Source organism: Sphingomonas sp. UV9 (assembly GCF_004101245.1).
Lineage (GTDB): Bacteria > Pseudomonadota > Alphaproteobacteria > Sphingomonadales > Sphingomonadaceae > Sphingomonas.
The window spans coordinates 1016477-1131819 of the sequence record NZ_SCIN01000002.1; the positions used below are offsets into that span (position 1 = coordinate 1016477).

The window sequence follows — 115343 nt, forward strand, 5'->3', positions numbered from 1 at the left end:
GGCGCGCTCGTCGTCGGCCAGCCGGATCGGGCGCCCGACATTCTGCAGGCCCACCACCACGTCGTGGCTCCGTGCGAGACCGTCGAGTTCGTCCGCCGAACTGGCGACGACCAGCCGGTCGTCGGGCTTCAACTGTGTCTCGGGATCGAGATCGCGCAGCAATGCGCCGCCGCGGCGGACGGCGATCAGGCGTACCGCATCGCGTTTCAGGAAGGACAGCGCGCCGATGGTCGTCGTCCGCGCGGCAAGGTCGCCGGTCAGCGCCAGTTCGGTCAGATAGTCGAGGTGATGACGGTCCGCGATGTCGTTGTCGGGCCGCGCCGGAAGAAGCTTCGGGCCCAGCACGAGCATCGTCAGCACGCCGGACAGCATCGCGACCAGCCCGACCCCGGTGATCTCGAAGATGCCGAACGCGGCCTGCCCGTTGGCGCGCGCGACGCCGTCGACAAGCAGGTTGGTCGAGGTACCGATCAACGTCAGCGTGCCGCCCAGGATCGACAGATAGGAAAGCGGAATAAGCAGCCGCGTCGCCGGGATGCCGACCGTCTTTGCGAGCCGTCGGACCAGCGGGATCAGCACGATCACGACCGGCGTATTGTTGATGAAGGCCGGTGCGGTGGCGGCCCCGGCCAACATTTCGGCAACGGTCCGTCGCGGTGTCTTCGCCGCTCGCCGGACGACGACGCTGGCCAGCGCCTCGATCGTACCGGTGCGAACGAGGGCACCAGACAGGACGAAGAACGCGGCGATCGTGATCGGGGCGGAATTGGCGAAGGCCCCGGTGACGAGACTGGGCGTCAGCCACCCCAGCGCGATCATCACGCCCGCACCGAACACCGCGATCGTCACCGGCGGAAACCGCTCGGTCGCGAACGCGACGAACAACGCGACGACGAAGGCGAGGCCCAGCACCGGCTGGTGCGCGGCGACTATCGCCACCAGATTATCGACCACGTCACTCCCCTGCGCATCCATTTTGCCGTTGCTGGCAGGAAGACCGATGGCTGTCCAACGCTTCGATCCACGCTAAACCCAGGTCCATGCCGCTGCGAAGCCGTAAATCCACAGAGACACTGCCGATTTTGCGTCAGCGCAGCCGGACACCCGTGTGGCTGGCATTGTCATGGCGCATCCTGCTCGCGCTTGCCCTGATCGGGGTGGCGCTGGCGGTGCACTGGTTCGACCGGGAAGGCCTGCGCGACACCAGCGACGGCCATGTGAGCTTGATCGACGTGGTCTATTTCACGATGATCACCGTTACCACGGTCGGCTATGGCGATATCGTGCCGGTCACGGCACCAGCGGCATGGAAGCGGTGGCCGAACTCATCCGGCGAGGTCGCAAGCCCGGCGAGATCGTCGTGATCGACCCACGCGCCGACGCGCTCGACAAGGCGGAAAGCAAAGACGTCGTCGTGCTTGCCGGGGACGCGACGCGCAACGTGACCCTGGAGGCGGTCAAGGTCGGCCGCGCGAGCGCGCTGATCGTGGCCGCGGGTCGGGACGATACGTCGACTCTTATCGTGCTTATCGCCCGCCGCCTTGCCGCCGATTTGCCGATCAGCGTCGTCATCCGGTCGGAAGACAACGAGTCGCCGGCGACGCAGGCGGGCGCCAACACCGTTATCAATCCCGCCAGCTTCGCCGGACTGCTGCTCGCGGGCTCGACCAGCGGCCCGCATCTGGCCGACTATCTGATGGATCTCGCTGATGGATCTCGCCGGCCTCCACGGCGCGGCGTAGCTCTGCGAACGGGCGGTCGCAGCGAGCGAGATCGGCCGGCGGCTATCCTTCCCATTTCAGACATTCTTGCCGACCAACGGTCGACGAAATTCGAGATGAGACCTAGTCAGGCAACCCTAAGTGACTAAAAAATCACGGTTAGGCAATTTGGAGGCCCGACCGGGAATCGAACCCGGGTGCGAGGATTTGCAGTCCTCTACGTCACCACTCCGCCATCGGGCCCCGATGCGTGAAGGCGGCGCAAATGCTTCGTTTTTCCCCCGCGGTCAACCGTCAGTTGGAGGCGGCCGAGCGATTATTGCCCGTCGGCTATTTCCCGTGTCGCTTTTACAGACAGTCAGGCAGCATCGGTGCCACATCGTGACTCGCACCAGAATGGTTCGGTCTCTAAGGTCGTGGCCAATGATAAACCGACTTGGGGGCGGGTCGCGTGAAAAAAGATGCGGTTGCGGGCGGGACGAACACGACAGACGTGGAAGAGGCGGTCTTTGCGATGCCGGCGGGCATGGCGATCCGGTACGATCGACCGGCCGCCGCGCTTGCGGATTTCATCACCGGCTATCACGTTTATCGATCGAGCGCGGCGCCGGACGGGGAAGGGCAGGTCGACTGGTTCCTGCCGGCGACCGCCAACGTCAGGATCGCGATCGATGCGGGGCCGATCTCGGTATCGATCGGTCGACGGACGTTCGACCCATTGCCGGCCGCAAGTCTGTTCGGTCCGACCAGCCAGGCGCTGAAGGCGACGACTCACGGCGGCGTGATGATCGGCTTCGGCATCAGCGCGCTCGGCTGGGGGAGGCTGATGCGCCGGCGCGCGGACGATTTCCGCAATCAGATCGTGCCTCTGGAGGACGTGCTGGGCCATGGGTTCACGCACCGCCTCGTTGCCGCGCTTCAGGCGGCCGCGGACGATGCGGAGATCGCGCCGATCCTCGACGCGCTGCTGCTCGAGCGGCTCGGGCCGCCGCACCGCGATGCCCCGCTGGTCCGCCAGCTGATGGAAATCCTGGCGAGTGATGGTCCCGCCGACATGGCGTCGGCGGCGGCTCGGCTCGATATCGCGACGCACGCGCTTCGGCGTCTGTCGGTTCGGCATTTCGGTTTCCCACCCAAGATGCTGCTGATGCGCGCGCGCTTCCTGCGATCGCTCCTACGCCTGATGGCCGCGGGCGAGGCGGCGGACTATTCGCTGATCGACGACAGCTACTTCGATGCGTCGCATTTCCTGCGTGATTCGGGCACGTTTCTCGGCATGACGCCGCGCCGTTTCATGGCACTGACCAAACCGTTTCTCGAAGCCAGCCTGCGTGCGCGGGATGCCGTATTAGGGTCGCCGACCCAGGTGCTGCATGACATCGACACCGCGCCCGCTCGCAAGGTCGGTCATGAATTCGCATCCGCATCTAAACATTTGATAGGATCGCATCGGGTCATTTCCGGCGACGCGGCCGACATTCGCTGCTAGAACGTCGACAGAGGTAGTGCTCAGGTCTTCCGCGTGCACCCTCGGCGTCTCGCTCGCGGCATCTCGGTGTCACACGGGCGGGCGGGGCGCCTCCACCGTCCGGTCTGGCGATACGGTTCCCAGCCTCGAAATACGGCTCAAAGCGTCGCGACAGACCTTACCGGCCCTCGAATCACCCGACCCGAAGCACAGCCTGCGTGGAATCCGATCAACCGGTGCTTGGCGGAGGCGCGGTCGCGCGATATCAGGTCGGTACGCAACAAGTGTATTGCACAACTAAAACAGCTGTGCGACAGGATGGCCCATGACGACGACAACTCTTGATACCGGCACTCTCGGAACCGCAGCGATCAACGGCGGCGCGGTGACCGGCGGACTATCGGCGGCAACGTTCGATACGATGCGCCACGCGATGGTCGCGAGCCAGTTGCGCACCAACGCGGTCAACGACCAGCGCGTCGTCGCGGCGATGGCGCGTGTGCCGCGCGAGCAGTTCATGCCCGAGGATGTTCGGTCGATCGCCTACCGCGACACCGCTATTCCGCTCGGTGGCGGTCGCTACGCCAATTTGCCGATGGCGACGGGGCGGCTGCTGACCGAAGCGTATCTGACTGCGACCGACCGCGTGCTGCTGATCGGTGCCGCGACCGGCTACACCGCCGCGGTGCTGAGCGAGATCGTCGGGTCGGTCGTCGCCGTCGAAAGCGATCCGGCATTGCTGGCGATCGCGCGCACCACGCTCGCCGGCGTCGGCAACGTCGAGCTGGTCGAAGGGCCGATGCAGGACGGTCACGCCGCCGGCGCACCCTATGACGTGCTGATCGTCGACGGCGCGGTCGAGTCGGTGCCCGACACCCTTGTCGCGCAGGTTCGTCCCGATGGTCGCGTGACCGCCGGGATCGCCGAGCGCGGACTTACCCGGCTGGCGTCAGGCCGCAAGACCGGCGGCGGGTTCGCGCTGGCCGCGTTCGTCGATGTCGAATGCGTCACGCTGCCCGGGTTCGCGACACCCAAACCCTTCAAGTTCTGAGGCCCTAGTATGCCGCGCACCACTCATATCCGCCGTCTGCTTGTGAGTGTTGCGCTGATCTATAGCGCTGCACCAGTTCAGGCCGAGACGCTGCGCGAGGCGCTGGTCAAGGCGTACAACACCAACCCGACGCTCACCGGCCAGCGCGCGACGCTGCGGGCGACGGACGAGAACGTCCCGATTGCCCGCGCGGCGGGGCTGCCATCGGCCAATGCGACGGGCGATTATAGGGAGTTCGTCGTCATCGCGTCGAACGCCTTCCTCGCGCCGCAACGCCAGGGGGTGGCGGGCGCGAACGTGTCGGTGCCGCTGTATCAGGGCGGGCAGGTCCGCAATTCGGTCGCGGCGGCCAAGACCCGCGTCGAGGGCGGCCGCGCAACGCTGCGCGGGACCGAGGCCGATCTGTTCACCAACGTCGTCGCCGCGTACATGGACGTGATCCGCGACGAGGCGATCGTCGGGCTCAACACGCAGAATGTCCGCGTGCTCGACGTCAATCTGCAGGCGAGCCGCGACCGGTTCCAGGTCGGCGACCTGACGCGTACCGACGTCGCGCAGTCCGATGCCCGGCTGGCTCTCGCCCGCGCGCAGCTCCAGTCGGCCGAGGCACAGCTCATTTCCAGCCGCGAAACCTATATTCGGCTGGTCGGCACCCCCCCGGGCACGCTCGAAACGCCGCCGACGCTGCCGAATCTGCCCGATAGTCCCGCCTCGGCGGTGACCGTCGCGATCGAGAATAACCCCGTGCTGCTCGCCGCCGCCAAGGAACGCGACGCGACCCGCTACGATGTCGGCGTCGCGCGCGCGAGCCGCCTGCCGACGGTCAGCGCGGTCGGAGGCGCGAGCTACACCAATTACCTGAATTCGATCCCGTCGACCGGTGGCGGCATCGGCGCGGGCAGCACGCCCAATTCGAACAAGGCGGTGCAGGCCGGCCTGTCGCTCACGCTGCCACTGTTCCAGGGCGGCCGCCCCGCCGCACAGGTGCGCCAGGCCGAGGCGTTGCAGTCGCGCGCGATCGAGAACGTCACCGCCGCCGAGCGCAACGTCATCGCGCAGGCCCGCTCGTCCTATGCCACATGGCGCTCGTCGGAGCAGGTGATCCAGTCGTCCGAAACCGCGGTCAATGCCAACAAGCTGAGCCTCGAGGGCGTCCGCGCCGAGAACAGCGTCGGCACACGGACGATTCTCGACATCCTCAACGCCGAGCAGGAACTGCTCAACAGCCAGGTGACGCTCGTCACCGCGCGCCGCGACGCCTATGTCGCGGGCTTCGCGCTGCTGGCGGCGATGGGGCAGGCGGAGGCGCGCGATCTGGGGCTCGACGGTGGTGTGCTGTACGATCCGGTGATCAACTATAAGCGCGTCCGCAACAAGATCTGGGATTTCGGCGGCGACGGCGCGCCCGTGCCGGTGGCCACGCGGACCGCGCAATCGCCCGCGCAGGATGCGTCGGTGCGGCCGCAACGCGACCCGTTGCTCGATACGCCGGTTGACAGGAACCCCGCCTTAACCACAGGTATGGCTGCGCCGAGCCGCCAATAGGGGTGCGCGCGGCTACGGGGTTTGGGATGGTCCGGATGGGGGACGTGAACGGCGAGCCGTCGATGGAGGAAATCCTCTCGTCGATCAAACGCATCATCGCCGAAGAGGGCGACACGCCCGGCCGGTCGCGCCGCCCTGTGCGGACGAGTGCGACGCCGGTCGACCTGAGCCAGCCCGCCTCGACCTATAAAGAACCCGCCTATCGCGATGCCGCGTATCTCGACGACGAGATCGACGACGATGAAATTCTCGAATTGAGCGATCCGATACCGATGGTCGACCGTACCCCCCGCACGCCGAAATCCCCGGTGCTGACCTCGGTCGATGCCGCGCCGGAACCGCGTCAGGCCGCGCCCAAGCAGCCACAGGGATCGGCGTCGACCGTGGAGCCGACGTCCGAATCGATCGTGTCGCGCGAAACCGCCGCCGCAACGCGCGCGCCGCTCGAAGCGTTGACGCGGATGATGATCAAACCCGACACCAATAGCGACGGTACGCTCGAGGGCCTGGTCCGCGAGATGTTGCGGCCGATGCTGCGCGAGTGGATCGATGCGAACCTGCCCAACATGGTCGAGGACATGGTCGCGCGCGAGATCGCCAAGATCATGAACCAGCAGCCGTAAAGCCCGGCGTTTTTGGGTAACGCGCGCGAGGCTGGTTTCCTCGCGCGCCGCTCGCTAAGGCATCGGGCATGAGCGAGCTTCCCAAAACCTTCGACCCGGCCTCCATCGAATCGCGCTGGTACGCGCATTGGGAGGCAAGCGGTGAGTTTCGTCCCGATCGCCCGAACGCCGAGCCCTGGACGATCGTCAACCCGCCGCCCAACGTCACGGGCTCGCTGCACATCGGCCACGCGCTCGACAACACGCTGCAGGACATCCTCACGCGCCATGCCCGCCTGAAGGGCAAGGACGCGCTCTGGGTGGTCGGCACCGATCACGCCGGCATCGCCACGCAGATGGTCGTCGAGCGCCAGATGGGCGCGCTGACCCCGCCGCAGAAGCGTACCGACCTCACGCGCGAGGAGTTCGTCGCGAAGGTCTGGGCGTGGAAGGAAGAGAGCGGCGGCGAGATCACGCAGCAGCTCCGTCGGCTCGGCTGCTCGATGGACTGGAAGAACGAACGCTTCACGATGGACGAGGGCTTTTCGAAGGCCGTCCTGAAAGTGTTCGTCGACCTGCACAAGGACGGGCTCCTGTATCGCGATAAGCGGCTGGTAAACTGGGATCCGGGTCTCGGCACCGCGATCAGCGACCTCGAGGTCGAAACGCGCGAGATCAAGGGCAGCTTCTGGCATCTGCGCTATCCGCTCGAAGACGGATCGGGCTTCATTGAGGTCGCGACCACGCGGCCCGAGACGATGCTCGCCGACATGGCGGTGGCGGTGAACGCATCGGACGAACGCTACACGCATCTGATCGGCAAGCAGGTGAAGCTGCCGATCACGGGTCGCCTGATCCCGATCATCGCCGACGACCATGCCGATCCCGAGCTGGGATCGGGTGCGGTGAAAATCACGCCGGGGCATGACTTCAACGATTTCGAGGTCGGCAAGCGGGCCGGGATGGCCGCGGGGACGATGCTCAACATGCTCGATGCCAAGGCGCGCGTCGTGCAGGTGTCCGACGGGCTGATCCCCGACGCGTTCCTCGGCCTCACGACCGCGGACGCGCGCAAGGCGGTCGTCGCGCAGCTGAAGGCCGAGGGCTTCCTGATCGCGCATGTTGACAAGGACGGCGTCGAGCACGACGCCGAACCGCGCACGATCCAGACGCCGTATGGCGATCGCTCGGGCGTGGTGATCGAGCCGTGGCTGACCGACCAATGGTATGTCGACGCCAAGACGCTCGCCCAGCCCGCGATCGAGGCGGTGCGCGTCGGCGCGATCGATATCGTGCCGAAGACGTGGGAGAAGACGTTCTTCAACTGGATGGAGAACATCCAGCCCTGGTGCGTGTCGCGCCAGCTGTGGTGGGGGCACCAGATCCCCGCCTGGTTCGGGCCGGATGGCACGCCGTACGTCGCCGAGACGGAGGCCGAAGCGCAGGCGCTCGCTGGCGCTGGGGTAACGCTGGTTCGTGATCCGGACGTGCTCGACACGTGGTTCTCGTCGGCGCTCTGGCCGTTTGCGACGCTTGGCTGGGATGGCACCCAACCCCCGTTCGCCCTGAGCGAAGTCGAAGGGCAGGCCACGGGCGATGCCTTTGCGGCCGGTGCTTCGACTTCGCTCAGCACGAACGGAAACGGGGGACGTCCTGGATCCCAGCTCGGCGGGCGCTATCCCAACGACGTGCTGATCTCCGGCTTCGACATCCTGTTCTTCTGGAACGCCCGCATGATGATGCAGGGGCTGCACTTCATGAAGGACGTGCCGTTCCGCACGCTCTACCTGCACGGCCTCGTCCGCGCGGCGGACGGCGCGAAGATGTCCAAGTCGAAGGGCAATGTCGTCAACCCGCTCGGGCTGATCGACCAGTATGGCGCCGACGCGCTGCGCTTCTTCATGGCGGCGATGGAGAGCCAGGGCCGCGACATCAAGATGGATGAGAAGCGCGTCGAGGGCTATCGCAACTTCGCGACCAAGCTGTGGAACGCGGCCCGCTTCGCGCAGGCCAACGGCATCGTCGCGAGTACCACGCTGGAGGCGCCCCGCGCGGAGCTCGCGGTCAACAAATGGATCATCGCCGAGACGATCGCGACCGTTCAGCAGGTCGACCTCGCGCTCGCCGACTACCGCTTCGACGGCGCCGCCAACGCGATCTACCAGTTCGCGTGGAGCCGCTTCTGCGACTGGTATCTCGAACTCATCAAGCCGCAGGTCGTCGACGACGTCCGCGGCCAGATCGACGACGAATCGAAGGCGGTCGCGGGCTGGGTGCTCGACCAGATCCTGGTCCTGCTCCACCCGTTCATGCCGTTCATCACCGAGGAATTGTGGCACGCGATGGGCCCCCGCGAGCACGACCTGATCGTCGCGCAATGGCCGATGGCCGATGCGCGCTCGCTCGATCCCGAGGCGAGCAAGGAGGTCGACTGGCTGATCCGGCTGGTTCAGGAAATCCGCACCGCGCGTAACGAGCTGAACGTGCCGCCGGGTGCGCGTCTGCCGCTGCACGTCCGTGACGCCAACGCGGCGACCCTGGCGCGGCTCGAACGCCAGGCCCCCGCGCTGGCGCGGCTTGCGCGCGTCACGCATGCCGAGGGCGAAGCCACCGGCGGCGCGGCGCAGGTCGTGGTCGACGAAGCGACCTTCGTCTTGCCGCTAGAGGGCGTGATCGATCTCGACTCAGAACGCGCCCGCCTGACCAAGGCGATCGCGGCAGCGGAGAAGGAGCGCGACGCGCTGTCGGGCCGGCTCGGCAATGCGAGCTTCGTCGAACGCGCCAAGCCGGAGGCGGTCGAGAAGGCCAAGGCGGACCACGCCGACAAGGCCGCCGAAGCCGCGCGGTTGCACGCGGCGCTGGGCCGCCTAGGCTGATCGCCCTCTGATCCTCCCCCGCCAGGGGGAGGTGGCAGGCGCAGCCTGACGGAGGGGGCGGTAGGTGATACCCTAGGTTGCGCGTCCTCCCCCTCCGTCGCCTACGGCGCCACCTCCCCCTGGCGGGGGAGGATTGCAGGTTTCGATGGTGATGCGGGCAGGCTGCGCCGGTAGGGTATGTCGCTACTGACTTCTTGTTCTCCCGCGAAGGCGGGAGCCCAGTCTGGGTCCCCGCCTTCGCGGGGAAACAAGGTGCTCCCGGTCCGGAGCAGGCGGAGCTAGCGACTTGTTCCCGCGTTCATTCCGCGGCTAGGCATGGAGCTTGAGGGGGCGTCCGCCCGTCTGCCGGTGAATACCGGACAATCCGGCCTGACGGAGTGACTGTGTGAGCGACCTGCCATCGAACGTCGAGACGCCTGCGGAACTTCGCAAACCTTCCAGCCCCAGCCCCCAAACCCGCCCCGGCGGCAAACCCGGCCAGCGCGACCTCACCACCGGCCATATCGGCGCGACGCTGCTCGCTTTCGCGCTCCCCACGCTCGGCTCGAACATCCTCCAGTCGCTCAACGGCTCCATCAACGCGATCTGGGTCGGGCGCTATCTCGGCGAAGGCGCACTCGCCGCGACGTCGAACGCCAACATCATCATGTTCCTCACGTTCGGCGCAGTGTTCGGGTTCGGCATGGCCGCGACGATACTCGTCGGCCAGAGCTTCGGTCGCCATGACATCGACGGCGCGCGGCGCGCATTCGGGTCCGCAGTCGGCCTTGTCCTAGCCGGGGCGATCGTCATCGCCGCGCTCGGCTGGGTGTTCGCGCCCGAGATTCTGCATCTGCTCGCCACGCCCGGCGACGCGATGCCGCTCGCGCTCGCCTATCTGCGCGTGATTTTCCTCGGGCTGCCCGCCTCGATGATGATGGTGCTGCTGATGATGGGCCTGCGCGGCACGGGCGATTCGATGACGCCGCTGTGGTTCATGCTGCTCAGTGCAATCCTCGACTCTGGCCTGAACCCGCTGCTGATCGCCGGCATCGGGCCGTTCCCGCAGATGGGGATCGCCGGCTCGGCGATGGCGACGCTGATCGCCAGCCATGTCTCGCTGCTCGGTCTGGTCATCTATCTCTACCGGCGCGACCTGCCGATCCGGTTGCGCGGCAGCGAACTGCGCTACCTGATCCCCGAACGCGCGCTGACCGGCACGATCGTGCGCAAGGGTCTGCCGATGGGCGCGCAGATGCTGGTCATGTCGACCGCCGGCCTCGCGATGGTCGGGCTCGTCAATCGGCTCGGCGTCGATACCGCGGCGGCCTATGCCGTGTCGCAACAGCTGTGGACGTATATCCAGATGCCCGCGCTCGCGATCGGTGCGGCGGTCAGTTCGATGGCGGCGCAGAATATCGGCGCGGGCCGCTGGGACCGGGTCGGCGACATCACGAAATACGGGCTGATCTTCAACGTCGCGCTGACCGGCGCGATGGTGGCCGTGGTGATCCTGTTCGATCGCCCGGTGATGACGCTGTTCATCGGCGACACCAGCCCCGCGCTGCCGATCGCGCGGCATATCCAGCTGATCGCGAGCTGGAACTTCATCCTGTTCGGCATGACGATGGTATTGTTCTCGACCGTCCGCGCGAACGGCGCGGTGATCGCGCCGCTGCTCGCGCTGATTATCGCGCTGTATCCGGTGCGGATCGGGTTCGCGCTGCTCGCCAAGCCGTGGCTGGGGGCGGATGCGCTCTGGTGGAGCTTTCCACTCGGATCGATGGTGACGCTGGCGATCGCGGTTGGGTATTATCGCTACGGCAACTGGCGGAAGGGCGCGCTGGTGGTGCCCGAGGAATGCGAGGAACAGGCGCACGGCATGACGGAGCCGGGCGGGCGGTTGCAGCCTACGGGGTAAATACCACCCCGGCGGAGGCCGGCGTCCAGTTGGGGGCCGTCGCTAACGAGGCTCAGCGCGCCGTTACTGTGACCTTTCCAACTGGACCCCGGCCTCCGCCGGGGAGGTGCAGTTGTGCGTAGGCCGGTTGCGGTCTTCGACTCTACCGTAAGCGCTTCACGAATGACCGACCGCCCTCGCGGCGTTCCATCTGAAAATTCGGGATCGTCTCGATCAGGTCCGCCAACCGGTTGAACCCGTAGTTGCGCGCATCGAAGCTCGACCGGTTGCCGGCAAGCTGCCCCAGTTCGGCGACGCTGGCATAGCCCTTCTCGTCGCGCTTCACTGCGTTGTACGCGTCGATCAGCAGCTTGACGACTTCCTCGTCGATCGGCTGCGTAGTCTTGGGGCGCGTGGGCGGTACGGGGGCGGCGGCTTTCTCGCCAGCAATCGGCGCGGGCGCCGGGACAGGCATCGGCTGCGAGGATTCATTCAGCGCCCCCACGTCGATGAACCGCGTGCAGGCCTGGCGGAAGCCCTCGGGCGTGCGGCTGGTGCCGAAGCCGTAGACCGGGATGCCGTCCTGCCGGATGCGCGTCGCCAGCGGCATGAAATCGCTGTCCGACGACATGATCCCGAACCCGTCGATGCGCCCGCGGAACAGAAGGTCCATAGCGTCGATCGTCATCTTCATGTCGGTCGCGTTCTTGCCCTTGGTCAGGTCGAACTGCTGCTGCGGCTCGATCCCGTGCTTGATCGACATGTCGCTCCACGCCTTCAGCGCGGGCTTCGACCAATTGCCATAGACCCGCCGGACGTTGACCGTGCCGAGCTCGGCCAGCACGGTCAGGACGGGGTCGAGCGTGGCGGCGGAGGCGTTGTCCGCGTCGATGAGAAGGGCGATGTTGCGCGTTGTCGTGTCGATCATGCGCGCAGGATTAGCCGCGCCCGCGCCCCGCGTCCACGCTCCACGCACCGCCGCCCGCTGCGGCAAGGTACAGGAACACGAAGCAGTAGAGCACCGCCGCCTCGCCGCCATTGGCGATCGGGAACGGCCCCTGCGGCGCATGTGCCATGAAATAGGCGACCGCCGACATGCCCGACAGCACGAACGCCACCGGCCGCGTGAACAGGCCGATGATGAGCAAGCCTCCGCCGACGACTTCGAGGACCCCGGCGACCGTCAGCACCGGGTTCATCGGCATGGGGAAGGGGGGCAGGCCGAAGAGTTTCGAGATACCGTGGCTGAAAAATACCAGCGCGACGACGATGCGCATGACGCTCAGCAGGCGGGCGGACCAGATGGCGGGTATCGGCATGGGCAAATCCTCGGTGTCGTTGCGAGACCGAAATGTCCCACGGCGCCGACGCCCGGTCAATTTAGGTAAATCGAAACGGATCGTTCAGGGATAGCGGATCGCGACGACCTCATATTCGCGCTCGCCCGCAGGCAGGTCAACGCGGCGCACATCGCCGATCGCGGCCCCGCGAAGGGCGCGCGCGAACGGCGAGTTCCAGCCGATCCGCCCGTTGCTCGCATCGGTCTCGTCATCGCCAACCAGCGTGAGGACGCGCTCGGCATCGTCCTCGTCGGCGACCGTCACGCACGCCCCGAACCAGACGCGCGCGCGATCTTCCTGCGCGGCGGGATCGACGACCTTGGCCGCCTTCATCCGCTTCGACAGCCAGCCCAGCCGCCGGTCGATCTCGCGCAACCGCTTGCGGCCGTAGATGTAGTCGCCGTTCTCGGACCGATCGCCGTTGCCGGCCGCCCAGGATATCACCTCGACGAGGGCAGGGCGTTCGGTCGACAGGAGCTGCTCGTATTCGGTACGGAGCACGGCATAGCCGGCGGGGGTGATATAGTTCGGGCGGTCCATGACGAAGCTATACCGCCGCCATATCCGTCACCCCAGCGAAAGCTGGGGTATCCCGGCTGTCGGTCGCGCTGGAGCCGCGGGAGACCCCAGCTTTCGCTGGGGCGACGGGGTAGAGGGGCGTGGATCTGCTCTCGAAGTCCGGTGCCTCGCTGAAACGCTCAACCCGGCCGGTTCTTCCCCAGATACCACGACAGCCGTGCCGCCCCGCGGCTCTTCGCGCGCGCCGGGTTCATCAGGTCGTAGACCACCGCATTCTCCAGCACGCGCTGCACATAGTTGCGCGTCTCCTGGTACGGGATCGCCTCGACCCAGTCGATGATGTCGATCGACCCGGTGCGCGGATCGCCGTTCGCGCGCAGCCACTTGTTCACGTTGCCGCCGCCGGCATTATACGCCGCCACCGCCAGCGGATAGCTGCCGTAATTGGCATACACGCGCTGGAAATAGCTGGAGCCGAGCATGATCGACATGTTCGGATCGGTCGTCAGTGCCGCCTGGTTATAGGCAAGCCCGATCTTTCCCGACTGCTCCCGCGCGGTGGCGGGCATCAACTGCATCAGCCCGCGCGCGCCTGCATGCGAGATGGCGGCCCGATCGAACTGGCTTTCCTGCCGCGAGATCGCATGGATCATCGTCCAGTTGCTCTCATACCCTGCCGGCACCGCGACCATCGGGAAACCGACCGCCGAATAATCGCTGAGCCCGTTGGCCAGCGCGCTTCGCCCGACCATCACGCCCAGATCGGGCCGGTTGATGCTCGTCGACAGTTCGGCGGCGAGCAGGTGATCGGTGTCGGTCGTCGCGTCCGCTGCGATCTGGCGGACGAACGCGGTCTGGTCCTGCCAGTCGTTGATCTGCCCGAGGAACTTCACCGCGCGCACCGTTTCGCGGCGGTCGAACGCGGCACGCGCCGCCGGATCGACCGCGACCGACGCCACCGAGGGCGGCGCGACCAGTGCGCGCCCGGTCCGCTCGTTCGCCAGCTGCCCGTAATATTGGTCGCGATACCCTGCCGCCTGGCCGTAGAACGCCGCCGCCTGCGGTGCCAAGCCGGCGGCTTCCGCCGCACGCCCCGCCCAGTAATAGCCCTTCGACCGCACCTGAGGCGAGCGCGAGCCGCGCGCGTACCGGTCGAACAGCGTCATCGCGTCCGCCGGCCGTCCGAGCTGCTTCATCGCCGCCCGCCCGCCGAGCCAGGCAAGGTTGGTGTATTCATCGCGTTCGGCATAGGATTTTGTCGAGACGTCGGTGCCATACGGATACGCATCGTCGATCTGTCGCGCGATGTCGTAGGCGACCTGATACTGCCCGTCGTTCGCGGCGGCCTGCGCGTTGGTGACGAGCACCTCGTACCATTCGGCGGGATTGCCCGGCCGCGTCGTCAGCGACCGCGGCCGCGCCAGCCACGCGCGTGCCGAAGGGCTCGCCCCCGAATTGCGCAACCACTGTGCTCGATCCGCGACATAACCCGCGTCGTTGGCGTACAGCGTCTGGGTCGAGGCCGAGATGTCCGACGCGGTCGGCGCATTTGTCCGGAACGCGAGACGTGCCGCGAAGATCGGCCGGCGCGCCGCGCTCGTCCACACCAACTGCCGCTGCGCCGCGCTGGTCTGGCCCGCCCACAGCAACGCATCCATTCGCGCATCCTGGTCGTCCGGCGTCAGCGCGCCCGGAAATGCCGACGTCACCATCGCCTCGTCGGTCGGCGTCAGCCCGCTGCTCCGCCACGCCGTCCGCACCGCCGCATAGGCCTGGTCGCGCTGACCCGTCGCCATCAGCGCGCGCGCATAGGCGACCCCTCCAGATGCCGATTGCGGCGGATAGCGACGGAAGAACGCGGCCACGTTCATCGGCGACCCGGTGCTCGCCTTGCGCTCGGCCGCACGCCTGTTCGCCGTCTCGTTCGGCCAGCCCGGATGCGCCATCAGGAACCCGGCATAGCTGTCGAACGGCAGTGCGTCGGTCTGCTGCAACGCGCGCCATGTCGCGATCGTCGAGGCGATCGCGCCATCGCTACTCATCGGGGGCGCCATCGGCTGTGCATTGGGGCCCATATTGGCCAACTGCGTGCTGTAGCGATCCAGCGTCTGTTGGCCGGGCTCGGACGCTGCGACCGTCCCCGCGACGACGGCTAGGAGAAGGCTCGTTTTAATCATCGATGCTACCATGTGGACAGCATACGCACCCAACCCGTATCTGTCCTGAACGAAATCCAGATAATCCCGAGATCTGGCGTTACAGGCCAGACTTTTCTTCTCGCAGGGACGCAAGGCTACCGCATGTTTTCAGGATCTATTCCCGCGCTCGTCACGCCGTTCGCCGCCGATGGCAGCTTCGACGAACCCGCCTATCGCGACTTTGTCGAGTGGCAGATCGCGGAGGGCTCGTCGGGCCTCGTCGCGTGCGGCACCACCGGCGAAGCGGCGACCTTGTCGTACGACGAACATTTTAAGGTCGTGCGCGTCTGCGTCGATCAGGCGAAGGGCCGCGTGCCCGTCGTCGCCGGCGCCGGCTCGAACGACACGCGCGTCGCGTCGGCCAACCTGCGCGCTGCCAGGGACGCAGGCGCCGACGCCGCGCTGATGGTCCCGCCGTATTACAACCGACCGGGGCAGGAGGGCATCTTCCGCCATTTCGAAGCGCTCGCCCAGACGACGCCGCTGCCGATCATCCTCTACAACGTCCCCGCGCGCACGGTGACGGACATCCAGCCGGCAACGCTCGCCCGGATCGTCGGCGCGTTCCCGGACGTCTTCGTCGGCGTCAAGGATGCGAGCGGCGTCCTCGCCCGCGTGTCTCAGCACCGTGCATCGTGCGGCCCGGACTTCTGCCAGCTGTCGGGCAATGACGACCTGGCGCTGGCGTTCAACGTCATGGGCGGCACCGGCTGCATCTCGGTCTCCGCCAACGTCGCGCCCAGGCTCTGCGCCGAGTTCCAGGCCGCGTGCCAGTCGGGCGACTTCGTCAAGGCGCTGGCCTATCAGGACCAGCTCTACCCGCTGCACGACGCGCTGTTCACCGATGCGTCGCCGGGCCCGGTGAAGTACGCGATGACCAAGGTGCGTCCCGGATTCCCCGAAACCCTGCGCCTGCCGATGACCCCTGCCGGCGAAGCCTCGCGTGCGGCGGTGGATGCGGCGTTGGCGCATGCAGGGTTGGCCTAGATCCCGTGGACCGTCAGCGCTTTGCCGGTTCCTTGTAGTTGAAGATCACCGGGACCCTGATCTCCATATCGACCATCGCCTTATCGCGCGTCACGGGGTTTATCCGGAATGTGTGGGACATGCGTAAGGCAGCCGGTCCGAACCCGGCGCCGGGCGGTGTCTCGAACAGCAACCGGCAACGCTTGGGCGGGCCGGGACGCGGAACGATGCACGACAGGAGCGCGCGGCCGGAAATTTTTGACCGGATCGCGAAGTCCGGCCAGTAACGCTGCATCTCCGTCGGCGTTGGATAATGAAGCCATGTGGCCCCTCGCATCGTCGACCTGCCGCCCCCCGCGCCCGAACCCTTGCCGTCACCGGTGCCACTGCCGCCCGTACCCGTGCCCGAACCCTGCCGATCTCCCAAAAGGCCGATGGCTAAGGTTTCCGAAGTGCCCGGGCTCGGAAGAGGCGGTGCATCGAACGCTTTCGTCACGTCCTGGATTTGCGGGAGCAGCAGGTTTGACGACTCCGCGACCGCTGCGTTCGACGGTCGTGGAGACCCCGAGGGCGCGGCTTCGCGCGGTTTCGGCGGCGCTTTGGGCTTGGGACGTGGCGGCGGCGGGGGCGTAGGAACTGGCGGCGGCGGGACAGGAGGCGGTGGCTCCGGCTGGACGTCGAACGTCGCAAGCTCGGTCTGCGCAACCGGCGACCGCAGCGATGGCGTGCGGTAGGACCAGAAGGCCAGCAGCAGGAGCAGATGAAATACGAGCGTGCCGATCAAGCCCGGGATACGCGCTCTGATACCAGGAGGTTCGGGTCCGGTCGTGCTCGGCAGATGATCCTCCGTGACCTGGACGCGTACTGTTACTGGCGCCAACGCCAGCCCGCGACAGCGTAACGCGCTCTGTGAGGGCCGCAACCGGGATTGGATCGACAATCGATCACGCCCGCTTCCCCTAAGCCCCGCGACCTCCTACATCCGCGTCCCATGGCACGTCCCAAACCCCCCACCTTCGAGAAGACCAAGATCGTCGCCGAGAACCGGCGCGCGCGGTATGATTATTATATCGAGCAGGTGTTCGAGGCGGGCATCGCGCTCACCGGCACCGAGGTGAAGGCGCTGCGCGGCGGCGAAGGCTCGATCGCGGAGGCGTATGCCGAGGTGAAGGGCAAGAGCGTCATCCTGGTCAATTCGAACATCCCCGAATTCAGCCACGGCAACCGCTTCAACCACGAGCCGAAGCGGCCGCGCAAATTGCTGCTCCACGAGCGCGAAATCAACAAGATGTTCGGCGCGGTCGCGCGCCAGGGCATGACGCTCGTGCCGCTGATGGTCTATTTCAATTCCAAGGGTCGTGCGAAGATCGAACTGGCGCTCGCCAAGGGCAAGCAGAACCACGACAAGCGCGATTCGGTGAAGGAACAGGACTGGAAGCGCGAGCAGGGCCGCATCATGCGCGATCGCGGATAGGCTGTGTCGAAAACGCCGGGGCCCAAAACGCCGGGCAGCATTTTCGCGCGCCTCGCGGCGTGGTCGCATCGCAATCTGCCGACCCGCGAATCGATGGAGCGCAACCGGCTGATTCGCCCGGTCGCGCACCGCGTCCTGGCGCCAGAGCTGTGGCGGTTCACCCGCCGTTCCGTGCCGCGTGGCGTCGCGCTCGGCATGGTCGCCGGCATCCTGATCCCGGTCGCGCAGACGCCGATCGCCGCGGTCTTCGCGCTGCCGTTCCGCGCCAACGTGCCGACCGCGGTGCTGACGACGTTCATCACCAACCCGCTGACCACGCCGCCGCTCTGGATTGCCGCTTATTGGATCGGCTCGTGGATGCTTCGGCTCGACGAGCATGTGCCTGGCCAACCGGTCGCCGACGCCGCCGCGCGCACTGAATGGATCCCGTGGCTGATGCAGGCGGGCCCGGCGACGGCGCTCGGTCTGCTGGTCATCACGGTCGTCTGCTCGGTCGGCGGCTACGCGCTCAGCGCGCTTGGGTGGCGGCTGTGGATCGCGCACAAGTGGCGGCACCGGCACGACAATCGAAGCGAACAATATTCGTAACATTTGACACCGGTTGGAATTGACGGACCGTCTTATCGGCGTAGAACACGCAACATCCTGAAGGTTTTTCCCGAGGTTTTTTGATGCGCAAGTCGATTGTTACCGTGATCCTGCTCGCGTCCGCCGCGTCGGCTTTCGCCCAGACCAACCAGGTAGCCCCGTCGCCGACGCTGGCCAAGGCCGCGAAGGGCCCGGTCGCGCCCAAGGATGCCAACAAGCCGCAGATCGGCGATTTCGGCTTCGATATGGCCGGTCGCGATACCAGCGTGACGCCCGGCACCGACTTCTTCGACTATACGAACGGCGCCTGGGTCAAGACCACGCCGATCCCCGCCGATCGCTCGTCCTACGGCATGTTCCACGTCCTGCAGGACCTTTCGCTCGAACGCACCCGCACGATCCTCGACGTCGCGGCAAAGACGCCCGGCGACAAGGTCGGCGACTTCTACGCCAGCTTCATGGACGAAGCCGCGGTCAACGCGAAGGGTGTCGCCCCGGTCAAGCCGATGCTCGCCGCGATCAAGGCCACGACCGACAAGACCGCGCTCGTCACCGAGATCGCCAAGCTCCAGCGCCACGGCGTCGGTGGCCTCGTCGGCGTCGGCGTGTCGCAGGACGACAAGGACCCGACCACCTATGTCGTCGGCTTCGGCCAGAGCGGGCTCGGCCTGCCCGACCGCGATTATTATCTGAAGGACGACGCGAAGCTCGCGACCATCCGCACCGCCTACCAGGCGTATCTCGCGCGCATGCTGACGCTGGCCGGCGAGCCCAATGCCGCCGCCCGCGCCGCCGCGGTCTTCAACATGGAGAAGGGCCTCGCGACTGCGCACTGGACGCGGATCGAGAGCCGTGACGCCGACAAGACCTACAACAAATGGACCGCCGCCGATTTCGCCGCGAAGGCGCCGGGCTTCCCTTGGGCGCAGTACATGACCGCGATGGGCGTCACCGGCCGTCCGTTCTACCTCGTGTCGCAGCCGAGCGCGCTGACCGGCGAGGCGAAGGCGTTCGCCGACACGCCCGTCAACGTCCTTCAGGACTATGCGATGCTCAAGGTCCTGCGCGCCTATGCGCCGTATCTGTCGAGCGACTTCGACAAGACCAACTTCGCCTTCTACGGCACGACCTTGTCGGGCACGCCCGAGCAGCAGGTCCGCTGGAAGCGCGGCGTCTCGACCGTCTCCGGCGCGATGGGCGAGGCGATCGGCGAGCAATATGTCGCGAAGTATTTCCCGCCCGCGTCGAAGGCCGCCGCCGACGACCTCGTCAAGAACGTCATCGCGGCGATGGGCGAGCGCTTGAAGAACCTCGAATGGATGGCGCCCGAGACCAAGACCAAGGCGCTCGCCAAGCTGGCCGCCTTCACCCCGAAGATCGGCTATCCGGACAAGTGGCGCGATTATTCCGCGTTGCAGGTCCAGCGCGGCGATCTCGTCGGTAACGTGTCGCGCGCGAACGCGTTCGAGTACGACCGCGATCTCAAGAAGCTGGGCCAGCCGATCGATCGCGGCGAATGGTTCATGACGCCGATGACGATCAACGCCTACGCCAACCCGACGATGAACGAGGTCGTGTTCCCGGCGGCCATCCTCCAGCCGCCGTTCTTCGATCCGAAGGCGGACCCGGCGGTCAACTATGGCGGCATCGGCGCGGTGATCGGCCACGAGATCAGCCATCACTTCGATGACCAGGGCCGCAAATACGATGCGAGCGGCAAGCTCACCGACTGGTGGACCCCGCAGGACGTCACCCGCTTCAAGGTGTTCACCGACGCGCTCGTGAAGCAGTACGATGCATACGAGCCGCTCCCCGGCCAGCACATCCAGGGCGGCTTGACGCTCGGCGAGAACATCGCCGATCTCGCCGGCCTCACGGTCGCGTACGACGCGTACCACAAGTCGCTCGGCGGCAAGCCCGCGCCGATCATCGACGGCACGACGGGCGACCAGCGCTTCTATTATGGCTGGGCCGGCGTCTGGCGCTCCAAGTTCCGCGACGCCGCACTCCAGCAGACGCTGCTGTCCGACCCGCATTCGCCCGGCCACCAGCGCGTGCTTACGGTGCGCAACCTCGATCCGTGGTACGCCGCGTTCGGCGCCAAGCCCGGCGAGGCGAGCTACCTCGCCCCCGCCAACCGCGTCCGTATCTGGTAACTACTTCCGCCCCCCCTCCGTCATGCCGGGCTCGTTCCGGCATCCACGGTTCCGCAAAATCGAGAGATGTGATTGCGCGGGACGGTGGACCCCGGAACAAGTCCGGGGTGACGGAGAGGGTCTGAATACCGCTGCAAGATCATTCTCCCGGAGAACCCCATGAAGTCCTTCATCGTCGCCGGCCTGCTCGCCGCCACCGCCATAACCGGCGTCACCGCCGCCATCTCGCAGACCGCCGAACCAAAACCCGCAGCCGCACCCGCGGACTCCACCGGCGCGCAATATGGCAGCTTCGGCTTCGACGAGAAGGGCATGGACAAGACCGTCCAGCCCGGCGACGATTTCTACGCCTTCGCCAACGGCAACTGGTCGAAGAACACCCCGATCCCCGCCGACAAGTCGAACTACGGCGCGTTCAACATCCTCTCCGACCTGTCCGAGACGCGCACCCGCGGCATCCTCGACACCGCCGCCAAGGACCCGGCCTCGAAGATCGGTCGCGCCTACGCCACCTTCCTCGACACCGGCACGATCGAGGCCAAGGGCCTCGCGCCGATGCGCCCCTGGCTCGGCAAGATCGCCGCGCTGAAGGACCGCGCCGGCTATCCCGCGCTCCTCGCCGAGGCCGACCGCGCCGGCATCCGCGGCCCCTTCGGCGGCGGCGTCGGCCAGGACGACAAGGCCCCCGAGCAATATGCGCTCTCGCTCGGCCAGTCCGGCCTCGGCCTTCCCGACCGCGATTATTATCTCAGCACCGACGCCAAGCTGGTCGAGGCGCGCAACGCCTACCGTGCGCACATCGCCAAGATGCTGACGCTCGCCGGCGAACCCAATGCCGAGGCGCGCGCTACCGCGCTGCTCGCGTTCGAGACCGAAATCGCCAAGGTCAGCTGGACCCGCGTCGACAGCCGCGACGCCACCAAGACCTATAACAAGATGACCGTCGCCGAGCTGGCCAAGCGCGCGCCCGGCTTCGACTTCGCGGCCTATTTCAAGGCAATCGGCACGCCCGTCCCGACCGTTATCGTCGCACAGCCCTCGGCGATCACCGGCATCGCCAAGCTCGTTGCGACCGCGCCGATCGGCGTGCTGAAAGACCAGATGATCCTTCGCTCGCTCGACGGGTACGCCGACGTCCTGCCCAAGGCGTTCGACGCCGAGCAGTTCGCGTTCTACGGCACCGTCCTCGGCGGCACGCCCGAGCAGGAGGCCCGCTGGAAGCGCGGCGTCCAGTTCACGTCGGGCGCGCTCGGCGACGAAGTCAGCAAGCTCTACGTCGCGCAATATTTCCCGCCCGAGACCAAGGCCGCGGCGGATACGCTGGTCAAGAACGTGCTCGCCGCGATGGGCCGCCGGATCGACAAGCTCGAATGGATGGCGCCCGAGACCAAGGTCAAGGCGCACGCCAAGCTCGCCGCCTTCACGCCCAAGATCGGCTATCCCAGCCAGTGGAAGGATTTCTCCGCGCTGACCATCACGTCCGGCGACGCGTTCGGCAACGAATGGCGTGCCAATGAATGGCAGCACCAGGACAATATTTCGAAGCTCGGCAAGCCCTTGCAGCGCTGGGAATGGGGCATGACGCCGATGACGGTGAACGCCTATGCCAATTTCGGCATGGTCGAGATCGTCTTCCCCGCCGCGATCCTGCAGCCGCCGTTCTTCGATCCGAAGGCCGACGATGCGGTCAATTACGGCGGCATCGGCGCGGTGATCGGCCACGAGCTGAGCCATCATTTCGACGATCAGGGCTCGAAATACGACGCCAAGGGCCAGCTGACGGACTGGTGGACGCCAAAGGACATCGCCGGCTTCAACGCGCTCACCGGCAAGCTCGGCGCACAGTATGACGCGTACGAGCCGCTCCCCGGCATGCACGTGAAGGGCCAGCTGACGATGGGCGAGAACATCGCCGATCTGGCGGGTCTCACGGTTGCCTACGACGCCTACCACACCGCGCTCGGCGGCAAGGCGGCGCCCGTGCTCGACGGTTTCACCGGCGACCAGCGCTTCTATCTCGGCTGGGCGCAGGTCTGGCGCCGCAACTACCGCGAAGCCAACCTTCGCAACCGCTTGCTGACCGATCCGCACTCGCCGTCGCAGCAGCGCGCGTGGGTCGTGCGCAACCTCGACCCCTGGTATGCGGCGTACAAGCCCACCGCCGGCCAGAAGCTGTACCTGACGCCCGAGCAGCGCGTCCGGATCTGGTAACGACCGTTCCCCCGCGGAGGCGGGGGAACGGTTTGGCGGCTCCGGCGGCGCGCAAAAGCCACTCCGCCCGTCGGAGGCCGCAACTTAATCACCGTCATCCCGGCCTGATTGCCGTCACCCAGCCTATCGTCGTCACCCCAGCGAAAGCTGGGGTCTCCTCCGAGGCGGGCGACGCGCGACAAACAGGAAGATCCCAGCTTTCGCTGGGATGATTCGCTGGGATGACGGGTGCGGAAGGCCGACGGGTCGCTCTGACCACAAACCAAGCATCCCGCTTGACGCGCCGCCCCGCTTGAGCGGAAGACGACCCCGATGGCATCGTTCGCTTTACCCCCTCCCGCGCGCAACGCCGCGCTCGTCGCCATCGTCTCGGGGGTCGCCGCCGCTGCGATCGTGCTGTTGCTCGTCGGCAGCTGGATCGCCGCTGCCGGTTTCTTTGCGGCCGCCGTCATCGTCATCGGCGCGCTCATCGCCTGGCGCCTCCTCAACCCGGTCGCCAAGGATGCCCCGCGCCCGGTCGACTGGGACCTCACCCGCACCGTCGCCGAAGCCGGCACCGACGCCATCGCCATCACCGATCGCGCCGGGCGACTCGTCTGCGCCAACGACGCGTACGAAGCGTTGTTTGCAGGCTTCCCGACACCCCCCGGCCTTCCGCTCGACGACGCGGGGATCGCCGCGCTCGGCGACGCCGGCCGCTCCGCGTGGCGCGACGGCACCGCGCAGGTCGAACGCCTCAACACGCAGGGCGTCCGCCTCTCCGCGCAAATCGCCCGCGCCGGTGACGACGCCGACATGCTCGTCTGGCGCTTCGTCACCGCGCAGGAGCATGACCTCGCCGAGACGATCGCCGCCGTGCTCACGGGGCCAACCGGAGACCGGTTCGGCGGCAGCGGCATCATGGCCGCGCTGCTGTCCCCGGACGGCCGTGTCCGCTCTGCCAACCGCGTGCTGCGCGCCCGGGCTTGCGGCGACGAATACGACCCGATCGAAGGCCGCGATTTTGCGCGCTTCCTGATCACCGACAGCCGCGGCCTCGTCCGGTTCGAACGCGAAGGCCTTGAAGGCACGCCGCTCCGCGTCCTCCAGATCCCGTTCCTCGAAGGCGACGATGCGCCCGTGCTGGTCGCGCTGCTCGACGACGAGGAGGACGCGCCGGCCCTTGGCGCCAGCGCCTCCGCACACGTCCGCAGCCTCGTCAGCATGATGCCGTTCGGCATGGCGCTGGTCGATCGCGACGGGCGCTTCCTCCAGATGAACGATTCGTTCCTGCGCGCGGCCGGCGTCAATTCGGTCGCCCCGCCGCTCTACCCCGGCGACCTTGTCGTCCGTGAGGACAAGGCCGCAGTCGCCGACGCGATCCGCAAGTTCGCGAACGGCGCGACTCACTCGGCCGACATGGCGGTTCGCCTCAAGGATCACCCTGACGAGCCGGTCGCGTTGACGATCGCCGGCGCGCGCGGATTGGGCGACGCCGCCGTCCTGCTCAGCCTCAAGGACAATAGCGAGGAGAGCCGCCTCAAGCGCGAGGTGGCGCAGGCCACCAAGATGCAGGCCGTCGGCCAGCTCGCGGGCGGCGTCGCGCATGATTTCAACAACATCCTGACCGCCATCATCGGTCACTGCGACCTGATGCTGATGCGCCATTCGCCCGGCGACAGCGATTACGACGATATCCAGCAGGTCCGCACCAACTCGAACCGCGCCGCCAGCCTCACACGCCAGTTGCTCGCCTTCTCTCGCCAGCAGACGCTGCGGCCACAGATCCTTCAGCTCCCCGACGTCGTCTCGGAGGTTTCGAACCTCCTCAAGCGGCTGATGGGCGAGAATGTCCGGCTCGACATGACGCACGGTCGAAACCTCGGCCCGGTGCGCGCCGATCCCGGCCAACTCGAACAGGTCGTCGTCAATCTCGCGGTCAACGCACGCGATGCGATCGTGTCGGCGAACGCGCGCGGCGGCGGCGTTCTGACGATCACCACGCGCGCGGTGCCGGCGTCCGAAGTCCGCGCGATGGCCTCCGACATTCTTCCCGTCGCCGACTATACCGCGCTGATCGTCCAGGACACCGGCACCGGCATCCCGCCCGACGTGCTGCCCAAGATCTTCGAGCCGTTCTTCACGACCAAGGAATTCGGCAAGGGCACCGGCCTCGGCCTGTCCACCGTCTACGGCATCGTCAAGCAATCCGGCGGCTACATCTTCGCCGACAGCAAGCTGGGGCAGGGCGCCACCTTCACCATGTACCTGCCGGTTCACTCGGCGCCGGCGGCGACACGGGCCGCGGTCGTCAAGCCCGCGCCAAAGCCGGTCGATCTCTGGGGCACCGGCACGATCCTGCTGGTCGAGGACGAGGACATGGTCCGCGCCGTCGCCGAGCGTGCGCTGGCGCGGCAGGGCTACACCGTGCTGACCGCCGAGAATGGCGAGATCGCGCTGGAAGTGCTGGAGAAGCACGGTCGCCCGGACCTGCTCATCAGCGACGTCGTGATGCCGCAGATGGACGGCCCGACGATGGTCCGCCACGCACGCGAGAAATATCCCGACCTGCCGATCCTGTTCATGTCCGGCTATGCCGAGGAGCAGTTGCGCAAGTCGATCGACCTCGACAACGTCGCATTCCTGCCAAAGCCCTTCTCGGTGCAGGAACTCGCCGAAGCGGCACGAGACGTGCTGGCCGCGCGCTGACTCGAACAAGATGTTGGCAAGTCGTAACAATCCCGACTATGCGCAGGGCATGAACGCAACCCAGCAGATCCTTATCGTCGAGGACGAACCGTTGATCGCCATGATGCTCGAGGACTTTCTCGAGGTGCTGGACAAGGGCGTCGCTGGTTCGGTCGACACCGTCGCGGATGCGTTGAAGCGGATCGAAGAGGGTGGGGTCGACGGCGCGATCCTCGACGTGAACCTGCGTGGCGGCGAGAAGAGCACTGCGGTTGCGGAGGCCCTGGCGGCCAAGGGCGTGCCCTTCGTCTTCGCCACCGGCGGCGGCGACGACGGCGTCGCTCCCGAATTCCGCGACCGCCCGCGGCTGCAAAAGCCCTTCACGATGGACGGCGTGGCAAAGGCGCTAGAAGGCCTCTGACCCGAATCCCGTCATCCTAACGATGGTCGGGATCGAGGATAACGGGTTCCGGCGCTGCTTGGTTCTGGGTCCTGACTTTCGTCAGGATGACGGGCTTGGCGTAAGTCGCTCCCGCCCCAACCGCGCAAAATTCAACGCAACTCTCTTGCGCAAATACCCCCTCCCGCGACATAGGCGTTCGCCATGACCCGCACATTCGATAAATCGCGCCTGCCGAGCCGTCACGTCTCCGTCGGTCCCGAGCGCGCCCCGCACCGCAGCTATTACTACGCGATGGGCCTCGACGAGGAGCAGATCGCGCGTCCGTTCGTCGCGCTCGCATCCGCCGGCAACAACTCCGCGCCCTGCAACACCACGCTCGACGCGCAGGCCGATGCCGCGCAGGCGGGCGTCATCCAGGGCGGCGGGATGCCGCGCCGGTTCAACACGATCACCGTCACCGACGGCATCGCGATGGGCCATCAGGGGATGAAGGCCTCGCTGGTGAGCCGCGAAGTCATCGCCGACTCGGTCGAACTCTCGGTCCGCGGCCATTGCTACGACGCGCTCGTCGGGTTCGCCGGTTGCGACAAATCCTTGCCGGGCATGATGATGGCGATGCTCCGCCTCAATATCCCGAGCGTGTTCGTCTATGGCGGATCGATCCTGCCCGGCCGCTATCAGGAGCGCGACGTCACCGTCGTCGACGTGTTCGAGATCGTCGGCAAATACGCCGCCGGTGCGTGCCCCTTGTCCGAAGTCCACGCGATCGAGAAAGTCGCGTGCCCCGGCCACGGCGCCTGCGGTGGCCAGTACACCGCCAACACGATGGCGTGCGTCGCCGAGGCGATCGGATTGTCGATTCCGAACAGCAACATGGTGCCCGCACCATACACGACGCGCGAACAGATCGCCGTCGCTGCCGGCGCGCAGGTGATGGAGTGCCTCGCCGACAATCTTCGCCCGCGCGACATCTGCACGCGTGAGGCGTTCATCAATGCCGCGCGCGTCGTCGCCGCGACCGGCGGCTCCACCAACGCCGCGCTGCATCTGCCCGCAATGGCGTCCGAAGCCGGGATCGAGTTTGACCTGTTCGACGTCGCCGAGATCTTCAAGACCACGCCGTACATCGCCGATCTCAAACCCGGTGGTAAGTATGTCGCGAAGGACATGTACGAGGCTGGTGGCGTCTACATGCTGATGAAGACGATGCTGGCCGGCGGGTTCCTCGACGGCAGTTGCATGACCGTGACGGGCAAGACGCTGGGCGAGAACATCGACCAGGTGACATGGAACCCCGACCAGAAGGTCATCTACGACATCAACACCCCGCTGACGCCCACCGGCGGCGTCGTGGGCTTACGCGGCAGCCTCGCCCCCGAGGGCGCGATCGTGAAGGTCGCGGGCATGCACCGCCTCCAGTTCTCTGGCCCGGCGCGCGTGTTCGATTGCGAGGAAGATACCTTCGCCGCGGTCGAGAACCGCCAGATCAACGAAGGCGAAGTCATCGTCATCCGCTACGAGGGGCCAAAGGGCGGCCCCGGCATGCGCGAGATGCTGTCGACCACCGCCGCGCTCTACGGCCTCGGCATGGGCGAGAGCGTCGCGCTGATCACCGATGGCCGCTTCTCGGGCGGCACGCGCGGGTTCTGCATCGGCCATGTGGGCCCCGAAGCAGCGGACGGCGGCCCGATCGCGCTGGTCGAAAACGGCGACATGATCCATATCGACGCCGAAGCCGGCACGATCGATCTCGACGTTCCCGACGACGTGATGGCAGCGCGCCGTGCGGCATGGGTGCCGCGTACCAACGATTACGGCTCGGGCGCACTGTGGCGCTATGCGAAGACCGTCGGCCCGGCCTACAAGGGTGCCGTCACGCACCCAGGAGCCGCAGCCGAAACCCATGTCTACGCGGATATCTAAGCAACTCCAGGCGGTTGCGGCGCTTCTCTCGCTCCCGCTCGCAGCGTGCGATCGGGCGCCGAGCAGCGAACAGGTCGCCGCGCAACAGCGTAACGACACCGCAGGCGACACCCGCATCGGCTGCGCGCGCGGCGGGGCTGCGCTGGCTGAGACCTGCACCATCGAGCAGGCGCAGGGTCGCGACGGCCTGATCCTCACCGTCCGCCATCCCGACGGCGGCTTTCGTCGCCTGCTCGTCACGCAGGACGGTCGCGGCGTGATCGCGGCCGACGGTGCCGAGGTCGCCAAGGTCACGATCGTCGGCACCGACGGCATCGACGTCGCGCTGGGCGGTGACCGCTACCGCCTGCCTGCCACCATCAAGGGCGCGGCCAACCCTTCATGATCCCCATCGCAGGCCAGCCGATCCTCACCGCCGCCGAAATGCGCGCCGCGGAGGATGCGGTGATCGCGACGGGCGTATCGGTCGAAACGCTGATGGACCGCGCCGGCACCGCGATCGCGCACGCCGTCCGCCGCCTGTCCGGATCGAATGCCATCCTGATCCTGTGCGGCCCAGGCAACAATGGCGGCGACGGCTATGTCGCCGCGCGCGTGCTGGCCGGGATGGGCGCGACGGTCCGCGTCGCGGCGCTGTCCGAGCCGAAGACGGATGCGGCGAAGGCGGCGAGGGCAGGGTGGCATGGCCCGGTCGAAACGCTTGCGGACGCAAAACCCGCACCCATCCTGATAGACGCCCTCTTCGGCACCGGCCTGACGCGTGCGCTCGACGCACGCACCGCCGCAACAAAAACCAGTTCCCCCGCGGACGCGGGGGCCCAGCTAAGTACCGAGTGCACCACCAGTGGCTCAGCCTGGGCCCCCGCCTCCGCGGGGGAACACCCAGTCGTGGAGAGGCTCCATTGTCTCGCCACCGCCGCGAACCTCACCATCGCGATCGACCTCCCCAGCGGCCTCGCCACCGACACCGGCCAAGCGCTCAGCACACCCCCAACCTTCGACCTCACGCTAACCCTCGGCGCGCCAAAACCCGCGCACCTCCTCCAACCCGCCGCCCGCTATTGCGGCCAGATCCGCCTCATCGACATTGGCGTTCCCACCACCAGCCAAGCCGAAGTCCTGAAAGCCCCAACCCTCCCACGTCCCGGCCCGGACTCCCACAAATACACCCGCGGCATGGTCGCGATCATCGCGGGCACCATGTCCGGCGCCGCGGACCTAGCCGCACTCGCCGCAATGCGTGCTGGCGCCGGCTACGTCACCCTGCTCAGCGATACCGCAGGTCCGCCCCACGCACTCGTCCGCACGCCGTTCTCGCCCCACGCGCTCGCCAACGACCGCATCGGCGCGCTCGTGATCGGCCCAGGCCTCGGCCGCGACGATGCCGCCAAGGCCCGCCTCGACGCTGCGCTCACCGCCGGCCACCCGCTCATCATCGACGGCGACGCGCTCCGCCTGATCGCCCCCGACCGCATCAAGGCGCTGGAGGTCCCCGTCATCCTGACCCCGCACGCCGGCGAATTCGACGCACTCTTCGGCAAGTCTCAGGCCGACAAGATCACCCGAGCCCGCGACGCCGCCGTCCGCGCGGGCGCCGTCGTCGTCTTCAAAGGCGCAGACACCGTCATTGCGGCCCCCGACGGCCGCGTCCGCATCGCGCAAGGTGCCAGCGACTGGCTATCCACCGCGGGCACCGGCGACGTCCTCGCCGGCGCAATCGGCGCGATGCTCGCATCAGGCCTCGAACCATTGGAAGCCGCATCCGCCGGAGTGTGGCTCCACAGTGACGCCGCGCGCCGATTGGGGCCCGCGTTCATCGCCGACGACTTGGCGGATGCGCTCAGGTCGGCCAGAGCGGCGTTATGACCTCCGAAACGAACACCGACACCATCATCCGCGTCGCGGCGCGCGGCGACGGCATCACCGCCGACGGCCGCCACGCCGCGCTGACCGCCCCCGGCGACACGCTCGCCGCCGACGGCACCGTGACGCACGGGCCCCACCACCAGACGCCGCCCTGCGTGCATTTCCCGACCTGCGGCGGCTGCCAGCTCCAGCATCTCGACGACCAGACCTATGCCGAGTTCGTCACCGACCGCATCGCCTCCGCGCTCGACGGCCAGGACCTGTCGGCACCGATCCGCACCCCTCATATCTCGCCCGAGCGCAGCCGCCGCCGCGCGACGCTCCACGCCGAGGGCAAGGGCGGCAAGATCACGCTCGGCTTCACCGCCGAAAAGGCGCACACGATCGTCGACATCAAGGAATGCTGGATCCTCGATCCGCGCCTGTTCGCACTCGTTCAACCCTTGCGCCAGCTGCTCAAGCGCCTCAATTTCCGCCGCCGCGCCGACATTCATTTGACGCTCGCCGATCAGGGCGCGGATATCCTGATCACCGGGTTCGCCCCCGAAGGCCTCGCCGCCGCCGAAGCGCTCACCAAATTCTGCGAAGACCACGGCATCGCCCGCGTCGCGTTCGACGACGGCCTCGGCCCCGAGACGCGCTGGGAACCCGATTCGGTCACGATCACGCTGGGCGGGGTCCCCGTGCCGCTCCCGCCCGCGTCGTTCCTGCAAGCCACGCCCGACGGCGAAGCCGCGCTCACCGGCGCGGTGCTCGAGGCGATCGGTAAACCGGCCACCGTCGCCGACCTGTTCGCCGGCCTCGGTACCTTCACGCTCGCGATCCCGGCTAAGGTCTACGCGGCCGAAGGCGCGCGCGACGCGCTGGGTTCGCTCAAGGCCGCGGCGCACCGCACCCAGCGTCCAGTCTACCCCGAGCACCGCGATCTCTATCGCCGCCCGCTGACGGTGGCCGAACTCGACCGCTTCGACGCGGTGGTGATTGATCCGCCCCGCTCCGGCGCGCGCGAACAGGCAACTGCGCTCGCCGAGTGCAAGGTGCCGGTGATCGTCTACGTCTCGTGCAATCCGGCCAGCTTCGCGCGCGACGCGAAGGAACTGTGCGACGCCGGCTGGCGAATCGACTGGGTCCAGCCGGTCGGCCAGTTCCGCTGGTCGACGCATGTCGAACTCGCTGCGAAGTTCGTCCGCTAACCCCTTGTTCCCCCGCGAAGGCGGGGGCCCAGACTGGGTCCCCGCCTTCGCGGGGACACAAGCTTAGGGATACACCGCACTCACGAAGAACAACCCATCGGGCGGCGCATTCAGCCCCAGCATCGCCCGATCCTTAGCCTCAAGCGCGTCCGCGACATCGCCGACCGCCCAGCGCCCCATGCCGACCAGCGCCAGGCACCCGACCATCGACCGCACCTGATGATGCAGGAACGACCGCGCCGCCGCGTAGATAAACAGACGCTCGCCTTCGCGCACGACCTCAAGCCGGTCCAAAGTCCGAACCGGGCTATCCGCCTGGCAATGCGCCGAGCGAAACGTCGTGAAGTCATGCCGCCCGACCAGCGCCCCCGCCGCCTCCGCCATAGCGTCCGCATCGAGCGGCTGCGGTACCTGCCACGCCAGCCCTGCCTCGAAGCTCAGCGGCGCCCGCCGGTTGACGATCCGATACTCATACGACCGCCCGACGCACGAAAACCGCGCATGCCAATCGTCGTCGACGACCTCGCACGCCAGCACCGAAACCGGCGCCGGCTTCACCAGCGCATTCAGCCCCTCCATCAACCGAAACGCCGCAACCGGCTTCTCGATATCGACATGCGCGCGCATCGCGAGTCCGTGCACGCCCGCATCGGTCCGCCCCGCCGCCTGCACCGACGCCGTCTCGCCGGTCATCTTCAGCACCGCGGCCTCCAGCGCCGCCTGCACGCTCGGCCCATGCTTCTGCCGCTGCCAGCCCATGAACGGCCGCCCGTCGAACTCCACCGTCAACGCGAACCGCGTCAAAGCTGCGTCCCCGAGCGAATCGCAAACCCGCGCAGCAACTCCGTCGCCGACGTGACGCCGCGCCCCGCGCGCTGCACCAAGGTTGGCCGGATCGCGCCGTCGCCGCACCCGATCGTCAGCTCGGCGTTGACCGTCAGCCCCTCGCAACCCAGAAACGTGAACGGCAACACGTCCGCCGCCAGCACCTTCACCCGCTCGCCCGCATGCTCGAACCACGCCCCCGGTGCCGGGTTCATCGCTCGCACCAGGCGCTCGACCTCGGTCGCCGACCGCTCGAAATCGATCCGCGCCTCGGCCTTCTCGATCTTCGCGGCATAGGTAACGCCCTCCTCAGGCTGCGGCCGGGCAGGGTAGGCGTCCAGATCGCCCAGCACCTCGACCATCAACCGAGCCCCCATCGCCGACAGCTCGGCGGTCAGGTCGCCCGCAGTCTTCCCCACGATCGGCGTCCGCCCCTCTAGCCGCACCGGCCCGGTATCCAGCCCGGCCTCCATCTGCATGATCCCGACTCCCGTCTCCGTATCGCCGGCGAGGATAGCCCGCTGCACCGGCGCCGCCCCGCGCCATCGCGGCAACAACGAGCCGTGCACGTTGAGACACCCGAATCGCGGCGCATCCAGCACCGCCCGCGGCAGGATCAGGCCGTATGCGGCCACCACCGCGACGTCCGCGCCAAGCGCCGCAAACGCCTCGCGAGCCTCAAGCCCCTCCGGCAGAGACGCCTTGAACGACACCGGCGTCCGCACCTCGATACCGAGCGCTTCCGCCCGAAGCTGCACCGGCGACGGCACCAGCTCGCGCCCGCGCCGCCCGCCCGGCCGCGCCGGCTGGCAATATGCCGCAACGACGTCGTGCCCCGCCGCGACGAGGGCCTCCAGCACCGGCACTGCGAAGTCCGGCGTTCCCATGAAGATGATCCGCATGCCGCCTCTCGAACACGCTGGCGGGGAGCCGCGCAACCCCCTATCTGTTCCCGATGGCATCCCCCGAGATCGAGGCGCTGACGCAGGCGCTGGCCCGGCTCCCCGGCCTCGGCCCCCGGTCCGCACGTCGCGCCGTGCTGCATCTGCTCAAGAAGCGCGATGCGGCACTGGGTCCGCTGCGCGAGGCGCTGACCGCGGTCGACGAGCGGCTGGAGAACTGCTCGGTCTGCGGCAATGTCGACACCACCAATCCCTGCGCGATCTGCGCTGACCCGCGCCGCGACCAGCGCTCGCTGTGCGTGGTTGAGGAAGTGGCCGATCTCTGGGCGCTCGATCGCTCGCGGCTGTTCCCCGGCCGCTTCCACGTCCTCGGCGGCCGGCTGTCCGCACTAGAAGGCATCCGCCCCGAGGACCTCAGCATCGACAGCCTCGTCCGCCGCATCGAAGTCGGCGGAATCGACGAGGTCGTCCTCGCGATGAACGCCACGCTCGAGGGCCAGACGACCGCGCACTACATCGCCGAGCGCATCGAACGCTTCCCCGTCCGCGTCACGCAGTTGGCACACGGCCTGCCGGTAGGCGGCGAACTCGACTATCTAGACGAGGGTACCTTGGCGCAGGCGTTAAGGGCGAGGCGGCCAATGGCTTGAGCCAAGTGCTTGACGCACCCCCGCGCGGAACCTAGCTGCGCTTGATGACCGTCATGACCGTTCTCGAAGTCCCCGATCCCCGCCTGCGCCTCGTTGCGCAAGCCGTGGAGACGGTCGACGACTCCATCCGCACGCTCGTCGCCGACATGGTCGAGACGATGTACGACTTCAACGGCATCGGCCTCGCCGCGACCCAGGTCGGCGTGCAGAAGCGTGTCCTCGTCATCGATCTCCAGGAAGAGAAGGACGAGGAGGACAAGCCGATCAGGAACCCCAAGGCGTATATCAACGCCGAGATCCTTTCGGTCAGCGACGAGATGTCGACCTACAACGAAGGTTGCCTCTCGATCCCCGAGCAGTACGCCGAGGTCGCACGCCCTGCGCGCTGCCGCGTGAAGTGGCTCGACGAGACCGGCGCGGCGCATGAGGAGGATTTCGACGGTCTGCTGTCGACCTGCATGCAGCACGAGATCGACCATCTCGACGGCGTGCTGTTCATCGACCACATCAGCCGCCTCAAGCGCGACATGGTGATGAAGAAGCTGGCAAAGCAGCGCAAGCTGGGGTGAGGGGCCGGGGGTTCGGTGCTGAGAGCACGGCTAATTCACCCAACACGCAACCACCCCGGCGAAGGCCGGGGCCCAGTTGGAGAGGTCGCAGTAACGACGCACTGCGCTAAGTGGCAACGACCCCCAACTGGGCCCCGGCCTTCGCCGGGGTGGTGCTGTTTCGTGAGACCGCAGCACATATCTCCAGTTCCCCCGCGAAGGCGGGGGCCAAGGACCACGAACGCCACCGTCGGTAACCCTGGACTCCCGCCTTCGCAGGAGAACAATATTCCGATTGTCCTACATCAACCGTTCGACGTATGTTCCGCACATGACGTCTCCATCCCCCTCCCAAAACCGCTCGCACAAGCGCGTCTCTCCCCCCAAGAGCATGCTGCACCAGCGTCTGCACTTTCTATACTTAACTCCAGAAACGGCGGTTTTCCGTGGCTGAGTTCGCCATCGTCGCCGTCCTCGCGCTCGCCGCCGGCCTGCTCCTCGGCTGGCTGCTAGCCTCGCGCAAAGCCCAGTCGCTCGCCGCCGACCTCGCCGTCGCCCAAACCAAGGCCGCCGACGCCGAGATCATCCGCACCGCGCGCGACGCCGTTGAACGCGAACGCAACGCGGCGATGCAGGACCTCGCCACGCTCCGCGCCCAGAACGCCGAGCGCGCCACCGACACCGATCGACTCCGCATCGACCTATCGACCATCCGCACCGACCGCGACGCCGCGCGCACCGAGATCGCGACGCTCAAGGCGCAGGGCGAGGCGTTCGAAGCGCGTCTGCTCGAATTGCGCGAGGCGAAGGACGTCATGGCCGCGCAGTTCGGCGACGTCGCCAACAAGCTGCTGAGCGATGCGCAGAAGACATTCCTCGACCGTGCCGACGCGCGCTTCCGCCAGTCGGAGGAGTCCGCCGGCCTGAACCTCAAGTCGATGCTGCAACCCGTCAGCGATCGCCTGCAACGCTACGAAGAGGGCGTCGCCAAGGTCGAGGCCGAGCGCCGCGATGCGTTCGGCGATCTCAAGGGCCAGATCGAACAGATGCGCCTCGGCCAGGAAAAGGTCTCCACCGAAGCCGCCAAGCTTGTCAATTCGCTCCGCAACGCCCCCAAATCCCGTGGCCGCTGGGGCGAGCAACAGCTCAAGAACGTCCTCGAAACCTGCGGTCTCAGCGAACACACCGACTTCCAGACCGAGGTGTCCGTCGCAGTCGGCGACGACGGCGCGCGACTCCGCCCCGACGCGATCATCCGCGTCCCCGGCGGCCGCGCGCTCGTCATCGACGCAAAGGTGTCGCTCAACGCCTATCAGGATGCATTCGGCGCGGTCGACGATGCCGAGCGTCTGATCGGCCTGGCAGCGCATGCCGCGTCGATGCGCGCGCACGTCAACGGGCTCGGCAACAAGGCCTATTGGAGCCAGTTCGCCGACACGCCCGACTATGTCATCATGTTCGTCCCCGGCGAGCACTTCCTGTCCGCCGCGCTCGAACACGACCCGACGCTTTGGGATTTCGCCTTCGAGAAGCGCGTCTTGCTTGCCACGCCCACCAACCTGATCGCCATCGCCCGCACCGTCGCCGCGGTCTGGCGCCAGGAAAAGCTCGCCAACGAAGCGCGCAAGATCGGCGAACTCGGCAAGGAAATGCACGATCGCTTGGCGAAGGTGGCGGACGACCTGCGCAAGGTCGGCGTCGGCCTCAACAGCGCGGTAAAGAATTTCAACGGCTTCACCAACTCGTTCAACGGACGCCTGATGGTAACCGGCCGCAAGTTCCGCGACCTCAACATCGAGACCGGCGCGCGCGATCTGGAGGACGTGTCCTCGGTCGACGCGCTGGCGCTAGGTGAGGGCCCCGCGCTGATCGAGAAGCCGGAGGACGCCACTACTTGATGTTCTCCCGCGAAGGCGGGAGCCCAGGACCGAGCAGTGCTGCGTTCCGTTATCCTGGAACCCCGCCTTCGCGGGGGAACGGTCGGCAGGGGGAACTCCTTAATTCCGTCATGCCGGGCTCGTTCCGGCATCCACCGCTGCGCGAACTCAACGGCCGGAGAGATTACGGAACCGTGGACCCCGGAACAGGTCCGGGGTGACGGAGGTAGGTTGGGGAAGAAACGAAGGGGTCGGGTCGAAAACCGATCGGTACAAAATTCGTTTACCTTCCGGAAACCTTTCCCGACCCCGCGCATTAACCCGGCAACACCTCCTCAAAGAGTCGCCCGGCCATGAAACACATCGTCCCCGTCTTCTTCGCGCTCATTCCTTTCGCGGCCGTACTCGGCGCTTGCGTCACCTGCCCCTAAGCGCCGTCCCAACCACGCAAAAGAAAAGGCCCGCCCGGATCACTCCGGGCGGGCCTTTCTGTATCAGCGAAGAAGGAAGCGAAGGGATTAACCCTGCGCCTCTTCCTCGTCGTCGCGCTGCGGCGCTTCGGCGGTCGCGCCGGGCTCTGCGTTCGGATCGTAATCCTCGACGAAGCCAGCCTCGTCGCGCTCGAACATCGACGACATAACGTCGACGCCCGAAGCCTGCATCTCGGCCTCTTCAGGCGAGCGTGCGACGTTGACCTTGACGGACACCGCCACCTCGGGGTGGAGTGCAACCTTGACGGTGTACACGCCGATCGCCTTGATCGGCTTGTCGAGCACGATCGCCGACTTGCCGACCTTGTGACCGTCGGCCACCAGCGCATCGACCAGATCGCGAACCGCGACCGAACCGTAGAGCTGACCGGTGTTCGACGCCTGACGGATCAGGGTCACGGTCGCGTCGTTGAAAGTCTTCGCTTCGGTCTCGGCATCGCTGCGACGCGATGCGTTGTCCGATTCGATCTTCGCACGGTTCGACTCGAAAACCTTGCGGTTCGCGTCGTTCGAGCGAAGGGCCTTCTTGTTGGGAAGCAGGAAGTTACGCGCGTAACCGTCCTTGACCTTCACCACGTCGCCGATAGCACCAAGCTTTTCGACGCGCTCAAGCAGAATGACGTCCATGTGGGCGCTCCTTACTTAACGATGTAGGGCAGCAAGCCCAGATGACGCGCACGCTTGATGGCCTGGGCCAGTTCGCGCTGCTTCTTCGCGGCAACAGACGTGATGCGCGAAGGGACGATCTTGCCACGCTCGGACACGAAGCCCTGCAGCAACCGGACGTCCTTATAGTCGATCCGGGGAGCGTCTTTGGCGGAGAACGGGCAGCTCTTGCGGCGGCGGAAGAATGGACGTGCCATGATTATTCAGCTCCCTCTTCGCGGTCACGACGGGGACCACGGTCCGGACGATCGCCTCGATCGGGACGGCCTTCACGGCCACCTTCGCGGTCGCCACGACGCTCGCGGTCACGGTCCTGCTTGCGCATCATCACGGTCGGGCCCTCTTCGAGGGTGTCGACCTTGACCGTCATGTAACGGATGATGTCTTCGTTGATCTGGGTCTGGCGCTCCAGCTCTGCGATCACGCTGCCCGGGGCATCGATCTCGAGCATGACATAGTGCGCCTTGCGGTTCTTGGCGATCTTGTACGCCAGCGAACGCAGGCCCCAGTTCTCGGTCTTTACGACCCGACCTTCGTTGTCGTTCACGATCTTGGTGGCGATTTCCGCCAGTGCGTCCACCTGCGCTTGTGCCAGATCCTGGCGCGCAAGGAACACATGCTCGTAAAGAGCCATGTCTTGTCCTTCGTCTTGGCCGATCGCTGATACACGCCCCATGCGTGCACCCCTCCGACTGTCGTCTAGAATGCAAACAGGGGCGAGAGACGCGAATCTCTCACCCCGGTTGCTGTGGCCTTAGCCGATTATTCGGCAAAGACAAGGTTGGTGTGGACGTTACCGGCGAAAAGCGCCGCCACGAACCTGCACCACGTTGCCGCGGCCGTTGATCAGGACCGCATCATTGCCCGAGCGGACCCACTGGCTGCCGCGCGGCGGTGTGGCGAGGCGATAGTTGCGGTACGTCGTGATCACGCGATAGTTCTGCGCCTGGCGACGATCGAAGCGCTGGCCGGCGCGCCAGTTGCGCTGCTGCGGTGCGCGGACGACGGTCTTCTTGGTGACGACGGTGCGGCCATTGTTGTTCTGGCGCACGGTGGTCACTTCGCGGCGCTGCTGCGCTTCGGCCGGGGCTGCGGCAAGCAGCGGGCTGGCGACGAGGGTAGCGGCAAGCGCGCTGAGGATGAACTTCTTCATGATAATCTCCCGTTGAAACACGGCGCCGTTGCTGCGGCGTCCTCATTAATCTGGGGTCGGAATGTCGCAGGCGCTTGTCGCATCGGTCGCGAAATGGTCGCCATTTGTCGCAAAACCCCGATGTTCGTTCAGGTTCGCGCAGTTGCAACTCGCGACACACCTTTCTACGCCGCGGCAGCAAAACAGGAGAGATCATGCGCGCGTTCATCTTCCCCGGCCAAGGGAGCCAGTCTGTCGGCATGGGCAAGGCGCTTGCCGAGGCGAGTGCCACCGCCCGCGAGGTTTTCGCCGAAGTCGACGAGGCGCTCGGCCAGCATCTGTTCCGCCTGATGAGCGAAGGTCCGGCGGACGACCTGCTCCTCACCGAGAACGCGCAGCCCGCGATCATGGCGAACGCGATCGCCACGTTGCGCGTCGCCGAGAAGGAGGGCGGTATCCGCCTTGCCGACAAGGCCGACTATGTCGCGGGCCACAGCCTCGGCGAATATACCGCCCTGTGCGCCGCGGGGGCACTTGACCTGTCGACCACCGCGCGCCTCCTGAAGCTGCGCGGCCGCGCGATGCAGGCGGCGGTCCCGGTCGGCGAGGGCGCGATGGCGGCTTTGCTCGGCACCGACCTCGAAAAGGCGCAACTCATCGCCGGCGCCGCGGTCGACGCGATCCTCGCGGAGGGCGGCGCCGAACTGATCTGCACCGTCGCCAACGACAATGATCCGTCGCAGGTCGTCATCTCCGGCCACCGCCTCGCCATCGAAAAGGCGATCGCGCTAGCCAAGGATCTGGGCGCCAAGCGCGCTGTCCTGCTTCCGGTCTCCGCACCCTTCCACTGCCCGCTGATGCAGCCCGCCGCCGAAGCGATGGAAGCCGCGCTTCTCGACGCCGATTTGCGCGCACCGCTGGTCCCCGTCTTCGCCAATGTCGACGCGGTGGCCGTCGCCGATCCCGGCGCGATCCGTCACCTGCTGGTCCAGCAGGTCACCGGCATGGTCCGCTGGCGCGAATCGGTCCTGGCGATGCACGCGGCCGGCGTCGCCCACTTCGTCGAATTCGGCGGCAAGGTGCTCGGCCCGATGGTCAAGCGCATCGCCCCCGACGCCGAGACCCTCAGCGTCATCACGATGGACGACATCGAGGAATTGGTGAAGAAGATGTGATCACGCGGAGACGCGGAGCCGCGGAGAGAAGATTTGAGAGAGATCGATCAGATCAGCGGCGATGTGCTCGATCTCTCACTCCGCATCCATCGGGACTTGGGCCCGGGTCTCCTTGAAAGCGTCTATGAATTGGTCCTGGCGGGCAAGCTTGCCAGTCTGGGTTACCAAGTGGCGCGGCAGCGATCGGTTGACATCGAATTTGAAGGGATGCGCTTCGAAGCGGCCTTCCGCATCGACCTCCTTGTCGACGAGCGCCTTCTCATAGAAATCAAATCGGTAGAGCAACTGACCGCAGTCCACGGCAAACAATTGCTCACCTATCTACGCCTCACCAAGCAGCCTGTCGGGCTGCTGATCAACTTCGGTGGCGCTACGCTCAAGGAGGGTGTGCGACGGATCGTAAACGACCATCGCCCCTCCGCGGCTCCGCGTCTCCGCGTGAACAAAATCTGATGGAGACTAGAATGTTTGACCTCACAGGCATGACCGCGCTTGTTACCGGCGCATCCGGCGGGATCGGGTCCGAGATCGCCAAGGCCCTAGCCGCCCAAGGTGCGCGCCTCGCCGTGTCCGGATCCAACGCCGACAAGCTCGACGCCTTCCGCGCCAGCCTCGGCGGCGATCACGTCGCGCTGCCCTGCAATCTGTCCGATGGCGCCGCGGTCGATGCGCTCGTGCCGCAGGCGGTCGAGGCGCTCGGGAAGATCGACATCCTCGTCAACAACGCCGGCGTCACCCGCGACAACCTAGCGATGCGGATGAAGGACGACGAGTGGGACAGCGTCATCCGCGTCAATCTCGAAGCCGCATTCCGCCTCATGCGCGCAGCCGCCAAGCCGATGATGAAGGCGCGCTTCGGCCGGATGATCTCGGTCACCTCGATCGTCGGCGTCACCGGCAACCCCGGCCAGGCGAACTACGCCGCGTCGAAGGCAGGCCTGATCGGCATGTCGAAATCGATGGCGCAGGAGCTCGCCAGCCGCGGCATCACGGTCAATTGCGTCGCGCCCGGCTTCATCACCTCGCCGATGACCGATGCGCTGCCCGATGCGCAGAAGACCGCGCTGACGACCAAGATTCCGGCCGGTCGCCTCGGCGAAGGCGCAGACATCGGCGCGGCCGTGGTGTATCTCGCAAGCCGTGAAGCCGGCTACGTCACGGGACAAACCGTGCACGTGAACGGCGGGATGGCGATGATCTGAACTTGCGCGCTGAACTGCCGCGTTCTAGGTGCGTTCAGGAAATACCGAAAACCCCCAGATTTGAAGAGGGAACTACCATGAGCGAGACAGCTGACCGCGTGAAGAAGATCGTCGTCGAGCATCTCGGCGTCGAAGCCGACAAAGTGACCGAGGACGCGAGCTTCATCGACGACCTGGGCGCAGACAGCCTCGACATCGTCGAACTCGTCATGGCGTTCGAGGAAGAATTCGGCGTCGAGATCCCCGATGATGCCGCCGAGAAGATCGCGACCGTCAAGGATGCGATCACCTACATCGACGAGCACAAGGCCTGATCAGGGTCTAGGGTTCAAAACTTTGGACCTGCCCTGAAGGGTGTGATTTGAGCGGCTCCCCGTCCTTGGGCAAAGAGGGCGGGGAGCCGTTTCGTTTTGAGAGCAGACGGAGTTTGAAGCCATGCGGCGTGTCGTCGTAACCGGGCTAGGCCTGGTCACCCCCCTGGGGGCGGATGTTGAAACGGCCTGGGCGAATATCCTCGCCGGCAAGTCGGGCGCGGGCCCGATCACGCGCTTCGACGCGTCGGATCAGGTGTGCCGCATCGCCTGCGAGGTGAAGCCGGCGGATCATGAATACGGCTTCGATCCCGGCAAGCGCGTCGACCACAAGGTCCAGCGCCAAGTCGATCCGTTCATCATCTACGGCATCGACGCGGCCGGCCAGGCGCTCGAAGACGCCGGCCTGCTCGACATGACGGTCGAAGAGAGCTGGCGTGCCGGCGTCTCGATCGGGTCGGGCATCGGCGGTCTGCCGGGCATCGAGAGCGAATCGATCGTTCTGCACACCAAGGGCCCGCGCCGCGTCTCGCCGCATTTCGTCCATGGTCGCCTGATCAACCTGATCTCGGGTCAGGTCTCGATCAAATACGGCCTGCGCGGTCCGAATCACGCAGTCGTCACCGCCTGCTCGACCGGTGCGCACGCGATCGGCGATGCCGCGCGGATGATCGCGATGGACGATGCCGACGTGATGCTCGCGGGCGGCGCGGAGGGCACCGTCTGCCCGCTCGGCATCGCCGGGTTCGCGCAGGCGCGCGCGCTGTCGACCAACTTCAACGATTCGCCCGAAAAGGCCTCGCGTCCGTACGACAAGGACCGCGACGGCTTCGTGATGGGCGAGGGCGCCGGTGTGTTGGTGCTCGAGGAATATGAGCATGCCAAGGCACGCGGCGCGAAGATCTATGCCGAGGTGATCGGCTACGGCCTGTCGGGCGACGCCTACCATGTGACCGCGCCGCATCCGGAAGGCGACGGCGCGTTCCGGTCGATGCAGATGGCGATAAAGAAGTCGGGCCTGAAGCTCGAGGACATCGATTACATCAACGCGCACGGCACCTCGACGCCGCTCGGCGACGAGCTCGAACTGGGCGCGGTGCGTCGGCTGTTCGGCGATGCGATCTCGGGCCTGTCGATGTCGTCGACCAAGTCGGCGATCGGGCATCTGCTCGGCGGTGCCGGTGCGGTCGAGAGCATCTTCTGCATCCTGGCGCTGCGCGACCAGATCGTCCCGCCGACGCTCAATCTCGACAATCCGAGCGAGAGCTGCGTCGGGGTCGACCTGGTGCCGCACGTCGCCAAGAAGCGTGAAGTGCGCGCGGTGCTGAACAATTCGTTCGGCTTCGGCGGCACCAACGCGTCGCTGGTGATGACACTGGTTAAGTAGGTTTGTTCCCCCGCGAAGGCGGGGGCCCAGACTGGGCTCCCGCCTTTGCGGGAGAACAAGGGGTGACGATGCGCAAGGTCGGCTGTTTCGGACTCCTCCTCGGCCTTGGGGCCATCGTCGCGCTGTTCTTGGTAGTCCAAGGCTGGGGTGGCGCCGGCCCGGCGCCGCGCACGCTGACGGTCCAAGTCGGCGAGGGCAGCACGCTCGCCGGCGCGGCGACCGAACTCGAAAAAGCCGGCGCGATTTCGTCGGCCCGGCGCTTCCGCCTGTATGCGCGCGTCTTCGGGTCAGGCGATCCGATCAAGGCCGGCGAATATCGCATCCCGGCGCATGCCAGCCAGTCCGACATCCTGAAACTGATGCAGGGCGGCAAGGTCGTCCAGCGGCTGGTGGCAGTGCCCGAGGGCTATCCTTCGGTGATGGTCCACGACGCGTTGATGAAGGCGGAGGGCCTCACCGGAGCCGTGCCGGTGCCTGCGGAAGGCTCGATCCTTCCCGACAGCTATGCGTTCCAGGCCGGCGACACGCGCGCGTCGGTCGTGGTGCGGATGCAGGCGGCGATGAGGACCTACCTCGCCAAGGCCTGGGCCGCGCGCAAACCCGGGATCGCCGTGACGACCTCCGAACAGGCGATCATCCTCGCCTCGATCGTCGAGAAGGAAACCGGCAAGCCGTCCGAACGCCGTACCGTCGCCGCGGTCTATGGCAATCGCCTCCGCAATGGCATGCCGCTCCAGGCTGACCCGACGGTCATCTACCCGATCACCAAGGGCCGTCCGCTCGGCCGTCGTATACTACGCTCCGAACTGCAGGCGAAGAACGGCTACAACACCTATGCGAGCCCGGGTCTGCCGATCGGCCCGATCGCCAATCCCGGCCGCGCCTCGATCGACGCGGTGCTCGATCCGGCGCAGACCCAGGCGCTGTATTTCGTCGCCGACGGCACCGGCGGCCACGTCTTCGCCAACACGCTGGACGAGCACAACGCCAATGTGAGGAAATGGTACGCCATCCGAAAGGCGCGCGGCGAGATGTAACCGGCCGCCCGAACCACGGTTCGGCGCATCCACGCCAAGGGTCGCCAAAGCCAATCCGTCACCCCGGACTGGTTCCGGGGTCCACGGTTCCGCGTAACCAATTTTATCGATTTTGCGGCACCGTAGATGCCGGAACGAGCCCGGCATGACGGGGTGGGTGGAACGGGCCGCCTAACCGGTGGGCCGTCCTCTTCGCGTCACCCGCGCAAGGCGTTGGCGGCGCGCGCCTTGATCTCGATCTCGGCCATCGTCCCGCCGGTCACCCAGCTACCGCCGACGCACAGCACCGGCTTGAACGCCAGCCACTCGGGCGCGCTCGCCTCGGTGATCCCGCCGGTCGGGCAGAAGCTGCACTGGTAGAACGGCGCCGCCAGCGCCTTCAGCGCCTTCAGCCCGCCATTCGCCTCGGCGGGGAAGAACTTGAAGTGCGTCAGGCCCAAGTCGAGACCGGTCATGATATCCGCAGCGTTGGCGATGCCCGGGAGGAAGGGAATGCCGCTCTCGATGATCGGCGTGGCGAGACGTTCGGTCAGGCCGGGCGACACGATGAACTCGGCCCCGGCGTCGCGGACCTGCGCGAACTGCTGCGTGTTCACCACGGTTCCCGCACCGACGATCGCGCCGGGCACCTTCTTCATTTCCGCGATCGCCTCGAGTGCGGCGCCGGTGCGCAACGTCACCTCCAGCACGCGCAGGCCACCGGCGACCAGCGCCTCGGCGAGCGGACGGGCGAGCGCGGCGTCCTCGATTACCAGTACCGGGATGACGGCGCTGGTCTGCATGATATCGGCAATTGTGACGGTCGAGTTGGCGGTCATTGGGTGTGTTCCTGTGCGAAGGCGGCCGCGGCGCCGAACAGGCCGGGCTGGGGATGGGTGATCAGCTTGACGGGCATCGCCGCCATCATCGTCTGGAAACGGCCCTTGGCGACGAAGCGCTGGTCGAAGCCCGACCGGATCAGGCGGTCCTTGATGCGGAAGCCCAGCCCGCCGGCGATCACCACCGCCTTTGCGCCCTGCGCCAGCGCGAGATCGCCCGCGACCGCGCCTAGGGCGAGGCAGAAGCGGTCGAGCGCGGCGAGTGCGATCGAATCGGTGCCGTCGATCGCCTCGGTCCAGATCGTCTTGTCGTCGTGGCTGGGCACCGAACGCCCTTCCATCGCCGCCAGCGTCTCGTAGATCGCGACGATGCCGGGGCCGGCGACGACGCGCTCGGCCGACACGCGCGTGAAGGTTTTCCGCAGTCGCTTGAGCAGCGCATCCTCGATCCCGTCGAGCGGGGCGAAGTCCATGTGGCCACCCTCGGTCTCGAGCACCTGATACCCGTTTTTCCGGCGCAGCAACTGCGCGACGCCTAGCCCGGTGCCGGGGCCGCAGATCGTCGTGATACCCTCGGACGGCAACGGCGTGTCGGGACCGCAAAGGTGGATGAAGTCACTGCTCGGTACCTGCGCGACGGCATGGCCGACCGCGCCGAAATCGTTGACGACCACCCACTGGTCGGCGTTCAGCCGTTCGGTGATCAGCGATTTGCGGATGATCCAGGGGTTGTTCGTCAGGCGGATGACGTCGTTTGCGACCGGCGACGCTACCGCAATGGCGACGGCGCGGGGCAGGGGGCGACCCACGCCCGCTTCAAACGCCTGATACGCGGTCTGGAGCGACGCGTGATCCGCGGTCTTGAGCGTGACCGGTTCGCCGAGCGACACGACGTGCCCATCCTCGACCTCGGCGATCGCGAAGCGCGCGTGCGTTCCGCCGATATCTGCCGCTACGATTTCCATGTCATCCTCCGTCCGATTTTATCATTACCGCCACCTCCGTCATCCCGGCGAAAGCTGGGATCTCAAGCCGCACAGTCCGTCCCAGTGGAGCGAGGTCCCGGCTTTCGCCGGGATGACGGGGGTGTGGCTGACCCAATGGCGGCGTGTGTGGCGTTCTAAAGCCCAGCGCCCGCCAGCATCGCCGATGCACCCTTTTCGGCTTCGTCGGCCAGCCCGCGGAACATCCCGAACAGCTCGCGGCCCATCCCGCTGACCGGCGGCGGCACCGCGACCATCTCGCGCGTCGCCCAGACGTCGGCGTCGACCAGCGCCTCCAGCGTGCCGTTCACCGCATCGACGCGGATCATGTCGCCATCGCGGATCAGGCCGATCGCGCCGTCGAGCAGCGCCTCGGGCGAGCAATGGATCGCGCACGGCACCTTGCCGCTCGCGCCTGACATGCGCCCGTCGGTGACCAGTGCCACCTTGAACCCGCGATTCTGCAACACGCCGAGCGGCGGGGTCAGCTTGTGCAATTCGGGCATGCCGTTCGCGCGCGGCCCCTGGAAGCGGACGACGACGACGACGTCGCGCTCCAGCTCGCCGCGCTTGAACGCCTCGATCACGTCGAGCTGATCGTCGAACACCGCGGCCGGCGCCTCGACGATCCAGCGCTCGCGTTCGACCGCGGACACCTTGATGCACGCGCGGCCGATGTTGCCCGCAAGGATCCGCATGCCGCCATCCGCCGAGAACGGCGCGGTGGCAGGGCGCAGGATCGTCTCGTCGCCGCTGTCGGGCGTATCGCGCCAGCCGAGCGTGCCGTCGGCGACGACCGCTGTCCGGGCATAGGCCGACAAATCGTCCCCGCCGATCGTCATGATATCGCCGTGGAGCAGACCTTCGCTCAACAATTCGCGAATCACATAGGGCATGCCGCCCGCCGCCTCGAACGCGTTCACGTCAGCCGAGCCGTTCGGATAGACGCGTGCGATCAACGGCACTGCGCAGGAGAGGCGGTCGAAATCCTCCCAGTCGATGATGATTCCCGCCGCGCGCGCGATCGCCGGGACATGGAGCAGGTGGTTGGTCGAACCACCGGTCGCGAGCAGGCCGACCGCGGCGTTCACGATCGCCTTCTCGTCGACGCAATGCCCAAGCGGCCGGTACGAGTCGCCGCGCGCACCGATCTTCGCCAGACGGTGCACCGCCGCCCGAGTGAGTTCCTGCCGCAGCTTCGTGCCCGGATTGACGAACGCCGCGCCCGGCATGTGGAGGCCCATGACCTCCATCATCATCTGGTTGGTATTGGCGGTGCCGTAGAAGGTGCAGGTGCCCTTCGAATGATAGGCGCCGATCTCGGCTTCGAGCAGTTCCTCGCGCCCGACCAGCCCTTCGGCGAATTTTTCGCGGACGGCTGCCTTTGCCTTGTTCGGCAAGCCGGTCGGCATCGGGCCGCCGGGGATCAGCACCATCGGCAGATGCCCGAAGCGCAGCGCGCCCATGAGCAGGCCCGGCACGATCTTGTCGCAGATACCGAGCAACGCCGCGCCCTCGAACGTGCCGTGGCTGAGCGCGATCGCGGTGCTCAGCGCGATCGTGTCGCGGCTGAACAGCGACAGCTCCATGCCCGGATAGCCTTGCGTCACGCCGTCGCACATTGCCGGCACGCCGCCCGCGACCTGCGCGGTGGCGCCGGCCTCGCGTGCCCAGACCTTCATCAGCTCGGGGTAGCGATAATAGACGGCGTGCGCCGAGAGCATGTCGTTATACGCGGTGACGATGCCGATGTTCATGCCGGCATCGGCCTTCATCGCATCGCGATCCTCCTCGGTCCCGGCATAGGCGTGGGCGAGGTTCGCGCAGCCCAGGCCCGGACGTCGGACCTGCGCCGCCGCCTCGCGCTCGATCAGCGCCAGATAGGCGGCGCGACTGTCGCGCGAGCGTTCGATGATCCGGTCAGTGACCGCGGAGACGACGGCGTTCAGCATTGTCAGGGTGCCCAGTGCACGTCGACGGGCAGCTCGACCTCGGCCAGCACACGGCCGATCGGGTAGGACGAAGACGGCCCCTGTTCGATCGCCTGTTCCAGCACCTTCTTCTTCGCATCGCCGGTGATCATGATCATCAGCGCCTTCGACGACGCGATAGCGGCCGCCGAAAGCGTGACACGCGCAAGCGGTGCTTCGGGCGGCAGTGGCTCTGGCATCACGCCGAGCGCGCGACGTTCCTTGGGACCGCTCAGCGCCTCGTCGTAATCGGGGCCGGGGAAGATCGACGCGGTATGTCCGTCGCCGCCCATGCCGAGCAGGCAGAAGTCGAGCGGCCAGTGCAGGTCCTGCATCAGCGCATCCGCCGAGCGGCCGGCCGCCTTGTAGTCGGCGATCGCCTCGGGAACGATCGGCTTAACGCGCGCGCCCTTGGGGAGGAAGATCTTCGCCAGCGCGGTGACGTTCGACAGCGGATCGCCAAGCTTCACGATGCGCTCGTCGCCGGGGATGATCGTGACCTTCTTCCAGTCGAGCTTGGCCTGCGCCAGCTTTTCGTACGCGGCGAACGGCGTCTTGCCGCCCGCCAGCGCGATCACCGCCGAGCCGCGCGCGTCGAGCGCACTCTCGATGACGAACTGGATATCGCCCGCGACCGCGTTCGCGAGCTCGTCGGAATCCTCGTAATCCCACCATTCGATTTCGGTCATATATCAATCCATTCGTCATGCCGGACTCGTTCCGGCATCCACTTATCCAAACTCACCGCGCTCATGTTGCACGGTGGGCCCCGGAACAAGTCCGGGGTGACGGTTAGTCGTCTTGCCAGGTCACGCCATCGCGTTCGGTGAGCGCGATCGCCGCGGAAGGACCCCAGCTGCCCGACGCATAGCTTTTGGGCTTCATCGCGTTCGCTTTCCAGCCCTCGCGGATCGCGTCGATCCAGGTCCATTGGGCCTCGACCTCGTCGCGCCGCACGAACAGCGTCTGGTCGCCCTCGATCAGGTCCAGCAGCAACCGTTCATACGCGATCCGTCGCCGCGTGCCGGCAAATTCCGCATCCATGCTCAGGTTCAGCGGCACCTCGCGCAGGCGCACGCCCTCGCGGTCGAGACCGGGTTCCTTTGCCATCACCAGCAGCTGGACATATTCCTCGGGCTGCAGGCGGATGATCAGCATGTTGGGCTGCAACAGTCCACCACGCCCGGCGAACATCGAATGCGGCACCGACTTGAACTGGATCGCGATCTCGCTGCGGCGCGCGGCCATGCGCTTGCCGGTGCGCAGATAGAAGGGCACGCCGCGCCAGCGCCAATTGTCGACATGCGCCTTTATCGCGACGAACGTCTCGGTGTCCGACGGCTCGCCCAGTTCGTCGGAGTAGCTCTTGACGAACTTCCCCTTGACCGCACCTTCGCCATATTGGCCGGTGACCGTGACGTTCGGCACTTCCTCGGGCTTGATCAGGCGCAACGAGCGGAACACCTTCGACTTTTCGTCGCGCACGTCGGTGCCTTCGAACCGCGCCGGCGGCTCCATCGCGATCAGCGCGAGCAGCTGGAGCATGTGGTTCTGGACCATGTCGCGCAGCGCGCCGGCGCTCTCGTAATAGCCCGCACGCTCCTCCAGGCCGACCGTCTCGGAGATCGTGATCTGCACGTTGTCGATGCCCTGCGCGTTCCAGACGGGCTCGAAGAACGAGTTGCCGAAGCGGAGCGCGAGGATATTTTGGACGGTTTCCTTGCCGAGATAATGATCGATCCGGTAGGTCCGGTCCTCGGGAAACGCCTTGGCGACCGCGTCGTTGATCTCGCGGCTGGTGTCGAGGTCGTAGCCGAGCGGCTTCTCGAGCCCGACGCGCACCGTCTCGCCGGCGAGACCGACCTTGTGCAGTCCTTCGATCGCAGATTCGAACAGCGACGGCGCCGTCGAGAGATAGATTGCGAGGCCGCCGGAAATATCGCCGATCTTGTCCGCCAGTGGCTGGAACGCGGCCGGATCCGACAGATCGGTCGCCTGGTAGAACAGCCGGTCGAGGAACGTCCCGACCGCGCTCTCGCCCTTCCTGTCCTCGGGCAGGAACTCGTCGAGCGCCTTCTTGGCGAACTTTCGGTAATCCTCGTCGTCATGCTCGTGACGCGCGGCACCGGTGATCGTCAGGTCCTCGGGCAGCAAACCGTCGGCGTGCAGGCCATAGAGCGATGGCAGCAGCATGCGCTGCGCGAGATCGCCGGTCGCGCCGAACAGGAGCAGTTTGGCTACGGGATTACGGTGCATGAAAGCTCCTGGAACTGGCCGGTTTCTTAGAAAACCAGGCCGGCGACCGGGTCGACCCCGGCCATGATGTTGAGATTCTGGACTGCGGCGCCGCCTGCGCCCTTGCCCAGATTGTCGAGCGTGGCGATCAGCCGCGCATGGCCGACCGCGTCGTTGCCGCAGACCCGCAACGTCAGCCGGTCGGTCCCCGCATGCTCCTCGATATCGATCGCGCCGAGATCGCCGGGCGCGATCGAGACGAGCGTCGAGCCATCGAACGCGGCGCGCAACACATCCTCGATTGCCGCGAGCGACGGGCGGCCGGGCAGGGCATGGAGATGCAGCGGCACCTCGACCACCATCCCGCGATACGCGTTGGCGACCGCGGGGGCGAAGATCGGCGCATGCTTGAGCGCGGCATGTTGCGTCATCTCGGGGATATGCTTGTGCGCAAGGCTGAGCGCGTAGGCTCGGAACGCGGTGATCGGGCCGCCGGCTTCGAACTCCGCGATCATCGCCTTGCCGCCGCCCGAATAGCCCGACGTCGCGTTGACGCTCAGCGGCAGGTCGGCGGGGATAAGCCCGGCCGCAACGAGCGGTGCGACCAGCGCGAGGAAGCCCGTCGGATAACAGCCGGGGTTCGCCACGCGCATCGCAGTGGCGACCTTTTCGGCCTGACCCGGCAATTCCGGAAAGCCATACGTCCAGCCGGCAGCCACGCGGTGCGCACTCGACGCATCGATCACGCGGGTGCGCGCATTATCGATCAGCGCGACTGCTTCACGTGCCGCATCGTCAGGCAGGCAAAGAATGACGAAATCGGCGTCGTTCAGCGCCTCGCGCCGCGCCGCCGGGTCTTTCCGGCGATCCTCGGGCAGCAGCGCGATCGAGATGTCGCTCCGGCCGGCAAGCCGCTCGCGAATTTCGAGGCCGGTCGTGCCGACCGCACCATCGATGAAGACGCTGGTCATGCTGCGAGGTCCGTCGACAGATCGAGCGCGTCCGTCGCGACATAGCCGACCAGGCCGCTCGGCCGCGCGACGCCCCACGCGGAAACGCCAGCAATCTCCAACACTTCGAAACTGTCGCCGGGCTTGAGGTCGACCATCGTATCGCTCGCTTCGTCTCGTCCACTGCGTAACAAAGCTGTGCGCGCGACGGGCCGTATCATCGGCACGGCATAGTGTGGAGCGAATACGTATTCGGCGAGGCGAATGTCGGCGATATCGCGCCGAACCGCATGGGTGCGCGGGTCCAGATCCACCGAACGGCCCGTCAGCGAGAAACTCGTGCGGGCCCGATCGTCGAACGGTTCAAGCGTGCGCGGCGGTACGGCCGTTTGCGCCGGAGCCAGATCCGGCAGGGGCGTCGCCGTCGCCGATAAATTGCCCGAACTCTTCAAGAAAATCTGCCCCTTCGCTCGTCCGCGCGACGAAAATGTTGCGCTTGTCGCTATCGTCGCGTTGGCGGCGCAGATAGCCGAGGGCACCCAACCTGTTCAAGGCGCGCGTGACGACCGGCTTCGATACGTTGAGCGCACGCGCCAAACCGCGCACCGTATGGGGGCCCGGTTTGAGGTAAACCAACAGCAATAGCGCCATTTGACGATTGGTGAGATCGGGCTCGCCCGAGCGGACATAATCCACAAGAGCGGTCATCCAGGTCGATAGAGTATTGGCTGCAATTGATGCCACAGCGTTGATCCGCCATCTGAAAATGTGAAGACGATACCCAGTCATGAGCGTCGTTACGGGTTCACAACGCCCGCCTACGCGGCTTGTTTCCGTCATTGGACGATCGGCATGCGATATGCGGAGCCAGTGTTGCGGTTGATCGTTGCCGCTGGCTCGCCTATGTGCGGCCCTTCGTAAAAGTTCCGGGGTTTTCCGCGCAATGTTCGCCTTTCTGCTCGTCATCCACGCGATCATCGCGGCCGCTCTCGTCACGGTAATTCTCATGCAGCGCTCGGAAGGCGGCGGTCTGGGCATGGGCGGCAGTCCGTCCGGCCTGATGTCGGCGCGCGGCGCGGCCGATTTCCTGACCCGCGCGACCGGCGTCCTCGCGACGATGTTCGTGCTGTTCTCGATCCTGCTCGCGGTTCTCGCGGCGAATCACCGCACGACCACGATCGATACGTCGCTCGCCCGCACCCCGGCGGCTGCGACGACGGTCCCGACCGCACAGCCCAAGGGCGATGCGGCGCCGTTCGCCGGTGGCGCAGAAAATGCCGGCGTTCCAGCGGGCACTGCGGCTCCCGCCGACAACAGCGCAGTCCCACTCGCCCGCTAAACACTCCATTCGCCGATAAATAGCCCTCGCGTGATCCGCGGGGCTCTTGTCGTTCGTCCCCAACACACGCTACGAGACTCGTCCCATGGCTCGGTACATTTTCATCACCGGAGGCGTGGTTTCGTCGCTCGGTAAAGGTCTCATGGCGGCATCGCTTGCCGCTCTCCTCCAGGCACGCGGGTATACCGTCAGGATTCGGAAGTTCGATCCGTATCTGAACGTCGATCCCGGCACGATGTCGCCCTATCAGCACGGCGAGGTCTATGTGACCGACGACGGTGCTGAGACGGATCTCGACCTCGGCCATTACGAGCGCTTCACCGGCGTCCCGTCGCGCCAGTCGGACAACGTGACGTCCGGCCGCATCTATCAGCAGATCATCACCCGCGAACGGCGCGGCGATTATCTCGGCGCCACCGTCCAGGTCATCCCGCACGTCACCGATGCCATCAAGGCGTTCGCCCGCGCCGAAGTCGACGACATCGATTTCGTCCTCTGCGAGATCGGCGGCACCGTCGGCGATATCGAATCGCTGCCGTTCATCGAGGCGATTCGTCAGCTCAAGAACGAGGAGGGTCGCGGCAACGCGATCAGCATCCACGTGACTTTGGTGCCGTACATCGCCGCCGCCGGCGAACTGAAAACCAAGCCGACCCAGCATTCGGTCCGCGAACTCGCAGCGCTCGGCGTCCAGCCCGACGTTCTCGTCTGCCGTTGCGAACACCCGCTGCCGCCGTCGGAGCGCGCCAAGATCGCGTTGTTCTGCAACGTCCCCGCCAGCGCCGTCATCCCCGCGCTGGACGCGAAGAGCATCTACGCGGTGCCGCTGCAGTATCACGGCGAAGGCCTCGACATCGAAGTGCTCCGCGCGTTCGGGATCGAGCCCGCCGATGCGCCCGATCTGTCGCGCTGGACCGAGATCATGGACCGGCTGACCAATCCGCAAGGCGAAGTCACGATCGGCGTGGTCGGCAAATATGTCGGCCTCCAGGACGCATACAAGTCGCTCAACGAGGCGCTGGTCCACGGCGGCATCGCCAACCGCGTCAAGGTCAACGTCCGCTGGATCGACGCCGAACTGTTCGAGAATGCCGAGAGCGACATCGCCGGCCAACTCGAGCCGTGCGACGCGATCCTCGTCCCCGGTGCGTTCGGTGAGCGCGGCGCGGAGGGCAAGATCGCCTCGGTCAAGTTCGCGCGCGAGCGGAAAATTCCGTATTTCGGGATCTGCTTCGGCATGCAGATGGCCTGCGTCGAGGGCGCCCGCGATCTCGGCGGCATCCCCACCGCGTCGTCGACCGAGTTCGGCCCGACCGACGAGCCCGTGGTCGGCATGATCACCGAATGGATGGGCCGCGAAGGCCTCGAGACGCGCGCGGCGGAGGGCGACATGGGCGGCACGATGCGGCTCGGCGCGTACGACGCGAAGCTCGCCGGCAACAGCGTCGTCGCCTCGATCTACGGCGGTACGGAAATTTCGGAACGCCATCGGCACCGCTACGAGGTCAACACCGGCTACAAGGAAGCCCTCGAAGCGGGCGGCCTCGTCTTCTCCGGCATGTCGCCCGACGGCACGCTGCCCGAGATCGTCGAACGCCCCGACCACCCCTGGTTCGTCGGCGTCCAGTTCCACCCGGAACTGAAGTCCAAACCCTTCGACCCGCACCCTTTGTTCGCCAGCTTCATCGAAGCCGCGGTGAAACAGAGCCGCCTCGTCTGATCCCATACTTCGATCCTCCCCCGCCAGGGGAAGGTGGCACCGAAGGTGACGGAGGGGGAGGATAAGAAAGGTTGGCGCCTACCTCCGCCTCCGTCTGGCAAGGGTCAGACACCTCCCCCTGACGGGGGAGAATCGTGGCCGGTGTCTGCCGCAAGCCCGTCCTTTTCCTTCCGTCATGCCGGGCTCGTTCCGGGATCCACGCCTACGCGACGTATGCGCGAAGCTACAAATCGGGCGGGATCAACTTGTCGGGCCTGCCGCTCGACGCCAGCAACAACCCGATCCTGTCCGCCGCAACGGTGAAGCCCGAAAAGGTCAATCACTTCGAGCTGGGGCTGAAGACCCAGTTCCTGGACCGCAGGGTTACCCTGAACCTGGCGGGGTTCTGGACCGAGATCAGCGATTACCAGGCGACCGTCACCAACGGCCAGCTCGGCGTGCTGCGCGGCTATCTCGCCAATGCCGGCAAGGTCCGGACCCGCGGGCTCGAATTCGACTCGGCCTTCCGCCCCACCGATCGGTTCAGTTTTTACGCGAACGGCGCGTATACCGACGCGAAATACGTGAAGTTCGTCGATGCGCCATGCCCGCCCGAACTCTCCGGCGGCACCACCGCGACCGCCGGCCAGACACCGAGCGCACCCGGTACGGCAGGCGGGATCAGTCCGCAGAACTGCGACATTTCGGGCCAGCGCCTGCCCGGCGTGTCGAAATGGGCGTTCTCCTACGGTGCGGAATACGACCTGCCGGCGACGCTCGCCGGCCTCGATGGCCAGGTGTATCTCGGCTATGACGGCAGCTACCGGTCGACCTTCTCGTCGAACCCCTCGCTCTCGGCCTATACCGGCATCGACGGCTATGCGCTCAGCAACTTCCGCCTCGGGTTCAAGGCGAAGGACAGCTGGAACGTCTTCGGCTGGCTCCGCAACGCGTTCGACGAGAACTATTACGAGGTGCTCGCGCTCCAGTCCGGCAGCACCGGCCTGATCGTCGGACAGCCGGGCGATCCGCGCACCTATGGGCTGACCGTATCGCGGTCGTTCTGACCGTCACTTCTGGATCGTCACGACGCGTTCAGGTTCGACGTCTTATACAGCGGGATACGGCCCGGAGAGACATCGCAGTCGGAAGCTCCCGATGTCTCTCCGGTTCGGCCTTATCGACGACCCAGAATCGATGGCCAGAGCCTCGTCCGACCCCGTCCACTTGCGCGCCGCCCCTTCGAAGCGCAGTCTGTTGATCCAAAGCAATGCGCCCAGGGCAGTTTTGGGCCGGGGCAAAGGGGGGGCGGCATGTTCTTTGTACGACAGGGGCCCTTATGGTTTCGGCTGACCACGGGCGCTCTCGTCGTCTGGGGAATAATCGGCTGTTTCATGTGCTTCCAGCAGATCCGGCTCGGCGCCGACGCGATGGGGACGGCGAGCGATTATGACCGCGCGCTCTATGCGGCGTTACCCAACTGGTACGATCCACTGTTCACCGTCGCGGTACTGGCCGGCCTGATCGGCGCGGTATTGTTGTTCATGCGCCGCGCCAGTGCCCGCCCATTCCTGATCGCATCGCTGGGCGCCACGATCGTTCAGTTCGGCTGGCTGTTCGCCACCACCGATATCGTCGCACGCAAGGGCGCCAGCGCGACGCTCGGACTGCCCTTGGTCATCATCGGAATCGCGGCGTTCACGCTCTGGCTCGTCGGCCATGCCCGGCAGAAGGGCTGGGCGGTGTGATCGCCGCTCGGCCGATGCTCCGAACTGGGCCGATGCTCCGACCCGGACCGACGATCCGAAGGCTGGGCGAGCTCCCGCGCGCGCGCTACTGACGTCCCATGTCCACGACCTACACCCTCGACACCGCGACGAGTCGCGCGAACCCGACGCCCGCTCCGCTGAAGCGCCTGACGATCCCCGCGATCCGCCGCCAGAAGGGCAAGACGCCGCTCGTCATGCTCACCGCTTATACGGTGCGGACCGCGCAGTTGCTCGATCCCCACTGCGACATGCTGCTCGTCGGCGACAGCTTGGGGCAGGTGATCTACGGCCTCCCCTCGACCGTGCCCGTCACGCTGGAGATGATGGCGGCCCACGGTGCGGCGGTGGTGCGGGGCAGCTATCACGCGGTCGTCGTCATCGACATGCCGTTCGGCAGCTACGAGGCGTCACCCGAAAAGGCGTTCGAGAGCGCGGCGTGGTTGCTGAAACAGACCGGCGCGGCGGCGGTGAAGCTGGAAGGCGGCACCGCGATGGCGCCGACCGTCAAGTTTCTCACCGAGCGCGGTATCCCGGTGATGGGCCATGTCGGCCTCACCCCCCAGGCGGTGAACGTGCTCGGCGGCTACGGCGCCCGCGGTCGCACGCCCGGGGAAGCCGCGAAGATCGTCGCCGACGCGCAGGGCATCGCCGAAGCCGGCGCGTTCTCATTGGTGATCGAAGGCGTGGTCGAGCCGATCGCGATCGAGATCACCGACACCATCGCCTGCCCGACGATCGGCATCGGTGCATCGGCGCAGTGCGACGGCCAGGTGCTGGTAACCGAGGACATGCTCGGGATGTTCGACCGTACCGCAAAGTTCGTGAAGCGGTTCGCCGATATCGCCGACACCATTTCGTCCGCGACGCAGACCTATGCGGACGACGTTCGATCACGCACATTCCCCGGCCCCGAGCAGGTCTACGCGCCGAAGGATTGATCCGCTTCCGTTTCGGTCCCGGCGCGGCTAAGGTCCGCGCCGTCCATCCCCCAATATTCCGGAGTTGTCCTTGGCCCTCCCGCCGAAAACCGATGAAGCATTCCTGCGCGAGGTCGACGAAGAACTCCGTCGCGACAAACTCGCCGGGTTCTGGACGAACTGGGGTATCTGGGTCGCGATCGGTGTCGTCGCCGCGCTCGCCGCACTCGCCGGCTTCCTGTACTGGCAGCATCACAATGGCGAGGCTGCCGGTGTCGAGGGCGAACAGCTTCAGGCCGCCTACGACTCGCTCGGCGCCAACAACGCCGCAGCCGCGTCCAAGCCGCTCGCCGAACTCGCCAAGTCGAACCATGACGGCTACCGCGCGCTGGCGCTGTTCACGCAGGCCGACGTGCTCCTCCAGAAGGACGACCTGAAGGGCGCCGCCGCGAAGCTTGGGGCGATCGCCGCGGACACCTCGCTCGCCAAGCCGTTCCGCGATCTCGCGCTGGTCCGCCAGACTTCGGCAGAGTTCGACACGTTGAAACCGCAGGTCATCGTCGAGCGGCTCCGTCCGCTCGCCGTCCCCGGTGGTCCGTGGCTCGGCAGCGCGGGCGAGATGGTCGCGATTTCCTATCTCCGCCTGAACCAGCGTCAGCAGGCGGGTGCGCTGTTCGGCCAGATCGCGCGTGATACCGGCGTCCCTGAAACGATCCGTCAACGTGCGGTTCAGATGGCTGGCGTACTGGGCGTAGACGCTGTTCCCAGCGCGGGGGCCAGCGCCGGACCGACTGCCAGAGTGATCGCTCGGGCCGCATCAAACGAGGATACCAAGGCGCAATGATGAAGACATATCGGGTGACGGTCGCCGTCGCCGCGCTGATGGCGCTCAGCGGTTGCGGGATCTTCAAGGGCGGCGTGAAGAAGACGCCGACCGTCGGTGACCGCGTTTCGATCCTGGTCTCGGAGAACGAGGTCGAGACCGACAAGACGATCGCCGACGTTCAGGTCCTGCTGCCCGCGCCCGCGGTCAACGACGCCTGGGCGCAGCCCGGCGGCAACCCGGCGAAGTCGATGGGCCAGCTGGCGCTCGGCGATCAGCCCCAGCGGGCGTGGCAGGCGACGATCGATGGCGGCTCGAGTCGCGAGCGTCTCGGCGCCGCGCCGGTCGTCGCCGACAACAAGCTGTTCGTGACCGACGTCACCGCGACAGTCCATGCGTTTGCCGCCGACACCGGCGCGGCGTTGTGGAGCGCGGGCATCACCGAGGGCAAGCTGAACAAGGCGGCCCGCTTCGGCGGCGGCGTCAGCTATGACGACGGCAAGCTCTACGCCACCGACGGCGTCGGCGACGTCGTTGCGATGAACGCGGCCGACGGTGCGATCCTTTGGCGCGCCAAGCCCGGTGCGCCGCTCCGCGGTTCGCCGACCGTCGCCAACGGCGCAGTCTACGTCCTGACGCAGGACAACCAGGTCTTCTCGCTCAACCAGGCCGACGGCAAGGTCCAGTGGGTCCAGTCAGGCACGCTGGAAACGCAGGGTGTGTTCGGCGTCGCGGCGCCCGCGGTCAGCCAGGGCACCGTGGTCGCCGGCTTCTCGAGCGGCGAACTCAGCGCCTATCGCTACGAGAATGGCCGCATCCTCTGGCAGGACGCCCTGTCGCGCACCTCGGTCACCACCTCGGTGTCGAGCCTGTCGGACATCGACGCCGCACCAGTGATCGACGGCGGCCGTGTCTACGCAGTCGGGCAGGGCGGCCGCATGGTCGCGCTCGAACTGTCGACCGGTCAGCGGCTGTGGGAGCAGAACTTCGCCGGCATCTCGACGCCGTGGATCGCGGGCGAGTGGCTGTTCGTGGTCACCGACGACGCGCGCCTCGTCTGCCTGTCGCGGTCGAACGGCAAGGCCCGCTGGATCGCCCAGCTGCCGCGCTTCCAGAACGAGAAGAAGCGCAGCAACGCCATCACCTGGTTCGGTCCGATCCTCGCCGGCAACCGCCTCGTGCTCACCAACTCGCGCGGCGAGATCAATTTCGTCTCGCCGACCGATGGCACGGTAAGTTCGACGATCGAGACGAAGACGCCGTTCTCGCTGCCTCCGATCGTCGCCAACTCGACGCTCTACACGCTCGACCAGAAGGGCAAGGTCACCGCCTACCGGTGACGCCAACTCGGGTGAACGCACTCCTCCCCCGCCAGGGGGAGGTGGCTGGCGCTTGCCAGACGGAGGGGGAGGAAAGAGCAACCGATGTTGCGTATCCTCCCCCTCCGTCACCTTCGGCGACACCTCCCCGTCACAGGGGAGGATCGTAAAATTCCATTGGCGACCCACCGTAGGTGACGCCAGCGCGTTCCCGCGCTAAGGGCACGCAATGTCCAAACTCCCCGTGGTCGCGATCGTCGGCCGCCCAAATGTCGGCAAGTCGACCCTGTTCAACCGCCTCGTCGGCAAGAAGCTCGCGCTGGTCGACGATCGGCCCGGCGTCACGCGTGATCGCCGGGAGGGCGACGCCTCGCTGATCGGCCTCGAATTCCGCATCATCGATACCGCCGGCTACGAGGATCACGACGCACAGACGCTGCCCGGCCGGATGCGCCAGCAGACCGAAGCCGCCGTCGCGCAGGCCGATGTCGCGCTCTTCCTGTTCGACGCCCGCGCCGGGATCGTCCCGCTCGACGAGGAAATCGCCCGCTGGCTGCGCACCGCCGACGTCCCTGTCATCCTCGTCGCCAACAAGGCCGAGGGTCGCGCAGGCGAAGACGGCATCCTCGAGTCACTGGCGCTCGGCTTCGGTGACCCGGTCCAGCTCTCCGCCGAGCATGGCGAAGGCATGGGCGACCTGTTCGAAGGCCTGCTCCCGCTGCTCGAAGGCAAGGAAGAGCTGCCCGAGGAACAGCCCGACAACGAATATGAAGGCCCGTTGAAGCTCGCGATCGTCGGCCGTCCGAACGCCGGCAAGTCGACGCTCGTCAACCGCATCCTCGGCGAAGACCGGATGATCACCGGCCCCGAGGCGGGCATCACGCGCGATTCGATCAGCGTCGATTACGATTGGCACCCGACCGGGGGCGAAGCGCGCAAGGTCCGCCTGATCGACACCGCCGGCATGCGCAAGCGCGCCAAGGTGCAGGACAAGCTCGAGAAGATGTCGGTCGAGGACGCGCTCCACGCGGTGGACTTCGCCGAGGTCGTCGTGCTGCTGCTCGATGCCACGCTCGGCCTCGAGGCGCAGGATCTCCGTATCGCCGACAAGGTGCTGCAGGAGGGCCGTGCGCTCGTCATCGCGCTCAACAAATGGGATATCGCCGAGAGCGCGTCGTCGCTGTTCAACGGCGTCAAGCGCGCGCTCGAGGACGGCCTGAGCCAGGTCAAGGGCGTCACCGTGATGACCGTGTCCGGTGCGACCGGCAAGGGCATCGACCAGTTGCTCCAGGCGTGTTTCGATACGCGCGATGCGTGGTCGAAGCGCGTCGGCACCGGCGAACTCAACCGCTGGTTCGAACGTGCGATCGAGGCGACCCCGCCGCCTGCCCCGGGCGGCAAGCGGATCAAGATGCGCTATGTCACGCAGGTCAAGACGCGTCCGCCCAGCTTCGTCATCTTCGGCACGCGCGTCGACCAGCTTCCCGCGAGCTATGAGCGCTATCTGGTCAATTCGATGCGCAAGGATCTCGGCTTCGGTGCGGTACCGGTCCGACTGATGTTCCGCGCGCCGAAGAACCCCTACGACGACAACGGCAGGGGCGGCGGCGGCAACTAGGCGTCGGCAACTAGGCGCCGGAAACGAGACGGGGTGGTGTCCGGCGCGGTCCGCATCGATGCCCGGGGGATGCGCTGCCCCTGGCCGGCGGTGCGGCTCGCGCGCGCGCTGCGTGACGGCGCGCGCAAGATCGAGGTCCTGGCGGACGATCCGCAGGCCCCGACCGAAATTGCCACGGTCGCCGCGTCGGCCGATGCGACGGTAGAGATCATTTTGGATGAATTTTACCGGACCTTTGTCGTAACTTGTCGGTAGTATGACAACAGTGTGTTTACCTGGATCTGGTAAGCATTTGGCTCAGATCTTCATGGCGCTATTGCTCAACGGGAGAAGGCGACAGTGTCGTTCGAAGGAAGTACCTTGATCAACTGGCCCGCATATTCGCAGGCGCGCAGTGAACTGGGTGCAGGATTTGTCCGTATCCTGGGCTATTTCCGCGAGGATGGCGTGAAGTCGGTCGCGGCGATCGAGGCCGCGATGCGGTCGCTCAATGCCGCCGCGATGGTGATCCCGGCACATACCTTGAAAGGCGAAGCGCGGCAGTTCGGAGCGGAACCACTGGCCGATCTTGCCGAGGCGATCGAAGTCATAGCGCGCACGTGCTTGGAGATGCAGGAGACCCCCGAAGAGGCACTAGAGCACATCGTCCAGCTGCGGCCGCTGTTCGTGGAGACGCTGACGCTGCTGGAACGCGAAGCCAATCCGATCGTCGCACGCAAGCCAGCGGCAGGTGGCTTCGGCCGCCGCGCCATCCCTACGGGGTTCGGCGAAGACTAGGGGGACGCGATCCTCCCCCGCCAGGGGGAGGTGGCAGGCGTCAGCCTGACGGAGGGGCAGGCCAGCGAAACCGCGGTTCCGTGTCCTCCCCTTCCGTGACCTTCGGCGACACCTCCCCCTGGCGGGGGAGGATTAAGTCTTGCAGGCGATACCGGATCACCGGCTTCGACCGTAAATCACCCCTTCAAATACGGCGCCGCCCCAGCCTTGGGCGAATCATGCTCCGAGATCGAGTTCAGCTGGATGTAGTTGTGGATACCCATCCGCGCGATCATCTCGAACTGGCGCTCGATCGTGTCGACATGCTCTTCCTCGCTGGCGAGGATGCGCGCGAACAGGTCGCGGCTGATATAGTCCTTGACCTCCTCGCAGTAGGAGATCGCGCCCTTCAATTGGACGGTCGCCTCGACCTCGAGCGCCAGATCCGACTTCAGGACCTCCTCGACGGTCTCGCCGATGCGGAGGCGGCCGAGCAGCTGGAAGTTGGGCAGGCCATCGAGGAAGAGGATGCGCTCCGACAGCCAGTCGGCGTGCTTCATCTCGTCGATCGACTCCATCCGCTCATACTGGGCGAGCTTGTAGACGCCCCAATGCTCGAGCATCCGGTAATGGAGCCAATATTGGTTGACCGCGGTCAGCTCGTTCTTGAGCGCCTCGTTCAGAAATTCGATTACTTGGGGGTCGCCGCGCATGGCCATATCTCCGTCACCTCTGACGGACATGTAGCGCTGGGCCTGGCCTAACCGCAACCCGAAAAATGGCGGATTTCTGCGGTTTGTTAGCTGTTGCGACGCTTATGCAGCAGCGCGTTCGTCGTTGATAATCGCTCGCGCTACCGACGTGCACTGGCCGCATTTGGGCTGGCGACCAAGCGAACGGAACGCCTGGCACGGCGTGGTGCAGCCGCCGCGTGCGCAACTGCGGACATCGGATTCTCGTATGGCATTGCAAACGCAGACGACCATGGAAGCTCCTTCGTGTTGGAGCCGGAATACGGATAATGCGAACCAGTCGCAAGCCCTTTTGCGTCTTAGTCGCAAATAGGCTCATCGGTTTGGCTCGAATGCAGACCCGCGTATCGGCTGCCACGCGAATCGCGACAGGCTACGCCATAGCCATTCGAGCGGGCCGTAGCGGAAGCGGTCGAGCCACGGTTTCGACCAGGCGAGCATCGCGATCCAGATCAGCAGCACGATCGCATACAGGGTAACGCGGGGGAGATAGCCGAACAGGCCGAAGCCATGGCCGTAGAACAGTGTCGTGCAGATCAGCGTGGTGCCGAGGTAGTTGGAGAATGCCATCCGGCCGGCGGCTGCGATTCGGGTGGTCAGCCAGCCGCCGGGCTGCGCGAGGAGGATGATCGCGGCGGCGTAGCCGGCGATCATCGGCGGTCGTAGCGGGGTCGCAAGCGTGAGCCAGGACAGCGCGACGTACTGCGCCGCGAAACCATGGGCGATGGCGTATGCGGCGATCGACGCATAGCCGATGACGCCGGTGCCGAGTCCCAGCGCCGCGACAGCGACATAGCGACGCCGCGACCAGCCTCCGGTCAGGAACCCCGATCGCAGCCCGGCCATGCCGAGCAGCATGAAGCCGAGCGTTTCGGGGCCGCCTATCGTGAGAAAGGTGACGGGGCCGGTGACGTTCGCCCAGCGCCAGGCGACCATGTTGGCCCAGCCGCTGCGCCCGAGCGCAAGGTCTCGGGCGATCGCGGTGGGGGAGGGTTGGCCGAACTGATCCGCGAGCTTCTGCCACGTCTCGATGGCTTTCGCGCTGGCACCGGGGGCATGGGCGGCGGCATGTGTGTCGAAGGCATAGGCCGCGAGTCCGGCCAGTTGGACAATCTGGAGGCCGATGCACAGGAGCGCGATGGCGATCAGCCAGCGGACGGGAAGCCGGACGAACATGAAGGCGAGCGCGCCGACCAGCGCGTAATGCGCGAGGATGTCGCCCCACCAGAGCAGATAGAGGTGCGCGATCCCGAACGCGAACAGCCATGCCATGCGGCGGAAATGGACCGTCGCGGCGTCCTCGTCGTTCGCCTCCGCGCGGTCGATGACGAGCAGCATCGACGCGCCGAACAGGACCGAGAACAGCCCGCGCATCTTGCCGTCGACGAGGATGAAGGTGGCGACCCACGCGAACAGGTCGGGCGTGCTCGGCGGGCCCATCGAGGCGGGGGTCATATAGGCGAATTCGGGGAGCGCGAACGCGGCGATGTTGGCGGCGAGAATGCCCATCACGGCGACGCCGCGGATGAGGTCGAGCGTGGCGATTCTGGCGGGGGCTGGGGTCATGCCGGCCGAGTGAAGTATAGGAAGTAGAGACGCTCGCGCGCGTCTTCATGACGGACCGGTGTGGCGTCGTGCGACGGTGCCGGCATGCGTGAGGGGAGCGGCGGTGCCATTCCGGATTGCTCGCATAGGCGAGGCGCGTAGGACAGCGTGATTTTATCCGGTCGCTGTGCGCACCGTCAGGGCAGGCTCTGGGGGCTGCGGTCTTCTTGTTCTCCCGCGAAGGCGGGAGCCCAGTCTGGGCCCCCGCCTTCGCGGGGGAACATTGTGCCGTTTCAGCCGGCCGTCCGCGCGACACCAAGCCGACCACCCCGGCGAAGGCCGGGGTCCAAATGGGGGACTTCAATAAGGACGGGCAGCGCGAGGTTACTGCGGCCATTCCAATTGGGCCCCGGCCTTCGCCGGGGGGGGGGGGGGCGTGGGGGGCGTGAGCGGAACTCCGTTTACCCGCCCCCCGGGTCCCATCACGCCAGCGCGGCGTCGACACCCATCAGCTTGGGGAAGAAACCTTCATGCGCGGTTCGGAGCGTTTCCAGCGCGATGACGTCGTCGCGGTCGGGGCGTTCGAAGATCAGCCGCTTGCCGCCGGTCCGACCGAGCGGTTCGGCTTCGACGTCCGCCGCGTGCGCCGCACCCAGGAAGTCGAGCATCGCATGATCCTCGACGGTGACGATATAGACGCCCTGGTCCTCCGCGAAGAACGCGCGCGCGCAGTCGAACGGCTGCTTGCGGTCGATCATCGCGCCGATGCCGCCCGCGAGCGCCATCTCGGCGAGCGTCACCGCGATGCCGCCGTCCGAGACGTCATGGACCGCGGTCAGCTGGCCGAGGCTGATCGCTTCACGGATCAGGTCGCCGACGCGGCGTTCGGCGGCGAGATCGACGGGCGGGGGCGGGCCGGCGTCGAGCTGTTCGCGGCCATGGCATTCGCGCAGCCACAGCGACTGGCCGAGATGCCCGCCGCGCGTGCCGACCGCGAGGATGATGTCGCCCGAGCCCTTGAACGCGATCGTCGCATTCTTCTGCCAGTCGGCCAGCAGGCCGATCGCGCCGATCGCGGGCGTCGGCAGGATCGCCGAGCCGCCGCCGGTGGCCTTGGATTCATTGTAGAGCGAGACGTTGCCCGAGACGATCGGGAAGTCGAGCGCGATGCACGCGTCGCTCATCCCCTCGAGGCAGCCGACGATCTGGCCCATGATCTCGGGCCGCTGCGGGTTGGCGAAGTTGAGGCAGTTCGTCACCGCCAGCGGCAGCGCGCCGACCGCGGTGAGGTTGCGCCAGGCTTCGGCGACCGCCTGCTTGCCGCCCTCGACGGGATCGGCAAAGCAATAGCGCGGCGTGCAGTCGGTGGTCATCGCCAGCGCCTTCTGCGTGCCGTGGACGCGGACGACCGCGGCGTCGCCACCGGGGCGCTGCACGGTATCGGCGCCGACCATGTGGTCATACTGCTCCCAGATCCAGCGGCGCGAGGCGATGTCGGGCGAGCCCATCAGCGTCACCAGATCGGCGGCGATGTCGTTGCTGTGCGGCGCGTTTTCGAGCGGCGCGGGCTTGGGCGTCGGCACGTGCGGGCGATCGTAGAGCGGCGCCTCGTCGGCGAGGGGCCCGAGCGGAATGTCGCAGACCGTCTCGCCCTTGAACGTCAGCACCATGCGGCCGGTGTCGGTCACGCGGCCGATGACCGCGAAATCGAGCTCCCACTTCTTGAAGATCGCCTCGGCCTCGGCCTCGCGGCCGGGCTTGAGCACCATGAGCATGCGCTCCTGGCTTTCGCTCAGCATCATTTCGTACGGGGTCATGCCGGTCTCGCGCTGCGGCACGTCGTCCATCGTCAGCTCGATGCCGACGCCGCCCTTCGACGCCATTTCGACCGCCGAAGAGGTGAGGCCCGCCGCGCCCATGTCCTGGATCGCGACGATGACGTCGGTCGCCATCAGTTCGAGGCAGGCCTCGATCAGCAGCTTTTCGGTGAAGGGATCGCCGACCTGGACGGTCGGGCGCTTGGCATCCGAATCCTCGCCGAAGTCCGCGCTCGCCATCGTCGCGCCGTGGATGCCGTCGCGACCCGTCTTGGAGCCGACATAGACGATCGGATTGCCGATGCCGCTGGCCGCCGAATAGAAGATCTTGTCCTGATCGGCGATCCCGACGGTCATCGCGTTGACCAGGATGTTGCCGTCATAGGCCGAGTGGAAGTTCACTTCGCCGCCGACCGTCGGCACGCCGACGCAATTGCCGTAGCCGCCGATGCCGTGGACGACGCCCGAGATCAGGTGGCGCATCTTGGGGTGATCGGGCCGGCCGAAGCGCAGCGCGTTGAGGTTGGCGATCGGCCGCGCGCCCATCGTGAAGACGTCGCGCAGGATGCCGCCGACGCCGGTCGCCGCACCCTGATAGGGCTCGATATAGGACGGGTGGTTGTGGCTCTCCATCTTGAAGATCGCCGCCTGGTTGTCGCCGATATCGACGACGCCCGCGTTCTCGCCCGGCCCGCAGATGACGCGCGGCCCCTTGGTGGGCAGCTTCATCAGGTGGATCTTGCTGGATTTGTAGCTGCAATGCTCGGACCACATGACCGAGAAGATGCCGAGCTCGACCATGTTCGGCTCACGGCCGATGGCGTGCAGGACGCGCTCATATTCTTCGGGGGACAGGCCGTGGTCGGCGACGATCTGCGGTGTGATCTCGGTCATGGGGCGGGCTTTAGCGGGGTAGGGCGCGTTCGTCACGTGTGCGAACCGCTGCAAATTGCGCGCGGGTGGTATTTATGCGGCTACGGCTTTGCGCGGGCGACGTCGAACCTGTTGGCAGGGGGGCCTTGTTCCAATCCCGTCATCCTGACGAAAGCCAGGATCGAGGGTAACCGATCTCGCGCTTTGTGGCTCTGGATCCTGACTTTCGTCAGGATGACGGAGGGGAAGCGATTGCGCCCCCCGGCGCTAGTCACCCGTATGGCGGCTGCGTGTACCCCTTGGGGCTGAGCGTGAAGATGTCGCAGCCGGTCTCGGTGATCCCGATCGAATGCTCGAACTGCGCGGACAGCGAACGGTCGCGCGTGACCGCCGTCCAGCCGTCGTCGAGCAGCTTCACATCCGGGCGGCCGATGTTGATCATCGGCTCGATCGTGAAGATCATGCCGGGGCGCAGTTCGGGGCCGGTGCCGGGCTTGCCGACATGGACCACCTCGGGCGCGTCGTGGAACAGGCGGCCGACGCCGTGGCCGCAGAAATCGCGGACCACGCCGTAGCGGTGCTTCTCCGCATGCCGCTGGATCGCGTTGGCGACGTCGCCCATCCGGTTGCCGGGCTTGGCCTGCTCGATGCCGAGCATGAGGCATTCATAGGTGACTTCGACGAGGCGCTTCGCCTTGATCGGCACGTCGCCGACCAGGTACATCCGGCTCGTGTCGCCGTGCCAGCCGTCGAGCAGGGGGGTGACGTCGACATTGACGATGTCGCCCGATTTCAGCGTCTTGTCGCTCGGGATACCGTGGCAGACGACATGGTTGATCGAGATGCAGACGCTGTGCGTGTAGCCGCGATAGCCGAGCGTCGCGGGGACGCCGCCGCCCGCCACGATGAAGTCGTAGATCAGCCGGTCGATCTCGGCGGTGGTGACGCCCGGCACCATGTGCGGCACGATCATGTCTAGCGTCTCGGCGGCGAGCTTGCCCGCCTTCATCATGCCCTCGAACGCGGCGGGGCCGTACAGCTTGATGGCGCCGGTGCGCGCTTCGGGGGCGTCGGACGTGACGGTTACATATTCGGTCATGTCGCGCGATATAGCGTGGCGGGCGGGGTTTTGCGAGGCTATGCGAGGGGCATGACCCAAGCCCCGACAAACGAACGCATCTGGACCGCCGCGCTGACCATCATCGGCGACGAAATCCTGTCGGGGCGCACGCAGGACAAGAACGTCGCGCAGATCGCGGCTTGGCTCAACGTGCAGGGCATCCGTCTGGCCGAGGTGCGCGTGGTGGCGGACAAGACCGAGGCGATCGTCGAGGCGGTCAACATCCTTCGCGCGCGGAACGACTATCTGTTCACGACCGGCGGGATCGGGCCGACTCACGACGACATCACGGTCGATGCGATCGCCGCGGCGCTGGGCGTCGCGGTCGAGCATCATCCGCGCGCGATGGCGGTGCTGGAGGCCTATTACGCGACTCGCGGCGGGCTGACCGAAGCGCGGGCGCGGATGGCGCGGGTGCCGGCCGGCGCGGACCTGATCGACAACAAGGTGTCGGGCGCGCCGGGGATCAGGATCGGCAACATCTTCATCATGGCAGGGGTACCGCACATCACCGCGGGGATGCTCGATGCGCTGACGGGGACGCTCGAAGGTGGGCGTCCGGTAGTGTCGAAGACGATCGGCTGCTGGGTCGCGGAGTCCGAGGTCGCCGACCTTTTGCGCGATGCCGAGAAGACGCATGAGGGCGTCGCGATCGGCAGCTATCCTTTCTTCCGCGACGGCAGGACGGGCGCGAACTTCGTAGTGCGGAGTTCGGACGAGGCGCTGGTCGATCGCTGCCTCGCGGACCTGACGCGCGACCTCGAAGGGACCGGCCGGGTCGTCACCGCGCAGGGCATCTAGGCTCTTTAATTATCCTCCCCCGCCAGGGGGAGGTGGCGCGTAGCGACGGAGGGGGAGGGGGCGACAACCTCTGTTGCGTGTCCGCCCCCTCCGTCCGGTAAGTGCCAGCTACCTCCCCCGGGGGAAGGATCAGAAATTCAGGCGCCCCATTCCGGGCCTTCCGGATCCGGATAGAACGCGTCCGGATCGAAGGGCGCGACGCGGCCGCGTGACCGTGCGGCCCGTTCGCCCTCCACCAGATCCGGCAATGTCGGTGCACCGCCGCCGAACCGGATGCGGACATAGCCCATGCTGCCGACCAGCGCCTGGAACACCACGACATGCTCCTCCTGCTGCATCCGCCGCCCGATCAGCGGCGCGCGCTCGGCGGAAACATAGCCTACCTGCACCCCCCGCGCGCTGAACACGGCGACGGCATTGGCATCATGCGGATTCTTCGGCTCGCGGCGCAGCCCGACCGACTCGCCGGGCGCGCAGACCAGCAACTCCATGCGGCGGTTGCTCTTGCTGCGATCCGTGTTGGGGAAGTCGATGCCGACCACGCTGAGCGTCAATTCGTCCATGCCGCACGCTAGGCGCGTCACCGAAAGATCGGAAGTATCGGAACGGTCCCGGCGCGACGTTTTATCCGTCGGCGCGTTCCCCTGGGTGCTTCATCGTCGCTACGGACGGCAGCACGCGGTGTATCGAACCATTGCTAAAAGTAGAAATTATCGCCGCTAAGGCCTTGAAACGGGGCGACATCGAAATGCCGCCCCACCGACTTAGTTGCTGTCGGAGTTATCGTCGCCGCCGTCGATCGCCATGTACAGACCGCCACCGACAGCAACGGCTGCGAGTGCGACGATCAGCAGGCCGGCGCCCGAAACCTTGCTGTCTTCGGTGGTCGACGTGCCGGCGCGGACCGACTTGGCTGCCGAAACGGTGGCAGCTGCGTTGGCGGCAACTGGCATCGCTGCTGCGGCGATTGCGGACACGGCGAGAATGAATTTACGCATTTGAAAAACTCCCTTTTTTCACGAAACACTAGACTATGAGCTTTGGGCAAAACAGTGAAGAACTAATTAATACTGCGGTGGGTATTGCTCGATCGCGTTGTATTTTGGTCGCGCTATCACCGGGCCGGGCCGGCTATCGCCCAGCCCCTGCACGCGCCTTCGAACGCGCGGTCGAGGCCGAGAACGGCCGCGCCTCCTCACCCTTGCCCCAGAGCGTGTTCGGCTGCGCGCCCATCACGAACCGCAACTCGCCACCCTGCCGGATCTCGTCGTCCCGCAGATAGCTGCGGGTGAGCGGCGTACCGTTCAGCGTGACCGACCGGATATACGGGTTCGCATCCGACAGATTTTCCGTCCGGATCGCGAACCGCTTGCCGCCGGGCAGCGCCAGCGTCGCCTGCGACAGGAACGGGCGCCCGATCACATATTCGTTCGATCCCGGCGCCACCGGGTAAAAGCCGAGCGCCGTGAACACCAGCCACGCGGACATCTGGCCGAGATCGTCGTTGCCGCTCAGCCCCTCGGGCTTGGCACCATATTGGCTCGCCACGATCTGCCCGAGCCGCTCCTGCGTCCGCCACGGCGCACCGGCGTAGTTATACAGATAGGCGACGTGGTGGCTCGGCTCGTTGCCATGGATATACTGGCCGATCAGTCCGGCGATATCCTCCGCATGGCTGTAATCGACCTTGGAATTGTCGAACTCGAACATCGCGTCGAGCTTCTTCACGGTCTTCGCATCGCCGCCGAGCAGCCGGAACAGCCCCGCCTGATCCTGCGGCACGAACCAGCTATATTGCCACGCATTGCCCTCGGTGTAATCGGAACCGTAGTTGATCGCGGTCGGATCGAACGGCGTACGGAACGTACCGTTCGCGAGCCTTGCGCGCAGCCAGCCGGTTTTCGCGTCGAAGCTGTTGCGCCAGTTGCCAGCGCGCTTCTCGAACCGATCGGCAATGTCGGTCTTGCCCATCCGCCGCGCCATCCGCGCAATCGTCCAGTCGTCATAGGCATATTCGACGGTCTTCGACGCCGCCTCGGGCTCCTTGTCGATCGGCACATACCCGCGCTGGATATACTCGCCGAGGCCGCCGTAGGAGGCGTGATCGGCGCTCGCGACCATGGCCTGCAACGCGGCGTCCGCATCGAAGCCGCCGATGCCCTTCATATACGCGTCGGCGATCACGGGCACGGCGTGATAGCCGATCATCGTCCACGTCTCGCGCCCGGCGAATTGCCAGACCGGCAGGATACCGTCCGGACTGTGCTGCTGGCTGGCGATCAGCGAGCGGACGATATCGGTATTGGTCTTCTCCGGCTGGATCAGCGTCAGCAGCGGGTGTTCGGCGCGGAACGTATCCCATAGCGAGAAGGTCGAGCGGACCGTGAACCCGGACGCCTGATGCACCTGATCGTCAGGCCCGCGATACCGCCCGTCGCTGTCGCTCCAGACGCTCGGCGCAAGCAGGCTGTGATACAGAGCGGTCGCGAAGATCCTTCGCATCGGCGCCGCGGCCTCGAACTTCACCGCGCCCAGCGCAGTATCCCAGTCGCGCTGCGTCTTGGCGCGAACCGCGTCGAAGCCGCCGGGTTCGCTGTCCAGATTGGCGAGCGCGCCGGCTTCGTCGACCCCCGATATCCCGACCTTCACCTCGAGCGGGGCATCGAGCGGGCCGAAATCCAGCCGTGCTTCCAGCGCCTGGCCGAGCTTCTCCGCCAGCGCATCGCTGCCGCGGCCCGGACCCTGGAAACCCTTGTACGCAATATCCTTCTCGCGGTTGACCAGCGCGTGGCCGACCAGCGGCGCGGAGAAGCGCATCGCGAAATAGAGTTTGCGCCCGGGCGCCCAGCCGCGCGTCTCGCGAAAGCCGGTGAGTACGCCGTCCTCGCGAAGGTGCAGCCCCGACCACAAGATCTTGCCGGGGTAATTATAGAGCGAAGACCGCAGATCGACTACGAGATGCGCCGCCTTGCCCCTGGGAAAGCTGTAGCGATGCACGCCGATCCGCGTCCCCGCGGTCATTTCCGCGCGCACCGCCGGCCCCTCGAGTGTGACCGCGTAATAGCCCGGGCTGGCGACCTCGGTGGCGTGCGAAAAGCGCGAGCGATAGCCGGGCGCGGCGGGCGTGCCGGGGTCCATCGGCACCGTGTCGCCCGACACCGGCATGACGAGGATATCGCCGAGATCGGAATGCCCCGCGCCCGAGAAATGCGTGTGGCTGAACCCCTCGATCGTCGGGTCGTCATAGCGATAGCCGGCGGCGTGGCCGTAGCAGGTGCGGATCACGCACGACGTATCGGTATCCGGCGACAACTGGACCATCCCGAACGGCGCGACCGCCCCCGGGAACGTGTGCCCTTCGCCGCCCGTCCCGATGAACGGATCGACCGCATCGCTCGGTCTGGCCGCGTCTTGGGCAAAAGCGTATCCGGAAAGGCCTGATAGGGACGTGCCGATCAAGGCAACCGCAAGGCATGATCGTTTGAAAGCCGACATCGAGGTCACCCGTACGGAGGAAGAAAAGAAGTCGAAAAGTGCGCGTGCAACGAAGGTGCAGCCGGTCTCGCTGGCATTGCGAGACTTGATGTCGGCGCCACTGCGCGACCTCGTGCGATCGAAAAGCGTAGTCGAAGTGCGCGGCTTCGATCACGTTCGCCGTCTCGTCGAACGCAATCAGTATAGCTGCGCCCGGCGTGATCGCTCTGCGCGCTTGCAAAAGGTCGCGGGCGCGCGCTGGTTGCCGGACGAACCATCATTTGCACGCGCCTCCTTCCTCCGCGGTCGGGTCGTCGGCTGGACTAGATGTCAGCTCTTGCGCAACCGCCGAAGAGGATTAGAACATCAAATTGGATAATTCAAACGAGCAGTTTGGGGTGGGGGCGCAGGTGATGGTCTTGATGACGGGTCGACGGGCCGTGCGCGACGTCCAGGATCACATACTGCGCGTGCTGGCCGCACCCGACAAGGATTTGCTCGCATGACCCTGCAAGGCGCACCACGCCGTCGACCATTGGCGGCTACCCTCTCGCACCGCGTGCCGCGCACCCTCTATCCGGATTGCCGCGCGTGACGGAGCAGACGCCGCCGCGCCTGTCGGGCACCAATCTCGAGCGTGCCGCGGATCATAACCAGCGCGTGACGCTGCACGCCATCCGGCTCGGCAAATCGCTGACGCGCGTCGATCTGGCACGGATCACCGGGCTGACCGGGCCGGCGATCGCGAACATCACGCGCCGGCTGCTGCAGGAGGGCATGATCGAGGAGGCGGGGCAGCGCCGTGGCGGGCGCGGGCAGCCGCCGACCAAGCTCGTGGTCCGACGCGACGCCTGCTATTCGATCGGCGTCAACATCGACCGCGATCACATCACGATCGTGCTGGTCGATTTCTCCGCGGAGATCCTGGCGCGCAAATCGATCGAGATCGACTTCGCCTTGCCCGACGACGTCCGCGATCTGTTTCGCGGATCGGTCCGCGCGCTGCTGAAAAGCGCGAAGGTCGATCCCGTCAAGCTCGTCGGGATCGGTGTCGCGCGGCCGGACGACCTGGGGCGGGTCGCGCTACCGGGACGTCCGGCGGCCTATGCCGCGTGGGATGGGATCGACATGGCGACGCTGTTCGAAAAGCCGCTGTCCCTGCCGGTGTTCGTCGAGAACGACGCCGCCGCCGCGGCGATGGGCGAGATGCAACTGGGCCTCGGGCAGAGCTACAGCAGCTTCTTCTACATCCTCGTCTCGTCCGGCCTCGGCGGCGGTTTCGTCGCGGATGGCGCCTATGTCCGCGGCGCGCACGGGCGCAGCGGCGAACTCGGCTTCATGACGACGGGTGTCGGGGCAGGGGCGGGGGCAGGGGCAGGGGCAGGGGCGGGCGGTCGCGAGACCGTGCAGACGCTGGTGTCGCTGTCGGGATTGGCGGCGCATCTGTCTGCCTCGGGGTTCGCAATCGGCGACGTGCTGCACCAGCCCGACTGGAGCCCCGCGGTCGAGCGCTGCCTCGACGACTGGGTGGAGCGCGCGGCGCGAAGGCTGTGCACGCCGCTCGACGCGATCAACTGCCTGGTCAATCCGGCGGTGATCCTGATCGGCGGACGATTGCCGAGCCGACTCGTGGAGAAGGTCGCGGACCGGGTGAATGCGCTGATCCGCGATGCGACCGATGCACCGCAGATCGCACCCGTCCGCCGCGCGGCCTTGTCGGAGGACGCGCCCGCGGTCGGCGCGGCGATCCTGCCGTTCAGCCATTTCCTGCTGCCCAAGGCAGGCGCGCTCTGGAAAGACTCCGCACCCGCGGACTGACGCCGGCCGCTCACGTTTTCCCGCCCGACGACAGCCGCGCGCCCTTGCCGTCGCGGCCGGAGGACCTGTCGCTGGTCGACCTATACGTCGGCCGGCGGCAGTCCCCGCGATGATTTTCCGCAGACTTTCCCTCCGCCACAGCGCGCTGCGCCGAGTTACGACCGCAACGGGCCAAAACTAGCCGAACAATCTATTTGACAATTTGCTTTTACAATTGGCAAATAGCGGCGTCGAGACTGCACGCCGACAGGATCCGATTCAACCGGACGGCCCAACCGAAAACGGTGGGCAGGCGCGCTATTCGCAGGGGTAAGTGAGGGGGCGCAGGCGTCCTCGCGAGGAAGAGGAAAGTCTGATGACGGTAAGCAAAGTCTCGCGTTCAAGCATCGTGCGTGATCGGTTCCGGCGACCATGTCTGCTGGCGACCGTCAGCCTTACTGCGGCCTTGGCCAGTACCGCCCACGCGCAACAGGCCGCGCCGCCGGTGCCGCCAGCGGTCGTCGCGCCCCAGGCCGACCCCGCAAATCCGCCCCAGTCTGCGCCCCAGTCTGCGCCCCAGTCTGCGCCCGCTTCGACCGCGACCGCGGAATCCGGCCAGACCGCCGGCACCATTCAGCCCGACGGCGCGCCCCAGGCCGACGGTACCGTCCAGCCCGACGCGGGCGGGCAGGATATCGTCGTCACCGGCTATCGTCGCTCGATCGAGAAGAGCCTCAACCAGAAGCGTGAGGCCAACGCGTTCGTCGACGTCATCACCGCCGAGGACGTCGGCAAGTTCCCCGACAAGAACGTCGCCGACGCCTTGCAGCGCGTTCCCGGCGTCGTCATTACCCGCGACGGTGGCGAAGGCAGCCGCGTCAGCATCCGCGGCCTCCAGTCGGGCCTGACGCTCACCCTGCTCAACGGCAATTTCCTGGCGGGCGCCGACAGTGGCGAGCCGCAGCGGTCGTTCAACTACGTGCTGCTGCCGTCCACCTTCATCGCCAGCACCGAAGTCTATAAATCGCCCGAAGCCCGCCTCGAAGAAGGCGGCGTCGGCGGCACCATCATCCTCAACACGCGGCGGCCGTTCGACGTGCCCGCCTGGTCGGGGTTCGTCTCCGCCGAAGGCACCTATTCGGACACCACCGAGAAATACGAGCCGCAGCTCGGCGGCCAGGTTTCGTGGAAGAACAAGGAGGAGACGTTCGGCCTGCTGGTCGGCGGCGTCTGGCAGAAGCGCACCAACCGCGAGTTGCGCAGTTCGTCCGAGAGCTGGCTGTGGTGGAGCGACCGCGACGCGCAGGGCAATGTCCTGACACCCGCGACCGACGTCAACGGCAAGGCCTTCGAGAACAACGACGCGATTTCCTACTGGCCGGGCCAGGGCACGACCGCGCGCGACGGTACGCATTATTCGGGCTATTGGGCGCCGCAGTCGGTCAACGCCGAAGTCTTCGACCAGCAGCGCGAACGCTACGGCGTGCAGGCCACCGCGCAGTTCCGCCCGTTCGACAACGTCACCGTCACATCCAACTATTTCCGGTTCGGCTATACCAGCGACTTCACCTCGAACGTCGTGAAGATCCCCGAATGGGGCTATAACGATTTCTTCACCGGCGCGACGCTCGACAAGAGCGGTACGATCTTCCAGTCGGCGAACTTCGCGGTGCCGGCGCCGGGGACGGGCTGTCTTGCCCGCGCGACCCCGTGCACGATGGAAACGCCGCAGATCGCCGGTACGTACAGCCGCGAGAAACAGGTTTCGAACACCTTCGAGACCGAGGTCAAATACAGCCAGGATCGTTTCGATGCTGTCCTGAAACTCGGCAAGACCAAGTCGAGCGGTGGTCCATCGGTGCGTTTCAGCGTCGCCGCCAAGCCGCGCCTGACGACGCCGGGACAGGAGCAGAACGGCAATCTGGTCAGCAACTGGGACATCTCGGACGGGATCGCCAATTTCGAGTTCTCGCCCGAAATCCAGAACAACATCCGCAACGGCATCGCGCAGATCGACGTCGGCTCGACCGGGTCGAGCTTCGTCAACAGCGATCTCGGCCAGCGTTATGCGCAGCTCGATCTGACGCGACGCTTCGACGGGTTCCTGAAGTCGGTGCAGATTGGTGGCAAATGGCGTGACCTGAAGATCGGCCGCGAGACCGGTCGCAACGACTGGTATGCCGATCCGGCGACGTTGCTCCGCTATCAGGATACCGCAGCCGGCGCCGTTGCGCGTCCCGAATTCTTCTACGCGGAGCCGATCGGCAACATCAACGGCGGCTTCAATGCGAACACCGTCCCGGGCATCAACTTCGAAAAATATCTGGGCTATCTGAACTCGACCTATGGCCAGGCGGTCCGGGTGTACGAACCCGATTTCGTCTACTCCCTGGGAGAGCGGGTCTTCGCCGGTTATGCCCAGCTGAACTTCGGAACGGGCGGTCTTCGCGGGAACGTGGGTCTCCGCATGGCCAACACGAAGCAGTCGGGCAACACGTCCGATCGCCTGCAATATCTCAACGATTACTGCGTCAACGGACCCGGCGGCCCGACCGATCCCAACCGTCCGCTCGGCCCCGACGGCAATTGCCAGGTCCTGCCGCTCAGCGTTCGCGAGACGATCGTCAACACGCGCGCCGATCAGTCGAAGACCTACACGGACTGGCTGCCGAGCTTCAACGTGTCGTACGAGGTCACGCCCGATCTTCTCGTCCGCGGTGCGGTCGCCAAGGTCATCGCCCGGCCGTCCTTCGCGGATCTCGGCTCACAGCGCTCGCTCACCTTCCGCTCGGACGCCTATGCGTTCGATCGCGGCCAGTTCGGCGAGTTCGCCGGCTGGTCGGGCAGCGGCGGCAATTCGGACCTGAACCCGTTCTCGGCGTGGCAATACGACCTCGGCATCGAATGGTATTTCCATCGCGGTTCGGTGGTCGGCGCGACCTTCTTCCGCAAGGACGTCTCCGATTTCGTCGTCCCGCTGGTGTTGAACGTCACCCGCGACGTCAACGGCACGCAGCAGTTGATCCAGCCTTATTCGACGGTCGCGAACGGTTCGAACGCGCGCTCGCAGGGCGTCGAGCTGTACGCGCAGCACACGCTGCCGTTCGGTCTCGGGGCGCAGGTCAACTTCACCTATAACGACACCTCGGTCGCCGACGTCACGCTCGACGGCCAGAAGGTCGGCTCGTCCGCCTTGGTCGGCAGCGCCAAGACCCAGGTCAACGCCTCGATCTTCTACGAACACGACAAGGTGTTGCTGCGTGCGTCGTACAACCGGCGCGGCGAAGTCGTCGGCGGGTTGCAGTCGGGCCTGAACGAATACACCGATCCCTATGCGCAGGTCGATCTCAACGCCGCCTATGCGCTCACCGACCGGCTGAACCTCACCGCCTCGGTGATCAACCTCACCAAGGCCGAGGAAAGCCGGCATCTCGGCAACGATACGAAGGACCGGTTCACCTACCGGAATTACTTCGGTCGCCGGGCCTATGTGGGCGTGTCGTTCAACTTCTGATGACCTGGCACAACCGGCTTTTCTCTCGGGTGGCGCCTTCGCGGCGCTACCCTCTTTTTTCTCGCGGCACGGGACTCGAAGCCGCGAGCGAACCGCGCATGCGACGCGGATTGCGGATCGCGCTGACCGCGTCCGCGCTGATGATGTGCGGTCTGGCGAGCGCGTCGAACCCGATCGTCCCCGGCTGGTATGCCGATCCCGAAATCCGCGTGTTCGCGGGGCGCTACTGGATCTATCCGACCTATTCGGATCATTACGGCAAGCCCGACGTCACCAGCCGCTTCTCGGCCGCGCAGAAACTCGCCCGCCGGCGCAAGACGGTGCGCCCGTCCTACGGCATGCAGACCTTCTTCAATGCGTTTTCGTCGCCGGATCTGGTGCACTGGACCAAGCACGGCCACGTGTTCGACGTGCGGAACGCCGCCTGGGCGGCCTATGCGATCTGGGCGCCATCGGTGATCCAGGCCAACGGCCGCTACTACATGTTCTTCAGCGCCAACGACATCCAGAGCGATGCGGAGCTTGGCGGGATCGGCCTTGCTGTCAGCGACCGGCCCGGCGGTCCGTTCAAGGACGCGATCGGCAAGCCGCTGGTCGGCGCCTTCCACAACGGCGCACAACCGATCGACCCGTTCGCGTTTCGCGACCGTGATGGCCAGGTCTATCTGTTCTACGGCGGCTGGAAGCACTGCAACGTTGTCCGCCTCAGCGCCGACCTGAAACGCATCCTGCCGTTCGCGGACGGTTCGAAATACAAGGAAGTGACGCCGCCCGGCTATGTCGAGGGCTCGTTCATGATCGAGCGCAAGGGCGTCTATTATCTGATGTGGTCGGAGGGCGGCTGGACCGGCCCGGACTATAGCGTCGCCTATGCGACCGGGCCGGGACCGACCGGGCCGTTCACGCCGCGCGGCAAGATCCTGTCGCAGGATTTGCGCATCGCGCGCGGTGCGGGGCATCATTCGGTCGTCAACGTCCCCGGCACCGACGACTGGTACATCGCCTATCACCGCCGCCCGCTCGACACCGATCGGGGCGAGCACCGTCAGATCGCGATCGACAGGATGGTCTTTGCCGCCGATGGTCGGATCGAGCCGGTGGTGATGACCGACACGGGCGTTCGGCCACGACCGATCGTCGGGCAAAAGCGGACACGAACTTCAGGGAGAGCGATGTGAGAAACAGGGTGATCGCCAATTTGCGCGGCACGGTCGCGACGATCGCGTCGCTCGCCCTCGTCGCGCCCGCGCCGATACTGGCGCAGACCAAGGCTAGCGCGGCGGCCGCTTCGGCCACCGGAGCGATGCAGCCGCAGGACCAGCCATCGGTCGATCTGGTCAACCCGCTGATGGGCACCGATTCCGACTACACGCTGTCCTATGGCAACACCTATCCCGCGGTGGCGGTGCCATGGGGGATGAACTTCTGGACGCCGGTCACCGGCAAGACCAACAGCGGCTGGGGCTACACCTACGACGCGAACAAGATCAACGGCATCAAGCAGACGCATCAGCCCAGTCCGTGGATGAACGATTACGCCGCGTTCTCGCTGATGGCGACGACCGGTGCGCTGAAGGTGAAGGAGGACGAACGCGCGTCGTGGTACAGCCACAAGGCGGAGGACAGCCGGCCGTACAGCTACAAGGTCTATCTCGCCGATTACGACGTGACGGCGGAGGTCGCGCCGACCAACCGCGCCGCGCAGTTCCGCTTCACCTTCCCGCAGAGCAACGACGCGCACATCATCCTCGACGGCTATGCCGGCGGCTCGATGGTCTCGATCGACAAGGCCAGGCGCCGGATCACCGGCTATGTCCGCAACAATCACGGCGGCGTGCCCGACAATTTCCACAATTACTTCGTCGCCGAATTCGACCACGACTTCACCGTCAGCCAGACCTGGGACGGCAAGGGACAGGTCGCCGCGACGCCGACGCGCCAAGGCGATCACGTCGGCGCGGTCGTCAGCTTCAAGACGCGCAAGGGCGAGCAGGTCGGGGTCAAGGTCGCGTCGTCGTTCATCAGCCTCGAACAGGCCGAGCGAAACTTGCGCGGCGAGATCGGTGGCGACGGGTTCGAGCAGACCAAGACGAAGGCAAAGGCGATCTGGCAGCGCGAGTTCGACCGCGTCCAGGTCACCGATCCCAACCTCGACAACCGCCGCATCTTCTATTCGGCGCTGTACCGCATGCTGCAATTCCCGCGCATGTTCCACGAGGTCGATGCCAAGGGCCAGACCGTCCATTACAGCCCGTATGACGGCAAGGTGCACCCCGGCTTCCTCTACACCGACAATGGTTTCTGGGACACGTGGCGCGCGGTCTTCCCGTTCTTCGCGCTGATGTATCCCGAGCGTGACAGCGAGATCATGCAGGGGCTCGTCAACACCTACAAGGAGTCCGGCTGGCTGCCCGAATGGGCCAGCCCCGGCCACCGCGACGTGATGATCGGCTCGAACTCGGCCAATTTGATCGCCGACGCCTATCTGAACGGCGTGCGCGGCTTCGACGTCGAGACGCTGTACGAGGCGATGGTCAAGAACGCGACGACCTCGCGGGGGAGGCCCGTCGACAAGAAGGGCAAGGTCGTCGGCGCGGTCGGGCGCGAGGGCGTCGAATACTATAACCAGCTCGGCTATGTGCCTTATGACGTCGGCATCAACGAGAATGCCGCACGCACGCTCGAATATGCCACCGCGGACTTCTCGATCTCGCGGCTTGCGGCTGCACTCGGCAAGACCGAGGACGCGAAGCTGTACGCCACGCGCGCGCAGAATTACCGCAAGCTCTACGACACCCAGAGCGGCTGGATGCGCGGCCGCAACAAGAATGGCAGCTGGTCGACGCCGTTCAGCCCGTACAAATGGGGCGACGCCTTCACCGAGGGCAATGCGCTGCATTACAGCTGGTCGGTGATGCAGGACGTGCAGGGTCTCGCCGACCTGATGGGCGGGCGCGAGGCGTTCGTGAAGCGGCTCGATTCGATCTTCACCACGCCGCCGATCTTCGACGACAGCTATTACGGCCAGACCATCCACGAGATCCGCGAGATGCAGATCGTCGACATGGGCCAATATGCGCACGGCAATCAGCCGATCCAGCACATGACCTATCTCTACGACTGGGCGGGCGCACCGTGGAAGACGCAATATCACGTCCGCGACGTCATGAAGAAGCTCTACTCGCCCGCACCCGACGGTTATCCGGGCGACGAGGATAACGGCCAGACCTCGGCCTGGTACGTGTTCTCGGCGCTCGGCTTCTACCCGGTCACCCCCGCGGTCGGGCAATATGCGATCGGCAGCCCGCTGTTCCAGACCGTGAAGCTGACGATGCCGGGCGGCAAGACGCTGACGATCGAGGCGGCGAACAACGGCCCTGGCAACGTCTATATCCAGTCGGCGAGCTTCAACGGCACGCCGCACGACAAGCCGTGGCTCACCCGCGCGGCGTTGCAGCAGGGCGGCACGCTGCGGTTCGTGATGGGGCCGACGCCGAACACCGCCTGGGGTGCGGCAAAGGCCGATGCGCCGTTCTCGATGAGCGCACCGGTCGCAGGACGATGACCATGGAGACCGGAATGCGCTTTCGTCGACGCGACGTCATGGCCGGGGCCGCGGCGCTGGCCGTCACCGCCAGCCTCCCGCGCGCCGCCGCCGCCGCCGCTACTGGGCCCTTCGTGAGCAAGCGACCGCCCCGCGCGCAACGCCGCTTCGTCAGCCCCGTGGTCGAGGCCGAGATCGCCCGCGTGAAGGCCAAGATCGCCGACCCCGAACTCGCCTGGCTGTTCGAGAATTGCTACCCCAACACGCTCGACACCACGGTCAAGGTCGGCACGGTCGACGGTAAACCCGACGCGTTCGTCATCACCGGCGACATCGAGGCGCTGTGGCTGCGCGACAGTTCGGCGCAGATGCAGACCTATGTCCATCTCGCGCCGAAGGATGCCGCCCTGCGCCGCGTGTTCACCGGGCTGATCGCACGGCAGGCGCGCTGTATCCTGATCGACCCGTACGCCAACGCGTTCATGGAGGATCCGACCGCCACGTCGAACCTCGGCGCGCGGACCGACCAGACCGACATGAAACCGGGCGTCGCCGAGCGGAAGTGGGAGATCGACTCGCTCTGCTACCCGATGCGGCTCGCGCACGGCTATTGGACCGCGACGCGCGACAAGACGCCGTTCGACGATCTCTGGGCAAAGGCGATGCGCCGCGCGGTCGCCACCTTCCGCGAACAGCAGCGCCAGGACGGCAAGGGGCCGTATCATTTCCAGCGCCTGAACGTCTCGCCGACCGAGACGCTGATGTTCGAAGGATACGGCGCACCGACGCGCAAGGTCGGCCTGATCCATTCGATGTTCCGCCCGTCGGACGATGCGTGCCTCTACCCGTTCCTGATTCCGTCCAACCTGTTCGCGGTGTCGGCGCTGCGGATGCTGGCGACGGTCCAGCGCGAGGCGCGCGGCGATAGGGCGGGCGCGACCGACAGCGAGGCGCTGGCGACCGAGGTCGAGGCGGCACTCCGCGCGCATGGTCGGATGCCGGACGGGCAGGGCGGCGAGGTCTGGGCGTATGAGGTCGACGGCTTCGGCAACGCGATCTTCATGGACGACGCCAACGTGCCGAGCCTGTCGGGGCTGCCGCTCCTTGGCGCGGCGGATCGCAACGACCCGCTGTTCCGCCGCACCGCCGCGCTCGCCTGGAGCAACCGCAACCCGTATTTCTTCGCCGGCACCGCCGCGCAGGGAATCGGTGGCCCGCATATCGGCCTCGACATGATCTGGCCGATGTCGATCGTCACGCACGCGATGAACAGCGACGACGACGCCGTGATCCGCCAGTGCCTGTCGTGGCTCAAGGCGACGCACGGCGGCACCGGCTTCATGCACGAATCCTTCCACAAGGACGATCCGAGCAAGTTCACGCGGCATTGGTTCGCCTGGGCCAATGGCCTGTTCGGCGAGCTGATCCTCGATCTCGAGCGCCGCAAGCCCGCCTTGCTCGCCGCTCGCTACTGACCCCCCGCTACTGACCCCCCGCTACTGACACCGATCTCCGGGAGATACACATGACCACCGCCAACCGCCGTCAGGTGCTCGCCACCACCGGGCTCGCCGGCCTCGCGGGCGTCCTGCCTGCCGCATCGCAGGCGCAAGGCCAGCGCCCGGTCGCGGGCAAGCCCGATCTGTTCGTCGGCACCGGCGGCCACGGCCATACCTATCCCGGCCCGTCGCTGCCGTTCGGCATGGTCCAGCTCGGTCCCGACACCGACAACACCCGCTGGGATGCCTGCTCGGGCTATCACCAGGACGACGGCTCGATCATGGGCTTCAGCCACACGCATCTGTCGGGCACCGGGATCGGCGACATGCTCGACGTCCTCGTCGTGCCGACGCGCGGACCGTTGCAGTTGAAGCCCGGCGCGCTGGGTAAACCGGAAGAGGGCTATCGCCAGCGTTTCTCCGACGAACTCGCCGAGCCCGGCTATTACCGCGTGAAGCTCGAATCGGGCGTGCTCGCCGAACTCACCGTGACCGAGCGCACCGGCCACCACCGCTACAGCTTCCCGCAGGGGCCCGGCCACATCCTGGTCGATTTCGCGCACATGATCCTCGACGTCTGGGACAAGGGCGTGCTGGTCGACGAGGCCTCGCTGGCGCTCTCCCCCGACGGCATGCTGACCGGCAGCCGCCGCGTCCACCGCTGGGCGAAGGGCCGCCGCATCCATTTCGCGATGCAGCTCTCCCGCAAGCCCGACCGCGTCCAGTTCTTCGGCGACGACGACAAGCCTGCCCCGGCCGGTGCCAAGGGCGTCACCGGCAACCGGCTGAAGGTCGCGTTGTTCTTCGATCAGGCGGGCGGCGCACCGATCCTGATCAAGACCGGCATCTCCGCGGTCGACGTCGCCGGCGCCAAGGCCGCGCTCCAGGGCGAAGCGGCCGGCTGGCAGTTCGACACGGTACGGCGCACGGCGGCGCGCGTCTGGCAGACCGAACTCGACCGCGTCCGCGTCGATGGCGGTACGCCCGAACAGCGCACGATCATGGCGAGCGCGCTGTATCACGCGTTCCTCTCGCCGACGCTGTTTACCGACCGCGACGGCCGCTACGTCGGGCTCGACCGCAAGGTGCACCAGACGACCGCCGCCGAGCCCGCCTTCAGCACCTATTCGATGTGGGACACCTACCGCGCGCTGCATCCGCTGCTCACGCTCGTCCAGCCCGACAAGGCGGCGCAATTCACCCGCGATCTCGTCCGCCAGACCGTGCAGAGCCCGACCGGATCGCCGGTCTGGCCGCTGCAGGGCGTCGAGACCGCGTGCATGATCGGCTGGCATTCGGTGTCGGTGCTCGCCGAGGCCTGCGCCAAGGGGATCAAGGCGGATTACGCCGCCGCCTGGCCGCAGATCCGCAGCCGCGCGTTCGACCGCAATTTTCCCGACATCGACAGCACGCTCGGTCGCGGCTTCTATTACGACCTCGGCTTCGTCCCCGCGGACAAGACCTGGGAGTCGGTCAGCCGCACGCAGGAATATGCCTATGACGACTGGGCGATGGCGGTGCTCGCCGACGCGGCAGGCGCAAAGGCGGACGCCGCGGCACTCCGCAAGCGCAGCCTGAACTACCGCAACGTTATCGATCCCAGGATCGGTTTCGCCCGACCGCGCTTCGCCGATGGCAGCTGGTGGGTCGATTACGACCCGATCCAGCTCGGTCACAACCCGGAGAAACAGCGCGACTATACCGAGGCGAACGGGTGGCAGGCGACGTTCCTCAACCAGCACGACGCTTACGGCCTGATCGAGATGTTCGGCGGCGATGCAGGGTTCGTGAAGAAACTCGACGCGCTGTTCACCGCGCCGTCCACGCTGCCCAAGAATGCGCCGCCCGACATCACCGGACTCGTCGGCCAATACGCGCACGGCAACGAGCCGGATCAGCACGCGGCCTATCTCTATGCGTATGCGGGCGCGCCGTGGAAGACGCAGGCGATGGTACGTCGCCTGCTGACCGAGATGTACAAGGCCGATCCCGACGGCGTCATCGGCAACGACGATTGTGGCCAGATGAGCGCGTGGTTCATCCTTTCCTCCCTCGGCTTCTATCCGGTCGATCCGGTCAGCGGAATCTATGTCTTCGGCTCGCCGCTGTTCGACGCGGCACAGGTCGATCTCGGCGAGGGACGGACCCTGCGCGTCGTCGCCAAGGGCAATGCGCCGGCCAGCCCCTATGTCCAGTCGGTCCGCTGGAACGGCAAGCCCTGGACAAAGAACTGGATCGCGCACGCCGATCTCGCAAAGGGTGGCGAACTGGAATTCACGATGGGACCGAAACCGTCGTCGTTCGGAACGGCCAAGGCAGACCGTCCGCCGTCGTTCGAGCCCGCAGCCGTTCGAGCCCGCACCCGTTCGAGCCTAAGCGGCGATCGATAAAAAGACGCCCCGGGAACGACGTTCCCGAGGCGCTGAACCGTTCGCCGGCAAGGGGGGAGCCAACGAACTCCCCCTCGCTAGGACGCGGGCGGGGACAGGGACGGGGGCGCATCCGCAACGGCGCTCCCCCAATTCGGATTGGGTCTGGCGCCCATGACCAGTTCCAGCCGGGCGCCACCCTTGACGTCGGCATGGCTGAACCAGGGCTTCGTCCACGGCTTGCCGTTCAGCGTCGCCGACTGGATGTAGATATTGGTCGCCGAATTGCCGCGCGCGACGATCTCCAGCGTCCGGCCGCTGCCGAGACGGATCGCGACCCGGTCGAACAGCGGACTGCCCAGCACATAGACGTCGCTCGACGGATCGACCGGATAAAAGCCCATCGCGCTCAGCGCATACCAGGACGATGTCGCGCCCTGGTCGTCCATTCCGGGATAGCCGTATCCGGACGCATCGCTGCCATAGAGCGTGTCGAGGATGCGCCGGGTCAACGCCTGCGTCTTCCACGGCTGGCCGCTCCACGCATAAAGATACGCGGCGTGCTGGTCGGGCTGGTTGCCCTGCACGTACTGGCCGATCATCCCCGTGCAATCGCGGCAGATGCCGGTCGGCGCATAGGGCGTCGCAAAGAACTGGTCGAGCTTGGCGTTGAACGTCGCGCGTCCGCCCAGCGCGGTGGCGAGGCCCTGCACGTCGTGCGGGACCAGCCAGAGCGTCGACCAGCCCGACGCCTCCTTCATCATGTAGTTGTAATAGGGCTCCTGCGGATCGAACGGCGCGATCCATTTGCCGTCGGCGGTGCGGCCGCGGATGAAACCGATCGAGGGATCGAACACGTTGCGCCAGTTGGACGCGCGCGCGCGGAACAGCTTTGCGTCGTCGGTCTTGCCGAGCCGCTCGGCAAAGTCCGCCATCGCATGGTCGTCCCACGCATATTCCAGCGTCGTCGCCGCGCCGGCCTTGCCACCGGCATAGGGTGGGCTGGGATTGCCCGGTGGAATCTCGTCCGCGATCCAGCCGTTGCGCTGATATTCCGCCAGATAGCCGCGCGGACCCTTCGGATCGACCGCGTTGCGGCGGAGGAACTCATACGCGGCGGCATAATCGAACGCGATGCCGCGCTTCCACGCGCCGAGATACAGGAACACCGCATTGTCGCCGTGGAACGAGGTGTTCATGTACCCCCGCTCGCGCGCCATATCGAGTTCGGAGCGCATCACGTTCTGGACCAGCTCGGGCTCCATCAGCTCTAGCAGCACGATCTGGTTGCGCCCGGTATCCCAGAACGGCACCGGCCCGTATCGATCATAGGTCGCGGTCCGGGTCTTGCCGTTGGTGTCGGTGAACCGCTCGCCCTTGTGCGCCAGCAGGCGCGGGCTCGCGAAGGACTGGAACAGCGTCGAATAGAACAGCATCCGCTGCTTGGGCGTCCCGCCCGTCACCTGGACGCGGTTCAGCAACGTGGCCCATGTGTTCGTCGCCGCCTGACGGACGCCGTCGAAATTCCATCCCGGCTGTTCCTGCCGCAGCCGGCGTTCGGCGTCGGCGAAGCTCTGGCCGTGCGCGATCTTGACCAGCACCGTCTCGTCCTGCCGGGTGGTGAAGTTGAGATAAGTGCCGGCGAAGCTGCCGGTGATGCGGCGCGAATCCGGTACGACGTCCTTGTCGCCGATGCCGTAGCCGCGGCTATTGCCGGGCGACTTGCGGAAGGTGCCATAGCCGCTGAACGGCTTGGAGAATTGCGCGACGAAATAGCGGCCGTCGCGCGCATCGTCGTCGCCGCGTTCGGCGGCGATCCCGCGCACCTGGTCGTTGCCGACCACCTCGACCTCACCGCCGCGTCCGGGCAGGTTGAGGATCAGGTGCGATCGCTGGCTGGCGGGAAAGGTGAACCGCATCAGGCTGGTCCACTGTGTCGCGGTCAGTTCGGCGCGGGTCCGGACCGTGTCCAGATAGACCGAATAATAGCCCGGTCGCGCGACCTCCTTCGCCTTGTCGTAATAGGCCTGGGTATAGGCTGGTGGGACCGTCCAGTCGCCTACCACCGGCATGATGATCGGTTGCGCCCGCGCGCCATAGGACGGCCCGCCGCCACCGGTAAAGCCGATCATCGTCGGGCTGGGATAGTGATAGGGCGTCGCCACCCCGGTCGGATAGGTCGCCTCGACGTTGACGTTGACCGGCGCCGCCTCGACCGAACTGTTGGGCAGTCGCGCGCCGGGCGAGGTGATCCCCGAATAGACCGGCTCGCCGGGCGGCGGCGCATTGCCGATCAGCTCGGGGCGATCGAGCGGCGCGGTGCCGACCAGCGGGTTGGCTTCCTCGACCGGCGACGTGCCCGACCCGGTCGCTTGTTGCTGCCCGTTCACCGCACCGAACGGCGCCAGCATCAGGATCGCCGAGATCGCCGTGGTTCGCCGCGCAACCGACAGGCCGCGCGCGACGCGCGATGGCGGGGCGAGGACAAGCGCAGCGTTGCGGGCAGCGGCAGGGCGTCTGATGTCCGTCACGATGCAATCCTCCTCCGCCGCCGGGTCTCTGTACGAACCGCGTGCTGCACCCCGATACTTTATTAAACTAATTTGATTGTCAATAAGGACAGGGGTCCTGCAGCAAGTGGCAGGGCGGCCCAAGGACATGGCCGGCCTGACGTTGCCCGCAGGATCGGGTCAGCCGCGGCGGGTTGCCGGCGGGGCTGTGCTGCTGCGGACGATGAGTTCGTGATCAAGCGTGACCTGTCGCGACGGGCTGTCGACCCCGCGCAATATGTCGACGAGCAGCTCGACGGTGCGGCGGCCGATCATCGCCTTGGGCTGGGCGATGGTGGTCAGCGGCGGCTGGAAATAGCGCGCGAGCGGCAGGTCGTCGAAGCCGATGACGGAGACGTCGTTCGGGCACGACAGCCCCGCGTCGCCGATCGCGCTGAGCGCACCCATCGCCATCTCGTCGCTGAAGCAGAAGATCGCGGTCACGTCCTGCGCGATCAGGTCGCGGGTCTGGTCGACGGCGGGGCCGGCGGAATAGTCGCCGACGCGGATGTGCAGGCTGTCGCGCAGGCCGGCGCGGGTCGCGGCGTGGATCGCACCGGCGAGGCGGTCGCGGCTGATCGGGCTGATCTCGGGGCCGGTGACGACGCCGATCGTGCGGTGGCCCAGGGCGATCAGATGGTCGATCGCGTCGGCGCTGGCGGCGGCGTTGTCGATATGGACGCTCGGGACGCCCAGGTCGGGGCTGTATTCGCAGCCATTGACGATCGGTGCGGCGGCACCTTTGCGGGCCAGCAGCGGGGCGAGGCGGTCGGGCAGGCGGTGGCCGAGGAAGATCAGGCCGTCGACCTCGCGGCGGGAGAGCATGTCGGCATATTGATCCTCGACGTCCGGATCGTGCCGCGTGTCGCCGACCACCACCGAGTAACCGGCGTCCCGCGCGGCTTCTTCTGCGCCGCGGATGACGCTGGCGAAGAACGCGTTGGAGATGTCGGGGACGGTCAGCAGGATCTTGGCGGCGCGCAACGTCCGCAGGCTGCGCGCGGCGACGTTGGGCGCATAGCCCGATTCGCGGACGACCTCCAGGACGCGCCGCCGCGTTTCCTCGGACACCTGTTCGGGCCGGCTCAACACGCGCGACACGGTGGCGGTAGAGACGCCGGCGAGTGCGGCCACTTCGATAATCGTCGGCATAGGGGCCGTCATGGATCCGGTCGTCGGCACTGTCGATATATATCCGATGTAATCCTTTACATTCGATCGCGGGCTCCGTAGCTTCATGTCCGACAAGCAGGCAAACTGCGATCGGAGAGGTAACGAATGGCGCGTGCAGATATGGGATCCCAGGCCACGACCGGCGGTCTTCTGACCGGCCGCCTGAGCGCCATGATGTTCATGCAATTCTTTGTCTGGGGCGCCTGGACCGTAACCCTCGGCCTCGTGATGCAGACCGTCGGCATCGGCAATCTGATCGGCAACGCGTTTTCAGTCGGCCCGATCGCGTCGATCGTCGGCTCGTTCCTGCTCGGCATGGCGGCCGCGCGCTATGTCAGCCCGCGCATGCTGATGGTGATCCTGCACCTGATCGGCGGCGTGCTGTTGTTCTTGCTGCCGTCGCTGATCACACCGGAGAACGGCCGGACCTTCGTCTGGCTGCTGCTCTGCTACATGATCCTCTACATGCCGACCGTCGGCCTCGCGAACACCATCGCGCTGAAGAGTTTCGGCGAGCGGACCGACAAATTCCCGTTCGTCCGCGCATTCGGTACGCTCGGCTGGATCACCGCAGGCCTGATCATCGGCTGGGCGGGCCTGTCCGCCAGCCCCGAGATCTTCCGCGTCGCGGCGGTCGTCTCGATCGCGCTGGGTTTCTACAGCTTCACGCTCCCGAACGTCGCGTCGGACGCGCCGCGCGACGAGAGCGTCCTGCGCCAGGTGTTCTGCGTCGAGGCGTTCGGATTGCTCCGCCAGCGCTCGTTCCTGATCTTCATGACGTGTGCGACGCTGATCTCGATCCCGCTGGCGATGTATTACGCCTACGCCTCGCCCTATGTCGGCGCGACCGGTATCAGCAACGTCGGCGGCACGCTCGCGATCGGCCAGATGTCCGAACTCGTGTTCATGTTCTCGATGCCGTGGCTGTACCGCCGGTTTGGCGTGAAGCCGCTGCTGCTGGTCGGCATGGCCGCCTGGGCTCTGCGATACGCGCTGTTCGCGATCGGCGACGGCGGTTCGTCGATCTGGGCGGTGTATCTCGGCGTGGCGCTGCACGGCGTATGCTATGATTTCTTCTTCGTCGCGGGCGCGATCTACACCGGCACGATCGCCACGCCGAAGGGTGTCAACGCGCAGGCCCAGGGCATGCTGACCCTGTTTACCTACGGCGTCGGCATGCTGCTCGGGTCGCAGATCGGCGCGCTGCTCTATGCGCAGCTGCCCGCCTCGCCGACCATCGCCGACTGGCAGCATATGTGGTGGTATCCCGCGATCGCCGCCGCGGTGATCGCGCTGCTGTTCCAGTTCACGTTCCGCGACGACACGAGGAAGATTGCAGCATGACCGGCATGAAGGGCCCCGGAATATTCCTCGCCCAGTTCCTCGGAGACGAAGCGCCGTTCGACACGCTCGACGGGTTGGCGGAATGGGCGGCTGGCCTCGGCTATGTCGGCGTCCAGATCCCCTGCAACGCGCAATTGATCGACTTGAAACTCGCTGCAGAGAGCAAGACGTACTGCGACGATCTGCGCGGCGGCCTTGCGAAACACGGCATCGAAGTCACCGAATTGTCGACGCATCTGCAGGGCCAGCTGGTCGCCGTCCACCCGGCGTACGACACGCTGTTCGACGGGTTCGCGCCTCCCGAAGTCCACGGCAAACCCGCCGAGCGCCAGCTATGGGCGGTCGAACAAGTCAAGCTCGCCGCGCGCGCCAGCGCCAATCTCGGCCTGTCCGCGCACGCCACCTTCTCGGGGGCGCTCGCATGGCCGTACGTCTACCCCTGGCCGCAACGCCCCGCCGGGCTGATCGAGGAGGCCTTTGCCGAACTCGCGCGCCGCTGGACGCCCATCCTCGACGTGTTCGAGGACGCTGGCGTCGATTGTGCGTTCGAAGTCCATCCGGGCGAAGACGTCCACGACGGTGCGACCTGGGAACGCTTCCTCGCGGCAGTCGACAACCACCCCCGCGCACGCCTCCTGTTCGACCCGTCGCACTTCGTCTTGCAACAGCTCGACTATCTCGACTTCATCGATCGCTATCATGAGCGAATCTCGTGCTTCCACGTCAAGGATGCCGAGTTCAACCCGACCGGCCGAACCGGCGTGTATGGCGGTTACGAGAACTGGGTCGATCGCGCCGGCCGCTTCCGTTCCCTCGGCGACGGGCAGGTCGATTTCTCCGCGATCTTCAGCAAGATGGCCCAATATGGCTATGACGGCTGGGCGGTGCTCGAATGGGAGTGCGCGCTCAAGCGGTCGGAGGACGGCGCCCGCGAAGGCGCACCGTTCATCCGCGATCACATGATCCGCCGGGGCGAACGCGCGTTCGACGATTTCGCCGCCAGCGGCATCGACCGCGCTGCCATCCGCAAGCTGCTCGGGTTGTCGGAGGAACGCGCATGAGCCGCCTCCGTCTCGGTATGGTCGGCGGCGGGGAGGGGGCCTTTATCGGCGCCGTCCACCGGATGGCCGCCGCGCTCGACGGCGACTGGGACCTCGTGGCGGGCGCGTTCAGCACCGAAGCCGGGCGCAACACGCGTACCGGCGACCTGCTCGGACTGGACCCACAGCGGGTCTATCCGTCGCTCGACGCGATGATCGCAAACGAGCGAACCCTACCCGCAGACCAGCGTATCGACGCGCTCGCGGTCGTAACGCCGAACCATCTTCACGCCCCGATGGCGATCGCCGCGCTCGACGCCGGCTTCCACGTCTTCTGTGAGAAGCCGATGGCGATGAACGTCGTCGAGGCCGGGGCGATCGCCGCTGCCGCCAAGGCCAGCGGCCGCCTGTTCGCGCTGGCGTTCACCTATAGCGGCTATCCGCTGATCGAAGAGGCGCGCGCGCGCGTCGAACGCGGCGATTTCGGCGCGATCCGGCTGGTCCAGGTCGAATATCTGCAAGGCTGGCTTAGCCAACCGATCGATACCGACGGCAACAAGCAGGCCGAATGGCGCACCGATCCCGCCCGCGCCGGTCTCGGCGGCTGCCTCGGCGACATCGGCACGCACGCGTTCCAGCTTGCCGAGCATGTTTCCGGCCAGTCGGTCCAATCGGTTTCGGCAGACCTCACGACGCATGTCGACGGCCGCCGCCTCGACGACGACGTCAGCGCGCTGCTCCGGTTCGAGGGCGGCGCACGCGGCGTGCTCAAGGCGAGCCAGGTCGCGGCCGGCGAGGAGAACGGGCTTCGGCTGCGCATCCACGGCGAACGCGGCGGGCTGGACTGGTCGCAGATGGAGCCCAACACGCTGACGCTACGCTGGCTCGATCGCCCCGCCGAGATCGTGCGGACCGGTGGCCCCGGCATGCTCGACGCCACCGCCTCGCTGGTGCGTACACCTGCGGGTCATCCCGAGGGCTATATCGAGGCGTTCGGCAATCTCTACCGCGCGTTCGCCTCGGCGATCCGCGGCGATGAAGACGGCCGCTGGTTTCCGGGCGTGACCGATGGCGTGCGCACGATGCGCTTCATCGAGGCGGTGATCGCCAACGCCGCGTCGGACCAGAAATGGACTCCAGTAAATCCGGGAGAGAATGAATGAAGTTGCTCATGGCTCTAGTCGCAGGAAGTATCGCGGCGGTTGCGGCGGTCACGGTCTCAGCGCCGACCACCGCCCAGTCGACTGCGGCCGCACCGCCGGCCTTCGCCGCGTGCCGCGCCTGCCACACCGTCGTGAAGGGCGGCAAGAACGGCATCGGCCCCAATCTTTACGGCGTGGTCGGCCGTGCCGCCGCCGCAACGCCTGGCTTCAACTATTCCCCCGCGATGAAGGCATCGAAGCTGCGCTGGGACGAGAAGACGCTGAGCGAATATCTCGCCGCACCGCAGAAGAAGGTGCCGGGCACGCGCATGCCGATCGCAACCCCCGATCCGGCGAAGCGTGCGGCGATCATCGCCTATCTCAAGACCGAGGGCTCGAAATGATGGTAATGGTCGCATGACGCTCTCCCGCCGAACGCTGCTGGGAGCAGGCGCCGCCGCATCGCTGGTGCCCGCAATGGCTGCGGGACAGCGCCGCAGCAGCTCGAACGCCGCGCGCTTCTCGCTCGCATACGCCCCGCACGAGGGCAGCTTCGCCAGCCGCGGCGGGCGGATCGAACAGATCGCCTACGCCGCCGATCAGGGCTTCACCGCCTGGGAGGACAACGAGGCGGCGACGCGGTCGGTGGCCGAGCAGGAGCAGATGGCCAAGGCGCTGGCGCAGCGCGGCATGACGATGGGCGTTTTCGTCGCCAGCATGCCCAAATGGTCGAAGTCTAGGCCATTGCTCGGCGCAGTCGACGGCGCCGAGCGCGAGGCGTTCCTCGCCGACATCCGCGCGTCGCTCGACGTCGCCAAGCGGCTGAATGCAAAGCGGATGACGGTCGTCACCGGCTTCATGGACCCGAAGGTCCCGGTCGAGATCCAGACCGCGCGCGTGATCGACGTGATGCGCCGCGCCGGCGACATCGTCGCGCCGTCGGGTGCCTCCATGGTGATGGAGCCGCTCAACACGCGGACCAATCACCCCGGCGTCTATATGCAGACGATTTCGCAGGGCTATGCCATCGCGCGCGGGGCCAACAGCCCGGCGGTCAAGGTGCTGGCCGATCTGTATCACGAGCAGATCCAGTCCGGGAACCTGATCCCGACGCTCGACACCTGCTGGAACGAGATCGGCTATATCCAGTTCGGCGACAATCCGGGGCGCAACGAGCCGACCACGGGCGAGATCAACTATGCCTCGATCGTCAAATGGCTGCGGGCAAAGCGCTATTCGGGCGTGATCGGAATGGAGCACGGCAATTCGGTCGCCGGGCGCGCCGGCGAGGATCGCCTGATCGCCGCCTATCGCGCAATCGACGCGGCATGAAGGGGATGGGGATGAGGGGAAGAGATATGAAGACATATGTGATGGCGAGTGTCATCGTCGCAACCGCGCTGACGACGGCGGGCCCGGTGGCTGCGCAGGAAAAGCCCGGGTTCAAGGACACGCCGATGCTGCCCGGCGGGCAGTGGCGCGTCCATGACGCCGACCGCCCCGCGCCGGTCGCCGTCGCACCGGCCGCCACGCCCGGCGGTCCGCCCGCCGATGCGGTCGTGCTGTTCGACGGCCGTTCGCTCGATGCATGGAAGCCGGATCGTATCGCGTGGCCGATCGAGAACGGCGTCCTGACGATCCCGTCGCGCGCGAAAAGCGGCGGCGAGAACAATCTCGTCTCGAAGCAGAGCTTTGGCGACGTGCAGATGCATCTCGAGTTCCGCTCGCCCAACCCGCCGACCAAGAGTTCGCAGGATCGCGGCAATACCGGCATCTGGTTCATGCAGCGCTATGAAGTGCAGATTCTCGATGGGTTCCAAAACCCGACCTATGCCGATGGCACCGTCGGCGCGGTCTATGGCTGGAAACCGCCGCTGGTGAACGCCGCGCGCCGTCCCGGCGAATGGCAGACCTACGACATCGTGTTCGAGCGGCCTCGATTTGCCGCGGACGGCAGCCTGCTCCGCCCGGCCTACGTCACCGCGCTGCTCAACGGCGTGCTCGTGCAGAACCACCAGGCGATGCTAGGCACGACGATCTGGCGAAAGGTCGCCAGCTACACCGCACACCCCGACGCCGCGCCGATCCAGCTCCAGGATCACGATTCGCCGGTGTCGTTCCGCAATATCTGGGTCCGCCCGCTGACCGAGGCGGCGATCGCGCAGGACCTGAAGAAGGACGGTAAATGATCGATCGCAGAACTGCACTCGCCGGTGTCGTCGCCATGTTCGGCACGGCCTTGTACGCGCCGATCGCACGCGCGGCAGGCGTCGCACAGGCGCCCGGCGCAGCCGCGGGCATTCCCGTCATCAGCGAAGGCCCACCCAGCGTCGCGGTCTTCACGGCCCCCCAGCGCGCGTTGATGACCGCGCTTAGCGAACGCGTCCTGCCGACCACCGACACGCCGGGCGCGATCGCGGCGGGTGTCCCGGCCTATATCGAGAAGCTGCTCGCGGACTGGGCTTTCCCGGCCGACCGCGTGCCGATCCTCGCCGGGCTCGACGCGATCGAGGCGCGCAGCATGAAGGACTATAAGGTCCCCGGCGCCCGCGCGACCGCAGTCCAGCAGGACGCACTGCTCACGCTCGCGATGAACGACCAGATCCCGTCGGGCGGCGCCTTCTTCGAAGCGTTTCGACAGCTCGTCGTCACCGGCTATTACACGTCGGAAATCGGCATGACGCAGGAGCGCGAATATCTGCCGGTGCCGGGCGAATATAACGGCGCCTTCCCCTATTCTCAGGTCAAAAAGGTGTATTCCGCATGATCCTCAGCCGTAGAAATCTGCTGGCGGGTTCCGGCGCGGTCGCTGCACTCGCGTTCATCCCGTCGGCCTCCGCCGCGCAGTTGAAGGCGATCGGCCTGCAACTCTACACGATCCGCGAGATCTTCGCGAAGGACCCGGTCGGCACACTCGGCAAGGTTGCGAAGATCGGCTACCGCGAGGTCGAATTCGGTGGTGGCGGCTATGACGGCATGGACCACGCGATGCTGCGCCGGACGATGGACAAGCTCGGGCTGACCGCGCCCTCGGTTCACATCGGCTATGACGCGCTGCTCAAGCAGTTCGACCAGTCGGTGACGATGGCCAAGACGCTCGGCGCGACCACCGTCGTGCTGCCGTACATGACCGACGAGCATCGCAACGAGGCAGGCTGGAACGCTGCGCTGCCGAACTTCAACCGGTTCGCGACCGATCTGAAAAAGGCCGGGCTGGGCTTCGCCTATCACAACCATGATTTCGAGTTCACGACCAAGCCGGGCGGGGTCAGCCTGTACGACCGGTTGCTCAAGGAGACCGACCCCGCGCTCGTGAAGCTCGAACTCGATCTCTATTGGGCGCTGCACGCCGGCGAGAACCTGACGACGCTGATCGAGCGCTTGTCGTCGCGTCTCTACGCCTATCACGTCAAGGACATGCGCCCCGATCGGAGCATGACCGCGGTCGGTGCAGGCACGATCGATTTCGGTGCGCTGTTCAAGCTGAAGGGCAGCGCTGGCGTGCGGCATTTCTATGTCGAGAACGACGAGGCCCCCGCGCCCTATCTGCCCGACATCACCACGAGCTTCCGGACATTGCGCGCGCTTCGTTTTTAAGCGGAGGCGTTTCTGACGGGGCGTGTTTTCCGAGTATTAGGAGAGAAAGATCATGGCTGAGACCAACAGGTTCGACGCGATCGTAATTGGTTCGGGCGTAAGCGGCGGTTTCGCCGCGAAGGAATTGACGGAAAAGGGCCTCCGCGTCCTGATGCTGGACCGCGGCAAGATGGTCGAGCACGGCGAGGGCTACACCTATGACGGCAAGCCCGCCTATGAAGTGCCGGCGCGCAACATCATGCCCAAGCCTTTGATGGAAAGCGATTATTTCATCGGCAAACACGGTTATGTCCAGCCCAGCAACCGCGAGTTCCACAATGACGACCGGCTGAACCCGTATGCGTATGACGAGGGCAGCAAATTCTACTGGATCCGGCCCGGCGCGGTCGGTGGCAAGTCGCTGATCTGGGGCCGCTGGTGCTTCCGCTGGAGCGCCGCGGATTTCGAGGCGAACAAGCGCGACGGCATCGATGGCGACTGGCCGATCCGCTATGACGACGTCGCGCCGTGGTACAGCTATGTCGAGAAATACATCGGCGTGTCCGGCTCGCGCGAGAATCTGGAGTATCTGCCCGACAGCGAATTCCAGCCGCCGATGCCGATGAATGTTGCCGAGAAGTGGCTGAAACAGGGTCTCGAAACCAAGTTCCCCGGCCGCAAGCTCATTAACACGCGGCTGTCGAACATGACCGAGGACAAGCCCGACCAGAACCGTACCAAGTGCCAGTTCCGCAACCAGTGCGGCAATGGCTGTTCGTTCGGCGCCTATTTCTCGACCCAGGCCGTCACCTTGCCGGCCGCCCGAGCGACCGGTCGCCTGACGCTCAAATCGGACTCGGTCGTCACCAACCTCGTGTACGACGCCGCGCGCAAGAAAGTCACCGGCGTCCGCTACATCGATGCCAAGACGGGGCAGGCGGATACCGTCAACGCCGATCTCGTCTTCCTGTGTGCCTCGGCGATCGCCTCGACGCAGATCATGCTGAACTCGCGCGCACCGGGCAGCGACCGCAGCTATTTCGACGAGAGCGGCACGCTCGGGCGCTACGTCATGGACCACATCTTCCGCGTCGGGATCGAAGGCGATATTCCGGGCATGGAGGAGTTCATCGAATTCGGCCGTCGACCGGGCGGCGTCTACATCCCGCGCTTCCGCAATATCGGCAAGGACGACGGCGTCGGCTTCAAACGCGGCTATGGCTATCAGGGCAGCGCCTATCGCAACCCCGCCGCGCCGGTCGGGTTCGGTGCGTCGATGAAGCAGGGCATGCGCAAATACGCGCCGTGGCGGTTCAGCATGGGCGCGTTCGGCGAATGCCTGCCCTATGCCGACAACAAGGTGTCGCTGCACGCGTCGAAGGTCGATCGGTTCGGGGTGCCGCTGGTGCGCTTCGACGTCCGCTTCCGTGACAACGAGCTGAAGATGATGACCGACGCGCGTGCGCAGGGCGAGGCGATGCTCAAGGGGGCAGGCCTCACCAACGTGACGAGCAGCGAGAAGGAGCACGTTCCCGGCGACGCGATCCATGAAATGGGCGGCGCGCGGATGGGCCGCGATCCACGCACCTCGGTGCTCAACGAATGGAGCCAGGCGCACGCCGCGTCCAACCTCTACGTCACCGACGGCGCGCAGATGGCCTCGATCTCGTGCGTGAACCCCTCGCTGACGTTCATGGCGCTGACCGCCCGCGCCGCGGATCACGCGGTCAAGCAGATGAAGAAGGCCTAACGACCAAGACCTCGGGGGCCGCGCGCTACACGCCGGCCCCCGAGACTTCGGCAATCCGCCCGCCCGCCTCTGTATTCGCAAGTACAGGCGCCGCTTCGCCCGTCCGGCCACGAGACGCTCGACATGGGCGACGTCGCGTCGCGCAGCGTCTCGCCGACTCATCTCCGCTATCTCGCCAACATGGGCGTCGTCGCGTCTGCCTCGGTCTCGATCGTCCGCAACGGCGCGCTCTGGGGCCTGATCGCCTGCCATCATCCGACCCCGAAGCTGCTCCCGCTCCACGCCCGCATGGCGTGTCGCGCGCTGGCGGGAAGCCTCTCGCGCCAGATCCGCGCGACGGAGGATGCCGAACTCTTCCGCGAGCGCATCCGCCTGCGGACCGCGGAGGACGCTGTCATGCTGCGGCTCGGCAGCGACATCTCGCTGGCCGGGCTGATTGCGATCGCGCTGGAGCAACGGGAGGCGCGGTTCCTGTTGATCGTCGCCGACTGCGGCAGCGGGAAAACGGGGCAGGGCATGGGGTTCGGATCGCAGATGCTCGCATCGATGGTGGCACGGTTGGCCGGAACGATGGCCGATACCGACGATGGCCCCGGCCTGCGCGTCACGATCGCGGCGCCGATCGTCGAGCCGTAACATCTTCGCGGCGCGCCCGTCGCGGTGTACGGCGACGGCGGTACGATAGCGTTGTGTGGACCGGAGTTGCGTGTGGTGGATAAAGCGGAAAAGACCTGGGACGGCGCGATCGTCCGCACATGGCTGGAGAGCCGCGTCGTCGCCGCGCGGTCTGACCAGGTGGTCGCGGAGCGCGGGGGGTGGGATCGTCAGGACGATTGCGACAAGGCCACCGCCGAGGAAATGGTCTGCACGCTGATGAAGGCCAAGCCCGCGACGAATGCCCAGGCCCCGTTCCTGGACGAGCTGCGCACCCTGCTCGACCGCGACGAGTATATCTGGCGCGGCGTGTATAACGACACGCGCTTCGACCGGCACGTCCGCACCTTCGTCAAGAAGCTGATCAAGATGGCGAAGGCGAATGACGGGTTCGCGAACACCACCCATTACCAGTGACCTGATTCGACTTGTCCTACGTGCGGCGTGCGAAGTGCGACGGGGCGGGCGCGATGACGGCCACCATGCCCTCTCCGCTGGACAGTTCGTGCTTTCGGCCGCGAAAGCCCCCATATCGATCTCCCGGGATAGCCGCCGGGACGGGATGATCGCCGCTCGGATCGCAAAGAAAGACGCTGCTGCAGCCCTATGAAATCTACCGACGAGACTTTGGAAGAGCTTGGCTGGAACGCGTTTTTCAGCGAGCAGGTTTCGCCCGACGAAGCGCTGCTGTGTCATCCCGTCCGGGTGATGGCGGTCCATCGCGGCAAGATCGCGGTCGCCGGGCTCGGCCCGCAGCGCTTCATCACCCCGTATATTCCGGGCGCGCTGCCGACCGACGATCACCCGACGGTCGGCGACTGGGTGCTCGTCGATGGCGCGACCGTGCAGCCGGTTCGCGTCCTGCAGCGGATGAACCTGTTCAAGCGGCGCTCGCCGGCCGATCCGCGCCGGGATCAGATGATCGCCGCCAACGTCGACACGGTGTTCATCGTAGCTTCGTGCAACCAGGATTTCAGCGTCGCGCGGCTCGAGCGCTATCTGGTCTTGGCGCGAGAGGTCGGGGTGAACCCGGTCGTTGTGCTCACCAAGTCCGATCTGACCGACACGCCCGAGGTCTTCGCGGCGGCGGCGCGCGCGATCGAGCCCGGCTTGCTCGTCCAGACCGTCAATGGCCGGGATCTCACCGACGTCGCCGGGCTCGCGGCGTGGTGCGGCCCCGGCAAGACCGTCGCCTTTCTGGGATCCTCGGGCGTCGGCAAGTCGACGCTCGTGAACTCGTTGCGCGGATCTGACAGCATCGCGACGCAGGCAGTCCGCGCGCATGATTCCACCGGCCGCCACACCACCACGGTCCGCGAGATGCACCGCCTCGATCATGGCGGCTGGCTGCTCGACCTGCCGGGCATGCGCGAACTGCAACTGTCCGATGCGGCAACCGGCATCGCCGAGGTGTTCGACGATTTCGCGCTGGCGGCGCAGGACTGCAAGTTTTCGAACTGTTCGCACGGTGTCGAGCCCGGCTGCGCCGTGCGCGCCGCGATCGAGGCGGGGACGTTGACGACCGAGCGTTTCGACCGCTGGCGCAGGCTCGAAGCCGAGGAAACCGCCAACGCCGCCAAACTCACCAAACGCCGATCGCGCTAGCGGGCGTTGGATGCCCGGCCGGGGCGAAAAGAACGCCCAACGAGCCCTGTCGCCCAGAGCGCCGGCCCGTTCTGACATCCGATAGTATCGTTTCGGCAGGCCCCCCTTCAATACCCCCCCCGCAAGGGGGAGGTGGCGCCGAAGGCGACGGAGGGGGAGGACACGAAACAGCGGTTTGCCGGTACCTCCCCCTCCGTCTGGCAAGAGCCAGCCACCTCCCCTTGGCGGGGGAGGATCAAGGGTTCGCCAGTATCCGCCCGAAGATCGCGGCACGCACCCGGCGGCAAACGTTAAGCGTGCCCACCCGCGCAGTAATGCAGACCTCCCCAATCACCGCCGCCGTTCTGTTCTCCCGCGAAGGCGGGAGCCCAGTCTGGATCCCCGCCTCCGCGGGGAAACAAGATCCCCTCGTCGAAACCTCGCCGGGAACCAGGCGATCGATCACCGACCCCCCAGGTTGCGCAGACAGCATTCGGCGCGCATTCGAACGCCGACCTCACCGCGTCGTAACGGACCCGCCACGACCGCGCGAACCGACCGCGATCAGCGTCGGCGCGTCGGCCACGAACCGGTCCAGCACGCCGTCGGCGATCTTGATCGGACCGTCGAAGCGCGTCGCACCGGGGATCGTCTTGATCGCGGCCGCCTCGCTGGCGAGCCGCTTGGCATCGGCAAAATAGCGTTCCGCGGCGTCGCTGCCCCGGTCCGCGGCGTCCAGCCCCGCGGCGGTCAGCTGGAGCGCGCGGCCCCAAAGCTGCATCGCATCCAGCCACGGTCGCGACTGCGCCGCAAAGCCCGGGTCGACCGTCCCGGAGCGGATGATGTCGGGCGCGTTGGCGATTTCGTCGGCACGCCCGGTCAGGTCCGCGATCGCACGCTGCCGGGCCGCCGCATCGCCATCCGCCAGCGCTTCCCGCACAGCGTCGAGCGCCGCCTTCAATCGCGGCGCCTGCTCCTGCCAGGGCTGGCTGCCGAACGTCGGCGCCATGTGCTGCGTGTCGAAGAAGGTCAGCAGCGCCGCGGTCGCCCGCTCGTCGCCGCCCGCCAGCTCGCGCGCGGAGAAATGCCAGGTCCGCTCGGCATCGTACGCCGTGTCGTTCCAGCCGAACGCGGCGACGCCGGTCACCGCCGGGCGGCTCGGCGCTTCCTGGTTCATCGGGTTCGACAGGATGCCGGTCAGTTCGCCCGACAGTCCGGCCTCGCGCCGCGCATAGGGCGCCATCAGCAGCCGGCCGGTGGTCTGCGCATAGTCGTTGACCGGATAATTGTCCCATAACAGCGTCTTGCGGCCGAACGCCTTGGTCGCCGCCTTGGCGTCGGGGATCGAGATGGCGGGCGGGACGACGTCGGTGCCGGTCCACTGGACGACGATCCGCGGGTCGAGATGCTTGCGCAGCGCCGCCTTGTACGGGGTTTCCTTCGCGTCGTAATATTCGGTCGGCACCATGATCAGCGCGCGTGCGGCGGGATCCTTGGCGCTCAGGTCGGCCTGCACCGCGTTCAGCAATTGCGCCTGTGCGACGCCGGCTGCCTCGGCGCCCGACGGGCCGAACGCGGTTTTGTCGCGCTCGCAGTTCCATTTGGTGTATTCGATATCGTCGAGCGCGACGTAGAAGCTGCCGACGCCGATCGCCCGCAGCGCGTCGAACTTGCGTTCCAGCGCCTGCACGTCGGCGGGGTCGGAGAAACAGACCGATGGGCCGGGCGAGACCGCGTAGACGAAATCGACATGGTTGCCCCGCGCGGTCTTGGCCAGCGTGCCGAGCGCCGACAGCGTCGCGGCGGGATAGGCCTCGCGCCACCGATCGCGCGCGTACGGATCGTCCTTGGGGCTGTAGACATAGGTGTTCGCCTTCACCGTGGCGAGGAAGTCGAGGTGCTTGGTGCGATCCGCCATCGACCAGGGCGCGCCGTAAAAGCCCTCGATCGTGCCGCGGATCGGCATCGCGGGGTGATCCTGGATCACCAGCGCGGGCAAATTGGAGCGCCGGGCGAGCTGGCGAAACGTCTGGACCGCGTGGAACAGGCCGTCGGCGTCGTGACCGGCGAGCGTGACGATACCCGCGCCGCCCGCTCCGGCTGCAACCGCGGCGATGGTGTAGCCCTCGGCGTGCGTGTCGAGCGTGGTCCTGCTGCGGTCGAGCGCGTCGCGGATGACGGCGGTGTCGCCGGTGCCGAGCACGATGTGGGGGCGGTCTGGCGTGGACGGTAGGCGCTTGGCCGTGGCGATCGTGTCGACGCCTGCGGTGGCGAGGATCTGGCGGACCAGCGCGATGGTCTCGGGATCGGTGCCGGGGGCGGCGACCAGGACGACCGAGCGGCCGAGCGTGACACTGCCGGTGCCGAGGTCGATCGATGTCGGGCTCGGGAACAGCGCCGGCAACGTCACCGGCTGCGCCGCCGCCCCCGCCGCCCCCGCCGCCGCCGCCGCCGAAGTCGCGCCGATGCTCGCCGTCAGGCTCGTCATCGCCATCATCAGCGCGGAGGCGCCTGACTTGCCGTTGCAATGCATCGCTCAGCTCTCCGGTATCAAATTGGTATTGTGTTGGGTGTGTAAGGCGATGTTCCGCCGACGGCAAGCGTCACGCACGAAGCCGGAAATCGTATTGATGGAGATCAACGCGAGACCGTTCGATTGGCTGGCTGCGGATGGCGGTGGACGTATCGCGCTCCTATTGTGGCGCGGTGGAAAGCAGGATAGCGGAACGCCGTTTTGGAACAGACTGGGAACCAGCAGCCCTCGTACGATGAGGATGCCGTTCGCGCCGCGGCGATCGCCGCGTTCGTGCGCTCGCTCGACGCCGCCGATCCGTTCGTCGCGATCTTCAACGATGCGAACCTGCCGATGACGATCAGCGATCCCACGCTTGTCGACAACCCCGTAATTTACGTGAATTCCGCATTCGAACACCTAACCGGCTACCCCCAACCCGAAGTTGTCGGTCGAAACTGTCGCTTTCTCCAGGGGCCGGAGACGAAAGCCGAGGATGTGGCGCGCATTCGCGAGGCGGTGGCAAAGTCCGAGCGGGTCGAAATCGACCTTCTCAATTACCGCAAGGACGGGACGCCGTTCTGGAACCGCCTTCTGGTGGCGCCGGTGCTGGATCAGAACAGGCAGCTTCGGTATTGCATCGCGTCGCAGCACGACGTGACGCTCGAGCGCGAGGTGCTCGTCACGCTGGCCGCGGAACAGCGTGAAATGGCGGCGTCCGCGGCAGATACGAAGGCGCAACTCGCGAATAGTACCGCGCGTCTCGACTTCGCGCTCAAGGCGGGGCGGTTGGGCTCGTGGACGTTTGATCCTTTTGGTCGGCAGCTTGATGCATCGAACGGTTGCAAGATCGTGTTCGGTTTCGCGCCTGATTCGGAGTTCGGGTATGCGGAGTTCGTCGGGGCGATCCATCCCGACGACCGTGCGCAGGTGCTGGCGGCGATCCAGGCGACCGTCGATACCGGGTGCGACTATGATATCGAGTACCGCGTGGTGACGGGCGAAGGCGAACTCCGGTGGGTCGCGGTGCGCGGCGAATTGCTGACCCGCGCGGACGGCACGGCGCTGACCATGACCGGGTTCTCGACCGACATCACCGAGCGCAAGCGTGTCGAGGAACACCGCGCCCTGCTGGCCGGCGAGCTGACGCACCGGGTCAAGAACACGCTCGCGACGGTCAGCGCGATCGTCAACCAGACGCTGCGCGATGCCGTCTCGATGTCGGATGCGCGCGACACGATCGGCGCGCGGATCGGCTCGCTCGCGAACGCCCACGACCTGTTGCTCCGCGATGAGGTGGACGGCGCGACGATCGCCGATATCGTCGCGGGCGTGATGGCGCCGTTCGACGACGGCCGCGGACGTCTCTTCTCGGTCGACGGTCCCAATATCCGCCTCGAGCCGCGGGTCACGCTCGCGCTGTCGATGGCCCTCCACGAACTGGCGACCAACGCCAGCAAATATGGCGCGCTGAGCACCGGCGGTGGTCACGTCACGATCACGTGGAGCGTCGGGATCGGCGACGGCGGCCGGCGCCTCGCGTTCGCCTGGGAGGAAACGGGCGGACCGACGGTGACCGCACCGACCCGCACCGGCTTCGGTTCGCGGATGATCGAACGCGTCCTCGCGCAGCACATGCGCGGCACGGCGAAGATCGAGTATCGCAGTACCGGTGTCGTCTTCGCCATCGACGCACCGCTGTAAGTGGCAAAACCGGCTGCGCTGACGACGCCGGACGGACGCTATATCGTCGTGCGCGGGCGGCTATGGCGTGCGGCCGATCCCGGTCTCTCGGAGGCGGATCGGACTCGCCACGTCGCAGCATTGATGGACGGCCGACGCAGCGTTGCCGCGGCGCGGCGGGCGGGCGATTCCCTGGCGGAACAGGCCGCGCGCGATGCCGTCGACGCCGCCAAGCATGCGCTGGGCGAGCGCGGGCCGGTATGGTGGACCGACGGCGCGTCCGATCTCAACCGTCACATGGCGCGGACGACGCCCTATGCCGCATGGTTCGCAGCGGCGGCGGATACGTCGGACGATACGCAATGACGCGCATAGCGTGAATTGCCGGACCCGACCTGCCTCCGAGCGCGTTGCGAAGACCTGACAAAAAATCGGGAAACGCCAATGTGCCATGTGCTTGTGATCGAGGATGACTGGTTGATCGCCGATCATATCATGAGCGTGATCGAGCGTGCGGGTGCAACCTCGATCGCGCAGGCGGATACCGAAACCGGTGCGATGGAATCGGCCGGCGCGCATCGCCCGCAGATGATCGTCTCCGATGTGAGGCTCCACGAAGGCACGGGTCCCCGGGCGGTCCAGCGCATTATTGCCGCGTACGGCGATATTCCCGTGATGTTCATCACTGGAACCCCGGAAGCGTGCGTCCCCTGCGATCCGCCCGGGGTCGTGTTGACCAAGCCGATCGACGAGACGGTCGTCATCGACACGTTCCGGAGTCTGGCTCCACTATAGAAGGGAGGATCCGGCGCGACGCGGTGCGCCGCGCCGGATATGTACGGGTCAGCCCTGAACGTCGCTCGCGTCGAACTCCTTGAACGCTGCCTTGACCTCCGCGGCGCGCGTATCGTCACCGATGTCGACCGACACGACGATCTTGCCGGCAAGCGCGGCGTGGTCGCGCGATTGCGGGGTTGGATCCTTACCCGCCGTGTCGGCGCCGGCCTGCTCGCTGCCGACGCTGTTGTCCTCGCCGTCGGTGGCGATCAGAATGGTCTTGCGGTCGATCCCCTGTTCCTGGACGAGGCGTTCGACGGTCATTTCGGCTTCGCGACGCGTGTCGAACTTGGCTTTGAGAGTGGTTGGCATATTCAGGCTCCTGGTTGAAGTCAGAGTGTCGTCGAGCTCGGCGAGATGATTCAGGAAATTGGACAGCTCGAGGCGCCGGTTTGATTCCTGCGCAAATTGTTCGTCGATGCCGAGCGACCAGTGGATCGAGCGACGATCAGGATCGTCGTGCAGTGCATCGAGCTGTGACGCGCGCAGTTCGACATCGTCCGCGGTGTCGGCGAGGCCCGCTTCGATAAGATCGCCAGCCTGCCGACGCAGTGCGATCGCGATCTCGCCCGGAGCAAGCTCGGGATGATATTGCACACCCCAGAATACACCGCCGTCATGACGAACCTCGGCCGCCTGGACTTTCGTGACGGCATTGCGCGCCAGCAGCGTCGCATCTGCCGGGAGGCTCTCGACTTCGTCGCCGTGGATGGCGGGCGCGTCCCAGCTATCGGGCCGTCCCGCCAGCAGCGGGTGGTTTCGGCCGGCATCGGTGGGCGTGATCCGACGCGCGACCCCCGCTTCGATGCGCTCGGGCATCTTACGGACAGTCCCCCCGGCGGCGGCCACCGCAAGTTGCAGACCCGCACAGGATCCGAACGACGGCGTCCCGGACGCAAAAACGGAACGCATGAACCGCAATTGGCGGCGAACCTCCGGTGTGTCGTCGTAAACGTGCAGCGGTGATCCGGTGACGAAGACGGCATCGAACGCGCGAATGTCGTCGGCATCGAGCACATCCGCATCGTCGTCAGCGGGCGCGACGATCGTGATCTCGGCGTCTGGACTTAGCTGGGCGAGCGTCGCGGCATAGGTCTCGCCGGAGCTTTTCCCCGCATGATGTCGCCGTGCCTCGCGTTCGTCTGCGGTCTCGCTTTCGGCAACTAGAAAATGCGGCAAATTCCGTCCTCTACCGTGTCGGTTCGTATCGCCTCAACGCACCAGCGGTGCTTTGGACCGATCGGCCGGGAGAAAATCAGGGAGCGCGCTCGAGGCAATGCGCGCCGCGACGGGAGTACGTCGCGTTCCACGGGTATGCCGTCGCATCCCACGAAACTTCCTTGGCGAGCGAGACGTTGCGGCACGACCGGAGCGGATCGCTTCGCGACACGCAGCTACGCGAGGAAGTATCATGGGCCTGTTTTCCAAAGACATCGTGACGTTCGACGACCTGTTCCTGCACCAGTTGCAGGACGTCTATTATGCCGAGAACCAGATCACCAAGGCGCTGCCGAAGATGGCCGCCAAGGCGACCGCACCTGCGCTGAAGCAGGGTTTCGAAACACATCTCGCAGAGACCGAGCGCCAGATTGCGCGCCTCGAGCGGATTTTCGAACTGCTCGGCGAAAAGGTAAAGGCGGTGACCTGCCCAGCCATCGACGGCATCATCAAGGAAGCCAATGAGGTCGCCGGCGAGATCGAGGACAAGGCAGTTCTCGACGCGGCGCTGATCGCGTCCGCACAGGCAGTCGAGCATTACGAGATCGCGCGGTACGGCACGATGATCGCATGGGCCAACCAGCTTGGCCGGTCCGAGATCGCCGCTATCCTCAAGGAGACGCTCGATGAGGAATACGCGACCGACGACAAGCTGACTGCGATGGCAACGTCCGCCATCAACGCCAAGGCCGAGGCGGTTACGGCCTGATCTTGCGATCTACAGGGCTGCGGCTGGAGGCAATCGTCTCCCGGCGCAGCCTTTCTACTTTGGGAGATTGGCAATGGCAGACGTTATCGCGTTCACGCTTCCCGAGGCGCTCGGGGCGCAAAAGCATTTGCGGGACGCACTCGGGCTCGGCGAGGAACGCTTTCCAGTGCCGGCCTTCGTCAACATGATCAGCGATGAGATCGAGCAATTGCGCGCCGCCGGCAAGACCGACGACGACATCGCGGCGCTGATCGAGGAGTCCAGTGGTCATCCACTGACCGGGCGGGATATCGAGCGCTATTATACGCCTGTCGAGGACCGCCATTCCAACGAACGATAATCGCGAAAACGGGCCGGCATCGACCGGCCCGTCCTTCGTTCAAGCCTTCTTGCGCGCGCGCTTCGGACTCGCCGCGGCGGCAACATCTTCTTCCTCGTCCGGCGCGTCTTCACCGGCCTCGGTCAATGCTTCGCCCAGCGCTTTCAGCTTGTCCTGCGACTTTTCCGCCCTGTCGGCGATCTTTGTCGTCGAGGTGCCGAGACGGTGCAGCAAAGCATGCACCCGGTCCGCGTCGGGCTCGCCCTTTTCGAGCTGCTTGCGGAGCGACGCGAGGTCCCGCAAAATGCCCTTGGCGCCCGGCGTGTCGATATCGGCCAGTGCGGCCTCCCAATCTTCGACGATGTCCGCGCCCTTTTCCGGCTTCGTCGCGTCAAGTCCGCGATTGATCGCGTTCATCGTTCCTGCAAATTTCACGGCCATGTTCATTCTCTCCGAAAGCCATTCGCTGGCGCTGGTCAACGAAATGTCGCGTCGAAAATGTCCTCCCAAAACGTGTCGATCTCGATCAATATAATCCTGTTCCATCAACCTCTTGTCGTGCTGCGAAGGGCGGCTCGCGCGGTTCGTGTATTCGTCGCTGTACCGGATGCACCTCGTCGCGATCCATGGCTGGCTGAAGGGCAGCGCGCTGATCGTCGTCGGCCACGTCAACACGATCGTCCGGCCGCGGCTGAAGCTGCACTGATCCAAGTCTCGACCGAGGCTGCGAGAGGCTTGCGTGATCGTCGGGACCGGGGCGATGTCATGTAACCGTCGTCGGGACGTCATCAAACTGTACCTGCGTAACCATATTGGCATGGGTCATGACCCTGGCCAATCTTGCGGAACCCGATGCCGCCACGAACCGCCTATGGGCGGGATGGTCGCGGCTGCGCGCGCAGGTCGAGCGGATGACGCGCCGCGCGGACGGCGAGGATTTGCTCCACGATGCCTATGTCAGCATGGCGGGGCTGGCGAACGCGCCACGCAACGACGAGGCGTTCCTGGTCCATGCCGCGGTCAACCGAGGACGCGATGCGTTTCGCCGGGAGGCGGTGCGCGGGGCGTGCGAACCGGCCGAGGCGATCGACTGGCTGCGCGATCCCGCACCGATCCAGGATGAGGTGATGATCGCCAAGGCGCGGCTGGCGCGCGTCCGCGAGGGTATCGATCGGCTCACACCCAGGACCCGCGAGATATTCCTGATGCAGCGGCTCGACGGGTATACATACCGCGAGATTGCCGAACGGCTGGACATCAGCCAGGGCGCGGTCGAGAAGCATATGGCCAAGGCGATGACCTTCTTGGCCGATTGGACGGAGGGTTGGTGAGTTTCGCGATGCCCGGCCGCCGTTCCCAGCGCTTCGATTCGAACCGGGCAGCCAGCAACCGAACCTCGGCCGAGTGGATCGCGCGGCTCAATGCGGATGACGCGACGCCGCGCGATGCAGCCGACTTTCGGCGCTGGCTCGCGGCGAACCCGGATCACGCCGAGCGGTTCGAGCGTGCCACCGATCTTTGGGACATGGTGCCGGGGACGGCGCCGTCGCGGGTACCGGTGACGCGCCGCCGGGCGCTTGCCGGGCTGGTGGCGCTGACCGCGACGACGGTTGGCGGTACGGTTGCGTTCCAGGCGGCCTATGCGGCAACGCCGTATGAGACGGGGATCGGCGAACAGCGGCGAATCGGTTTGCAGGACGGCTCGTCGTTGCTGCTCGATGCGGCGACCCGCGTGCGCGTGATCGCGACCCCTGCGCGGCGGCGGCTCTGGCTCGCGCGCGGCCGGATCGACCTGACCGTGGCGCCGCTGGCTACCCCGTTCACGATCGACGCGGGCGGCGGCGCCATGACCGCGGCGGCAGGGCGGTTCGACCTGCGCCGCGACCCGGACGACCGCGTGGCGCTGACCGCGATCCAGGGCACCGCGGCGGTGACGACGACTGGCGCAACCCGACGGCTGATCGGTGGCGAGCGCCTGCGCGAGGGCCGGATCGACCGTCCCGATCTTGCCGCGACGCAGGCCTGGACCAGCGGGCGTGCGGCGTTCCACGACGATACGCTGAAGACGGTGGCCGAAGAGGCGAACCGGTACAGCGCGACGCGGCTGGTGATCGCCGACCCGGTGGCCGCCGAATTGCGCGTCAGTGGAATGTACCGGATGGGCGACAATGTCGCGCTGGGCCGGTCGCTCGCGGCGCTGCTCGCGCTGCGGGTGCGGACGATGGAGGGCGCGGTCCTGCTCGGCGGATAAATTTCGCCGTTAGGGGGTGGGGTAGATCGATCCCGGCCCGTCGAGGAGGTGCGGCATCATCGCCGCCTTCCTTGGGGGGATGAACACCGTGATCACCAATCGCCGGCGCCTGCGCCGATCGTTCGTGCTGGGCGCCGCCTTCGCCGCGCTGTCGACCGCCTTTCTCGCCACCGCCGCCTCCGCGCAGGCGCGTGTCGTGACCGTGCATCTCGCCGCGCAGCCGCTCGCCAAGGCGCTCGAAGCGCTTGCCCGCCAGAGCGGCACCGACATCCTGTTCACGCCCGCCGCGGTGGCCGGGATGACCGCGCCCGCGCTTAACGGCACAATGGCGCCACAGGCTGCGGTCGAGCGCCTGATCACGGGCACGCGGCTGACCGTGCGTCGCGACCCCAATGGTGCGTTGCTCGTCTCGGGCGCCGCCATCAGCGCCGCGCCGCAGACGGTGGCGACCAACACCCCGCCAAATGACGCCGCCGAGATCGTCGTCACCGGCTATGCCAGCAGCCTCACCACCGCGCTCGCGCAGAAGCGCAAGGCGACCAACGTCATCGACGTCGTCAAGGCCGAGGACATCGGCAAGTTCCCTGCGCAGAACATCGCCGAGGCGCTCCAGCGCGTGCCCGGCGTGTCGATCGTCCGCGATCGCGGCGAGGGCGTGTTCGTCCGCATCCGCGGGCTCGGCGCCAATTTCCAGGTGGTGACGCTCAACGATCGCTCGGTCGCGGTGAACGAGAACGTTCGCGACAGTGGCCAGAGCGGCCGTCAGTTCCGCTTCGACACGCTCCCCTCCGAACTGATGTCCGCGGTCGAGGTGATCAAGAGCCCGCGTGCGAGCCTCGACGAGGGCGGCATCGGCGGCACCATCAACCTGCGCACCTTCCGCCCGCTCGACCTGAAGAAGCCGGTGCTGTCGCTGTCGGCGACCGCGAGCTCGCCCCGGCTCACCGGCGCGGTCGATCCGCGTCTGTCGGGGATGGCGAGCTGGGCGAGCTCCGACGGAAAGATCGGCGCGCTGATCGCCGGCGTCTATGACGAACGCACCACCCGCCAGGACCGGATCACCGGTGTCGGCTGGGCGGATGGCAAGATCGATACCGACGGCAACGGCTCGCTCGACAGCGCGACGATCCTGATCCCCACCGCGATCCGCCCGACGCTCGAACGCGAGAACCGCGACCGCATCGGCATCAATGGCGCGGTGCAGTGGAAGCCCGACGACCGCTTCGAGCTGAACGTCGATGGGCTGTGGAGCCGGCTGAACGTGGCCTATGACGAGCTGACCTATTCGGCGGCGGACGGCGCCGGCCTGCCGCGCGGGATCGTGCCGGGCAGCGCGGTGATCGAGAACGGCGTGCTGACCGGCGCGACGACGACCGCCTCGACCACGCAGATCGGTCGCGAGACGTCGCTGCTCCAATACAAGAACTGGCTGGTCGGCACGAACGCCCGCTGGCAGGCCGGCGGCTGGACGATTGCTGCGGACGGCAGCATCGGCCAGGCCTATTCGAACACGCCCGAGCCGATCTATCGGACCCGCCTGCTCGGGGCGGTCGGCGCGACCACGTTCGACTTCGCCAAGGCGGGCGACCGGCTGCCCAACGTGACGCTGCTGAACGCCGATCTGTCGAACCCGGCGCTGCTGCCGGGGCGGCGGATCGAATACCGCGTCAACGATTCGAAAGACCGCGAGCGCGCGGCCAAGCTCGACGTGACGCGCGACCTCTCGGGCGTTTTCAGCGCGCTGCATGCGGGCGCAAAATACCAGAAGCGGACGCGCGCCTATAATCGCCGCGACATCAACTTCACCAGCGGCATCGCCGGCAAATATTTCGACGCGAGCTATTTCGTGCCGTTCCCGGTCGACGATTTCCTGGATGGCGCCAAGGGCGACCTGCCCACGACCTGGGCGATGCCCGACCCGGCCAAGTTCCTCGCCGCTGCCACCGGCAAGGAGGCACTGCTCGCCGCTCCCCTCGCACGCGGCGATCTGCGCAACAGCTATGCGATCGGCGAGGAGATCCTCGCGGGCTACGGCATGGCCGACTTCGCGTTTCCGCTTGGCGGCGTTGCCGTGCGCGGTGACATCGGCGTGCGCTATGCCCGGACGCGCCAGACCTCGTCAGGCTATGCCGATAACGGCAAGGTCGCGTTGCCGGTCAGCTACGAGAAGACCTACGACAATTTCCTGCCCTCGCTCAATCTGGTCGCCGAGGTCTCGCCCGACCTGCAGATGCGGTTCGCCGCGTCAAAGGTGATCACCCGGCCGTCGCTGGCCGATCTGGCGCCGCGCCTGACGATCAACTCGAGTCCGACCGTCCTCACCGCAGTCGGCGGCAACCCCGAATTGAAGCCGTTCGAGGCGTGGCAATATGACGGCACGGTCGAATGGTATTTCGCACCAGGTAGCGCGCTGGTCGGCGGCGTATTCTACAAGGACATCACGACCTTCGTGTTCCAGCAGACGCGTGACTTCGTCCTCGATGGCCAGACTTACCGCCTGACCGCGCCGAAAAACGGCGGCGACGCCTATGTCGCCGGGATCGAGATCGCCTATCAGCAGCTCTTCAAGATGCTGCCGGCGCCATTCGACGGCCTGGGCGCGCAGGCGAACTACACGCATACCAAGACCGGCGGGACCTACGCGCTGGCGACCGGCGGCACGTTCCGCGATGCGCTGGTCGACGTCGCCAAGGACAGCTTCAACCTGACCGCGTTCTACGAGAAGGACCGCGTGGGCGCGCGGGTCAGCTATAGCTGGCGCGGCAACGTCCTGCGCGATGTCGGCGGGGCCGGGCTTGCCGCCAACAACGACAGCGCGTTCGGCAGCCTCGATTTTGACATGTCGTACAAGGTCACGCCGAACGTCACCTTCGTCGTGCAGGGCATGAACGTCGCCGGCGGCGTCCAGTGGCAATATGTCCGCGACAACCAGTTTGCGGGCTATACCGATTACGGGCGCACGTTCACCGCCGGCGTCAGGGCGAAGTTCTGATGCGGATCGCACGGATCGCGGCCAGCCTCGCGCTGCTCGTATCGACCATGATGGCCGGTGGGGCGGTGGCGCAGACCACGCCACCCGCACCGCCGCCGCAGGACAAGCTGGAACGCGTTGTCATCGTCATGCGCCACGGCGTCCGCAGCGCGATGTCGAGCCCGGAGGAGCTGGGCCGCTATAGTCGCCGCGCATGGCCGCGGTTCGCGGTGCCGCCGGGCCATTTGACCGCCAATGGCGCGACGCTGGTGACGATGCTCGGCGGCTGGTACCGCGAGCATTACCGGCAGGCGGGACTGCTCGGCGCGCGCGATTGCGCGGTCTATTACTGGGCGAACCACACGCAGCGGACCGAGGCGACCGCGACCGCGCTTGCCGAAGGCCTGACGCCGGGATGCAGCGCGACGATACACCAATCGGCAGCAGCCCCCGATCCCTTGTTCGAGGCACCGCAGACGCCCCTCGCACCACTCGATCCGCAGCGGATGCTGGCGGCGATATCCGCGCGGGTCGACGGCAACCTTGCCGCATGGGACGCGCGGCAGGGCCCCGATCGCGACCGGTTCGAGGCGCTGCTACTGCAATGTCGCCGCATCCCGTGCTCGTCGGTCGAGCGGACCAGGGTACAGCGCCGGCTCGGTGATACGCCCATCGCGATGCGGATCGACGCCAGCGGCAAGCCGGACCTGACGTCCCCCGGCCTGCAAGTCGCGGGCATCGCCGAGAGCCTGGTGATGGCCTATGCCGACGGGCTCGCCTTCCCCGGATGGCGCGGGATCGATGCGGCGACGATCGGCAAGGCGCTCGTCGTGCACGGGGCGGGCATCGACCTGCGCACCCGCACCCCGGAGGTCGGGCGCCAGACCAGCAGCTACCTCGCGATGCGGCTGCTCGCCACGCTCCAGCGCGGTGCCGGCGCGACCGCCCTGGCCGACCCGATCGGCGACGCGGAGAAGATCGTCGTCCTCAGCGGTCACGACGGCACGGTGACGATGCTCGCCGGGCTGCTCGGCCTCGACTGGAAACTGCGCGACTATGGCGCGGGCGAAGCTGCACCGGGCGGCGGGCTGGTGTTCGAAGTCTGGCGTCTCGCCACGACCGGTCAGCAGGTCGTCCGCGCCCGCTATGTCGCGCAAGGCCTCGACCAGATGCGCCACCAGATCCCCCTGTCGGAACGCGCACCGCCGGGCAGCGTCGCACTGACGATACCCGATTGCGGCGAAACCTGCCCCTTGTCGGCGTTCGCCGGCCACGTCCTGAAGCAGGTGTCGACTGTCACACAGGGTTAAGACGGCTGCCGTAGCGCGCTGGACATGACACACCGAACGGCGAGATTATGGTCGCGAAGCATGGTTGCGCGGCTGATGGTGCCGGTCGCGATCATGCTCGGGCTGGTATGCGTGCTCGGCCTGATCGGCCTGGGTACGCGGAGCCGGGTCCAGACTGCGCGCGATGCCGCCAATTCGGGCCAGATCGTGCGGATCCACCTGATCGAACTCCGTTCGCTCAGCCGGTCGCTGCAACGCGATGCGCTCAACCTGCTGCTCGAGCGCGATCCGCGCGCGCTGGGCGTCATCCACGGCAAATTCTCGACCCGGTCGCAGCAGATGCGGACGCACCTCGCGCAACTCGTCCGCGATCCGGGCGCCCGACTGAGCCCGCACAGCCGCTATATCCGCAGCCAGGTCGTCGTTCTCGATCGACTGGCGATCGTCGCCGGCGAGGCGAGCCGGGGCAACCAGACGCATGCCTGGGCGATCTTTCGCAGCGAGGTGCGGCCCAACGAACGGATCGCCTCGACGATCGCGGACACGCTGATCGCCGGACAGGAGGCCGAAGTCGCGCACCTGTTCCGCCATGCCCATGACCTGGAGCGGCAGGAGGTGACGATCAGCGTCCTCGCCAGCATCCTCCTGTTCTCGCTGGCCGCCGCCGGAACCGTCGCGATCGTCCAGCGCACGATCGTCCGGCCGCTGCTCGATATCGAGCGGACGATGGCGGTGATCGCAGCCGGCAACGCGGATGGCGGTACGCCGCATGGCGACCGGCGCGACGAGATCGGCCGGATGTCGCGCGCGATCGAGGTGTTTCGCGCGTCCGTGGTCGAACGCGCGCGGCTTGAAGCCGAAAACGCCCGGCAACGGATGGCCGAGGTCGCGCGCGATCGTCAGATCGAGTCCGCCCGTCGCCTCACGGAGGATGCCGAGGTCGAGCGCAATCGGATCGTCCGGCAGGCCGCGACCGCGCTCGAGGCAGAAATCGCCGATGTGCTCGCGGCACTGCGCGGATCGGCGACGCAATTGTCGGCGACCTCTGGCCAGCTCGAAGGTCATTCCAAGGGTGCGACGCGCGAGCTGGGTGACGTGGGCGTCGCGGTGCGGCGCGCGATCGACGGCGCGACCGACATCGCGGCGGCCACGACCCAGTTCATGGACGCGATCCGCCAGTCGAGCGACAGCACGCGGCGGGCCGCCGATCTCAGCGCGCAGACAGCGGAGCGCGCCGCCGACCTCGCCACCGCGATGACCGGTGTCCAGGACGATGCGCGCGCGATCGGCGCGATCGTCGGGCTGATCGGGACGATCGCGGCGCGCACCAAGCTGCTCGCCCTGAATGCCGCGATCGAGGCGGCGCGGGTCGGCGAGGCGGGCAAGGGGTTTGCGGTCGTCGCGGGCGAAGTGAAGATGCTGGCCACGCAGACTGCGGAGGCGACCGGTGCGATCGCCGATCAGATCGCCGGCATGCAGCGCGGCACCGAAGCCGCGTGCGCCGGGCTGATGCATATCCGGTCGATGGTCGAGGACATGGCGTGCGGCGCCGACGATCTCGCCTCCAGCATCGGCGAACAGGCGCAGAGCGGCGAGACGATCAATCGCAACGTCGACGGGGCCGCTACAGATCTCGCACTGATCGGTCGCCTCGTCGCCGATGTCTCGGTTGCGACCCGCGGCGCGGCGGGGATGGCGGCACAGGTTCGCAGCGATTCCCGGCGGGTCGAGGATGGCGCGTCTTCGATCGACGATGCGCTGTCGCGTTTCTTCGGCCAGCTTCACACGGCATGACCTGGGGGCGGGGGAGTCGATCGACCGCAGCGGATGCAGGCCGATCGTCGCCTTGCCCCTTGATCACAGGGGAAGCGTGATCCCGTGCGGGCCGCCGGTGACGAGACCAAGCGCGGAGACAGCCGTCCAAGCCGCCATCGCGACCATCATCAGGTTCTCGGTCAGCGACAGGAAGCCGAGCGGAACGTTGCTCGACCCGCCGACGCAGGCGCATTTCAGGTCACGCCTGTCGATATAGACGGCCTTGACCACGGACACCGCGCCGATCGTACCGATCACCAGCGCGATCGGCGCCGACAACCAGCCCAGCGCGCCCGCGATCATCAGCACGCCCGCCAGCCCTTCGGCAAACGGATAGATGTACGAATACGGTACCCAGCGCCTGGCAAGCAGATCGTAGTTGAGGAACATCGTCGCGAAGCTCTCGATATTCTGGAGCTTCAAGAGTGCCAGCACCGCCATGCTGAACCCGATGAACCATTCCCCGGCCTGCAGCGTGAACGGCGTGCCGTAAACCGCATGGCTGGCCGCCAGCGCCATCAGCGCCGTGATGGCGAACAGCGCCGCGACGGGCCTGTAGGTGGTCGCCTTGGGATCGGCGATGCTCTTGCCGAGATGCCGGCGCAGGTCGTCATACCCGCCGATCCGTTCGCCTCCGATGAAGATCTGTGGTGTCGTCGTTACACCGTGGTGCGCCTTGAACGCGTCGGTTTCGGCGCGCGTGCGCAAGCGGTTGTCCTCGATCGCATAGCCCGAGCGCCGCAGGAGGTCCTTTGCCTTCAGGCCATAGGGGCAGACATGCTGGTCCATGACCATACGGTAGAGGACGGCACGGCGGGGGTCGGCGATCGACGTCATTGCAGCGGCTTTCGACTGGTATCCATGAACTGCAACCCATATAGGGTCCGTACCATAGTACGGAGTCAAGGCGTGTCTGGATTGACGATCGCAGCGCTGGCACGCGCGGCCGACGTGGGTGTCGAGACCGTGCGCTACTATCAACGGCGGGGCCTGCTGGAGACGCCGGATCGACCCGACGGCAACGGTCAATCGGGGCGCGTCCGGCGGTATGACGGGGACGATGTTCGTCGGCTTCGGTTCATTCGTTCGGCGCAGGCCGCCGGTTTCACGCTCGAGCAGATCGGGGAGTTGCTGGCGCTCGACGCAACCGAGGATCGGGCCAGAGTACGCGCCCTGGCAAAGGAGCGGCTGGCGGCGCTGGACGGGCAGATCGAGGCGCTGCAAAAGGCGCGGGCCTCGCTTCGACGGCTCGTACGCGAATGCGCCAGCGGTTCGGCCGGGCCGTGTCCGATCCTGACGTCGTTCGATCACGCTGGCGGCCGAACGACGTAAGGCCTTCTTCGTTATCGATGACGTCGGTCACCCATCGGTCCCGCCAGGAGATCGTTGTTCAGCCTTCCTGAACGGACGGAAACACGCCGTCGAACCGGGTCATGCCCGCTACGGAGCGTGCGAGCGTCAGGTCGCCTTTGTGGCCGCGCAGGATCTGGCGGGCGAGGGCCAGCCCGACGCCGGTGCCTTCCCGTTTCGTGGTGAAGAACGGACGGAAGACATCGTCCTGGTTCCCAGCGGAAATGCCGGGTCCATTGTCCGTCATCGCGATCTGCGTCTGGCCGACCAAGGCCGAGACGGCGAGCGTGACGCGCGCATCGGGCGTGTCGTGCAGCGCTTCGGCTGCGTTCTGCAGCACCGCCCAGACTGCGGCGGTCAACTGGTCCGGGTCGGTCAGCAGATAGGCCGGTGCTCGTCCCAGGTCCGTCGTGAAGGCGATCGTCGG

Annotated in this window: 103 protein-coding genes, 1 tRNA gene and 2 pseudogenes (2 of these 106 running past the window's edge); 70 read left to right on the plus strand and 36 right to left on the minus strand. The window is 66.5% G+C overall.

Annotated elements, in window-relative coordinates; genetic code table 11:
• Positions 1–954 carry the 5' portion of an SLC13 family permease gene (locus EQZ23_RS11265; protein ID WP_240663504.1) on the minus strand. The gene continues 855 nt to the left of window position 1, outside the view, so the window shows 954 of its 1809 coding nt (coding positions 1–954); the start codon lies at positions 952–954; its stop codon lies off the left edge, out of view.
• 86 nt (positions 955–1040) lie between these two features.
• Here EQZ23_RS11265 and EQZ23_RS20280 point away from each other — a divergent pair, with 86 nt between their 5' ends.
• Complete coding sequence (locus EQZ23_RS20280) at positions 1041–1364, plus strand: potassium channel family protein (protein ID WP_240663506.1); 324 nt, start codon at positions 1041–1043, stop codon at positions 1362–1364.
• Complete coding sequence (locus EQZ23_RS20285) at positions 1316–1870, plus strand: NAD(P)-binding protein (RefSeq protein WP_240663508.1); 555 nt, start codon at positions 1316–1318, stop codon at positions 1868–1870. Before EQZ23_RS20280 ends, EQZ23_RS20285 begins: the two co-directional genes overlap by 49 nt.
• Before the next feature lie 20 nt (positions 1871–1890).
• On the opposite strand, the gene EQZ23_RS11275 is transcribed toward EQZ23_RS20285, so the two are convergent.
• Positions 1891–1964: transfer RNA gene (locus tag EQZ23_RS11275), tRNA-Cys, on the minus strand.
• A 208-nt stretch (positions 1965–2172) separates the two neighbouring features.
• On the opposite strand from EQZ23_RS11275, the gene EQZ23_RS11280 reads away from it, so the two are divergent.
• The 6 genes from EQZ23_RS11280 to EQZ23_RS11305 all read left to right on the plus strand — a co-directional run bounded on the left by EQZ23_RS11280 (position 2173) and on the right by EQZ23_RS11305 (position 11163).
• Positions 2173–3210: a hypothetical protein gene (locus EQZ23_RS11280; protein WP_128454478.1), complete on the plus strand. Its 1038-nt coding sequence runs from the start codon at positions 2173–2175 to the stop codon at positions 3208–3210.
• A 400-nt stretch (positions 3211–3610) separates the two neighbouring features.
• A complete protein-coding gene (locus EQZ23_RS11285; RefSeq protein ID WP_240663547.1) occupies positions 3611–4240 on the plus strand; it encodes a protein-L-isoaspartate O-methyltransferase in 630 nt (209 codons plus the stop codon).
• 9 nt (positions 4241–4249) lie between these two features.
• A complete protein-coding gene (locus EQZ23_RS11290; RefSeq protein WP_128454480.1) occupies positions 4250–5785 on the plus strand; it encodes a TolC family outer membrane protein in 1536 nt (511 codons plus the stop codon).
• A 26-nt stretch (positions 5786–5811) separates the two neighbouring features.
• Positions 5812–6408, plus strand: coding sequence for a DUF2497 domain-containing protein (locus tag EQZ23_RS11295; RefSeq protein WP_346427820.1), 597 nt, complete (start codon positions 5812–5814; stop codon positions 6406–6408).
• Between the two features lie 68 nt (positions 6409–6476).
• On the plus strand, positions 6477–9263 hold the full coding sequence (locus tag EQZ23_RS11300) for a valine--tRNA ligase (RefSeq protein ID WP_128454481.1): 2787 nt from the start codon (positions 6477–6479) through the stop codon (positions 9261–9263).
• Positions 9264–9765: 502 nt separating this feature from the next.
• On the plus strand, positions 9766–11163 hold the full coding sequence (locus EQZ23_RS11305; RefSeq protein ID WP_240663548.1) for an MATE family efflux transporter: 1398 nt from the start codon (positions 9766–9768) through the stop codon (positions 11161–11163).
• A gap of 142 nt (positions 11164–11305) precedes the next feature.
• Here the strand turns inward: EQZ23_RS11305 and EQZ23_RS11310 are convergent, their stop codons facing one another.
• From EQZ23_RS11310 to EQZ23_RS11325, 4 genes are all read right to left on the minus strand, one after another.
• Complete coding sequence (locus EQZ23_RS11310) at positions 11306–12070, minus strand: NYN domain-containing protein (protein ID WP_128454482.1); 765 nt, start codon at positions 12068–12070, stop codon at positions 11306–11308.
• A gap of 10 nt (positions 12071–12080) precedes the next feature.
• Positions 12081–12461, minus strand: coding sequence for a DoxX family protein (locus EQZ23_RS11315; RefSeq protein ID WP_128454483.1), 381 nt, complete (start codon positions 12459–12461; stop codon positions 12081–12083).
• An 84-nt stretch (positions 12462–12545) separates the two neighbouring features.
• Entirely contained in the window at positions 12546–13022 is a 477-nt protein-coding gene (greB, locus tag EQZ23_RS11320) for a transcription elongation factor GreB (RefSeq protein ID WP_128454484.1), read from the minus strand.
• A 158-nt stretch (positions 13023–13180) separates the two neighbouring features.
• Positions 13181–15190, minus strand: a complete 2010-nt coding sequence (locus EQZ23_RS11325) for a lytic transglycosylase domain-containing protein (protein ID WP_128454485.1) — start codon at positions 15188–15190, stop codon at positions 13181–13183.
• A gap of 111 nt (positions 15191–15301) precedes the next feature.
• Here EQZ23_RS11325 and dapA point away from each other — a divergent pair, with 111 nt between their 5' ends.
• Complete coding sequence (gene dapA / locus EQZ23_RS11330) at positions 15302–16186, plus strand: 4-hydroxy-tetrahydrodipicolinate synthase (RefSeq protein ID WP_128454486.1); 885 nt, start codon at positions 15302–15304, stop codon at positions 16184–16186.
• Positions 16187–16199: 13 nt separating this feature from the next.
• Here the strand turns inward: dapA and EQZ23_RS11335 are convergent, their stop codons facing one another.
• Positions 16200–16949 (minus strand): energy transducer TonB, encoded by a 750-nt coding sequence (locus EQZ23_RS11335; RefSeq protein ID WP_128454487.1) that lies wholly within the window; start codon positions 16947–16949, stop codon positions 16200–16202.
• A 207-nt stretch (positions 16950–17156) separates the two neighbouring features.
• On the opposite strand from EQZ23_RS11335, the gene smpB reads away from it, so the two are divergent.
• From smpB to EQZ23_RS11385, 10 genes are all read left to right on the plus strand, one after another.
• Positions 17157–17639 (plus strand): SsrA-binding protein SmpB, encoded by a 483-nt coding sequence (gene smpB / locus EQZ23_RS11340; RefSeq protein ID WP_128454488.1) that lies wholly within the window; start codon positions 17157–17159, stop codon positions 17637–17639.
• A gap of 93 nt (positions 17640–17732) precedes the next feature.
• The gene (locus EQZ23_RS11345; RefSeq protein WP_128454749.1) at positions 17733–18227 is read left to right on the plus strand and encodes a DUF2062 domain-containing protein; all 495 of its coding nucleotides are present in this window, start codon (positions 17733–17735) and stop codon (positions 18225–18227) included.
• An 83-nt stretch (positions 18228–18310) separates the two neighbouring features.
• Complete coding sequence (locus tag EQZ23_RS11350; protein WP_128454489.1) at positions 18311–20383, plus strand: M13-type metalloendopeptidase; 2073 nt, start codon at positions 18311–18313, stop codon at positions 20381–20383.
• Positions 20384–20542: 159 nt separating this feature from the next.
• Entirely contained in the window at positions 20543–22594 is a 2052-nt protein-coding gene (locus tag EQZ23_RS11355) for a M13 family metallopeptidase (RefSeq protein WP_128454490.1), read from the plus strand.
• A gap of 312 nt (positions 22595–22906) precedes the next feature.
• The gene (locus EQZ23_RS11360) at positions 22907–25282 is read left to right on the plus strand and encodes a response regulator (RefSeq protein WP_128454491.1); all 2376 of its coding nucleotides are present in this window, start codon (positions 22907–22909) and stop codon (positions 25280–25282) included.
• Between the two features lie 49 nt (positions 25283–25331).
• Positions 25332–25682, plus strand: a complete 351-nt coding sequence (locus tag EQZ23_RS11365) for a response regulator (protein ID WP_128454492.1) — start codon at positions 25332–25334, stop codon at positions 25680–25682.
• A gap of 183 nt (positions 25683–25865) precedes the next feature.
• Positions 25866–27587: a dihydroxy-acid dehydratase gene (gene ilvD, locus EQZ23_RS11370; protein WP_128454493.1), complete on the plus strand. Its 1722-nt coding sequence runs from the start codon at positions 25866–25868 to the stop codon at positions 27585–27587.
• Complete coding sequence (locus tag EQZ23_RS11375) at positions 27568–27972, plus strand: hypothetical protein (RefSeq protein WP_128454494.1); 405 nt, start codon at positions 27568–27570, stop codon at positions 27970–27972. The genes ilvD and EQZ23_RS11375 overlap by 20 nt, the downstream gene beginning before the upstream one ends.
• Complete coding sequence (locus EQZ23_RS11380; protein WP_128454495.1) at positions 27969–29453, plus strand: NAD(P)H-hydrate dehydratase; 1485 nt, start codon at positions 27969–27971, stop codon at positions 29451–29453. The genes EQZ23_RS11375 and EQZ23_RS11380 overlap by 4 nt, the downstream gene beginning before the upstream one ends.
• Positions 29450–30646, plus strand: a complete 1197-nt coding sequence (locus EQZ23_RS11385; protein ID WP_128454496.1) for a class I SAM-dependent RNA methyltransferase — start codon at positions 29450–29452, stop codon at positions 30644–30646. The genes EQZ23_RS11380 and EQZ23_RS11385 overlap by 4 nt, the downstream gene beginning before the upstream one ends.
• Positions 30647–30709: 63 nt before the next feature.
• Here EQZ23_RS11385 and truA read toward each other — a convergent pair whose 3' ends face one another.
• Positions 30710–31450 (minus strand): tRNA pseudouridine(38-40) synthase TruA, encoded by a 741-nt coding sequence (gene truA, locus EQZ23_RS11390; RefSeq protein WP_128454497.1) that lies wholly within the window; start codon positions 31448–31450, stop codon positions 30710–30712.
• Positions 31447–32373: a methionyl-tRNA formyltransferase gene (gene fmt / locus EQZ23_RS11395; RefSeq protein ID WP_128454498.1), complete on the minus strand. Its 927-nt coding sequence runs from the start codon at positions 32371–32373 to the stop codon at positions 31447–31449. The genes truA and fmt overlap by 4 nt, the downstream gene beginning before the upstream one ends.
• A 53-nt stretch (positions 32374–32426) precedes the next feature.
• On the opposite strand from fmt, the gene recR reads away from it, so the two are divergent.
• From recR to rmuC, 3 genes are all read left to right on the plus strand, one after another.
• The gene (gene recR, locus EQZ23_RS11400) at positions 32427–33023 is read left to right on the plus strand and encodes a recombination mediator RecR (RefSeq protein WP_128454499.1); all 597 of its coding nucleotides are present in this window, start codon (positions 32427–32429) and stop codon (positions 33021–33023) included.
• Positions 33024–33067: 44 nt separating this feature from the next.
• The gene (gene def / locus EQZ23_RS11405) at positions 33068–33592 is read left to right on the plus strand and encodes a peptide deformylase (protein ID WP_128454500.1); all 525 of its coding nucleotides are present in this window, start codon (positions 33068–33070) and stop codon (positions 33590–33592) included.
• Between the two features lie 425 nt (positions 33593–34017).
• On the plus strand, positions 34018–35469 hold the full coding sequence (rmuC, locus tag EQZ23_RS11410) for a DNA recombination protein RmuC (RefSeq protein WP_128454501.1): 1452 nt from the start codon (positions 34018–34020) through the stop codon (positions 35467–35469).
• 497 nt (positions 35470–35966) lie between these two features.
• Here the strand turns inward: rmuC and rplI are convergent, their stop codons facing one another.
• The 4 genes from rplI to EQZ23_RS11430 form a co-directional block, all read right to left on the minus strand.
• Positions 35967–36566: a 50S ribosomal protein L9 gene (gene rplI / locus EQZ23_RS11415; RefSeq protein ID WP_128454502.1), complete on the minus strand. Its 600-nt coding sequence runs from the start codon at positions 36564–36566 to the stop codon at positions 35967–35969.
• 11 nt (positions 36567–36577) lie between these two features.
• Positions 36578–36802, minus strand: a complete 225-nt coding sequence (gene rpsR, locus EQZ23_RS11420) for a 30S ribosomal protein S18 (RefSeq protein WP_031393978.1) — start codon at positions 36800–36802, stop codon at positions 36578–36580.
• A 2-nt stretch (positions 36803–36804) separates the two neighbouring features.
• On the minus strand, positions 36805–37239 hold the full coding sequence (gene rpsF, locus EQZ23_RS11425) for a 30S ribosomal protein S6 (protein ID WP_056050884.1): 435 nt from the start codon (positions 37237–37239) through the stop codon (positions 36805–36807).
• Positions 37240–37398: 159 nt separating this feature from the next.
• A complete protein-coding gene (locus EQZ23_RS11430; RefSeq protein ID WP_128454503.1) occupies positions 37399–37758 on the minus strand; it encodes an RcnB family protein in 360 nt (119 codons plus the stop codon).
• 194 nt (positions 37759–37952) lie between these two features.
• On the opposite strand from EQZ23_RS11430, the gene fabD reads away from it, so the two are divergent.
• From fabD to mltG, 6 genes are all read left to right on the plus strand, one after another.
• Complete coding sequence (fabD, locus tag EQZ23_RS11435; protein WP_128454504.1) at positions 37953–38912, plus strand: ACP S-malonyltransferase; 960 nt, start codon at positions 37953–37955, stop codon at positions 38910–38912.
• 33 nt (positions 38913–38945) lie between these two features.
• The gene (locus EQZ23_RS11440; RefSeq protein ID WP_128454505.1) at positions 38946–39365 is read left to right on the plus strand and encodes a GxxExxY protein; all 420 of its coding nucleotides are present in this window, start codon (positions 38946–38948) and stop codon (positions 39363–39365) included.
• An 11-nt stretch (positions 39366–39376) separates the two neighbouring features.
• Positions 39377–40114, plus strand: coding sequence for a 3-oxoacyl-[acyl-carrier-protein] reductase (gene fabG / locus EQZ23_RS11445; protein ID WP_128454506.1), 738 nt, complete (start codon positions 39377–39379; stop codon positions 40112–40114).
• Between the two features lie 77 nt (positions 40115–40191).
• Positions 40192–40428, plus strand: coding sequence for an acyl carrier protein (locus EQZ23_RS11450; protein ID WP_031393971.1), 237 nt, complete (start codon positions 40192–40194; stop codon positions 40426–40428).
• A 121-nt stretch (positions 40429–40549) separates the two neighbouring features.
• A complete protein-coding gene (gene fabF / locus EQZ23_RS11455; protein WP_128454507.1) occupies positions 40550–41812 on the plus strand; it encodes a beta-ketoacyl-ACP synthase II in 1263 nt (420 codons plus the stop codon).
• Between the two features lie 68 nt (positions 41813–41880).
• On the plus strand, positions 41881–42849 hold the full coding sequence (gene mltG, locus EQZ23_RS11460; protein ID WP_128454750.1) for an endolytic transglycosylase MltG: 969 nt from the start codon (positions 41881–41883) through the stop codon (positions 42847–42849).
• 197 nt (positions 42850–43046) lie between these two features.
• Here the strand turns inward: mltG and eda are convergent, their stop codons facing one another.
• The 8 genes from eda to EQZ23_RS11500 form a co-directional block, all read right to left on the minus strand.
• Positions 43047–43667 (minus strand): bifunctional 4-hydroxy-2-oxoglutarate aldolase/2-dehydro-3-deoxy-phosphogluconate aldolase, encoded by a 621-nt coding sequence (eda, locus tag EQZ23_RS11465; protein ID WP_128454508.1) that lies wholly within the window; start codon positions 43665–43667, stop codon positions 43047–43049.
• A complete protein-coding gene (glk, locus tag EQZ23_RS11470; protein WP_128454509.1) occupies positions 43664–44632 on the minus strand; it encodes a glucokinase in 969 nt (322 codons plus the stop codon). The genes eda and glk overlap by 4 nt, the downstream gene beginning before the upstream one ends.
• Positions 44633–44787: 155 nt before the next feature.
• Entirely contained in the window at positions 44788–46602 is a 1815-nt protein-coding gene (gene edd / locus EQZ23_RS11475) for a phosphogluconate dehydratase (protein WP_128454510.1), read from the minus strand.
• A gap of 2 nt (positions 46603–46604) precedes the next feature.
• Entirely contained in the window at positions 46605–47309 is a 705-nt protein-coding gene (gene pgl / locus EQZ23_RS11480; RefSeq protein ID WP_128454511.1) for a 6-phosphogluconolactonase, read from the minus strand.
• A 103-nt stretch (positions 47310–47412) separates the two neighbouring features.
• On the minus strand, positions 47413–48876 hold the full coding sequence (gene zwf, locus EQZ23_RS11485; RefSeq protein ID WP_128454512.1) for a glucose-6-phosphate dehydrogenase: 1464 nt from the start codon (positions 48874–48876) through the stop codon (positions 47413–47415).
• A 26-nt stretch (positions 48877–48902) separates the two neighbouring features.
• Positions 48903–49826 (minus strand): N-acetyl-gamma-glutamyl-phosphate reductase, encoded by a 924-nt coding sequence (gene argC / locus EQZ23_RS11490; protein ID WP_128454513.1) that lies wholly within the window; start codon positions 49824–49826, stop codon positions 48903–48905.
• A complete protein-coding gene (locus EQZ23_RS11495; RefSeq protein ID WP_240663510.1) occupies positions 49823–50026 on the minus strand; it encodes a hypothetical protein in 204 nt (67 codons plus the stop codon). Before EQZ23_RS11495 ends, argC begins: the two co-directional genes overlap by 4 nt.
• Positions 50027–50168: 142 nt before the next feature.
• Positions 50169–50513, minus strand: coding sequence for a MarR family transcriptional regulator (locus EQZ23_RS11500; RefSeq protein ID WP_128454752.1), 345 nt, complete (start codon positions 50511–50513; stop codon positions 50169–50171).
• Between the two features lie 235 nt (positions 50514–50748).
• Between EQZ23_RS11500 and secG the strand changes: the two genes are divergently transcribed.
• From secG to EQZ23_RS11550, 10 genes and pseudogenes are all read left to right on the plus strand, one after another.
• Positions 50749–51144: a preprotein translocase subunit SecG gene (gene secG / locus EQZ23_RS11505; RefSeq protein ID WP_128454514.1), complete on the plus strand. Its 396-nt coding sequence runs from the start codon at positions 50749–50751 to the stop codon at positions 51142–51144.
• Positions 51145–51229: 85 nt separating this feature from the next.
• Positions 51230–52864, plus strand: coding sequence for a CTP synthase (locus tag EQZ23_RS11510; RefSeq protein WP_128454515.1), 1635 nt, complete (start codon positions 51230–51232; stop codon positions 52862–52864).
• A gap of 194 nt (positions 52865–53058) precedes the next feature.
• Positions 53059–53910, plus strand: a pseudogene (locus tag EQZ23_RS11515) (TonB-dependent receptor); the annotation flags it as partial.
• Positions 53911–54156: 246 nt separating this feature from the next.
• Positions 54157–54591, plus strand: a complete 435-nt coding sequence (locus EQZ23_RS11520; RefSeq protein ID WP_128454516.1) for a hypothetical protein — start codon at positions 54157–54159, stop codon at positions 54589–54591.
• A gap of 98 nt (positions 54592–54689) precedes the next feature.
• Complete coding sequence (gene panB / locus EQZ23_RS11525) at positions 54690–55550, plus strand: 3-methyl-2-oxobutanoate hydroxymethyltransferase (RefSeq protein WP_128454517.1); 861 nt, start codon at positions 54690–54692, stop codon at positions 55548–55550.
• 70 nt (positions 55551–55620) lie between these two features.
• Entirely contained in the window at positions 55621–56373 is a 753-nt protein-coding gene (locus EQZ23_RS11530; RefSeq protein WP_128454518.1) for a tetratricopeptide repeat protein, read from the plus strand.
• Positions 56370–57692 (plus strand): PQQ-binding-like beta-propeller repeat protein, encoded by a 1323-nt coding sequence (locus EQZ23_RS11535; RefSeq protein WP_128454519.1) that lies wholly within the window; start codon positions 56370–56372, stop codon positions 57690–57692. The genes EQZ23_RS11530 and EQZ23_RS11535 overlap by 4 nt, the downstream gene beginning before the upstream one ends.
• 208 nt (positions 57693–57900) lie before the next feature.
• Positions 57901–59289 carry a ribosome biogenesis GTPase Der gene (der, locus tag EQZ23_RS11540; protein WP_128454520.1) on the plus strand — a complete coding sequence of 463 codons (1389 nt, stop codon included), beginning with the start codon at positions 57901–57903 and terminating at the stop codon, positions 59287–59289.
• A 36-nt stretch (positions 59290–59325) separates the two neighbouring features.
• Positions 59326–59544 carry a sulfurtransferase TusA family protein gene (locus EQZ23_RS11545; protein WP_240663511.1) on the plus strand — a complete coding sequence of 73 codons (219 nt, stop codon included), beginning with the start codon at positions 59326–59328 and terminating at the stop codon, positions 59542–59544.
• Between the two features lie 105 nt (positions 59545–59649).
• Complete coding sequence (locus tag EQZ23_RS11550) at positions 59650–60066, plus strand: Hpt domain-containing protein (protein ID WP_240663513.1); 417 nt, start codon at positions 59650–59652, stop codon at positions 60064–60066.
• Between the two features lie 176 nt (positions 60067–60242).
• On the opposite strand, the gene bfr is transcribed toward EQZ23_RS11550, so the two are convergent.
• From bfr to map, 5 genes are all read right to left on the minus strand, one after another.
• Positions 60243–60758 carry a bacterioferritin gene (bfr, locus tag EQZ23_RS11555; RefSeq protein ID WP_128454522.1) on the minus strand — a complete coding sequence of 172 codons (516 nt, stop codon included), beginning with the start codon at positions 60756–60758 and terminating at the stop codon, positions 60243–60245.
• A 102-nt stretch (positions 60759–60860) separates the two neighbouring features.
• The gene (locus tag EQZ23_RS20290) at positions 60861–61031 is read right to left on the minus strand and encodes a (2Fe-2S)-binding protein (RefSeq protein WP_128454523.1); all 171 of its coding nucleotides are present in this window, start codon (positions 61029–61031) and stop codon (positions 60861–60863) included.
• Positions 61032–61112: 81 nt separating this feature from the next.
• The gene (locus EQZ23_RS11565; protein WP_128454524.1) at positions 61113–62363 is read right to left on the minus strand and encodes a DUF418 domain-containing protein; all 1251 of its coding nucleotides are present in this window, start codon (positions 62361–62363) and stop codon (positions 61113–61115) included.
• A 461-nt stretch (positions 62364–62824) separates the two neighbouring features.
• Complete coding sequence (gene purL / locus EQZ23_RS11570; protein WP_128454525.1) at positions 62825–65053, minus strand: phosphoribosylformylglycinamidine synthase subunit PurL; 2229 nt, start codon at positions 65051–65053, stop codon at positions 62825–62827.
• Between the two features lie 250 nt (positions 65054–65303).
• Positions 65304–66131 carry a type I methionyl aminopeptidase gene (gene map, locus EQZ23_RS11575; protein ID WP_128454526.1) on the minus strand — a complete coding sequence of 276 codons (828 nt, stop codon included), beginning with the start codon at positions 66129–66131 and terminating at the stop codon, positions 65304–65306.
• Between the two features lie 51 nt (positions 66132–66182).
• Here map and EQZ23_RS11580 point away from each other — a divergent pair, with 51 nt between their 5' ends.
• Positions 66183–66953: a molybdopterin-binding protein gene (locus EQZ23_RS11580; protein ID WP_128454527.1), complete on the plus strand. Its 771-nt coding sequence runs from the start codon at positions 66183–66185 to the stop codon at positions 66951–66953.
• Positions 66954–67090: 137 nt separating this feature from the next.
• Here EQZ23_RS11580 and EQZ23_RS11585 read toward each other — a convergent pair whose 3' ends face one another.
• The 3 genes from EQZ23_RS11585 to EQZ23_RS11595 form a co-directional block, all read right to left on the minus strand.
• Positions 67091–67516, minus strand: a complete 426-nt coding sequence (locus EQZ23_RS11585) for an HIRAN domain-containing protein (RefSeq protein WP_128454754.1) — start codon at positions 67514–67516, stop codon at positions 67091–67093.
• A gap of 201 nt (positions 67517–67717) precedes the next feature.
• Positions 67718–67951, minus strand: coding sequence for a hypothetical protein (locus EQZ23_RS11590; protein WP_128454528.1), 234 nt, complete (start codon positions 67949–67951; stop codon positions 67718–67720).
• 133 nt (positions 67952–68084) lie between these two features.
• Entirely contained in the window at positions 68085–70448 is a 2364-nt protein-coding gene (locus EQZ23_RS11595; protein ID WP_128454529.1) for a GH92 family glycosyl hydrolase, read from the minus strand.
• On the opposite strand from EQZ23_RS11595, the gene EQZ23_RS11600 reads away from it, so the two are divergent.
• The 7 genes from EQZ23_RS11600 to EQZ23_RS11630 all read left to right on the plus strand — a co-directional run bounded on the left by EQZ23_RS11600 (position 70435) and on the right by EQZ23_RS11630 (position 83171).
• A complete protein-coding gene (locus EQZ23_RS11600) occupies positions 70435–70806 on the plus strand; it encodes a hypothetical protein (protein ID WP_128454530.1) in 372 nt (123 codons plus the stop codon). The two genes, EQZ23_RS11595 and EQZ23_RS11600, sit on opposite strands and share 14 nt — an antisense overlap.
• 212 nt (positions 70807–71018) lie before the next feature.
• Positions 71019–72245, plus strand: coding sequence for an ROK family transcriptional regulator (locus EQZ23_RS11605; protein WP_240663514.1), 1227 nt, complete (start codon positions 71019–71021; stop codon positions 72243–72245).
• Positions 72246–72600: 355 nt separating this feature from the next.
• On the plus strand, positions 72601–75738 hold the full coding sequence (locus EQZ23_RS11610) for a TonB-dependent receptor (RefSeq protein WP_128454532.1): 3138 nt from the start codon (positions 72601–72603) through the stop codon (positions 75736–75738).
• Between the two features lie 98 nt (positions 75739–75836).
• A complete protein-coding gene (locus tag EQZ23_RS11615; RefSeq protein WP_128454533.1) occupies positions 75837–76916 on the plus strand; it encodes a glycoside hydrolase family 43 protein in 1080 nt (359 codons plus the stop codon).
• A 125-nt stretch (positions 76917–77041) separates the two neighbouring features.
• The gene (locus EQZ23_RS11620) at positions 77042–79303 is read left to right on the plus strand and encodes a GH92 family glycosyl hydrolase (RefSeq protein WP_206364247.1); all 2262 of its coding nucleotides are present in this window, start codon (positions 77042–77044) and stop codon (positions 79301–79303) included.
• A 14-nt stretch (positions 79304–79317) separates the two neighbouring features.
• A complete protein-coding gene (locus EQZ23_RS11625; protein ID WP_128454535.1) occupies positions 79318–80757 on the plus strand; it encodes a glycoside hydrolase family 125 protein in 1440 nt (479 codons plus the stop codon).
• Positions 80758–80807: 50 nt separating this feature from the next.
• Positions 80808–83171 (plus strand): GH92 family glycosyl hydrolase, encoded by a 2364-nt coding sequence (locus EQZ23_RS11630; RefSeq protein ID WP_128454536.1) that lies wholly within the window; start codon positions 80808–80810, stop codon positions 83169–83171.
• Positions 83172–83248: 77 nt separating this feature from the next.
• Here the strand turns inward: EQZ23_RS11630 and EQZ23_RS11635 are convergent, their stop codons facing one another.
• Positions 83249–85681: a GH92 family glycosyl hydrolase gene (locus EQZ23_RS11635; protein WP_240663516.1), complete on the minus strand. Its 2433-nt coding sequence runs from the start codon at positions 85679–85681 to the stop codon at positions 83249–83251.
• Positions 85682–85840: 159 nt separating this feature from the next.
• Positions 85841–86851 (minus strand): LacI family DNA-binding transcriptional regulator, encoded by a 1011-nt coding sequence (locus EQZ23_RS11640; protein WP_128454538.1) that lies wholly within the window; start codon positions 86849–86851, stop codon positions 85841–85843.
• Between the two features lie 126 nt (positions 86852–86977).
• Between EQZ23_RS11640 and EQZ23_RS11645 the strand changes: the two genes are divergently transcribed.
• From EQZ23_RS11645 to rsgA, 12 genes are all read left to right on the plus strand, one after another.
• Positions 86978–88216, plus strand: a complete 1239-nt coding sequence (locus EQZ23_RS11645) for an MFS transporter (protein ID WP_128454539.1) — start codon at positions 86978–86980, stop codon at positions 88214–88216.
• Positions 88213–89277 (plus strand): sugar phosphate isomerase/epimerase, encoded by a 1065-nt coding sequence (locus EQZ23_RS11650; protein ID WP_128454540.1) that lies wholly within the window; start codon positions 88213–88215, stop codon positions 89275–89277. The genes EQZ23_RS11645 and EQZ23_RS11650 overlap by 4 nt, the downstream gene beginning before the upstream one ends.
• Complete coding sequence (locus EQZ23_RS11655) at positions 89274–90419, plus strand: Gfo/Idh/MocA family oxidoreductase (protein ID WP_206364222.1); 1146 nt, start codon at positions 89274–89276, stop codon at positions 90417–90419. Before EQZ23_RS11650 ends, EQZ23_RS11655 begins: the two co-directional genes overlap by 4 nt.
• On the plus strand, positions 90416–90802 hold the full coding sequence (locus EQZ23_RS11660) for a c-type cytochrome (protein WP_128454541.1): 387 nt from the start codon (positions 90416–90418) through the stop codon (positions 90800–90802). The genes EQZ23_RS11655 and EQZ23_RS11660 overlap by 4 nt, the downstream gene beginning before the upstream one ends.
• A 13-nt stretch (positions 90803–90815) precedes the next feature.
• Positions 90816–91730 (plus strand): TIM barrel protein, encoded by a 915-nt coding sequence (locus EQZ23_RS11665; RefSeq protein WP_128454542.1) that lies wholly within the window; start codon positions 90816–90818, stop codon positions 91728–91730.
• 41 nt (positions 91731–91771) lie between these two features.
• A complete protein-coding gene (locus tag EQZ23_RS11670) occupies positions 91772–92587 on the plus strand; it encodes a DUF1080 domain-containing protein (RefSeq protein WP_346427824.1) in 816 nt (271 codons plus the stop codon).
• Entirely contained in the window at positions 92584–93165 is a 582-nt protein-coding gene (locus EQZ23_RS11675; protein WP_128454544.1) for a gluconate 2-dehydrogenase subunit 3 family protein, read from the plus strand. Before EQZ23_RS11670 ends, EQZ23_RS11675 begins: the two co-directional genes overlap by 4 nt.
• Positions 93162–93995, plus strand: coding sequence for a sugar phosphate isomerase/epimerase (locus EQZ23_RS11680; RefSeq protein WP_128454545.1), 834 nt, complete (start codon positions 93162–93164; stop codon positions 93993–93995). Before EQZ23_RS11675 ends, EQZ23_RS11680 begins: the two co-directional genes overlap by 4 nt.
• Positions 93996–94047: 52 nt before the next feature.
• Positions 94048–95724 (plus strand): GMC family oxidoreductase, encoded by a 1677-nt coding sequence (locus EQZ23_RS11685; RefSeq protein ID WP_128454546.1) that lies wholly within the window; start codon positions 94048–94050, stop codon positions 95722–95724.
• Positions 95725–95847: 123 nt separating this feature from the next.
• A complete protein-coding gene (locus EQZ23_RS20465) occupies positions 95848–96360 on the plus strand; it encodes a GAF domain-containing protein (protein WP_128454547.1) in 513 nt (170 codons plus the stop codon).
• A 75-nt stretch (positions 96361–96435) separates the two neighbouring features.
• Entirely contained in the window at positions 96436–96795 is a 360-nt protein-coding gene (locus EQZ23_RS11695) for a hypothetical protein (RefSeq protein ID WP_128454548.1), read from the plus strand.
• A 189-nt stretch (positions 96796–96984) separates the two neighbouring features.
• Positions 96985–97983 (plus strand): ribosome small subunit-dependent GTPase A, encoded by a 999-nt coding sequence (rsgA, locus tag EQZ23_RS11700; protein ID WP_128454549.1) that lies wholly within the window; start codon positions 96985–96987, stop codon positions 97981–97983.
• A gap of 496 nt (positions 97984–98479) precedes the next feature.
• Here rsgA and EQZ23_RS11705 read toward each other — a convergent pair whose 3' ends face one another.
• On the minus strand, positions 98480–100495 hold the full coding sequence (locus EQZ23_RS11705; protein WP_240663518.1) for a beta-N-acetylglucosaminidase domain-containing protein: 2016 nt from the start codon (positions 100493–100495) through the stop codon (positions 98480–98482).
• 201 nt (positions 100496–100696) lie between these two features.
• On the opposite strand from EQZ23_RS11705, the gene EQZ23_RS11710 reads away from it, so the two are divergent.
• From EQZ23_RS11710 to EQZ23_RS11720, 3 genes are all read left to right on the plus strand, one after another.
• A complete protein-coding gene (locus EQZ23_RS11710; protein ID WP_240663520.1) occupies positions 100697–102178 on the plus strand; it encodes a PAS domain S-box protein in 1482 nt (493 codons plus the stop codon).
• Positions 102179–102523 (plus strand): hypothetical protein, encoded by a 345-nt coding sequence (locus tag EQZ23_RS11715; protein ID WP_240663522.1) that lies wholly within the window; start codon positions 102179–102181, stop codon positions 102521–102523.
• Between the two features lie 78 nt (positions 102524–102601).
• Positions 102602–102952: a response regulator gene (locus EQZ23_RS11720; RefSeq protein ID WP_128454550.1), complete on the plus strand. Its 351-nt coding sequence runs from the start codon at positions 102602–102604 to the stop codon at positions 102950–102952.
• A gap of 48 nt (positions 102953–103000) precedes the next feature.
• On the opposite strand, the gene EQZ23_RS11730 is transcribed toward EQZ23_RS11720, so the two are convergent.
• The gene (locus EQZ23_RS11730) at positions 103001–104173 is read right to left on the minus strand and encodes a type 1 glutamine amidotransferase (protein ID WP_240663523.1); all 1173 of its coding nucleotides are present in this window, start codon (positions 104171–104173) and stop codon (positions 103001–103003) included.
• Positions 104174–104405: 232 nt separating this feature from the next.
• On the opposite strand from EQZ23_RS11730, the gene EQZ23_RS11735 reads away from it, so the two are divergent.
• Both EQZ23_RS11735 and EQZ23_RS11740 read left to right on the plus strand, forming a co-directional pair.
• The gene (locus EQZ23_RS11735; protein ID WP_128454551.1) at positions 104406–104921 is read left to right on the plus strand and encodes a ferritin-like domain-containing protein; all 516 of its coding nucleotides are present in this window, start codon (positions 104406–104408) and stop codon (positions 104919–104921) included.
• A 73-nt stretch (positions 104922–104994) separates the two neighbouring features.
• Positions 104995–105261 (plus strand): hypothetical protein, encoded by a 267-nt coding sequence (locus EQZ23_RS11740; RefSeq protein ID WP_128454552.1) that lies wholly within the window; start codon positions 104995–104997, stop codon positions 105259–105261.
• Between the two features lie 39 nt (positions 105262–105300).
• On the opposite strand, the gene EQZ23_RS11745 is transcribed toward EQZ23_RS11740, so the two are convergent.
• The gene (locus EQZ23_RS11745; protein WP_240663525.1) at positions 105301–105786 is read right to left on the minus strand and encodes a hypothetical protein; all 486 of its coding nucleotides are present in this window, start codon (positions 105784–105786) and stop codon (positions 105301–105303) included.
• A gap of 19 nt (positions 105787–105805) precedes the next feature.
• Here EQZ23_RS11745 and EQZ23_RS11750 point away from each other — a divergent pair.
• The 6 genes and pseudogenes from EQZ23_RS11750 to EQZ23_RS11775 form a co-directional block, all read left to right on the plus strand.
• A pseudogene (locus tag EQZ23_RS11750) lies at positions 105806–105946 on the plus strand (FAD-dependent oxidoreductase); the annotation flags it as partial.
• 118 nt (positions 105947–106064) lie between these two features.
• Positions 106065–106571 carry an RNA polymerase sigma factor gene (locus tag EQZ23_RS11755; RefSeq protein WP_128454553.1) on the plus strand — a complete coding sequence of 169 codons (507 nt, stop codon included), beginning with the start codon at positions 106065–106067 and terminating at the stop codon, positions 106569–106571.
• Positions 106568–107491 carry a FecR domain-containing protein gene (locus EQZ23_RS11760; RefSeq protein ID WP_240663526.1) on the plus strand — a complete coding sequence of 308 codons (924 nt, stop codon included), beginning with the start codon at positions 106568–106570 and terminating at the stop codon, positions 107489–107491. The genes EQZ23_RS11755 and EQZ23_RS11760 overlap by 4 nt, the downstream gene beginning before the upstream one ends.
• 79 nt (positions 107492–107570) lie before the next feature.
• Positions 107571–110483 carry a TonB-dependent receptor gene (locus tag EQZ23_RS11765; RefSeq protein ID WP_128454554.1) on the plus strand — a complete coding sequence of 971 codons (2913 nt, stop codon included), beginning with the start codon at positions 107571–107573 and terminating at the stop codon, positions 110481–110483.
• Positions 110483–111772: a histidine-type phosphatase gene (locus EQZ23_RS11770; RefSeq protein WP_128454555.1), complete on the plus strand. Its 1290-nt coding sequence runs from the start codon at positions 110483–110485 to the stop codon at positions 111770–111772. Before EQZ23_RS11765 ends, EQZ23_RS11770 begins: the two co-directional genes overlap by 1 nt.
• Positions 111773–111832: 60 nt before the next feature.
• Complete coding sequence (locus EQZ23_RS11775) at positions 111833–113545, plus strand: methyl-accepting chemotaxis protein (protein ID WP_164913430.1); 1713 nt, start codon at positions 111833–111835, stop codon at positions 113543–113545.
• Positions 113546–113608: 63 nt separating this feature from the next.
• On the opposite strand, the gene EQZ23_RS11780 is transcribed toward EQZ23_RS11775, so the two are convergent.
• Positions 113609–114403, minus strand: a complete 795-nt coding sequence (locus EQZ23_RS11780; protein ID WP_128454557.1) for a MauE/DoxX family redox-associated membrane protein — start codon at positions 114401–114403, stop codon at positions 113609–113611.
• 24 nt (positions 114404–114427) lie between these two features.
• Here EQZ23_RS11780 and EQZ23_RS11785 point away from each other — a divergent pair, with 24 nt between their 5' ends.
• Positions 114428–114898: a MerR family DNA-binding protein gene (locus tag EQZ23_RS11785; protein WP_128454762.1), complete on the plus strand. Its 471-nt coding sequence runs from the start codon at positions 114428–114430 to the stop codon at positions 114896–114898.
• A gap of 58 nt (positions 114899–114956) precedes the next feature.
• Here EQZ23_RS11785 and EQZ23_RS11790 read toward each other — a convergent pair whose 3' ends face one another.
• A protein-coding gene (locus EQZ23_RS11790) for an ATP-binding protein (protein ID WP_128454558.1) crosses the window boundary here: on the minus strand, positions 114957–115343 show its 3' portion. It continues 807 nt past the right edge of the window; only the last 387 of its 1194 coding nucleotides appear in the window; the start codon falls outside the window, past its right edge — the gene reads right to left on this strand; the stop codon is at positions 114957–114959.

What these genes read in the sequence shown, in the direction of transcription:
- EQZ23_RS20280 (WP_240663506.1), top strand. Translation starts at nt 1,041, where the DNA reads ATGCCGCTGCGAAGCCGTAAATCCACAGAGACACTGCCGATTTTGCGT.
- EQZ23_RS11285 (WP_240663547.1), top strand. Translation starts at nt 3,611, where the DNA reads ATGCGCCACGCGATGGTCGCGAGCCAGTTGCGCACCAACGCGGTCAAC.
- EQZ23_RS11290 (WP_128454480.1), top strand. Translation starts at nt 4,250, where the DNA reads ATGCCGCGCACCACTCATATCCGCCGTCTGCTTGTGAGTGTTGCGCTG.
- EQZ23_RS11295 (WP_346427820.1), top strand. Translation starts at nt 5,812, where the DNA reads ATGGTCCGGATGGGGGACGTGAACGGCGAGCCGTCGATGGAGGAAATC.
- EQZ23_RS11300 (WP_128454481.1), top strand. Translation starts at nt 6,477, where the DNA reads ATGAGCGAGCTTCCCAAAACCTTCGACCCGGCCTCCATCGAATCGCGC.
- EQZ23_RS11310 (WP_128454482.1), bottom strand. Translation starts at nt 12,070, where the DNA reads ATGATCGACACGACAACGCGCAACATCGCCCTTCTCATCGACGCGGAC.
- EQZ23_RS11315 (WP_128454483.1), bottom strand. Translation starts at nt 12,461, where the DNA reads ATGCCGATACCCGCCATCTGGTCCGCCCGCCTGCTGAGCGTCATGCGC.
- greB (WP_128454484.1), bottom strand. Translation starts at nt 13,022, where the DNA reads ATGGACCGCCCGAACTATATCACCCCCGCCGGCTATGCCGTGCTCCGT.
- EQZ23_RS11325 (WP_128454485.1), bottom strand. Translation starts at nt 15,190, where the DNA reads ATGGTAGCATCGATGATTAAAACGAGCCTTCTCCTAGCCGTCGTCGCG.
- dapA (WP_128454486.1), top strand. Translation starts at nt 15,302, where the DNA reads ATGTTTTCAGGATCTATTCCCGCGCTCGTCACGCCGTTCGCCGCCGAT.
- smpB (WP_128454488.1), top strand. Translation starts at nt 17,157, where the DNA reads ATGGCACGTCCCAAACCCCCCACCTTCGAGAAGACCAAGATCGTCGCC.
- EQZ23_RS11345 (WP_128454749.1), top strand. Translation starts at nt 17,733, where the DNA reads ATGGAGCGCAACCGGCTGATTCGCCCGGTCGCGCACCGCGTCCTGGCG.
- EQZ23_RS11350 (WP_128454489.1), top strand. Translation starts at nt 18,311, where the DNA reads ATGCGCAAGTCGATTGTTACCGTGATCCTGCTCGCGTCCGCCGCGTCG.
- EQZ23_RS11355 (WP_128454490.1), top strand. Translation starts at nt 20,543, where the DNA reads ATGAAGTCCTTCATCGTCGCCGGCCTGCTCGCCGCCACCGCCATAACC.
- EQZ23_RS11360 (WP_128454491.1), top strand. Translation starts at nt 22,907, where the DNA reads ATGGCATCGTTCGCTTTACCCCCTCCCGCGCGCAACGCCGCGCTCGTC.
- EQZ23_RS11365 (WP_128454492.1), top strand. Translation starts at nt 25,332, where the DNA reads ATGAACGCAACCCAGCAGATCCTTATCGTCGAGGACGAACCGTTGATC.
- ilvD (WP_128454493.1), top strand. Translation starts at nt 25,866, where the DNA reads ATGACCCGCACATTCGATAAATCGCGCCTGCCGAGCCGTCACGTCTCC.
- EQZ23_RS11375 (WP_128454494.1), top strand. Translation starts at nt 27,568, where the DNA reads ATGTCTACGCGGATATCTAAGCAACTCCAGGCGGTTGCGGCGCTTCTC.
- EQZ23_RS11380 (WP_128454495.1), top strand. Translation starts at nt 27,969, where the DNA reads ATGATCCCCATCGCAGGCCAGCCGATCCTCACCGCCGCCGAAATGCGC.
- EQZ23_RS11385 (WP_128454496.1), top strand. Translation starts at nt 29,450, where the DNA reads ATGACCTCCGAAACGAACACCGACACCATCATCCGCGTCGCGGCGCGC.
- fmt (WP_128454498.1), bottom strand. Translation starts at nt 32,373, where the DNA reads ATGCGGATCATCTTCATGGGAACGCCGGACTTCGCAGTGCCGGTGCTG.
- recR (WP_128454499.1), top strand. Translation starts at nt 32,427, where the DNA reads ATGGCATCCCCCGAGATCGAGGCGCTGACGCAGGCGCTGGCCCGGCTC.
- def (WP_128454500.1), top strand. Translation starts at nt 33,068, where the DNA reads ATGACCGTCATGACCGTTCTCGAAGTCCCCGATCCCCGCCTGCGCCTC.
- rplI (WP_128454502.1), bottom strand. Translation starts at nt 36,566, where the DNA reads ATGGACGTCATTCTGCTTGAGCGCGTCGAAAAGCTTGGTGCTATCGGC.
- rpsR (WP_031393978.1), bottom strand. Translation starts at nt 36,802, where the DNA reads ATGGCACGTCCATTCTTCCGCCGCCGCAAGAGCTGCCCGTTCTCCGCC.
- rpsF (WP_056050884.1), bottom strand. Translation starts at nt 37,239, where the DNA reads ATGGCTCTTTACGAGCATGTGTTCCTTGCGCGCCAGGATCTGGCACAA.
- EQZ23_RS11430 (WP_128454503.1), bottom strand. Translation starts at nt 37,758, where the DNA reads ATGAAGAAGTTCATCCTCAGCGCGCTTGCCGCTACCCTCGTCGCCAGC.
- fabD (WP_128454504.1), top strand. Translation starts at nt 37,953, where the DNA reads ATGCGCGCGTTCATCTTCCCCGGCCAAGGGAGCCAGTCTGTCGGCATG.
- fabG (WP_128454506.1), top strand. Translation starts at nt 39,377, where the DNA reads ATGTTTGACCTCACAGGCATGACCGCGCTTGTTACCGGCGCATCCGGC.
- EQZ23_RS11450 (WP_031393971.1), top strand. Translation starts at nt 40,192, where the DNA reads ATGAGCGAGACAGCTGACCGCGTGAAGAAGATCGTCGTCGAGCATCTC.
- fabF (WP_128454507.1), top strand. Translation starts at nt 40,550, where the DNA reads ATGCGGCGTGTCGTCGTAACCGGGCTAGGCCTGGTCACCCCCCTGGGG.
- mltG (WP_128454750.1), top strand. Translation starts at nt 41,881, where the DNA reads ATGCGCAAGGTCGGCTGTTTCGGACTCCTCCTCGGCCTTGGGGCCATC.
- eda (WP_128454508.1), bottom strand. Translation starts at nt 43,667, where the DNA reads ATGACCGCCAACTCGACCGTCACAATTGCCGATATCATGCAGACCAGC.
- glk (WP_128454509.1), bottom strand. Translation starts at nt 44,632, where the DNA reads ATGGAAATCGTAGCGGCAGATATCGGCGGAACGCACGCGCGCTTCGCG.
- edd (WP_128454510.1), bottom strand. Translation starts at nt 46,602, where the DNA reads ATGCTGAACGCCGTCGTCTCCGCGGTCACTGACCGGATCATCGAACGC.
- pgl (WP_128454511.1), bottom strand. Translation starts at nt 47,309, where the DNA reads ATGACCGAAATCGAATGGTGGGATTACGAGGATTCCGACGAGCTCGCG.
- zwf (WP_128454512.1), bottom strand. Translation starts at nt 48,876, where the DNA reads ATGCACCGTAATCCCGTAGCCAAACTGCTCCTGTTCGGCGCGACCGGC.
- argC (WP_128454513.1), bottom strand. Translation starts at nt 49,826, where the DNA reads ATGACCAGCGTCTTCATCGATGGTGCGGTCGGCACGACCGGCCTCGAA.
- EQZ23_RS11495 (WP_240663510.1), bottom strand. Translation starts at nt 50,026, where the DNA reads ATGATACGGCCCGTCGCGCGCACAGCTTTGTTACGCAGTGGACGAGAC.
- EQZ23_RS11500 (WP_128454752.1), bottom strand. Translation starts at nt 50,513, where the DNA reads ATGACCGCTCTTGTGGATTATGTCCGCTCGGGCGAGCCCGATCTCACC.
- secG (WP_128454514.1), top strand. Translation starts at nt 50,749, where the DNA reads ATGTTCGCCTTTCTGCTCGTCATCCACGCGATCATCGCGGCCGCTCTC.
- EQZ23_RS11510 (WP_128454515.1), top strand. Translation starts at nt 51,230, where the DNA reads ATGGCTCGGTACATTTTCATCACCGGAGGCGTGGTTTCGTCGCTCGGT.
- EQZ23_RS11520 (WP_128454516.1), top strand. Translation starts at nt 54,157, where the DNA reads ATGTTCTTTGTACGACAGGGGCCCTTATGGTTTCGGCTGACCACGGGC.
- panB (WP_128454517.1), top strand. Translation starts at nt 54,690, where the DNA reads ATGTCCACGACCTACACCCTCGACACCGCGACGAGTCGCGCGAACCCG.
- EQZ23_RS11535 (WP_128454519.1), top strand. Translation starts at nt 56,370, where the DNA reads ATGATGAAGACATATCGGGTGACGGTCGCCGTCGCCGCGCTGATGGCG.
- der (WP_128454520.1), top strand. Translation starts at nt 57,901, where the DNA reads ATGTCCAAACTCCCCGTGGTCGCGATCGTCGGCCGCCCAAATGTCGGC.
- bfr (WP_128454522.1), bottom strand. Translation starts at nt 60,758, where the DNA reads ATGCGCGGCGACCCCCAAGTAATCGAATTTCTGAACGAGGCGCTCAAG.
- EQZ23_RS20290 (WP_128454523.1), bottom strand. Translation starts at nt 61,031, where the DNA reads ATGGTCGTCTGCGTTTGCAATGCCATACGAGAATCCGATGTCCGCAGT.
- EQZ23_RS11565 (WP_128454524.1), bottom strand. Translation starts at nt 62,363, where the DNA reads ATGACCCCAGCCCCCGCCAGAATCGCCACGCTCGACCTCATCCGCGGC.
- purL (WP_128454525.1), bottom strand. Translation starts at nt 65,053, where the DNA reads ATGACCGAGATCACACCGCAGATCGTCGCCGACCACGGCCTGTCCCCC.
- map (WP_128454526.1), bottom strand. Translation starts at nt 66,131, where the DNA reads ATGACCGAATATGTAACCGTCACGTCCGACGCCCCCGAAGCGCGCACC.
- EQZ23_RS11580 (WP_128454527.1), top strand. Translation starts at nt 66,183, where the DNA reads ATGACCCAAGCCCCGACAAACGAACGCATCTGGACCGCCGCGCTGACC.
- EQZ23_RS11585 (WP_128454754.1), bottom strand. Translation starts at nt 67,516, where the DNA reads ATGGACGAATTGACGCTCAGCGTGGTCGGCATCGACTTCCCCAACACG.
- EQZ23_RS11590 (WP_128454528.1), bottom strand. Translation starts at nt 67,951, where the DNA reads ATGCGTAAATTCATTCTCGCCGTGTCCGCAATCGCCGCAGCAGCGATG.
- EQZ23_RS11595 (WP_128454529.1), bottom strand. Translation starts at nt 70,448, where the DNA reads ATGTCGGCTTTCAAACGATCATGCCTTGCGGTTGCCTTGATCGGCACG.
- EQZ23_RS11610 (WP_128454532.1), top strand. Translation starts at nt 72,601, where the DNA reads ATGACGGTAAGCAAAGTCTCGCGTTCAAGCATCGTGCGTGATCGGTTC.
- EQZ23_RS11615 (WP_128454533.1), top strand. Translation starts at nt 75,837, where the DNA reads ATGCGACGCGGATTGCGGATCGCGCTGACCGCGTCCGCGCTGATGATG.
- EQZ23_RS11620 (WP_206364247.1), top strand. Translation starts at nt 77,042, where the DNA reads ATGCAGCCGCAGGACCAGCCATCGGTCGATCTGGTCAACCCGCTGATG.
- EQZ23_RS11625 (WP_128454535.1), top strand. Translation starts at nt 79,318, where the DNA reads ATGCGCTTTCGTCGACGCGACGTCATGGCCGGGGCCGCGGCGCTGGCC.
- EQZ23_RS11630 (WP_128454536.1), top strand. Translation starts at nt 80,808, where the DNA reads ATGACCACCGCCAACCGCCGTCAGGTGCTCGCCACCACCGGGCTCGCC.
- EQZ23_RS11640 (WP_128454538.1), bottom strand. Translation starts at nt 86,851, where the DNA reads ATGCCGACGATTATCGAAGTGGCCGCACTCGCCGGCGTCTCTACCGCC.
- EQZ23_RS11645 (WP_128454539.1), top strand. Translation starts at nt 86,978, where the DNA reads ATGGCGCGTGCAGATATGGGATCCCAGGCCACGACCGGCGGTCTTCTG.
- EQZ23_RS11650 (WP_128454540.1), top strand. Translation starts at nt 88,213, where the DNA reads ATGACCGGCATGAAGGGCCCCGGAATATTCCTCGCCCAGTTCCTCGGA.
- EQZ23_RS11655 (WP_206364222.1), top strand. Translation starts at nt 89,274, where the DNA reads ATGAGCCGCCTCCGTCTCGGTATGGTCGGCGGCGGGGAGGGGGCCTTT.
- EQZ23_RS11660 (WP_128454541.1), top strand. Translation starts at nt 90,416, where the DNA reads ATGAAGTTGCTCATGGCTCTAGTCGCAGGAAGTATCGCGGCGGTTGCG.
- EQZ23_RS11665 (WP_128454542.1), top strand. Translation starts at nt 90,816, where the DNA reads ATGACGCTCTCCCGCCGAACGCTGCTGGGAGCAGGCGCCGCCGCATCG.
- EQZ23_RS11670 (WP_346427824.1), top strand. Translation starts at nt 91,772, where the DNA reads ATGGCGAGTGTCATCGTCGCAACCGCGCTGACGACGGCGGGCCCGGTG.
- EQZ23_RS11675 (WP_128454544.1), top strand. Translation starts at nt 92,584, where the DNA reads ATGATCGATCGCAGAACTGCACTCGCCGGTGTCGTCGCCATGTTCGGC.
- EQZ23_RS11680 (WP_128454545.1), top strand. Translation starts at nt 93,162, where the DNA reads ATGATCCTCAGCCGTAGAAATCTGCTGGCGGGTTCCGGCGCGGTCGCT.
- EQZ23_RS11685 (WP_128454546.1), top strand. Translation starts at nt 94,048, where the DNA reads ATGGCTGAGACCAACAGGTTCGACGCGATCGTAATTGGTTCGGGCGTA.
- EQZ23_RS20465 (WP_128454547.1), top strand. Translation starts at nt 95,848, where the DNA reads ATGGGCGACGTCGCGTCGCGCAGCGTCTCGCCGACTCATCTCCGCTAT.
- rsgA (WP_128454549.1), top strand. Translation starts at nt 96,985, where the DNA reads ATGAAATCTACCGACGAGACTTTGGAAGAGCTTGGCTGGAACGCGTTT.
- EQZ23_RS11705 (WP_240663518.1), bottom strand. Translation starts at nt 100,495, where the DNA reads ATGCATTGCAACGGCAAGTCAGGCGCCTCCGCGCTGATGATGGCGATG.
- EQZ23_RS11720 (WP_128454550.1), top strand. Translation starts at nt 102,602, where the DNA reads ATGTGCCATGTGCTTGTGATCGAGGATGACTGGTTGATCGCCGATCAT.
- EQZ23_RS11735 (WP_128454551.1), top strand. Translation starts at nt 104,406, where the DNA reads ATGGGCCTGTTTTCCAAAGACATCGTGACGTTCGACGACCTGTTCCTG.
- EQZ23_RS11740 (WP_128454552.1), top strand. Translation starts at nt 104,995, where the DNA reads ATGGCAGACGTTATCGCGTTCACGCTTCCCGAGGCGCTCGGGGCGCAA.
- EQZ23_RS11745 (WP_240663525.1), bottom strand. Translation starts at nt 105,786, where the DNA reads ATGGAACAGGATTATATTGATCGAGATCGACACGTTTTGGGAGGACAT.
- EQZ23_RS11755 (WP_128454553.1), top strand. Translation starts at nt 106,065, where the DNA reads ATGACCCTGGCCAATCTTGCGGAACCCGATGCCGCCACGAACCGCCTA.
- EQZ23_RS11765 (WP_128454554.1), top strand. Translation starts at nt 107,571, where the DNA reads ATGAACACCGTGATCACCAATCGCCGGCGCCTGCGCCGATCGTTCGTG.
- EQZ23_RS11770 (WP_128454555.1), top strand. Translation starts at nt 110,483, where the DNA reads ATGCGGATCGCACGGATCGCGGCCAGCCTCGCGCTGCTCGTATCGACC.
- EQZ23_RS11775 (WP_164913430.1), top strand. Translation starts at nt 111,833, where the DNA reads ATGGTTGCGCGGCTGATGGTGCCGGTCGCGATCATGCTCGGGCTGGTA.
- EQZ23_RS11780 (WP_128454557.1), bottom strand. Translation starts at nt 114,403, where the DNA reads ATGACGTCGATCGCCGACCCCCGCCGTGCCGTCCTCTACCGTATGGTC.
- EQZ23_RS11785 (WP_128454762.1), top strand. Translation starts at nt 114,428, where the DNA reads ATGAACTGCAACCCATATAGGGTCCGTACCATAGTACGGAGTCAAGGC.